We start from the raw sequence: 114,039 nt of genomic DNA on the forward strand, positions 1-114,039 counted from the left end.
GTTTTCGCTTATTGGCCGCTTATTGCCGAGCTGTGCGCAGGTTGCCCGGCATGCCGGTGCTGAAATTAGCGCGCCAGGGATTGATGTCAAGGCCGCCACGGCGGGTGTAACGCGCATAGACCGCCAGCTTGGTCGGCTTGCACTGGCGCAGCACGTCCATGAAGATGCGTTCGACACACTGCTCATGAAACTCGTTGTGCTCACGGAAACCGATCAGGTACTTGAGCAGGCCTTCCTGGTCGATCTGCGGACCCACGTAGTGGATCTGCACCGTGCCCCAGTCGGGCTGGCCGGTGACCAGGCAGTTCGACTTCAGCAGGTGCGACACCAGGGTTTCCTCGACCGGCGCTTCTTCCGTGTTGGCGCTGAGGAGCTGGGGCGACGGTACATACTGGTCGATCTCGACGTCGAGACGGTCCAGCAGGGAGCCCTCGAGCTCGCCCATCTTCAGGCTGCCGAAGGCGTCCGGCGTGGTGACCGTCACGTGCACCGGCGCGCCGAAGGCGGCGGACAGGTCCTGGCGCAGCAGTTCGACCAGCGCGTCGGTACCGGCGAGCTTGGTCTGGTTGAAGGAATTTAAATATAACTTGAACGACTTCGATTCGACGATGTTGGGCGAATCGGCGGGCGCCGTGATGGTGGCGATCGCCACCTGCGGCTTGCCGCGCATGTTCAGCCAGGACAGCTCGTAGGCGTTCCAGATGTCGACCCCGAAGAAGGGAAGCCGCGTGCCGGCGCCCAGGCCGATCTCTTCGCGCTTTTGCAGGCGCGGGATCGGGAACAGGAGTTCGGGAGCGTACTGGCTCTGGTAGGCGGAGGATTTGCCGAGTGGCGATTGATCAGGAGTATTCATAGAAAAACTGAACGCTTTTGACGTTCGTAGGGTGGGCGGGTTTTCCCGCCCACGCGGTCAACGGAATTTGCGTACTTGCGGTGGGGATAACACTGCGGTACGGAATTAGGCTCCGGCCTTCGCCGGAGCGACGTGCTTAGGCTGCGGGTGAACTCAGGCGGATGCTAAGCGCCAAGAAACAGCTTGTACACCGGATTCGCACTCTCATCCCAATAGCGGTAACCAAGCGTCGCCAGGAACTGCCTGAACTCATCCATCTCCGCCGCCGGCACCTGGATGCCGACCAGAATGCGTCCCACGTCGCCGCCCTGGTTCCGGTAGTGGAACAAGGAGATGTTCCAGTTCGGCGCCATGCTGTCCAGAAAGCGCATCAGCGCGCCCGGCCGTTCGGGAAACTCGAAACGATACAGCAATTCGTCCTGGGCCAGCGCGCTTTTTCCGCCCACCAGGTGGCGAATGTGCAGCTTGGCCATCTCGTCGTGCGTCAGGTCGAGGGTGCGGAAATCGTGTTCCTCGAAGGTGCGCGCCAGCAGGCCCGACTCGCTGCGGCTGCCCACCTGCACGCCGACGAAAATGTGCGCCTCGCGCGCATCGCTGATGCGGTAGTTGAACTCGGTGACGTTGCGCGGGCCGACCAGCGCGCAGAAGCGCCGGAAGCTGCCGCGCTGCTCGGGGATGGTCACCGCGAACACGGCTTCGCGCGATTCGCCCAGTTCCGCGCGTTCAGCCACGAAGCGCAGGCGGTCGAAGTTCATGTTGGCGCCGCAGGCCACCGCCACCAGGGTCTCGCCCTTGACCGGCTGCTTCGCCATCTGCGAGCGTTCCACGTAGGCCTTGGTGCCGGCCACGGCCAGCGCGCCGGCCGGCTCCAGGATGCTGCGGGTGTCCTGGAACACGTCCTGGATCGCGGCGCAGATCGCGTCAGTGTCGACGATGATGATCTCGTCCACCACCTGCTGCGCCACGCGGAAGGTCTCTTCGCCCACCAGGCGCACCGCGGTGCCGTCCGAGAACAGGCCGACGTCCGTCAGGGTGACGCGCTGGCCAGCCTTCAGGCTTTTCGCCATCGCGTCCGAATCGATGGTCTGCACGCCGATCACCTTGATGTCGGGCCGCACCGCCTTCACGTAGGCGCCCACGCCCGCAACCAGGCCGCCGCCGCCGATCGCCACGAAGATGGCGTGGATCGGTCCCGAGTGCTGGCGCAGGATCTCCATGCCGATGGTGCCCTGGCCGGCGATGACGTCGGGGTCGTCGAAGGGATGGACGAAGGTCAGGCGCTGCTCCTTCTCGAGCAGCAGTGCGTGGTGGTAGGCGTCGGTGTACGAGTCGCCGTGCAGCACCACCTCCACGCTGGCGCCGCCGCGCGCCTTGACGGCGTCGACCTTTACCTGCGGGGTGGTGGTGGGCATCACGATCAGCGCGCGGCAGCCGAGGCGCGCCGCCGACAGGGCCACGCCCTGGGCGTGGTTGCCGGCCGAAGCGCAGATCACGCCGCGTTTCAACTGTTCCGGCGTCAGGTTCGCCATCTTGTTGTAGGCGCCGCGCAGCTTGAAGCTGAACACGCTCTGCATGTCCTCGCGCTTGAAGTAGATGCGGTTGTTGATGCGCCGGGACAGCGTGGGTGCGTATTCGAGCGGCGTTTCTTCGGCCACGTCGTAGACGCGGGCGGTCAGGATTCTCTTGAGGTAGTCGGTAGTCATGGTCGGCAATCGGAATAGCAATACCGGCGTGGGATGAGCCGGCGGTCCGGACGACGCCTGCTAGCTGCTCGGAGGGTGACCGGGGCGCACAGTGGCGATGCGGCGCGCTGGATGGCAGGCGCGGCGTATCGTGTCGTTACGATAAGTGATCCTCATTATAATGGACACCTGTCGCCATTGCTCACCACCTGCCCACCCGATGATCGAAAACGCCGTCCTCTGGCTGCTGAACGTCCTTGCCGCACCGAGCATCGGGCTGACCTCCATTTTCATCATCAGCTTCATCTCGGCCACCCTGCTGCCGCTGGGGTCGGAACCAGCCGTGTTCGCGGTGGTCAAGGCGAATCCCGCGATGTTCTGGCCGGCGATCCTGGTGGGCACGCTGGGCAATACCCTGGGCGGCGCGGTCGACTATTTCATCGGCTACCGCGCCAAGATCGCCTTCGCCAAGGAACGCCAGAGCCGCTGGTTCGGCTGGCTGAAAAAATACGGCGCCAAGACCATGCTGCTGTCCTGGGTGCCGGGCGTGGGCGACCCCCTGTGCACGCTGGCCGGCTGGCTGCACCTGCCGTTCTGGCCGAGCGTGATGTACATGGCGATCGGGAAGTTCGCCCGCTACGTCACCATGACGGCAATCCTGCTGTACATCCCGGACGGGTTCTGGAAGACGGTGGGCGATTTCTTCGAGCGCCTGATCGGCTAGCGGCCGGTGCAGGCGTCTTATTTCCGCATGCCGGAGAGAAGCGATACCGTTGTTCTCACCCCATCCAGTCCGGACTGGCTTTCCAGGTTGCGTATCTCGGCAATGTAGTCGCCTCGCGCCAGCTCCAGCCGCGCCGCGCGCCGCTGTTTGACCAGGGAAGTCCCGTCCGAGATGCACAGGGTGTCGACCACCTTGTCCAGCATGACCGTCCCGCTGCGCTTTTCACGGACCAGCACGTGGATGGGAATTGGTCGTCCCGCGCCCGCCTGTTGTGCGCCATCGCGCTTGCAATCCACTTCGTGGCGGGAGCCAACGACCATATCGTCATCCTTGGCCTGCGCCGTGGGGAAGTGGAAGCGCAGTTCCAGAAAATAGGTTTTGCTCACGGGCGCCCTGAATTCCTTGACGAAGCTTGCCTGCGCCTGCTGCAGCGGGAGCGCCTCGTCGTGGAACAGGGGCGGGAATGCGCAGGCACTCGATGCGAACAGCACCAGTCCAATGACAGGCTTCTTGCACAGGGCATAGGTGATCGGGCCCATCTTGTTCCATCCTCTCGGCGATATGGTGTCGGATGCCCATCATGTCGCCGCTTTCCCGGCGGCGCAGCATCGCGCGCCAGGTCGCGCGCTGGACGACGCGGGGTATCGGGAATCGATACCCGGCAAGCCCGGGCGGGTAGAATCGCGGATCGGACAACAGGGAGGACAGCTTGGAAGCGGACATGCAGGCTTATCTCGGCGCCAGCCGCCACATCGACGTCGACGACCCGCAGGTAGCAGCCACGGCGCGCCGGCTGGCGCAGGGAGCCGGTTCGGAGGCGGAGGTGGTGCGCGCCTGCTTCGAGTTCGTGCGCGACGCGATCGAACACAGCGCCGACTTCCGGCGCAACCCGGTCACGGTCAGCGCGTCGGAAGTGCTGCGCCACGAGACGGGCTTTTGTTACGCCAAGAGCCACCTGCTGGCGGCCCTGCTCAGGGCCAACGGCATCCCGGCGGGCCTGTGCTACCACCGCATCGCCACCGGGAACAACGAAGCGCCATACTGCCTGCACGGGCTGAATGCGGTCTGGCTGAAGGAACATGGCTGGTACCGGCTCGACCCGCGCGGCGACAAGCCAGGCGTGCAAAGCCGCTTCGATCCGCCGCGCGAAGCGCTGCCCTTCACGCCGACGGGCGCCGGGGAGGGCGACCTGCCGGGCGTGCTGGCCGAGCCGCTGCCGGTCGTGGTCGAGGCCCTGCAAGCATGCAGCACGTATGAGGAGGTGCTGGCGGCGCTGCCCGACACCCCGATGGCGGGCGCGGTATCATGGCGCCCATGAACAAGCCTCCCAGCCTTCTCTGGCTCTTCCTCGTCCTCGCCCTGCTGGCCGTGTTCGGCTTCGTGGGCGCGCGCTACATGCTCAAGGCCCATTCGCAGTCGACGCTGGACCAGCTGGCCGTCGTCTGGCCGAACATCGCCACCATGCCGGAACAGGAACGCGCCTTCCTCGTCGAACTCGCCCATACCTGCAATCTCACCACCCGCGAGCATGTAGCAGCGGAGGTCGTCGACTGCCTGCGCTCGGTGCGCATGGATGCGAACGCAAGCGCGCGCCTCGATCGCCTGCTCGGGCAGACGGCGCCGGCAGCACCGCAGCGCTGAGCGGGCCGGGACCGGCCTACAAGGGCCCGACCAGATAACGCTGGATCGTCGCACCGACGATGCGCACCGTGGCGTCGCGCGACAATGTGCCCGTGCCGAGCTCCAGCACGTAGCGCACCGTGGCCAGGCCGAGCATCTGGGACGCCACCAGTCCGGCACGGGTTTCCGCTTCGGCCGCGTCATACCCCATCCCCCGCACTGCCGCCAGCAGCTGGTCGTGGAATATCGCATGGATCCGTGCGCGCGCCGCCGCATGGCTGGACGCGGCGCGCAGTAGCGCCACCAGTTCCCGACCGGCCCGGTCGTCCTCCCAGATGGCGAGGAAATGGGACACAAGGAGACGGCCCAGCCTGGCGCGTGCGAGTTCCTGCAGGGGCGGAAGGCGCAAGTTGAAATCAGCCGCCAGAGCGAACAGGCTTTCCTTGCTCTCGAAGTAGCGGATGGCCAGCGCGACGTTCGTTTCCGCAAGCGCCGCGATCTGGCGCAGGGTGGTGGATTCGTAGCCCTGTGTCGCGAAGAGCGAGCGTGCCGCTTCGAGAATGCGGTCGCGGGTTGCCTGGGAACGGCGAACGGGTTGGTCGGTCATGGGAGACGAAATGTAAACGATGGTTTACATTTTGCCCTGCGTCGCCAATAATGTAAACAACCGTTTACATGGAGGCTGACATGGACAGTGTTTCTGATTCGGTGGTAAAGACCGGCGTGCTGGTGGTGGGAGCCGGACCGGTAGGGATGGCCCTGCATCTCGCCCTGCGGCGCCAGGGCGTCGCCTGCATCCAGGTCGACAAGCACGCCGCAGGCCTGAATACCTCGCGCGCCGCCGTGATCCATGCGCGCACGCTGGAAGTACTGGAATCCCTGGGTGTCGTTCCCGAGCTCTTGTCGAGCGGCCTGCAAGTGACCGACTTCCGGGTGCGCGAGACTGATCGCGTGCTCCTGCATATCGGGTTTTCGGAACTGCCTTCTGTCTACCGCTATGCCCTCATGTGTCCACAGGACCAGACCGAGCGCATCCTGCGCCGGCATCTGGATGCGGCGGGTGGCCTGATCGATCGGCCGGAAACCCTGCTCACGCTTGCCGAAAGCGCGGACGGGGTGCTTGCCCGGGTGGGTTCGCCGGACCGGGGGAGCCGCACTGTACACGCGCAATGGGTGGTGGGCTGCGACGGGGTGCACAGCACGGTGCGCGAGCTGGCCGGCATCGCCTTCAAGGGCGAGGATTACACGGAGACCTTCGTTCTGGCCGACGTCAGGATGGACTGGCCTATCGCGCGCTGCGAGGTCAGCCTCTTCTTTTCCGCCAGGGGCCTGGTCGTGGTGGCGCCGCTGCCGGAAGAAGACGGGCGCTCCCCCGACCGCTACCGCATCGTCGCGACGGTGGCGCAGTCGGGCGACGCACCTGGCATCCCCGAGGTACAGGCGATCCTGGACGAGCGTGGGCCGCGCGGCGCCGCAGGCCGCATCCGCGAATTGCTATGGAGTTCGGCATTCCACCTGCAGCACCGGATTGCGGAACAGGTCTCCAGGGGGCGGGTGCTGCTGTGCGGCGACGCAGCCCACGCACATAGTCCGGCCGGCGGCCAGGGCATGAATACCGGGATCCAGGATGCGCTGTCGCTGGCGGCTCCCCTGGCGCAGGCCTTGCGCGAGGGCGACCTGCGCGCGCTGGAAGCGTGGGCCGCGCGGCGGCACGCGGTGGCGCGCGAGGTGGTGCGCATGACCGATGCCATGACGCGTGTCGCCACCGCCGCGTCGCCACTGGGCCGGTCGCTGCGCAACACGATGCTCGGCCTGCTCGGGCGCTTTCCGCTCGTGCAGGAAAAGATCGCCACCCGGCTGGCACAGCTGCACGTGAACTAGCCGATGAATCAGCCCAGGGCAGCATCCGGCAGCAGGACGAACAGGTCGGTAACGCCGATGTCGGCGCCGGCCTGGCTGAGCAGGGTGCTGGCCTGGCCGCGGTGATGGGTCTGGTGGTTGAAGAAGTGCAGCAGCAGGTCGCCGAAATGACGCTGGAATTCCTTCCCACTCAGGTTGCGATAAACCAGGACCTGTTCCAGGTCCGCATCGTGGATCTCGGCGGCCATGGCCGTGATCACGCCATCCAGGCGCAGCCGGTGTTCGCGCAATTCCGCCACGCTGGCGCCGAAGGAATGGGTGAGGCCGGTCGGCGTGGGCATGCCGTGCATCGGCGCCAGGGCAGGGAAGGCCGATGGATGCTGCGAGAAGCGCTTGAGCCAGATCGTGTCACCTGCGAGCAGGTGGTTCATGGTTCCCAGCAGCGAGCCGAAGAAGGCGCCGCGGTCGACGCTTACCTCGTCAGCAGGTAGCGTCGCAGCGGCGTCGTACAGCTGGCGGTTCATGGTCTCGTTGTACTGCGCCAGCAGGATGATGTCTTTACGCGTGGGCACTTCACTTCCTCTCGAAAATTGTCGGCAAAAGGAGTGTATGATGCTTTGTCATACTTCTGTTGGGCGTGAGGGAAACGATGAGCGACACTATCCGCGCTTCCGGCATCGATGCCGTCGGCGACATCCCGTGGGGATCGCACTTCTGCCAGTTCTACCGGGAAGAGCAGGATCTCGTCGAGACCCTGGTGCCCTTCTTCACGACGGGCCTCGCCGCCAACGAATCCTGCCTCTGGGTCACCTCCAAGGCGCTGGACGCCGACAAGGCAAAGAGCCTGCTGTCGCGCGCGGTCCCGGACCTGAACGGCTACCTGCGCAGTGGCCAGCTGGAGGTCGTGTCGATCAGCGACTGGTACCAGGCCAGCAACGGCTTCGAGCAGGACGAGGTGCTCGCCAGCTGGCTGGAACGCGAAGCGCGCTCGCACGAACAAGGCTTCGCCGGGCTGCGCCTGACCGGCGACACCAGCTGGGTGGAACGCTCGGGCTGGGACGACTTCATGGCCTACGAAAGCCGCGTCAACGGGGCCTTCAACCGGCGCAAGCTGGTCGCGCTGTGTACCTACTGCCTCGACAACTGCAGTCCGAGCGACGTGCTCGACGTCTGCCGCCACCACCAGTTTGCGCTGGCACGCCGCGACGGCGACTGGGAGCTGCTCGAGAGTTCGTCCCTGAAGGTCGCCAAGGACCGCCTGCTGCGCATGAATGGCGAGCTGGAAGAGCGCGTCGCGGCGCGTACTGCCGCCCTGAACCAGGCCCTGCACGCGCGCGACGAATTCCTCGCCATGCTCGGGCACGAGCTGCGCAACCCGCTGGCGCCGATCCGCAGCGCCGCTGAACTGATCCAGACCGCCGCCCCGGCCGGCTCGGCGATCGCCGACAGCGCCGCGGTCCTGACGCGCCAGGCGGGCCACCTGACGCGCCTGGTGAACGACCTGCTCGACGCGGCCCGCGTCACCCAGGGACAGATCCAGATCGAGCGGGCGCCGGTGTCGCTGGCCGGCATCATCGACACCGCGGTGGAACAGTCGCGCGCCCTGATCGACCAGCGCGGGCATTCGCTCTCGGTCGGCGTGCCGGGCCGCGCGGTCCATGTGCATGCGGACGCCACCCGGCTGGCGCAAGTGTTCGGCAACCTGCTCAACAATGCGGCGAAGTACACGCCGGATGGGGGCGAGGTGTCGATCGGCGCCCAGGTGCGCGACGGCATGGCGACGATCCGGGTGACGGACAACGGCACCGGCATCCCGGCGCCGATGCTCGATTCCATCTTCGACCTGTTCACCCAGCTGCCACGCTCGCTGGCGCGTTCGGACGGCGGCCTCGGCGTCGGCCTGACGCTGGCGCGCCGCATCGTCGACATGCACGAGGGGACGATCAGCGCCGAGAGCGCGGGATCCGACCAGGGCAGTACCTTCACGGTACGGATCCCGGTGTGCGAAGCGCCTGGCCAGGCCAGAAGCGCGGCGCCGGAACCGCGCCATACCGGACTGCCCGGCCGTCGCATCCTGGTGGTGGACGACAACGGCGACGCGCGCGAGATGATGGCCAGCCTGATCTCCCTGCACGGCCACGAGGTATCGACCGCCGAAGACGGCGCAAGCGCGGTGGAGCAGGCGCGCCTGCTCGCACCGGACCTGGTGATCATGGACATCGGCCTGCCCGACATGGACGGCTACGAGGCGGCCCGGCGCATTCGCTCCCTCGGGTTGTCGACGGCGCCGCGGCTGGTCGCATTGACGGGTTATGGCCAGCCGTCGGATCTCGCACTGGCGCAGGCGGCAGGTTTCGATGCACACCTGCTCAAGCCCGCCGCATTTGAAGACGTCATGGCCACCGTCGTGAGGCTGACCGCACAGTAGCCGGCCTCACGCAATATGCCGTTCTTTGCCTTGGTGCAAATGAATGATGCATCGTCGGGCTTCCATGCAAATGAAATTTGCATGCAGGCATGCTTATTGGCATTTTATTGCGCAGTAATGTCCCGCTTTTCTGGACAGCGTCAGCGTGGTGCAACGCAATAAGCTAGAATGAACGTCCTTCGGACTCGTCCGACCGACGCACTGCATCCAAGCCTCACAGCCCATGAACGCGCCCGCACACATCCATACCCTGCTTGCCGACAACGCCCCCGCGCGCCTGCGCGAGATCCCGTACAACTACACCTCGTTCTCCGATCGCGAAATCGTGATCCGCCTGCTGGGTGAGTCGTCGTGGCGCCTGCTCGACGAGCTGCGCGGCGCACGCCAGACCGGGCGCTCGGCGCGCATGCTGTACGAGGTGCTGGGCGACATCTGGGTGGTACGCCGCAATCCCTATCTGCAGGACGACCTGCTGGATAACCCGAAGCGCCGCCAGAAGCTGATCGACGCCTTGCACCACCGCCTGGCCGAAGTCGACAAGCGCCGCCTGACGGTCGATGCGAGCGAAGGCGACGCCGAACTGTCCGCCTCGCGCAGCGCCGCGGTCGAACAGCTGCTTGGGGCCGCACGCAAGGCGGTCGACGACTTCGCGCGCGAGTTCCGCGAGACCTACGACCTGCGCAAGCGCGCCAGGCAGGTGCTCGGCGCCTACACCGACAAGCGCAACATCCGATTCGATGGCATGCACCGCGTCTCGCACGTCACCGACGCCACCGACTGGCGCGTCGAATATCCCTTCCTGGTGCTGCTCCCGGACAGTGAAGAAGAGATGGCCGGCCTGGTGAAAGGCTGCATCGAGCTGGGCCTGACCATCATCCCGCGCGGCGGTGGCACCGGCTACACCGGCGGCGCGATTCCGCTCACGCCGATGTCGGCCGTGATCAATACCGAAAAGCTGGTCCAGCTGGGCGAGGTCGAGATGACGCACCTGCCGGGCGTGGACCGTGAATACGCCACCATCCACACCTATGCGGGCGTGGTCACCCAGCGCGTCTCGCAGGCCGCCGAAAAGGCCGGCTTCGTGTTCGCGGTGGACCCGACCTCGGCCCACGCCTCCTGCATCGGCGGCAACATCGCCATGAACGCAGGCGGCAAGAAGGCCGTCCTGTGGGGCACGGCGCTCGACAACCTGGCTTCCTGGCGCATGGTCGACCCGAACGGCGACTGGCTGGAAGTCACGCGCATGGACCACAACCTGTCCAAGATCCACGACGCGCCGGTGGCCACGTTCAAGCTCGAATGGCGCCATCCGTCCGCGCGCGGCGTGGCGCAGAACGAACCGTTCCGCGTCGAGACGCTCAGCATCGAAGGCCGGCGCTTCCGCAAGGAAGGCCTGGGCAAGGACGTCACCGACAAGTTCCTGGCCGGCCTGCCTGGCATCCAGAAGGAAGGCACCGACGGCCTGATTACGTCGGCGCGCTGGATCCTGCACAAGATGCCGAAGTTCACCCGCACCGTGGCGCTGGAATTCTTCGGCCAGGCGCGCGATGCGATTCCATCGATCGTCGAGATCAAGGATTACCTCGACAGCCTGCCGAAGAACGGCGACCCGGCCTTTGCCACCATCCGCCTGGCGGGCCTGGAGCACCTCGACGAGCGCTACCTGCGCGCGGTCGGCTATGCCACCAAATCGAAGCGCGGCGTGCTGCCCAAGATGGCGCTGTTCGGCGACATCGTCGGCGACGACGAGAACGCGGTGGCGATCGCCGCCTCGGAAGTGGTGCGCCTGGCGAACACCCGCGTCGGCGAAGGCTTCGTCGCCGTGAGCGCGGAAGCGCGGAAAAAATTCTGGCTGGATCGCGCCCGTACCGCGGCCATCGCACGCCATACCAACGCCTTCAAGATCAACGAAGACGTCGTGATTCCCCTGAACCGCATGGGCGAATACACTGACGGCATCGAGCGCATCAACGTCGAGCTGTCGATCAAGAACAAGCTGCAGCTGGCGGAAGCCCTGCATGGGTACCTCTCGAACGAGCACCTGCCGATCGAGAAGAGCGACGACGCCACCGGCGACACCATCGACCGCGCCGAGATCCTGGGTGACCGGCCGCAGCAGGCGGTGGCGCTGGTGGAACTGGTCGCGGCGCGCTGGGGCTTCATCCTGGCCAACCTGGACCAGCCGCTGGCGGCGGTGCGCGGCAAGCTCGATGAGCTGGGCCTGGGCCAACTGTCGGCCACGCTCGACCAGCGCATCGGCACCCAGCCCGACGCGCTGCTGTTCGACGTGGTGCAGGACCATACGATTCGCGTCTCCTGGAAGCAGGAACTGCGCGCGCCGCTGCGCCAGATCTTCAACGGCGCGGCCTACAAGTGCATCCTCGACGAGTGCACGGCGATCCACAAGCGCATCCTGCGCTCGCGCGTGTTCGTGGCCCTGCACATGCACGCGGGCGACGGCAACGTGCACACCAACCTGCCGGTGAACTCGGACGACTACGCGATGCTGCAGGACGCGCACAAGGCCGTCGAGCGCATCATGAAGCTGGCCCGCTCGCTGGACGGCGTGATCTCGGGCGAGCACGGCATCGGCATCACCAAGCTCGAATTCCTCACCGACGACGAGATCCACGAGTTCCGCGAGTACAAGCTGCGCGTCGATCCGGAAGGCCGCTTCAACAAGGGCAAGCTGCTGAACACGACCGCCGTGTCGGCCGATCTCACCAATGCCTACACGCCATCCTTCGGCCTGATGGGCCACGAGTCGCTGATCATGCAGCAGAGCGACATCGGCGAGATCGCCAACAGCATCAAGGACTGCCTGCGCTGCGGCAAGTGCAAGCCGGTGTGCACCACCCACGTGCCGCAGTCGAACCTGCTGTATTCGCCGCGCGACAAGATCCTCGCCACCTCGGCCCTGATCGAAGCCTTCCTGTACGAAGAGCAGACCCGCCGCGGCGTCTCGATCCGGCACTGGGAAGAATTCGAGGACGTGTCCGACCACTGCACCGTGTGCCACAAGTGCGTGACGCCGTGCCCGGTCAACATCGACTTCGGCGACGTCTCGATGAACATGCGTAACCTGCTGCGCAAGATGGACAAGCGCAGCTTCAAGCCGGCCAACCGCGCCGCCATGTTCTTCCTGAACGCGACCGATCCGACCACCATCAACATGACCCGCAAGGCCATGGTGGACCTGGGCTACAAGGCCCAGCGCCTGGGCAACCAGATGCTGCGCGGCCTGGCCAAGGTGCAGGTGGAAGCGCCACCCCCGACCACCGGCAAGGCGCCGGTGCGCGAGCAGGTGATCCACTTCATCAACAAGAAAATGCCGGGCAACCTGCCGAAGAAGACGGCGCGCGCGCTGCTCGACATCGAGGACGACAAGGTCATCCCGATCATCCGCAACCCGAAGGCCACCAACGCCGATACGGAGGCCGTGTTCTACTTCCCGGGCTGCGGCTCGGAGCGCCTGTTCTCGCAGGTGGGCCTGGCGACCCAGGCGATGCTGTGGGAAGTGGGCGTGCAGACCGTGCTGCCGCCGGGCTACCTGTGCTGCGGCTACCCCCAGCGTGGCGCCGGCCAGTACGACAAGGCCGACAAGATGGTGACGGACAACCGCGTGCTGTTCCACCGCATGGCCAACACGCTGAACTACCTGGATATCAAGACGGTCGTGGTGTCCTGCGGCACCTGCTACGACTCGCTGGCGAACTACGAGTTCGACAAGATTTTCCCGGGCTGCCGCCTCATCGACATTCACGAATACCTGATGGAGAAGGGCGTGAAGCTGGAAGGCGTCACCGGTACCCGCTACATGTACCACGACCCCTGCCACACGCCGATGAAGTTGCAGGATTCGATCAAGACCGTGAATGCGCTGGTCTCCACCAGCGACAACGTGAAGATCGAAAAGAACGAGCGCTGCTGCGGCGAGTCCGGCACCTTCGCCGTGAGCCGTCCGGACATCGCGACCCAGGTCCGCTACCGCAAGGAAGCCGAGATGGAGAAGGGCGCCGACAAGCTGCGCGCCGACGGCTTTACCGGCGACGTCAAGATCCTGACCAGCTGCCCGTCCTGCCTGCAGGGCCTGTCGCGCTACAACCATGACGCCGGCACCACCGCCGACTACATCGTCGTCGAGATGGCGCGCCACCTGCTGGGCGAGAACTGGATGCCGGACTACGTCGCCCGCGCCAACAACGGCGGCATCGAAAGGGTGCTGGTATGAAGGAAGTGCTATGAAAGAAGTAATGCGGCAGCCCGGTTGCGAACTGTGCGACCTGGCCGTCCCCGTCGTCTGGCAGGACGAAAAGCTGTCGGTGATCATCGTCGACGACGCCGCCTATCCGGGCTTTTGCCGCGTCATCTGGCGCGAGCACGTGCGCGAGATGAGCGACCTGGCGCATGACGACCGCCTGCTGCTGAACGAAGCGGTGTTCCTGGTCGAGGAAGCGGTGCGCGAGGTGATGCAGCCGCTGAAGGTCAACGTGGCCAGCCTGGGCAACGTGGTGCCGCACCTGCACTGGCATATCATTCCGCGCTACGCGGACGATGCGCACTTCCCGGCGCCGGTGTGGGCCCAGGCCGCCCGTCAGACCGACGAGGCGACGCTGGCCGCACGCCGCGCGCAGCTGGCGGACCTGGCGGCAGCGATCGCCAAACGTTTCAACGAATAAGAGGAGTCGTCATGCCCAACCCACTTGATATCGCCGTGCGCCAGAAATCGCGCGTCCTGGAAATCGCCTTCGACGATGGCAGCAATTTTGCGATCCCATTCGAACTGATGCGCGTGTATTCGCCCTCGGCCGAGGTGAAGGGCCACGGCCCGGGCCAGGAAGTGCTCCAGCTGGGCAAGCGCGAGGTCGGCATCACGGGCGTGGAGCCGGTCGGGAACTACGCCATCAAGCCCCTGTTCGACGATGGCCACGGCAGCGGCATCTTCACCTGGGACTATCTCTACAAGCTGGGCAGCGAAGAAGCCTCGCTGTGGCAGCAATACCTCGACCGCCTGCACGCCGCCGGCTTCGCGGGCGACAGCGGCCGCGCGCCGGGTACCGAGATGCCGGGCGCGGCGCCGAAGTCCGGCGGCTGCGGCCACCACCACTGATCTGCCGCGTGGGCGGAAATCCGCCCACCCTACGAATATGGCTCGGTTGTAGGGTGGGCGGGTTCCCCGCCCACGCGGTCAAGCTGCCTTAACAAATCCTCAGCGCACCTGCGCACCGCGTCGCGCAGTTCTGGCGGCCGCCTGATCTCGAACCCGAAGGGCAAGCTCGCCAGCTGGCGCGCAAACCACGCGATATCGTCCGACTGGTTGTGCATGAGGATGCCGTCGTCGGCCTGCTCGAACACACCCATCGTGTCGAAGAACTGCGCCTGGGCGCGCTCCAGCGTCGTCTTCAACAGCACCTCGACCGTCCAGGCGCGGGGCAGGGTGGCCACCGAGCGCACCAGGTAGCCCAGCGCATCGAAGTCCGCCGGCCGCGCGAACGCTTCCTCCAGCACGCCCATCGACCGGATGCGGTCGAGACGGAAGGAACGCACGTCATTGCGCAGGTGGCACCAGCCCACCGCATACCAGCAGCCGTCGTGGAAAGCCAGGCCGTAGGTATCGACCGCCCGTTCTGAAGGCGTGCCCGCCGCATCCACGTAATCCAGTCGCACGCGCCGGCCGGCGCGCGCCGCCACCGACAGCACAGCAAGCGCCGCGTGTCCCGTCGCGCCATTGGCGCGGCGCAGGCCGAGCTGCACGGTCTCGTCGATGGCGCGCACGCGCTGGCGCAGGTTCGACGGCATGGTGCGCTCCAGCTTGGACTGGGCGCCGGCAATGGCCGGCGCCGCCCGGTCCAGCCCGAGGCTGCGCGCGGCCAACAGGCCGACCGACAGGGCCAGCGCCTCGTCCTCGCTGAACATCATCGGCGGCAGCTTGAAGCCGGCCACCAGCGCATAGCCGCCGGCGCGCCCGCGTTCGGCCGTGACCGGAATGCCCATCTCTTCCAGCGTGGCGATGTAGCGCCGCACGGTGCGCGTGTCCACCTCCAGCCGCGCCGCGATTTCGGCGCCGCTGACCTGGCCATGGGCCTGGAGCAGCTCGAGCACGGCCAGCACCCGCGTCGTTGGTTTGGTCATCGCAGCCTCGTCGAAATAATCAGGGCCGATTATGTCCCGATTCGACTTTATCGTGCCATCTTCAATGATAAGAAAGGAAAAACATGTCCGACCTTGCCAACCTGGGACTGTTCTTCGTGGTGGTCTTCGGCGTGATCGTGCTGCCGGGCCTGGACATGGCCTTTGTCATGGCCAGCGCGCTGCGCGGCGGGAATGGGGCCGGCCTGGCTGCCGTTGGCGGGATCATGCTGGGCGGCGCCGTCCACGTCCTCATGGGCGTGCTCGGGGTGGCGGCAGTGCTGGCCGTCTGGCCGCCGCTGTTCAATGCCGTGCTGCTGGCCGGGGCCCTGTATATCGCCTGGATCGGCTGGAGCCTGCTGCGCACGCGCGAGGGCATCACCCTGCCGGCGGCGGGCACGGCGCCGCGCGGCCGCCCGGTGTTCCTGCAGGGGATGCTGACCTGCCTGCTGAACCCCAAGGCCTACGTCTTCATGCTGGCGATCTTCCCGCAGTTCCTGCGTCCCGAGCGCGGCAATCTATGGGCGCAGGCAGCGGCGCTGGGCCTGATCACGGTATTCACGCAGGCGGCCGTGTATGGCGCAGTGGCGGTGGGCGCGCTGGGGGCGCAGCGCTGGCTGGCGGGGAATCCGCGCGCCGGACTGGCGGGGGCGCGCGCGGTCGGGGCGGTGCTGGTGGGAGCGGCCCTGCTGACGGTGGTGCAGGGCTGGGCATGAGATGGCCGCCAGGCTGCCGTCGCGGAAACCCAAAAAATTCGCTTTTCTTGTCGACAAGTCTGTCGAGATGAGGCAATGTCGTTCGTCATGCGAGGGCCCGGATGTCCGGGTGATCCTTTGGGAGAATACGCATGGACTACATGATTCTGATTTACGCGGACGAGCAACTGTATGCCGACATGCCGCAGGCAGAGCTTGCCGCGCTCATGGCCGACTACGGCCGCTATGCCCAAGAAATGGAGGCGGCCGGCGTGATGCGCGGTGGTTCCGAGCTTGCCCCGGTCCATGCGGCCACCACGGTGCGCCTGCGCGACGGCAAAGTCGTCTGCTGCGACGGGCCGTTTGCCGAAACCAAGGAACAGTTGGGTGGCTACTTCCTGATCGAATGCGACAACCTCGACGAGGCCATCAGCTGGGCGGCCAAGTGTCCGTCAGCCGGGCATGGCGCGATCGAGCTGCGGCCGCTGGTCAACAACGGCTGAGACGCTGATGGTGGTGCGGGTCGTCGACGAGGTATGCCGGCGCGAGGGCGGCAAGGTACTGGCCGGGTTGATCCGCCGCTTCGGCGACATCGGCCTGGCCGAGGACTTGCTGCAGGATGCCTACGCCCGCGCGCTCGAGCGCTGGCCGCGGGATGGCCTGCCGGACAATCCGGCAGGCTGGCTCAGCACGGTAGCGCGCAACCGCGGGCTCGACATCCTGCGCCGCGCGGCGCGTACGCTCGATGACTCGGCCGAGGTGCTGGCCCGGCTCGAGGCCTTGCCCGCGCTCGAGGCAAGCGAGCCCCTGCCCGAGGCAGGACTGGAAGACGACCGGCTGCGCCTGATCTTCGTGTGCTGCCATCCCGCTCTGCATCCGCGCGCGCAAAGCGCGCTGGCGCTGCGCACGCTGTGCGGCCTGTCCACGCGCGAGATCGCCCGCGCGTTCTGCGAAAGCGAAGCAACGACCGCCCAGCGCCTGGTACGTGCCAAGCGCAAGATCATTGAAGCGAAGATTCCATTTGTTATCCCGACGGCAACGGACCTGCCGGGCCGGCTGGCCATCGTGCTGCAGGTGATTTACCTGGTCTTCAACGAGGGTTATGGGGCCACTGGGGGAAGCCGGCTAGTACGCACCGACCTGTGCAGGGAGGCGATCCGGCTGGGGCGCTTGATGCAACACTTGATGCCCGGGGATGCCGAAGTAGGTGGCCTGCTCGCGCTGATGTTGCTTACCCATGCACGCAGCGCGGCGCGCGTCTCGGACCTGGGGGAGCTGCTGACCCTTGAGGAGCAGGACCGCTCGCGGTGGGACCGGGGTGCCATCGCCGAGGGGCTCGCGGTCCTGGATGCGGCGCTGGCCTTGCGCCGTCCTGGGCCATACCAGCTCCAGGCCGCGATTGCGGCCTTGCATGCCAGGGCGGGGCGCGCGGCAGACACCGACTGGCCCCAGATAGCAGCCCTGTACCGCGCCTTGCAGCGTTATCTCCCAACCCCGGTTGTGCAAATGAATGCGGCGGTGGCGCTTGGTATGGCCGAGGGACCCCGGCAAGGGCTGGGCGCGCTGAAACACATGGCCGCGATGGAGACTTCGCACTATCTGCACGCGGCGCGGGCGGAATTTCACCGCCGCCTAGGGGAGTTGCCTGAGGCATGCGCCGCCTACGCCCGTGCCGCCCAACTGGCCGGCAACGAGGTCGAACGGGCCTGGCTGCAGGCCCGCCGCGCAGACATCCTCTCTTCCTTGCCTGCGGCGTAAGTGCGCGCCAGCCAACTTCGCCAAAAACAAAAGGCACGTCAACGACGTGCCTTTGTCATGTGCCCGCCTGTGCGGGCAGCTCAGCAGCTCAGGCCGATGCCTGGATGTTCGATGCCTGCTTGCCCTTCGGGCCGGCAGTGATTTCGAACGTCACGCGCTGGTTTTCCTGCAGCGACTTGAAGCCGTTCGCGTTGATGGCCGAGAAGTGTGCAAAGACGTCTTCGCCGCCGCCGTCCGGGGTGATGAAGCCGAAACCTTTTGCATCGTTGAACCACTTTACAGTGCCAGTCGCCATGGTAATTCCCTCTTGAAGTTTATCTATGTTATTGCTTTGTCGTCCGTCAGGAGGTAGTACAACCAGCGGCGGGCCCAACATTGCAAAAATGATTATAGAGACAATTTTTTAAAAAGGAAGCAAGATTTTCAATCGTGCGCTTGCCTTTTTTTAACATTGAGGCTACCGGTCTCCAACAGCAGCCACAACGCCCGGAAATCAGAAACTCAAGGGCATGCGCACCGTCAGCGACACGTCGGGAGTGTCGCGCGTCACGCCCGCGCCCACGGCGACGGACAGCGAACGCTTGTCGTTGAAACGATACGAGTAGCCGAGCAACAGGGTGCCGAGCTGGGTCCGGACCGAGCCCGGCACCGTACGGCCATTCTGTTTCATGCGCGCCACGGTGCTATGGTCGTAGCCGAGGCTGAGCGAGGCCTTGTCGTTCAGCGCCAGGCCCATGCCGAAGTTGAAGCCGATGATGCCGCCCGGCGCCAGCTCGCCCAGCGGCTCGCGGATGCCGTTGCGCACCAGGCGCTCGACGTTGCTGCGCTTGAAGTTGTGCAGGTAGCTCAAGTTGCCGAAGAAGACCGCCGGGTCGGACGGGAACAGCCAGGTCAGGCTGCCCTGCAGCGAGTGGAAGCCCGAGCCGGTCGGCAGCGACAGCGGCAGGCCGGTGCCGGTCACGTTCTCGCCGATGCAGCGGGTCTGGCAATCGGTGACGACCTCGAACGGGCCTTTGCCGGTAACCGATTTGTAGCGCAGGCCGCCGATGTAATAGGCCTTGTCCGGGCCGCCGTTGTTGAGCTGGTAGCGGCCGGCGATCTCGATGTCGCCCAGGTCCTTGCCGCTGGTGTCGAACACGCGCTCGACCGCGGTGCCGGTGAAGATCTCGCGGCTGACGGTGGCGTCCGAGCGGTACACGTAGGGCACCTTGACCTCGACTTCCATCCGGTTGCTCAGGCCGGTACGGCCGGTGATCGAGCCGGTGAAGGTGTTGCGCTTGACCTCGCGCACGTCCACCAGGCCGATCAGCAGCGCCGGGATCACCGTGTAGCCGACCAGGGCCACGCGATTGCTCGACGAATAACCGAACTGCAGGGCCGGCTCGAGGATGTACTTGCCGCGCGGCGTCAGCACGCCCGGGGCTTCGAACAGCGGCGCCACTTCGGGCGGGCGCTGGTCTTTCTGGTTGCGGGTTGCCGTGTTGTTCTGGGCCTGGGCCGGGGCACGCGCCGCCGGCTGGCTCGGGGCCGGGCCCGGGTTGAGCGGCGCCGGGGTCGAGGGCGGACGCTGGTTCTGGGCCGGTGCCTGGGCGACATTGTTGCCCTGGGCGCCGCCATTCTGGCCGCCGGTGCCGCGCTGCTCCGACAGCAGGCTGTCGTCGATGCGGGGCGGCTGCGCCAGGTTCTCGGCGAGCACTGGCTGGGCGCCGTCGCGGCGTTCCTCGATGCGTTCAATCTTGGTGCGCTGGGCCTGCAGCTCGCGCATCAGCTTGTCGACCAGTTCGCGCTGGGCGGCCAGTTCGGCCTTCAGGGTAGCCAGTTCGGCGGTCTTGTCCTGGGCGCTGGCCGGCGCTTCCTGGGCCGCGGCAACGGGCGCCAGCAGCATTGCCGCCAGGCCGGCCGCCCCTAGGCGCGCGACGTGATTGGACATGCGTTTCTCCATCGGCAGATTAATAATATTGCAATGCTACAGGCTTCCTGCCGAGCGCACGATTGCATCACGAATTGTTGAGTGAAAATTAAGGTCTTTGATCAGGGCCATGCTGTTGACAGTCGAGCTGATCGTGGTCTGGGCCAGGATGGCCTGGTTGTCGAGGCTGTTCTGGACCAGGGTGGCGCCGTTGCCCAGGGCGAGGTCGCCAGGTCCGAAATTGTTGCCCCCGACCTGGATCAGGCGAGCGGTGCCGAGGGCTTCGCTGGCTGCCGCGACCTGCGCGGCCGTCATGTTGCTCACGTCGGGAATCGCGACATTGGTGCGCGACAGCACTTCGCCATTGATCGAGACCACCCGCTCGATGCCGAGCGAGATGGCAAGGCCGCCCGGGGTCTCGAAACCGCCGCGCGCACCGTCGAGGGTGGCGGTATCGACCGGCGCCCATTCGTCGGCATCGATGACCGCGGTCTTGTCCTGCGCCAGGGCCGCACTGCAGGCTCCGGCCAGCAGCGTGGCCGCGAGGGCCCGGCATGCGTGTATGAGCCAGTGCATGGCTGATCCTTTCAAAAGTCGCTAGGGCCGAATTTCGGCAGGCTCTGGCTGTATTGTTCGTTGTTGATGCCGGTGCCGAGCGGCGCGCGCGGGGCGGAGCGCCAGTCGTCGGCGCCGTTGAAGGCCACGGTCTTGCCCGGGTACTTGTGCACCACGAACAGGAGTTTGTTGGCCCACAGCTCCATGAAGCGTTCGCGCGTCACCGAACGCGCGCCGCTGGACGGGTCGCCGAGCAGGATGCGGCCGTCTTCGGCGCCCTTGATCACGACGAAATGGTTGTAGCCGCGGTCGGTGATCAGGACGATCGCCGGCAGCTTGGCCTCGAGCAGCTTGTCGAGCGGCTGCTGGAAGCCGTCGCCGACGAAGCCGCGGGTCGCCAGGTAGCGCTTCATGTCGAGCATGGAAAAGCCTTGCTGGCGGATCTTGGCCTGATCCCCGGTCAGGAACATCTTTTCGAAGACTTCCTTTTCGGTCACCGGCGTACCGTAGTGGTAGGTCAGCAGGGTGGCCAGCGCGGCCGAGCCGCAGCTGAAGTCGAACTGCTGGCGGGTGGTCTTGCGGAACTTGAGGTCCTTGAGTGAGGTGACCGGCACCGTGGCGCGCTGGCCGACGGCCAGCTCGATGCTCGACGCCGGACACCCCGGTGCCAGCAGCATGCCGCACACGGCGGCAGAGATGGCGACAAACGTTTTCATAAAGCCTTCTTGCTATTGCAGACGCAGGTTGATGACGGTGGCGCTCTGGATCAGCACGTTCGAACCACTGTTCTGGATCACCATCGGAATGCCTTGCGCGTTGGCGAAGGAACCGCTGTCGATGACGTTGTTGCCGCTCACGGTGTTGACCGCGGTGTTGTTGCCCACCGTACCTCCCAGCACCGCTTCGGTGTGGACGGTGTCGTCCTTGCCGCTGGTGCGGCCCAGGCGTTCGGTGGAGGCGGCTTCGCCCCAGGCATCGGCGGCTTCGCGTTCCGGCGCCACCTTCACCTCGGTCAGGAAGCTGATCTTGACCGGCAGCTTCTCCGGCTCGGCGGCCTGGACCGCCAGCGGGAGCGCGACCAGCGTCGCCAGCACGAATCGGTACACAGGTTTCATAAAATCTCCCTTCGGGTGCGGAAAAACCGCCGCGCGACCGATGCCGCGCGGCGGTTACTGCCGGAATTACTGGCCGACGTTCATGTTCGACTGAACGTTGACGCTCTGCTGGATCAGCGACGAGAAGCCGTTGTTCTGGCTGATCACCGAGACGCCTGCAGCACCCTGGGCGATATTCGACATGGTGTTCGACATGTCGAAGGCGCCGGTGGTCACGCTCTGGGTGCCGCCGTTGCCGCCGGTGCCCGCGCCGCCTGCGCCGCCCATGGCTTCGCCGCCGGTGCTGGTGCCGCCTGCGCCGCCGGCGCCCGAGGTGTTGCTGCCGCCTGCGCCGCCTTCACCGCCGGCGCCGCCAGTCGCTTCGCCCGAGGTAGCCGAGCCGCTGGTCGAGGTGCCGCCGGTGGCCGAGCCGCCTGCTGCGCCTGCGCCGCTGGCATTCGATGCGCCGCCGCTGGCTGCGCCCGAACCGCCGTTGCCACCCATTGCGCCCGAGCCGCCGTTGCCGCCGGTTGCGCCCGAGCCGCCTGCGCCGCCTGCTGCGCCGGCACCGCCGGCACCGCCCGCACCGCCCGTGCCGCCTTCGCCGCCAGCTGCGCCGGCGCCGCCGGTCGAGCTGCCTGCTGCGCCAGCGCCGGCAGTCGAGCTGCCTTCTGCGCCTGCGCCGCCGGTTGCGGTGCCGGCCGCGCCTGCGCCGCCTGCGCCGCCTTCGCCGCCGGTACCTGCGCCACCTGCGCCGCCGGTGCCTGCGCCGCCTGCACCGCCGGTGCCGGTCAGGGCTGCGCCGTTGCCGGCGGTGCCGCCGGTGCCGGTGCCGCCTGCAGCGCCTGCGCCGCCGGTCGAGGTGCCTGCAGCGCCCGAACCGCCTGCGCCGCCGGCTGCGCCTGCGCCGCCTGCGCCGGAGCTCGCATCACCTGCAGTGTTCGAGACGGTGCCGGTGCTGGCAGCGCCCGAGGTAGCTTCGCCGCTGTTCGAGGTGGCTGCGCCGCCCATGCCGCCGCCGGTCTCGCCCGACATGCCGCTCGAGCCGGCGTTGGCCATGTTGCCGCCGGTGCCGGCGCCAGCAGTGCTGGCGGTGCCGGTTGCGCCCTGGCCCGAGCCGGTTGCCGCGCCGCTGGTGCCGCCCGTGCCGCCCATGCCGCCCGCGGCGCCGCTGCCGCCGCCGGCGCTCGAACCGCCGCCGCTGCCGCCGCTGCCTGCGGTCACGGTGCCGTTGCCGCCGCCGTTGCCGCCATTCAGGTTGCCGGCGTCGCCGCCGGTGCCGCCGGTGGACATGCCGCCGTTGGCGCCGGTGCCGCTGCCGGCTTCGCCGCCACGCGCGCCGTTGCCGCCGGTCGCGGTCGACATGCCGCCGTTGCCGCCCATTGCGTCGGCATTGCCGCCACGGCCGCCGGTTGCGGTCGAGGTGCCGCCGTTGCCGCCCATGCCGCCTGCAGCGCCGGCGCCGCCGGTGTTGCCGCCGCCGCCCGAGCCGCCGATGCCGCCAGCTGCGCCGCGGCCGCCGTCGCCGCCTGCGGCGCCGTTGCCGCCCATGCCGCCGGCAGCGCCCGAGCCGCCTGCGCCGGTGCGTGCATTGCCGGTATCGCCGCCGGCGCCGCCTGCGCCGCCGTTGGCTGCGCCCACATCCGAGGCGCCGCTGGTGGCTTCGCCGCTGCGGCCGGTTGCGCCTGCGCCGCCCATGGCGCCGTTGGCGCCGCGTGCCGCGCCGCTTGCGCCGCCGTCGCCGCCGCGGGCATTGCCGCCGGTGGCGTCGCCGCCGGCTGCGCCGTTACCGGCAGCGCCGTTGGCGTTGCCGTTGTTGACGGCGCTGTTGCCGATGTTATTGATGTTGTTGCCGGTGACCGTGCCGGTCAGGTTGCTGGTCGCGGTCGCGCTCGAATTGTTGAACGAGCTGTCGACGCTGGAAGTCGAGGTGCTGTTGTTGTTGGCAGCGGCTGCAGCCACTTCGCTGGCATTCGCGTTTCCGGTGCTGCGGTTCTGGCCCGAGGAATTGCGGTTGTCCGAGTTGTTGCTCTGGTCAGTGGTTTGAGTTTGGGTATTGCCGCCGCGGACTTCGCCAGCGGAGTTGCCGGCTTGTCCTTGCGTGTCTTGTGCCTGGGCCATGCCGAAAGCCAGTGCGATCGCGGTCGCCAGAAGTGTGCGCTTCATCTGTTACTCCCCTTTGTGTGTCACTGAAAAGTTGAAATGCCCGGCGTCCTATGCCACCGGTCCACTTACCCCTTTAGCAGTTTGCGTGCCAGCTCGCGAAGCTTTCGCAAGTCTTTGATTAATCTGCCTATTTTTATGCTGAGCAAGCTTGTAGGACTGGATTGATGGGGCAGTACAACATCTTCGAAAAACCTTGTCTCAATCTTGTGACACTTGTAACGTAACCGTCACCAGACTGTATCAAGCTGTAACAGGGCCAAGGGGATGGGGAGCTGAGGTGTTCAGAACGCTTGCTGTGAGGATGTAGGAAAAGCTGAAGCCGGTTGGCGGGGAAAAGTGGCTTGCGGCGCCAGGGCAGGCGTGCGGAAAGCAGGCAGGATTTGCCGAAGATGACAAAGCGGGACGCAAGGTCCCGCTCCGTGATGGCCGCAGGCGCAGGCCTGCGGCATCGGAAGCCGCACGGCTGGCGCCGTGCGGCCGTCGTGCTGTTACTGGCCGACGTTCATGTTCGACTGAACGTTGACGCTCTGCTGGACCAGCGAGGTGAAGCCGCCGTTCTGGCTGATCACCGACACGCCGGCAGCGGTCTGGGCGACGCCCGACATTGCGTTCGACATGTTGAAGGCGCCGGTGCTCACGTCCTGGCTGCCGCCGTTGCCGCCGGTACCCGAACCGCCGTTGCCGCCGGTGGCAGCGCCGCCGGTGTTGGCGCCGCCTGCGCCGCCTTCACCCGAGGTGTTGCTGCCGCCTGCACCGCCGGCAGCGCCGTTGCCGCCGGTTGCACCGCCCGAGGTAGCCGAGCCGCTGGTCGCGCTGCCGCCGGTGGCTTCGCCGCCTGCGCCGCCTTCACCAGCGGTGTTGGAAGCAGCGCCGCTGGCGCCGCCTGCGCCGCCGGTGCCGCCTGCCGCGCCGGAACCACCCGTGCCGCCTGCCGCGCCGGCACCGCCTTCGCCGCCTGCCGCGCCGGTGCCGCCGGCACCGCCTTCAGCGCCCGCACCGCCGGTACCGCCGGCTGCGCCTGCGCCGCCGGTGGAGGTGCCTTCGGCGCCTGCGCCGCCGGTCGAGGTGCCGGCTGCGCCTGCGCCGCCGGTCGAGCCGCCTTCGCCGCCGGCTGCGCCTGCTGCGCCGCTGCCGCCGGTGCCGGTCGCGCCGGTGCCGCCGGTGCCGGTGGCGCCTTCACCGCCGGTGCCCGACAGGCTGCCGCCTGCGCCGCCCTGGCCGCCGCTGGCAGCACCGCCGGCCGCGCCCGCGCCGCCGGTCGAGCTGCCTTCGCCGCCCGCAGCGCCGTTGCCGCCTGCCGCGCCGGCGCCGCCTTCGCCCGAGGTGGATGCGCCTGCCGTGTTGGTCGCGGCGCCGCCGGTGGCGGTGCCCGAGGTGGCGCCGCCGCTGTTGGTGTCCGCGTTGCCGCCGCCGCTGCCTTCGCCGCCGCTGCTGCCGCCGCCGGTCGCGGTGTTGGCGCCGCTGCCGGCGCTGCCGCTGCTCGCGTTGCTGTTGGCGCCCTGGCCCGAGCCGGTGGCGCTGCCGCTGGCGCCTCCAGCGCCGCCTTCGCCACCCGTACCGCCGGCGCCGCCGATGCCGTTCGAGGTGCCGCCGGCGCTGCCGGAGCCGCCGTTCACGTCGGCGTTGCCGCCGCCATTGCCGCCTGCCACACGGCCGCTCGAGCCGCCTGCGCCGCCCATGCCGTCGCCACCCGCGCCGCCGCTGCCGGCACCGCCCGCGCCGCCTGCGCCGCCTGCGCCGCCGGTAGCATCGCCGTTGCCGCCAATACCGCCGGTGGCCGTCGAATTGCCGCCACGGCCGCCGGTAGCGTCCGCGTTGCCGCCGCGGCCGCCGTCGCCGCCTGCGGCGCCGTTGCCGCCCAGGTTGCCGCCGCCGCCTTCGCCGCCGGTGCCGCCTGCCGCGCCACGGCCGCCGGTGCCGCCTGCCGCACCGCGGCCGCCGTCGCCGCCCATGGCGCCGTCGCCGCCGGCGCCGGTACGGGCATTGCCGGTGGTGCCGCCGGCACCGCCTTCACCGCCGCGTGCCGCGGCAGCCGAAGCGTTGCCGCTGGTCGAGGCGCCGCTGGTGGCGTTGCCGCCGTCGCCGCCCGCGGCGCCGTTGCCGCCGCGCGCTGCGCCGCTGTCGCCGCCGTTGTTGCCATTGGCGTTGCCGCCGTTGGCGCTACCGCCTTCCGCGCCGGTGCCTGCCGCGCCGCTTGCGGCTGCGCCGTTCTCGGCGTAGTTGCCGATGGTGTTGACGGTGTTGTTCGCTGCACGGCCTTCCAGGGTGCTGATCGAGCTGGCGGTCGAGGTGTTGTACGAACCGGTGACCGAGGAGGAGGCGTTGCCGTTGTTGTTGGCCGAGGCGGCGCCTGCAGCGCTTGCCCGGGCGTCGCCGCTGCTACGGTTCTGGCCCGAGGAATCGCGGTTATCCGAGTTGTTGCTCTGGTCAGTGGTTTGAGTCTGGTTATTGCCACGGCGGACGTCGCCGGCCGTGTTGCCATCTTGTGCGTGGGCCATGCCGAATGCCAGTGCGATCGCGGTCGCCAGAAGTGTGCGCTTCATCTGTTACTCCCCTTTATGTGTCACTGAAAGTTGAAATGCCCGGCGTCGTGTCAGGCCGGTCCATGTACGCTCTAGCAGGTTGCGTGCCAGCTTCTAATTCCACCCCCAAGTCCTTGATTAGCCTGAGCATTTTTATGCTCAGCAAGTTTGTAGGACTGAATTGATGGGGCGATTCAACTAGTGAACGAAAGCCTGTCTCAAGGCTGTGACACTTCGGAGTAAATTGTCACCAGACTGTATCAAGCTGTAACAGCATGCGGGGCGAACGCCCCCAAGCGCCGCTAGGGCGCTTGGATGTGTATGTAGGAAATGAGGAGGAAACCCGGACGGGTCAAGGCGCGATGGAATGCTTGGCCATCAGACGGTACAGCGTCATGCGCGAGACACCGAGGTCGCGCGCCGCCTGGCTGATGTTGTTGCCGCACTTGGCCAGGCTGTTCCAGATAGCGGTACGTTCGGCGCTGCCGCGCGAGTTGTCCAGGCCTTCGCGCAGGATGATGGCGTCTTCCTGCGGCGCCAGCTCCAGGTCTTCCGGCATGATCAGGCGGTTCTCGGCCAGCACCATGGCGCGCCGCATGCGGTTGATCAGTTCGCGGATATTGCCCGGCCAGTCATGCTGGGCCATGGCGCGCAGCGCCTGCTTGCTGATGCCCTTCAGTTGCGGGCTTTTCTCGTCCGCATACTTGTTGAAGATGATCTCGGTCAGCATCGGCAGGTCGTCCTTGCGCTCGCGCAGCGGCGGTACGCGGATCGGGAACACGCTCAGACGGTAGTACAGGTCTTCGCGGAAGCGCCCTTCGGCCACCGCCTTCGGCAGGTCGACATGGCTGGCGGCGATCACACGCGCATCGACCGCCACCGTCCGGGTGCCGCCGACACGGTAGATCGTGCGTTCCTGCAAAAAGCGCAGCAGGCTGGCCTGGAGGTCAAGCGGCAGGTCGCCGATCTCGTCCAGGAAGATGCTGCCGCCGGAGGCTGCCTCGATCAGGCCAGGCTTGTCCTTGGCGGCGCCGGTAAAGGCTCCACGTTCATAACCGAACAGTTCGGAATGGATCAGCGAGGGTGGAATCGCCGCGCAGTTGATGGCGATAAATGGCCCACCTGCACGAGGCGACTGGGCATGGATTTCCTGCGCCGCCAGTTCCTTGCCGCTGCCGCTTTCACCGGAGATCAGCACCGGCGCGTCGACCGCCGCGATCTTGTCGATATGGGCGCGCAGGCGTCGGATCGCGACAGACTGGCCATCGATGCGGCGCGTGGTGGCCGTCCTCAGGTGCGCTGGCGTCGATCTCGCCAGCATCGCCATGCCATGGGCGTGGCCGAGCGAGTGATGCAGCCGTACCGTGTCGACCGGACGCGTGTGGAAATCGTACAAGTGATTTGCAATGGCATGGCGCAACTGCGGCCGGTGCAGCAGATCGACATTGAAGACACCGATCCAGCGCACCTGGTGATGCTGCTGCAGGAAACGGTCGGTGTCGTCGTGCTCGAGGCTGCCGTCGCCGTCGAACAGCAGGCCAACCGGATAGTGCTGCTGTGCCAGCACCTTGCGCGCAGCCTGGATACTGTCCACGATGCACACGTCCCAGCCCTGCAAATCGCCGCAGGCCGAGCGCACGCCCGCGTTACCCTCACTCGTAATGCATAAGAGTCGTTTGACCGACACATTGACCTCGTTGTTATTCGTTATACCGGTAATGCAGGCCACGCTGTCGGCCGGACTCCCAAGCATTCTGTAAGAAAAACACTGGGAGGGATTTGCCGGATTCTCCGACACCGCTTTAGGTACATTTAACCAGAACCTAAGGCTTTTGGGCGCACAAATATTGTAGAGTTGGTAATCCGCATCGCATAAATTCCTACAGGAATCAATGCCTTACAGTATTTACCTCAATTGGGGTATGCGGAAACGCTCGCCAGCAAGGCCACCAGGCGTTCGATCGGGTAGGGCTTGGCCAGGACCTGGACCCCGGGCAGGGAAGGCTGTTTTTCGGTATATCCGGTAGCTAGCACCACCGGCAGCGCGGGATCGCGCTGGCGCACGATGGCGGCCAGGTCGATGCCGCTGACCGTGCCCGGCATGACGATGTCGGAAAACACCACGGCGGGCCGGGCGCCGGCGTCGAGCAGGGCGACCGCCTGTTCGCCGTCGTGGGCGACCAGCACCTCGAAGCCGGCTTCCTCGAGCGCATGCGCGACCGCTTCGCGCACCAGTGCGTCGTCCTCGACGAACAGCACGCTGCCGCGCCCGCGCGGCAGGGGCGCGTGGGTCGGCGCAGCGCCCGGTGTGGCCGCCGGCTGTGGGGCGCGCGGCAGGTAGATCTCGACCCGGGTGCCGTGGCCGGGCGTGCTGTCGAGCTGCAAGAGGCCCTGCGACTGCAGCGCGAAGGCATAGGCCTGCGGCAGCCCGAGGCCGGTGCCCTGGCCCTGGCTCTTGGTGGTGTAGAAGGGGTCGAGCGCGCGCGCCAGCACCTCGGGCGCCATGCCGCTGCCGGTGTCGCTTACCGATACCCGTACGTAGTCGCCCGGCGCCAGCTGGCCCGGCGGCTGCGCCAGGGTCAGGTTGCGCGCCTCGATGCGCAGCACGCCGCCGGAGGGCATGGCGTCGCGCGCATTCACCGCCAGGTTCAGCAGGGCAAGGTCGAACTGCAGGGGCTCGACCAGCACAGGCCAGGCCGGCTCGTCGCACTCGATCTGCAGTTCGATGTCCGCGCGCAGGGCGCCGCTCATCAGCTGGCGCGCGCTGCGCAGCTGCTGGCAGGCGTCGACCGTTTCGCGGCGCGCTTCCTGGATGCGGCCGAAGGAACCGAGCTGGCCGGTGAGGGCTGTGGCGCGCTGCACGGTCTTCTTGCAGGTCTGGATCAGGCCGCGCACCTTGTCGTCCCGGTTCTTCATGTCGGCCAGCTGCAGCGCCGTGCTCAGGGTCTGCAGCAGGTTGTTGAATTCGTGCGCGATGCCGCCGGTCAGACGGCCCAGCGCTTCCAGCTTCTGCGACTTGAGCAGGGCGCCCTGCGCGCGTTCGGTGGCGGCCACCGCCTCGGTCACGCGGCGCTCGAGTTCGTCCTGCGACTGGCGGATCTGGCGCGAGGCGTCGGCCATGCGCGCCGCGACGTTGTCGATCTCGGCCAGGCCCTGCGCTTCGTAGCCCAGTTCCTTGCCCTGGCCGAGCGCATCGGCGCTGCGGCCCAGGTATTCGATCGGGCCGATGGCCCGTCGTCCCAGCGAGCGCGCGGCCAGCACGCCGGCCGCCAGCAGGGCCGTCATCAGGCCGGCCAGCATGGCGGCCGCCTGCAGCGGCACGCGCCGGATCTCGCTCACGGGAATGCTGACCAGCACTTTCCATTCGGCCGAGGGCACGGTGCTGAAGAAGGCGCGCACGTCGATGCCATCCAGGGTGCGGCTTTCGTATACCCCTTCCTTTGTAGCGTTGATCAGCTTGCGGCTGTAGGCGCGCACCTGTTTGCCGACGAACTGTTCCGGCTGGCGCGAACGGGCCAGCACCACGCCAGCGCGGTCGACGACGGTTGCGGTCCAGTCGCTGCGAAAGTCCTGGCGGTCGAGCAGCGGTTGCAGGGTGGCCACGTTCACACCCATCAGGAGGTAGTAGCGGGTAGCGCCGTCGATCCGGACCGGTACCTGGATCGTATAGTCGTAGCGTTTTCCGATCGGCGCCATGAACAGGTCGGAAACATGGGTGCGGTCGGCGCCGTCGCGCTGCATCAGCGTACCAATGTTCGACGAGCGCCGTTGCGGCAGTGCCGCGCCGAAGGCCTGGCGGGTATTGACCAGCTGGCGTCCCTCCAGATCGCTCAGCACGATGACCGACTCGCGTCCCGGCGCCACGCGCCGGGCGTAATCGTAGAACTTGTCGAGGCGGCCGTCGCGTAGCGTCGGTGACTCGGCCAGGGTGCGCAGGATCGCTGCGCGCCCGCGCAGCTCGTTGTCGACCAGCATGGCGAAGCCGCGCGTGGCTTCGGCCACGCTCTGGGTCTGCGACTTCTGCTCCTCGCGATAGACGTAGCTTACCGCCAGCGCCGCCGCAATAAAGGAGGGCACCAGGATCGAGAGAACCAGGATCAGCAGGCGGGTACGGATGCGCATGAAAGCGGCTGCAGAGGAATCTGTGCAATTTGAGGATTATACAAGAGGCAATTATTATTTCTGAAAGCTTGCCAATCGTGTGCCGCCGCCACGGCGCGGCCGTTTCTGGTCACCTTGTATAATGTGGCAACCCCAACCTGCCTGCTCATATGACGAATACCACCCACTTCGGCTACAAGACCGTCGCCGAGGACCAGAAGGTCCAGGAAGTCGCCAAGGTCTTCCATTCGGTCGCCTCGAAATACGACGTCATGAACGACCTGATGTCGGCCGGCCTGCACCGCGCCTGGAAGATGTTCACCATCGCGCAGGCGGGCGTGCGCCCTGGTTTCAAGGTGCTCGACATCGCCGGCGGCACCGGTGACCTGGCCAAGGCCTTCGCCAAGCAGGCGGGGCGCACCGGCGAGGTCTGGCTCACCGACATCAACGAGTCGATGCTGCGCGTGGGCCGGGATAGACTATTGAATAAGGGCCTGGTGACCCCAACTTTGTTGTGTGACGCCGAGAAGCTGCCGTTCCCGGACAATTACTTCGACCGCGTCAGCGTGGCCTTCGGCCTGCGCAACATGACCCACAAGGACCAGGCACTGGCGGAAATGCGCCGCGTCCTGAAGCCCGGCGGCAAGCTGCTTGTGCTCGAGTTCTCGAAGGTCATCGCGCCGCTGCAGAAGCCCTACGACCTGTATTCGTTCTCGGTGCTGCCGTGGCTGGGCCAGAAGATCGCCGGCGACGCCGAAAGCTACCGTTATCTGGCGGAATCGATCCGCATGCATCCGGACCAGGAAACCCTGAAGTCCATGATGCTGGATGCGGGACTGGAGCGGGTCCAGTATCACAACCTGACGGCGGGTGTGGCCGCATTGCACACTGGCATTAAATTGTAAGGAAGCAGAGATGAAAAAATTCGTGGCAACGATGGTCCTGGCAATTACCGCGGTCTCGATGATCGCGGAAGCCACCGCCCGCCCGATGGGCAGCAAGCGTTCCTTCGGCCGCCAGTCGCAGGCCGTGCGCCAGATGCCGGCCCCGGCGCCTGCGCCGACTCCAGGCTTCCAGCAGCAGCGTGCACCGAGCGCCGTGCCCGCCACCGCCGGCGCCGCTGGTGCCGCCGCCGCGGCGCGCACCACCCAGCGCTCCGGCATGTGGAAGGGCATCCTGGGCGGCGCCCTGCTGGGCCTCGGCCTGGGCGCGCTGCTGTCGCACTTCGGCATCGGCGGCGCGCTGGCGAGCGCGATCTCGGCGATCCTCATGATCGGCCTGCTGGCACTGGCCGTACTGTTCGTGGTGCGCATGTTCCGCCGCAAGGACACCCCGGCCAACCCGGCCTTCGGTGGCGGCTACACCAACCCGGTGCCGGCCGGCGCCAGCCCGAACAGCTATGCGGGCAATGGCGCGGCCACGCCGGAGATCGGCTCTGGCCTGCGCCAGCCGGCTGGCTTCCAGAACAATGGCTTCGGCAGCAGCGGCGTGTCGCTGAACAAGCCGGGCGCCGCCGCACCGGTCATGCACAACCAGTGGGGTGTGCCGGGCGACTTCGACCAGGACGCCTTCCTGCGCCATGCGAAAGCCTCGTTCATCCGCATGCAGGCCGCCTGGGACCGTGGCGATACCAACGACCTGCGCGAGTTCACCACGCCGGAAGTGTTCGCCGAGCTGAAGATGCAGATCCAGGAGCGCAATGGCGCCACCGACTTCACCGACGTGGTGTCGATCGAGGGCCAGCTGCTGGGCATCGAGACCACCGCCACCGACTACCTGGCCAGCGTGCAGTTCAACGGCATGATCCGTACTGCCCAGAACGCACCGGCCGAGCCTTTCGTGGAAGTGTGGAACATGTCCAAGCCACTGAACGGTCAAGGCGGTTGGGTACTGGCCGGCATTCAACAGGTGGCGTAATTATTTTTCAGATAATTCCTGTGCTGCCGGGTTTGTACCCGGCAAACTGGTAAGATCGAACCGCCCGACTTAACCCCGGGCGGTTTTTTTTGATTAACACGCGTTTGATGTTCGCTGCCATGTTCCCGAGTTCCGCCATGCTGGCGACGCCCGCCGTTGCCACGATCAACCATCTGCTCGCCCAGGAGCCCTGGGCGCGGGAAGCGCTCGTCCGTCATGCCGGCAAGGAAGCCTGCATCGACATGGGCCAGCTCAAGCTGCGCCTGCGCGTGGCGCGCGACGGCATGCTCGAAGCCGGTACGGCCGATAGCCGCCCGAGCGTGACCATCCGCGTCAAGCTGAGCGACCTGCCGCTGATCGCCCAGAACCGCGACCGCGCCTTTTCCTACGTGAAGATCGAAGGCGACGCCGAGTTCGCCAATACCATCTCCTCGCTGTCGAAAGGCCTGCGCTGGGATGCCGAGTACGACCTGGAACGCATCGTCGGCCCGCTCGGCGCGCGCCACCTGGTGCAGGGCACGCGCGGCGCCGCCAATGGCGTGCTGGGCGCCGGCCGCCGCCTGGCCGAGAATGTGGCCGAATTCCTGCTGGAAGAGCGGCCGGTCCTGGTCCGCCCGAGTGCGGTCAACGAATTCGCAGCCGACGTGGTGCGGCTGCGCGACGACGTCGAGCGCACCGCCAAGCGCATCGCCCGACTGGAGCAGCGCCTCGCGCAGAGCGCTGCACCGAGCCTGATACTGAGTCCGGATAACTGATGATATTGAAATTCCTGCGCCTGCTGAAAATCCTGGCCGTCGCGACCAAGTACGGTCTCGACGAAATCGCGGTCACCAGCCTGCATGCCCCGCGGACCGCACGCTTTATGAATACCGTGTTCTTCTGGCGCCGCATCACCTCGCCGCGCGCGATCCGCCTGCGCATGGCGCTGGAAGAGCTGGGCCCGATCTTCATCAAGTTTGGCCAGGTGCTGTCGACCCGGCGCGACCTGATGCCGCAAGACATTGCCGACGAGCTGTCGCTGCTGCAGGACCGGGTGCCGCCTTTCGATTCCGACCTGGCGGTGGCCCAGATTACCGAGGCGCTCGGCGCCCATCCCGACCAGCTCTTCGCCAGCTTCGACCGGGTGCCGGTAGCCTCGGCCTCGATCGCCCAGGTGCACTTCGCGACCCTGAAGAACGGACTGGAAGTCGCCGTGAAAGTGCTGCGTCCCGGCATGCGCAAGACCATCGACGAAGACCTGGCGCTGATGGACATGGCCGCCGGCCTGATCGAGAAGGTCTGGGCTGAGAGCCGCCGCCTGAAGCCGCGCGAAGTGGTCGCCGAGTTCGACAAATACCTGCACGACGAACTCGACCTGATGCGCGAAGCGGCCAACGCCAGCCAGCTGCGCCGCAACTTCGCCGACTCGAATCTCTTGATGGTCCCCGAGATGTATTGGGACTATTGCTCGAGCAGCGTGATCGTCATGGAACGCATGCGCGGCATCCCGGTGTCGCAGATCGACCGCCTGGCGGCCGAGGGCGTGGACCTGAAAAAACTGTCGAGCGACGGCGTCGAGATCTTCTTTACCCAGGTCTTTCGCGACGGCTTCTTCCACGCCGACATGCACCCGGGGAACATCCTGGTCTCGGTCGAGAAGGAAACCTTCGGCCGCTACATCGCGCTCGACTTCGGCATCGTCGGCACCCTGAACGATTTCGACAAGGATTACCTGTCGCAAAACTTCCTGGCCTTCTTCCGCCGCGACTACAAGCGCGTGGCCGAGGCCCACATCGAATCGGGCTGGGCGCCGCGCGACACCCGCGTCGATGAACTGGAGTCGGCGGTGCGCGCCTGCTGCGAGCCGATCTTCGACCGTCCATTGAAGGACATTTCCTTCGGCCAGATCCTGCTGCGCCTGTTCCAGACTTCGCGCCGCTTCAACGTCGAAGTCCAGCCGCAGCTGGTGCTGCTGCAGAAGACCCTGCTCAACATCGAAGGCCTGGGCCGCCAGCTCGACCCCGACCTCGACCTGTGGAAAACCGCCAGGCCGCACCTCGAGCGCTGGATGTCCGAACAGATGGGGTGGCAGGGATTCGTCGAGCGCCTGCGCGCCGAAGCGCCGCGTTACGCCCACATCTTCCCGCAACTGCCGCGCCTGGTGCACCAGGCGCTGGAACGCCAGGCCCATTCCAGCATTACCACGACCCACCACGGCCAGTCGGTGTCGCAGACCGACCTGCTGGCGATGGTGGTGCTGGAACAGCGCCGCACCAACCGCCTGCTGGTCTTCCTGGCAGGCGTGGTGGTCCTGGCGGGCAGCATCGCTGCCGGCTACGGCCTGATGCATGGCGGCTGATCCGCCCAGCTTTGCCAGCCGCGATCCGCTCAGTCCGCAGTTCTGGGACGAGCGCTTCGCCACATCGTTCACGCCCTGGGACCGCGGCGGCGTGCCGCAGGCGCTGCGCGACTTCGTCGCCGCCAGCCCGCGGCCTCTGACGGCCTCGATCCCCGGTTGCGGCAGCGCCTACGAACTGGTCCACCTGTGCGAAGCGGGCTGGGATGCCACGGCGATCGACTTCGCCCCGCAAGCCGTCGCCCGCGCCAGGGTGCTGGCGGGGCAGTGGGGCGAGCGGGTGCGGGAAGCGGATTTCTTTGCCTGGCAGCCGGAACGGCCGCTCGACTTCATCTACGAATGCGCCTTCCTGTGCGCGCTGCCCCCAGGCATGCGGCCGCGGGTCGCGGCGCGCTGGGCTGAGCTGCTGGCGCCGGGCGGCAGGCTGGGCGGCTTCTTCTTTTTTGACCAGACGATAAAAGGTCCGCCTTTTGGGATCGAGCGGAGAGAGCTGGAGGTGTTGCTGGCCCCGTACTTCGATCTTGTCGAGGATGCGGAAGTTGGCGATTCGATCCCTATCTTCGCGGGCAAGGAACGCTGGATGCTCTGGCAGCGCCGTCCGTAGGGTGGGCGGATTTCCGCCCACGCGGTAATCTGGCGCACCTAACCGCGTGGGCAGGAGACCTGCCCACCCTACGAAGCTGGCAGCGCCGCTAAAAGAAAAGCCCGCATGGAGCGGGCTCGAGAAATGCAGTGTTCTTGTATGGATCGCGGCGGTGCAGCACCGCGCAAAATCTTCTGTTTCTTCTTAACCGTGGGCAGCAGAACTTGTCTGTTGCCATCATGTTCTTAAGAAAGATGCTATTTAATCACCCGGGCCTGCGCTTGCGCAAACGAAACAGCTTGTGCCGATGACGAAAAACAACACCTGCCAAGCGCACTTGCGGCGCCGGCCGCGGCCTGCTGCAGCCAGATTAGGCAACGCTGCGCGTAAAAGCTTTATAATTCAGGGTTTTGAAGATTTTTGCGGAGTATCAGATGCCGATCTACGCCTACCGCTGCGATGAATGCGGTTTTACCAAAGATGTACTGCAAAAAATTTCTGACCCGGTGCTGACCGTCTGCCCATCCTGCAGCAAGGAAGCCTTCAAAAAGCAGGTGACCGCTGCCGGCTTCCAGCTCAAGGGCACGGGTTGGTATGTGACCGACTTCCGTGGCGGCACCCCGCCGGCCACCGGCGCCGCCTCCGGCACGGCCGCGGCTCCAGCCGCGTCCAGCGAGAGCAGCACGCCCGCAGCGAGCACGCCGGCCCCGGCCGCTGCCAGCGGCGGCGACAAGAGCAGTACCTGAAGCAGGTGAATGACGCTGCGGCCGGCAAGGGCCGCAGCCCCAACAAGAACAAGAGAATTCGATGCGCAAATATTTCCTGACTGGCTTGCTGGTGCTGGTGCCCCTGGTGATCACGGTCTGGGTGCTGAGCGCGATCATCAGCACGCTGGACCAGTCACTGCTGTTCGTGCCGGAATCCTGGACGCCGCAGGCCATGTTCGGCCGCAATATCCCGGGCGTCGGCGCGGTACTGACCCTGGCCATCGTCTTTCTCACCGGACTGCTGACCAACAATCTGGTCGGCGGCTACATCGTGCGCCTGGGCGACCGCATCATGAAGCGCATCCCCGTGGTGAGCTCGCTGTACGGCAGCGTCAAGCAGGTGTCGGACACGCTGTTCTCGTCCTCGGGCAACGCGTTCCGTACGCCGGTGCTGATCCCGTACCCGCACGCGGATTCCTATACCATCGCTTTCCTGACCGGTGTGCCGGGCGGCGACGTGAAGAATCACCTGGTGGGCGACTACGTGAGCGTGTACGTGCCGACCACCCCGAACCCGACCTCGGGCTTCTTCCTGATGATGGAACGCAGCAAGGTCGTCGAACTGAACATGTCCGTGGACGCGGCACTCAAGCACATCGTTTCGATGGGCGTCGTCGCTCCGGAATAAAGAAAACGCAGCATCCAAGAATCAGCCCTCGGGCTTGACCGAACCAACCAACCTGGAACGAAAACTATGTCCTCCATGCGTACTCACTACTGCGGCCTCGTCACCGAGGAACTGCTGGGCCAAACCGTCAGCCTGTGCGGCTGGGTGCACCGTCGCCGCGACCACGGCGGCGTGATCTTCATCGACCTGCGCGACCGCGAAGGCCTGGTGCAGGTGGTCTGCCACCCGGATAACGCCGAGGTGTTCAAGGCCGCGGAACACGTGCGCAACGAGTACTGCCTGCGCATCACCGGCACCGTGGTGAACCGCCTGGAAGGCACCGCCAACGCCAACCTGAAGTCGGGCAAGATCGAGATCAACACCACCAAGCTGGAAGTGCTGAACGCATCGGTGCCGGTGCCTTTCCAGCTGGACGACGACAACCTGTCGGAAACCACCCGCCTGACCCACCGCGTGCTCGACCTGCGCCGCCAACAGATGCAGCACAACCTGCGCCTGCGCTACAAGGTGTCGATGGAAGTCCGCAAGTACCTGGACAACCTGGGCTTCATCGACATCGAGACCCCGATGCTGACCAAGTCGACCCCGGAAGGCGCCCGCGACTACCTGGTGCCATCGCGCGTCAACCCGGGCAACTTCTTCGCGCTGCCGCAGTCGCCGCAGCTGTTCAAGCAGCTGCTAATGGTCGCCAACTTCGACCGCTACTACCAGATCACCAAGTGCTTCCGCGACGAAGACCTGCGCGCCGACCGTCAGCCGGAATTCACCCAGATCGACTGCGAAACCTCGTTCCTGACCGAGCAGGAAATCCGTGACCTGTTCGAAGACATGATGCGCGTCGTCTTCAAGAACGCAGCCGGCATCGACCTGCCGAACCCGTTCCCGGTGATGGACTTCGCCACCGCCATGGGCTCCTACGGTTCGGACAAGCCGGACATGCGCGTCAAGCTGGAATTCACTGAACTGACCGAGCTGATGAAGTCGGTCGAGTTCAAGGTGTTCAACAGCGCCGCCAACATGGCCGGCGGCCGCGTGGTCGGCCTGCGCGTGCCGCAGGGTGGTTCGATGCCGCGTTCGGAAATCGACGCCTACACCCAGTTCGTCGCCATCTACGGCGCCAAGGGCCTGGCCTACATCAAGGTCAACGAGAAGGCCAAGGGCCGTGACGGCCTGCAGTCGCCGATCGTCAAGAACATCTCGGACGAGGTGCTGACCCAGATCCTGGAACTGACCAAGGCCGAAGACGGCGACCTGATCTTCTTCGGCGCCGACAAGGCCAAGGTCGTCAACGACGCCATCGGCGCGCTGCGCGTGAAGATCGGCCACTCGGAATTCGGCAAGAAGGCCGGCCTGTTCGAAGACCGCTGGGCGCCGCTGTGGGTCATCGACTTCCCGATGTTCGAATACGACGAAGACGGCGACCGCTGGAACGCCACCCACCACCCGTTCACCGCACCGAAGGACGGCCACGAAGACATGCTCGAGACCAACCCGGGCGCCTGCGTCGCCAAGGCCTACGACATGGTCCTGAACGGCTGGGAACTGGGCGGCGGCTCGATCCGTATCCACCGCGAAGACGTGCAGAGCAAGGTGTTCCGCGCCCTGAAGATCGACGCCGAAGAAGCCCAGCTGAAGTTCGGCTTCCTGCTCGACGCGCTGCAGTACGGCGCGCCGCCGCACGGTGGCCTGGCCTTCGGCCTGGATCGCCTGATCACCCTGATGACCGGCTCCGAGTCGATCCGCGACGTGATCGCCTTCCCGAAGACCCAGCGCGCGCAAGACCTGCTCACCAACGCGCCGTCGGAAGTCGACGAGAAGCAGCTCAAGGAACTGCACATCCGCCTGCGCAACGAGCCGAAGGTCGCGTAAACGGTCCTTGGGTTCGATAAACGCGGGCGCGGCCATATAATGGCTGCGCCCGCGTTTTTTATTTGGCCCTATGCCCCACAAGATTCCCGAATCGGTCCTGGTCGTCATCCACACCTCCGCCATGGAGGTCTTGCTGATCGAACGCGCCGATCGCCCGGGCTTCTGGCAATCCGTCACCGGCTCGCTCGACGCCCCCGACGAACCCCTGCTGCAAACCGCCGCCCGCGAACTGTTCGAGGAAACCGGCATCGTGGCCGACGGCGACAGGATCCGCCTGCACGACTGGGGGCTGTCCAACGTCTACGAGATCTACCCGGTCTGGCGCCACCGCTACGCGCCCGGCGTCACCCACAACACCGAGCACGTGTTCTCGGTCTGCGTGCCGCGCGACATCCCGGTCATCCTGAGCCCGCGCGAGCACACCCAATACGCCTGGCTGCCTCATCTCGAAGCGGCCGACCGCTGCTTCTCGTCCTCGAACGCCGAAGCCATCCTGCAGCTGCCGCGCCACGTGTCGCGCTAGCGGAAATCCGGCCATCGATATGCGCGAAACCTTAAAACGGGCGCCGCATAAGGATGTGCCAAACGATTAGTTTTCTTTCAAGTTGGCGCGTTCTACGCTATGGACTCATCAAGAAAGGCGAGTTCATGAGCGTCAACAACGAGAAAACAAGCCACCATCCCGCGCGTCCGGCACGCCGCCGCAGCCTGGGCCTGATCGCGGCCGGCCTGGCTGCCGGCCTGCCCGGCCTGGTCCAGGCCCAGCCCGTTAGCCAGGTGCGCATCGGCTACCAGAAATACGGCACCCTGACCCTGCTCAAGGGCCGCGGCACGCTGGAAAAACGCCTGGCGGCGCAGAACATCGGCGTCAAGTGGACCGAGTTTCCCGCCGGGCCGGTGCTGCTCGAAGGATTAAACGTGGGCAGCATCGATTTCGGCACGGTGGGCGAGGCGCCGCCGATCTTCGCCCAGGCCGCCGGCGCCAGCCTGGTCTACGTCGGCCACGAGCCGCCGTCGCCGTCCAGCGAAGCCATCGTGGTGCCCAAGGATTCTCCGCTGCGGTCCCTGGCGGACCTGCGCGGCAAGAAGGTGGCGCTGAACAAGGGATCGAACGTGCACTTCCTGCTGGTCAGGGCGCTGGAGAAGGCAGGCATTCCCTACAACGCCATCCAGCCGGTCTACCTGCCGCCGGCAGATGCGCGCGCCGCCTTCGAGCGCGGCAGCGTCGACGCCTGGGTGATCTGGGACCCCTTCCTGGCTGCGGCCGAGCAGCAGCTCGGTGCGCGCGTGCTGGTCGACGGCCGCGGCCTGGTGTCGAACCACCAGTTCTACCTGGCGTCGCGCAGCTTCGCCGAGGGCCAGCCGGGGCTCACGCGCATCCTGATCGAAGAGATCGCCAAGGTCGACGAATGGGGCCGCGCCAACCCGGCCGAGGTGGCGACCATCCTGTCGGCGCAGACGGGACTGGCGCGCAACGTGGTCGAGCTGGCGGCGCGCCGCTACGCCTATGGCGTGAAACCGATGTCGGACGAAGTGGTGCGCGAGCAGCAGCGCATCGCCGATGCCTTCCACGGCCTGAAACTGATTCCGAAACCGATCGCGGTGAAGGACGCCTTGCCGGCGTCCGCACGCTGAAGGGTGGCGTGATGGCGAACTCCGAACTGCTGCATGCGGCCCCGGCCCCGGCCTGGTCATCGTTGCGCCTGGCCTGGCCCGGCGGCCGTGCCGGACTGGCCGCGCTGGCACCCTGGGCGCTGCCGGCCGCGCTGATCGTGTTCTGGCAGGTGGCGGCGCAGGCCGGCTGGCTGTCGAGCCGCATCCTGCCTGAACCGCTCCAGGTGCTGGCCGCGTTCCGCTCGCTGGCCGAATCCGGCGAGCTGTGGGCCCACCTGCGCACCAGCCTATGGCGCGCGGCCGTGGGCTTCGGCATCGGCGCCGGGCTCGGGCTGGTGCTGGGCCTGCTCAACGGCAGCTCGCGGCGCGCCGAGACCCTGCTCGACACCACCTTGCAGATGATCCGCAACATCCCGGCGCTGGCCCTGATCCCGCTGGTGATCCTGTGGTTCGGCATCGACGAGACCGCCAAGCTGTTCCTGCTGGCGGTGGGTGTGTTCTTTCCGGTCTACCTGAACACCTTCCACGGCATCCGCTCGGCCGACCAGGGCCTGATCGAGATGGCGCGCAGCTACGGCCTGTCCGGCTGGCCGCTGTACCGTGACGTGATCCTGCCGGCGGCCTTGCCCTCGATCCTGGTGGGCGTGCGCTTCTCGCTCGGCCTGGTGTGGGTGCTCCTGATCGTCGCCGAAACGATCTCGGCCCAGTCGGGCATCGGTTACATGACGATGAATGCGCGCGAGTTCCTCCAGACCGACGTGGTGCTGGTCGGCATCCTGCTGTATGCCCTGCTGGGCAAGGCCGCCGACCTGTTGGCGCGCCTGCTGGAGCGCCGCTTCCTGCGCTGGAATCCCGCTTATCGCTGAAAGGTGCCGGACATGGACGTGACGATCGACGAAGCCGCACCGCCCGCAGCCGTGGCCGGTAGCCGGGGCGCAGCCGTGGCACTGCGTGCGCTGCGCAAGCGCTACGGCGAACGCCTGGTGCTGGACGACATCGAGCTGCGCATCGCGCCCGGTGAGTTCGTGGCCGTGATCGGGCGCAGCGGCTGCGGCAAGAGTACGCTGCTGCGCCTGCTGGCTGGACTGGAAGCGCCGGATGGCGGTGCGGTGGAAGTGGCGGCCGGCGAGGGCGCGACGCGCCTGATGTTCCAGGATGCGCGCCTGCTGCCCTGGAAAAGCGTGCTGGACAATGTCGCCCTCGGGCTGCCTGGGGGCAAGGACCGGGCACTGCAAACCCTGGAGACGGTGGGACTGGCGTCCCGTGCCCATGAGTGGCCGGCGGTGCTGTCCGGCGGCCAGCGCCAGCGCGTCGCCCTGGCCCGCGCCCTCGTGCATGCGCCGCGCCTGCTGCTGCTGGACGAGCCGCTGGGCGCCCTCGACGCCTTGACCCGCATCGAGATGCAGCGCCTGATCGAGACCCTGTGGCTGCGCCACGGCTTCAGCGCCGTGCTGGTGACGCACGATGTCCAGGAGGCGCTGGCCCTGGCCGATCGCGTGCTGGTCATCGACGGCGGCCGCATCGCCTGCGACATCCCGGTGCCGCTGGCGCGGCCACGCGAGCGCGGCAGTGCGGACTTCGCGGCCCTCGAACGCAGGCTGCTGGGGCAGGTCCTGGGCGGCTGAGCAGCGGGCGCGCACCTTTCCCGCTGGCACCGCACGATTGGACCGGCCGCGCCGGCCTGGGCGCCTGATGTTGTTAGAATGTTCCCATGAAAATTCGTGTGGCCACCTACAACATCCACAAGGGCGTCTCCTCGCTGCGCAGCCAGCCGCGCGTGATCGCGTTGAAGAAGGCGATCGCCGAATTCCATGCCGATGTCGTCTTCCTGCAGGAAGTGCAGGGCCGGCACGACCGTTTCCAGGCACGCTACGGCAAGGAAGAGCATGCGCACCGCCACTGGCCCGAGACCGCCCAGTACGATTACTTCAAGGGCGAGAAGCACCACAGCGCCTACGGCATGAACGCCGTGTACGACCACGGCCACCACGGCAATGCGCTGCTGAGCGCCTTCCCGATCGAGAATTCGCACAACCACGACGTCTCCGACCACGCCTATGAGCAGCGCGGCATCCTGCACTGCGTGCTGAACACGCAGGGCGGCCGCGTCCACTGCTACGTGGTGCACCTGGGCCTGTTCGAAGGCAGCCGCGGGCGCCAGACCGAGGCCCTGATCGAGCACGTCAACGCCTCTTCGCACGGCGAACCGGTGATCATTGCCGGCGACTTCAACGACTGGCGCAATACCCTCAGCGACCGCCTGCGCAACGCCCTCGGCGTAGTCGAGGTATTCGACGAGCTGGGACCGAAGTCGCCGCTGGGCGACATGGTGCGCAGCTGGGCCGGCCGGCAGCCGCGCCTGGCGCCGGCGCGCACCTTCCCGGCCATGCTGCCCTGGTTCCGCCTCGACCGCATCTATGTGCGCGGCTTTCAGGTGGATAACGCGCAAGTGATGCACGGCCCGCTGTGGGCCAAGCTGTCCGACCACGCACCGATCGTGGCGGAACTGCAGCTCGCGTAGGCCATGCGCCACGTCAGCTTTGTCGACAACAACGATGTCACCCTGCTGGAGAGCGGCACCGCGTTCTTCCCGGCCCTGATCGCCGCCATCGACGCGGCGCAGTACGACATCCTGTTCGAAACCTATATCTTCGCCGAGGACGAGGTCGGGCATGCCGTGCGCGACGCCCTGATCCGCGCCGACCGCCGGGGCGTCAAGGTGCGCGTGCTGGTCGACTGGATCGGTACAGAGCACCGGCCCGCGCTGCGCCTGGGCGAAGCCTTCGCAAGCGCGGGTGTGCAGTACCGCGTCTTCAACCCCTGGTGCAAGCGCGGCATCGCGCGCTCGCACCGCAAGATTGTCGTGGTCGACCGCGACGTCGCCTTCGTGGGCGGCATCAACATCAATGACGACTGGCGTTGCGACCATGCCGACAAACATCGCCTGCCCGCGCCGCGCTGGGATTTCACGGTCCAGGTACGCGGTCCGCTGGTGGCCCAGATCCACGACGAGGCCCAGGGCCAGTGGCTGCGCGCGGGACGCCTGAAGCTCCGGCAGCGCATCGAGCTGTTCAAGGAAATGCGCAAGGAGCCGGAGCAGTCCTGCGCCTACCCCGCGCGCGCCGCCTTCGTGGTGCGCGACAACCTGCGCAACCGTTCCACCATCCAGCGCGCCTACCTGCAGGCCCTGGGCCGCGCCAAGCACAGCGTGCTGCTCGCGACTCCGTATTTCGCGCCGGGCCGCAAGTTCCGCAAGGCGCTCGCGCATGCGGCGCGGCGTGGGGTGCAGGTCACCTTGCTCATCGGGGTAGGGGAGTTCGTGATCCAGGATATGGTGGCCCACTCCTTCTACCCCAAGCTGCTGGCCGACGGCATCCGGGTGGTCGAGTACCGCAAGACCCAGCTGCACGCCAAGGTCGCGGTGGTGGACGACGACTGGGCCACGGTCGGTTCCAGCAACTGCGACGGGCTGTCGCTGTTCCTGAACCAGGAAGCGAATGTCGTGGTGCTGGACGAGCGTTTCGCCGCCACCATGCGCGCGCACATCGAGCGCGGCATCGCGGACGGCGTGCCGATCCGGGCCGAGGATTATGCCCACACGGGCTGGTTCCGGCGTGCGAGCTATGGATTGGCCTACATGGTGTATAAACTGGTCATGCGGATCTTCGCGATCGGCTATGCGTAAATTAGGGTAGGCAACATGGAAGACAACAACGTACGAATCGACAAGTGGCTGTGGGCGGCGCGCTTCTTTAAAACGCGCTCGATGGCGACCGACGCGATCGACCGCGGCCGCGTGCGCATCGACGGCGAGCCGATCAAACCGGCGCGCAACGTCAAGGTGAACGACAAGATCTTCATCGACAACGGCTCGGACCGCTGGGAAGTGATCGTGGCCGCGATTTCCGGCACGCGCGGCCCGGCGCCGGTGGCGCGCACGCTGTATTTCGAAACCGACGAGAGCATCGCCAAGCGCGAAAACGACAAGACCGCGCGCCGGCTGTTCCCCGAACCGAGCATGGAACTCAAGGGGCGTCCGACCAAGCGCGACCGCCGGGCCATCAACCGCATCAACGACGAATAGTCCTCACGCCTGCGGCGCCGATGCGCCGCAGGCCAGCGCTTTGTCGAGGTAGGCCACCAGCGCCGCATCCCATCCATGCAAGCCAGTCGGCGGCGCAACCGAACGCAGCCGCGCCAAGGCTTCCTCCACCCTCGGGTCGCCGCCGCTGAATTCCCGGATCAATGCGCGTGCGCGCCGGGCGATTTCTTGTGCCGCCGGCGCATCCGGTGCGAGTCCCGTGTCCATGCATGTCCGCAGTTCCCGGCCAACGCGTTCCCATGCCCCGAGGCCTTGCCCCGCCTTGGGCGCATGCGAACGCTGCTCGATTGATCGCATCGCGGCCAGCGTTGCCAGGAGGCTGTCCGCATCAATATGTTTTTCGGGCAGTGCCGTCAGGCTGCGAAGGCGGTCGCGCAAGCCGCCCAACTGCAGCATGCGCTCTTCGGTGCGTGCGAGCTGGGTCTGGAGCATTCCCATCAATGATTCATCCTGGCCAAGGCTGGCCTTGATGTCGTCCAGCGACAGGCCGAGTTCGCGCAGCGCACGGATCCGGTACAGCTGCCTGACCGCGGCATCGTCGTACAGCCGGTGCCTGCCGCCGCTGCGCCGCACCGCGGCCAGCAGGCCGATCTGCTCGTAATGGTGCAGGGTCCTCACCGTCACCTTGGTCGCGGCCGCGAGTTCGCCAATGCGCCAGAGTTTTCCGGGAGTGTCGGGGATGTCCATGGTGGTGCCAGTGTACAAGCTCACGCAGCGTCAGGTTCAAGTGCCGGAAGAAAGAGCATCCCCACCCTTGCATCTCACGTAGCGTGAGTTTGTAGACTGTCCGGCATCGTTCAACCGGAGCAGGAGCACGACCAGCATGCGCATACTTCTTTCGACCATCGGCACCAGGGGCGACGTGCAGCCCATGCTGGCCCTCGCAATGGCCCTGCGGGAGCGCGGCCACGATCCCTGTTTCTGCGTCCCGCCCGACTTCTGCGAATGGATCGCAGCCATGGGTTTCCGGGCATACGCTGTCGGGCCGGCGCTACGGCAGCCGGGCCCGGCTGCATCGGCTGCCCCGGCGGCCACCGATATGCAGGGCATGGCGGAGCGAACCCTGGCCGCACAGTTCAGCGCCATCAGCGAGGCCGCCCGTGGCTGCGAGCTGATCGTCGGGGCCACTGCGCTGCAGATCGCCGCGCCATCGATCGCCGAAGCAATGGGCGTTCCCTACGTCTTCGCAGCCTTCTGCCCCGCGGCCTTGCCTTCTCCCTGTCATGCGCCGCCCGTCTATACGAGCCTGGGCGAGCGGCCGGATGCCGCGAGCACCGACTATCCAGAGCGCTGGGAGCGCGATGCGCAGCGCTGGAACCTGGCCTGGCGCGCGCCGCTCAACCAACACCGGGCAGCACTCGGGCTGGCCGCCGTCGATGATGTCCGCAGCCACGTGTTGACCAGCTTTCCCTGGCTGGCGGCCGATCCGGTGCTGGCGCCGTGGCCGGGCCCGGCTGATCCCGCAGTGATCCAGACCGGGGCATGGATGCTCGCCGACGACCGTGCCTTGCCCGACGAGGTGCAGCGCTTCCTGGATGCGGGGGAGGCCCCTGTCTACATCGGCTTCGGCAGCGCGATGTCCGGACAGGGCGCCGCGGCGCTGCTCGCCGCCGCGGCGCGTGCCCTGGGGCGCAGGTGCATCGTGTCGCGTGGCTGGGCCGGACTGGATCGGAGTGGTTCAGCGGAAGACTGCTTGCTCATCGATGAATGCAACCACCAGGCACTGTTCAGGCGTGTGGCGGCGGTCGTGCATCACGGCGGCGCGGGGACCACAAGCACCGCCGCGCTGGCCGGAGCACCCCAGCTCATCATTCCCCAGCAATACGACCAGTTCTATTGGGCCCGCCAGGTCGCCGAACTGCGCATCGGGACAGGCGCGCCACAAGAACCGCATCCGGAACAAGTGGCCGAGCTGCTGCGGCACATCCTGCAGCCGGCGATGGCGCAGCAGGCGCGCGAAGTCGCCAGTCATGTCGATCCGGATGGCGCCGCTGTTGCGGCTCAGCTCCTGAGCAATGGGATGCCCCCAAACGTGGGGGGATTACGCGTAGTGCATACATTTTAATGACAATTAGAAACAGTTTCCGTACGACAATATAATCGTAAATACATTTGACGGACCTGCATGAGGCGCGACACATGCCGATTGCGTACCAACAACCACGGCACATCGTGCCGACGAGGAGAAACCATGATCGAGCGCTTCCGTGCGCTGTCCCTGGCCTGTGTGCTGGGACTGTCGAGTCCAGCCTGGGCCGCGACCGCCACCATCGACACCACCGCCAGGAATGGCGTTGTCCAGCTCGGCAAGACCGTTTGGCTGAGCGGCAAGGTCGATGGCAAGGGCATGTCGATGAACTTCAGCGTCAACGGCGTTGCAGGCGGCAACGCGACCTATGGCACCGTCAACTCGCAGAACGGCGAATACCGCGCGCCCGCGGTCATGCCACCGAATCCGGTCATCACCATCCGGGGTCAGACCACGCAGTGGGCGCCGGTGCAGGCCAGCGCCAGCGTCGCCCTGACCCTGGTGTCGACTGCCGGCACGCCGACCCCCAATCCGACCCCGACGCCGACGCCGACCCCGGAGCCTGCGCCGGACGCCCAGACGCAGGCGGCCGCGCGCTTCCTGCAACAGGCCAGCTTCGGCCCGACCCCGGCCGCGATTGCCGCCTACAAGCAGATGGGGCAGGCCGCCTGGCTGGACCAGCAGTTCAGCACGGCGCCCAGCCCGATGCCGGTCACGGGCGACCTGAACGTCTTGCGCACCAACTGGTTCAAGAACATGGCCAGCGGCCAGGACCAGCTGCGCCAGCGCATCATCTTCGCGCTGTCGCAGATCTTCGTGGTCTCGGCAGACAAGAATCCGTATGCGAACGAAATGCAGCCCTGGCTCACCACGCTGCAGAATCATGCGTTCGGCAACTACTACAACCTGCTGCGCGAGATGTCGCTGAATCCCGCCATGGGCAAGTACCTGGACATGGGCAACAGCGTACTCCCGGCGCCGAACGAGAACTATGCGCGCGAAGTCATGCAGCTGTTCACCATCGGCCCGGTCATGCTCAACCAGGACGGCAGCATCCAGCGCGACCGCTTCGGCGAAGCGGTGGCCAGCTATGACCAGCAGACCATCGGCGAGCTGGCCCGCGCACTGAGCGGCTGGACCTATGCCGGCCCGGCCAACCGCCTCAACTTTGAAAACTTCAGCGGCCCGATGCAGCCGCTCGACAGCATGCACGACAAGGGCGCCAAGACGCTGCTCCAGGGCGTGACGCTGCCGGCAGGGCAGAGCGCGCAGCAGGACTTCGACGCGGCGATGCAGAACCTGTTCCAGCACCCGAACATCGCGCCCTTCGTGGCAACGCGCCTGATCCGTGCGCTGGTGACCAGCAATCCGAGCCCGGCCTACATCGCCCGGGTCGCGGACGTATTCGCCAACGGCCCGGCCGGACGCGGCGACATGAAGGCAACGATCACGGCAGTCCTGCTGGATCCCGACGCGCGCAACGACGGTGCACCGTCCGGCAAGCTGAAAGATCCGATCCTGCAGATCCTCAGCCTGGTGCGCGCCGCCAATGGCAACGTGCTGAACCCCGCCAACCTGTTCTGGGAGACTTCGCTGCTGGGCCAGCAGCTGCTGAATGCGCCGACCGTGTTCAGCTTCTTCTCGCCGCTGACGCCGCTGCCGGGGCATCCGGAGCAGTTCGGCCCCGAGTTCCAGGTCTATACCCCGGCGCTGGCCGTGGCGCGCGCCAACTTCGTGTACCGCCTGCTGAACGACGAGTTCGCCAGCATGATCAAGATCGATCTCGGTCCTTACATGAACGCCGCCGGCGACCCAGCCGCGCTGGTCAGCCTGGTGGATGCGACCCTGCTCCACGGCCGCATGAGCCCGGCAACCCGCCAGGCCATCCTCGCCAGCGTGTCCGCCACCACCGACAAGAAGCAGCGTGCGCTCACCGCCTTGTACCTGACGGCGATCACCGCCGACTTCGCCGTCCAGCATTGAAAGGAAACACCATGAGCAAACACTCGATGTCCCGCCGCTCCTTCCTCGGCAGGAGCGCACAGGTCGGCATGCTGGGCGCCTTGTCCTCGCTCGGCCTGCTGGGCGCGCCGCGCAGCGCCAAGGCGGCCGTGTCCGACTACAAGGCCCTGGTCTGCGTCTACCTGTTTGGCGGCAACGATGGCAATAACATGATCGTGCCGCTCGACCCGAGCCGCTATGGCAAGTACACGGCGATCCGCAGCAGCAGCGGACTGGCCCTGTCCCAGGGGGCGAACACCCTGCTGGGCACCCGCAGCAGCACCCTGAAGGCAGTCGACAACCCGGTCGAGCAGCCGTTCGCCTTCCACTACGGCATGCCCGAGATCGACGCCCTGTACCAGCAGGGCAAGGTGGCGGCACTGCTGAACGTGGGCAGCCTGCACCAGCCCCTGAGCAAGGCACAGTACCAGTCCGGCATCGGCGTGCCGGCCCAGCTGTTCTCGCACCCGGACCAGAACCTGCAGAACCAGGCCGGCACCCCGTCCGTGGGCGGTACCGGCTGGGGCGGGCGCCTGGTCGAGGCACTGGGCGCGCAAGGCAGCCTGAGCGCGGTCGCCGTCGGCGGCAATGGCCTGTTCGTGGAAGGCGCGACCATTCATGGCAACGTGCTGCCGGCCAATGGACAACTCAACCTGCTGGGCATGAACTTCTGGCCGCAGTCCGAATCGGACACCCGGCAGGCGGCGCTGATGCAGATCCTGAATGCGCCGGGCGCCAATCCGGTCGATGGCGCCGCCAACAAGGCCCTGCTGGACGGCATCGGACTGGCGCAGGAACTGAAAGCGGCGAATGCGGCCACTCCGCTGGCGACGGTGTTCCCGGGCTACGGCCTGGCGCAGCAGCTCAAGACCGTGGCCCAGCTGATCCGCATGCGCGCGCAGCAGGGACCGGGCCGCCAGGTGTTCTTCGTCTCACAGGGCGGTTTCGACACCCACGGCACCCAGGCCTACCAGCAGTTCGAGATGCTGCGCCAGGTGTCGCGCTCGCTCGGCGCCTTCCAGGAAGCCTTGAACGAAATCGGCGCCGCCGACATGGTCACCAGCTTCACCATGTCCGATTTCGGCCGCACCCTGCAGCCGGCCAGCGGCGGCACCGACCATGCCTGGGGCAACCACCAGCTGATCATCGGGAATGCGGTCCAGGGCGGCCTGTATGGCGCCTTCCCGGACTTCACACTGGGCGGTGCCCACGATGCGACTGGCCGCGGGGTCTGGATTCCCCAGTTCTCCAACCAGCAGTACGGCGCCACCCTGGGCCAATGGATGGGCGCCGACGTCGAGGTGCTCGAGAACCAGGTGTTCAAGAACGAGCTGGTCCGCTTCCCGCTCAAGAACCTCGGCTTCATGGGCTGACGCCCACCTTACAGGCCTGCCGCCCGGCAGGCCTGGTCCGGCCCATTCCCGGGCCAATCCTTCCCCTCCAACTGCAAGCAAATCTGCCCGCCTCCGCGCCACGCGGGCCGAAAATCGGTTACCTTTATGTCTGCGACAACGTTGTCCTGCCCGCCATCGGGCAGGAACGTCCTGTAGGTGGTTTCTCCGCCTACCGTTGTCGTGCATCAATAGAATCTCGCCTCTAAGTTCCCGTTTGACATTTCATCTCTGGTAGATAATAGTACGAGCGTTCGGATTTTTTCGATTCAGGGGCTGTCATTACTACTTCAGCAAAATTCATGCGCAAGGGCGAACTCACGCGGGCAGCGATCCTGGACGTGGCGCTCGAGCTGTCGAGCCGCGATGGCCTGGAAGGCCTGACCATTGGTTTGCTGGCCGACCGGATGAACATGTCCAAGTCCGGCGTGTTCGCCCACTTCGGTTCGCGCGAAGACCTGCAGCTCGAGGTAGTCAAGCTGTATCACCACCGCTTCGAGCAGGAAGTGTTCTTCCCGAGCGTACGCGAGCCGCGCGGCCTGCCGCGCCTGCAGTCGATGTTCGACCGCTGGCTGGCGCGCGTCTCGGTCGAGATCGCGTCCGGCTGCATCTACATCAGCGGCGCCGTCGAGTACGACGACCGTCCGGGCCCGATCCGCGAGGAGCTGGTCAAGATGGTGCAGGCCTGGCAGGGCGCATTGCAGCGCGCCGCGCGCCAGGCGATCGAGGTCGGCCACCTGCGTGCCGACACCGACGCCGACCAGCTGGTGTACGAGATGTATGGGCTGATCCTGGCCCTGCACCACGATGCGCGCTTCCTGCGCATGCCGGGTGCGGTCGAACGTGCCCGCCGCGGTTTCGAGCGGCTGATCGAAAATTATCGCAATCCATCCATGCCGGCCCAATAACGCGCCGCCAGTCAAACACACTTTTACCTTCGTTCAGGAGAAAACCATGGGTCAGTACGTCGCGCCAATCCGGGATATGCAGTTCGTTCTGCACGAATTCCTCAATGTCAGCGAAGAGTTCAAGAACCTGCCTGCCTACCAGGAAATCGACGCCGACATCATCAACCAGGTGCTGGAAGAAGGTGCGAAGTTCACGCAGGAAGTGCTGTTCCCGCTGAACCACTCGGGCGACCGCGAAGGCTGCCACTTCGACGCGACCACCAAGGCCGTGACCACCCCGAAGGGCTTCAAGGAAGCGTATAAACAGTATGTCGAAGGCGGCTGGGCCGCGCTGGCATGCGATCCGGAATATGGCGGCCAGGGCCTGCCGGTTTCGCTCAACAACTCGTTCTACGAGATGCTGAACTCCTCGAACCAGGCATGGACCATGTACCCGGGCCTGTCGCACGGCGCCTACGAGTGCCTGAAGGAGCACGGCACCGACGAGCAGAAGAAGCTGTTCCTGCCGAAGCTGGTCTCGGGCGAATGGACCGGCACCATGTGCCTGACCGAAGCGCATTGCGGCACCGACCTGGGCCTGCTGCGCACCAAGGCCGAACCGCAGGCCGACGGCACCTACAGCATCAGCGGCTCCAAGATCTTCATCTCGGCCGGCGAACACGACATGGCCGAGAACATCGTCCACCTGGTGCTGGCGCGCCTGCCGGACGCACCGGAAGGCTCGAAGGGCATCTCGCTGTTCCTGGTCCCGAAATTCAAGGTCAATGCCGACGGCTCGATTGGCGAGCGCAACGGCATCGCCTGCGGCGCCATCGAAGAAAAGATGGGCATCCACGGCAACGCCACCTGCCAGATGAACCTGGACGGCGCGATCGGCACCCTGATCGGCCAGCCGCACAAGGGCCTGCAGGCGATGTTCGTGTTCATGAACGCCGCCCGCCTGGGCGTTGGCATGCAGTCGCTGGGCCTGACCGAAGTCGCCTACCAGAACGCGCTGGTGTACGCAAAAGACCGCATCCAGATGCGTTCGCTGTCGGGCCCGAAGGCACCGGACAAGCCGGCCGACCCGATCATCGTGCACCCGGACGTGCGCCGCATGCTGCTGACCGCGAAAGCCTTCGCCGAAGGCGCGCGCGCCCTGACCTCGTACATCGCGCTGCAGATCGACCGTGAACTGAACCACCCGGACGAAGCGGTGCGCAAGGAAGCCGCCGGCGAAGTCGCGCTGCTGACCCCGATCGTCAAGGCCTTCATCACCGACAACGGCTGGATCGCGACCTCGGAAGCGATGCAGGTCTACGGCGGCCACGGCTACATCAGCGAGTGGGGCATGGAGCAGTACGTGCGCGACGCCCGCATCAACATGATCTACGAAGGCACCAACACCGTGCAGTCGCTGGACCTGCTGGGCCGTAAGATCCTGATGGACAACGGCACCAAGCTGCGTGCCTTCGGCGAGAAGATCAAGGCTTTCGTCGAAGAGAACGGCCTGGACGAATCGATGTCGGAATTCGTGACCCCGCTGGGCGAGCTCGGTGAAAAGGTCACCAAGCTGACCATGGAAATCGGCATGAAGGCCTTCCAGAACCAGGACGAAGTCGGCGCCGCCGCCGTGCCTTACCTGCGCGTCGTGGGCCACCTGGTGTTCAGCTACTTCTTCGCCCAGATGGCGAAGATCGCACTGGCCAAGCAGGACTCCGGCGACAAGTTCTACGAAGCGAAGCTGCACACCGCACGCTTCTACTTCGCCCGCCTGTACCCGGAAACCGCGATGCTGATCCGCCAGGCACGTTCGGGTTCGGCGAACCTGCTGGCCATGGACGCAGACCTGTTCTAACACTCCATCACATGGCCCCCGCAGACGAATGCGGGGCCATGACTTATTCCTAAGGAAACAAGAATGTCCAATTTCATCGTGAAGAAAGTCGCCGTGCTGGGCGCCGGCGTGATGGGCGCGCAGATCGCTGCGCACTGCGTGAACGCCAAGGTGCCGGTCGTGCTGTTCGACCTGCCGGCCAAGGAAGGCCCCAAGAACGCCATCGTCCTCAAGGCCATCGAAGGCCTGAAGAAACTGTCGCCGGCCCCGCTGGGCAACAAGGATGACGCAGCCCTGATCGAAGTGGCCAACTACGAGGACAGCCTCGACGTGCTGGCTGGCTGCGACCTGATCATCGAAGCCATCGCCGAACGCATGGACTGGAAGCATGACCTGTACAAGAAGGTCGCGCCGCACATCGCCAAGAACGCGATCTTCGCCTCCAACACCTCGGGCCTGTCGATCAACAAGCTGGCCGAAGGCTTCGACGACGAACTGAAGGCGCGCTTCTGCGGCGTGCACTTCTTCAACCCGCCGCGCTACATGCACCTGGTCGAACTGATTCCGACCACCAGCACCCGTCCTGAAATCCTCGACCAGCTCGAGACCTTCCTGACCTCGACCCTGGGCAAGGGCGTGGTGCGTGCAAAAGACACCCCGAACTTCATCGCCAACCGTGTCGGCATCTTCGGCATGCTGGCCACCATCCACGAAGCCGAGAAGTTCGGCCTGTCGGTGGACGTGGTCGACGACCTGACCGGCGCCAAGCTGGGCCGCGCGAAGTCGGGTACTTTCCGTACCGCCGACGTCGTGGGCCTGGACACCATGGGCCACGTCATCAAGACCATGCAGGACAACCTGGCCGACGACCCGTTCTTCAGCGTCTACAAGACCCCTGAAGTGCTGTCGAAGCTGATCGAGAAGGGCGCCCTGGGCCAGAAGGCCGGCGCCGGCTTCTACAAGAAGGTCGGCAAGGAGATCCAGCGCCTCGATTTCGCCACCGGCGAATACGTCACAGGCGGCGCGAAAGCGGCCGACATCGTCGCTCGCATCCTGAAAGAAAAAGACCCGGTCAAGAAGTTCAAGGCCATGCGTGAATCGACCAACCCGCAGGCGCAGTTCCTGTGGGCGATCTTCCGCGACGCCTTCCACTACATCGCCTTCCACCTCGACACGATCGCTGACAACGCGCGCGACGTCGACTTCGCGATGCGCTGGGGCTTCGGCTGGAGCGTCGGTCCGTTCGAGACCTGGCAAGCCGCCGGCTGGACCCAGATCGCCCAGTGGGTGAAGGAAGACATCGACGCAGGCAAGGCCCTGACCAACGCACCGCTGCCGGCTTGGGTGTTCGAAGGCCCGGTGGCAGAGAAGGGCGTGCACACCGCGGAAGGTTCGTACTCGGTCTCGAAGAACGCCTATGTGCCGGTGTCGGATCTGCCGGTGTACCAGCGCCAGCAGTTCCGCGCACCGGTGGTCGGCTCGACCACCGTCGATCCGAAGACTGCCGGCACCACCGTGTTCGAGGACGACTCGGTGCGCCTGTGGCACTCGGACGACGAAGTGCTGGTCATCTCGCTCAAGACCAAGATGCATGTCATCGGCGAGGGCGTGGTGAAGGGCCTGCAGCGCGGCATGGAAGAAGCGGAGAAGGGCTACAAGGGCCTGGTGATCTGGAACACCGACGCGGCCGAAGGCGGCGCCTTCTCGGCCGGCGCCGACCTGCAGTCGGCCATGCCGGCCTTCATGATGGGCGGCGCCAAGGCGATGGAACCCATGGTGCGCCAGCTGCAGGACGTGTTCATGCAGATGAAGTACTCGAACATCCCGGTGGTCGCTGCGGTTGCAGGCCTGGCGCTGGGCGGCGGCTGCGAGATGGCGCTGCACGCATCGAAGCGCGTGGCCTCGATCGAGTCCTACATCGGCCTGGTGGAAGTGGGCGTCGGCCTGGTGCCGGCCGGCGGCGGCCTGAAGGAAGCGGCAGTACGCGCCTTCACCGAAGCCAAGGGCAACGACATCCTGCAATTCCTGAAGACCGGCTTCACCAACGCGGCCACCGCGCAGGTGTCGAAATCGGCCCTGGAAGCGAAGGCCATGGGCTACCTGAAGGAAGACGACATCATCGTCTTCAACCCGTACGAACTGCTGCACGTGGCGAAGACCACCGCGCGCGCCATGTTCGACGCCGGCTACCGCGCCCCGGCGCGCCGCCCGGTCCAGGTCACCGGCCGCTACGGCTGGGCGACCATCCGCGGCCAGCTGGTCAACATGCGTGACGGCGGCTTCATCTCGGCCTACGACTACCACCTGGGCGACACCATCGCCGAGATCGTGACCGGCGGCGACATCGACCAGGGCAGCGTCGTGTCCGAGCAGTGGCTGCTCGACATGGAACGCAAGGCTTTCATCGCGCTGCTGGGCAATCCGAAGACCCAGGAGCGCATCATGGGCATGATGCAAAACGGTAAGCCGGTGCGCAACTAAAGCGACGACAGAACAGGACGACAAATCATGAGCAAACAACTTCAAGACGCATACATCGTCGCAGCGACCCGCACCCCGATCGGCAAGGCGCCGCGCGGCTTCTTCAACAAGACCCGTCCGGACGACCTGCTGGTGCACGCCATCCGCGGCGCCATGGCGGCCGTGCCGAACCTGGATCCGGCCCTGATCGTCGACGCCATCGTCGGCTGCTCGTTCCCGGAAGCGGAGCAGGGCTTCAACGTGGCGCGTAACTCGGTGGTGCTGGCTGGCCTGCCGAACACCGTCGGCGGCGTCACCGTCAACCGCTACTGCGCTTCGGGCATCACCGCCCTGGCCATGGCGGCCGACCGCATCCGCGTGGGCGAAGCCGACGTGATGATCGCCGGCGGCGTCGAATCGATGTCGATGGTCCCGATGATGGGCCACCATCCTTCGATCAACATGGAAACGTTCAAGGACGAAAACGTGGGCCTGGCCTACGGCATGGGCCTGACCGCCGAGAAGGTGGCTGAGCAGTGGAAGGTGTCGCGCGAAGACCAGGACGCCTTCGGCCTGGAATCGCACCGCCGCGCCATCGCCGCCCAGCAGGCTGGCTACTTCAAGGACGAGATCACCCCGGTCGAAATCGTCACCCGCACCCCGAACCTGGCCACCGGTGAAATCACGGTCAAGCGTCGTACCGTGGACCTGGACGAAGGCCCGCGCGCCGACGCCTCGATGGAATCGATGGCCAAGCTCAAGCCGGTGTTCGCCGCCAAGGGCAGCGTGACCGCCGCGACCTCGTCGCAGATGTCGGACGGCGCCGGTGCCCTGATCGTCGTCAGCGAGAAGATCCTGAAGGAGCACAACCTGACCCCGCTGGCCAAGTTCTCCTCCTTCGCCGTGCGCGGCGTGCCGCCGGAGATCATGGGCATCGGCCCGAAGGTCGCCATCCCTGCAGCCCTGGCCGCGGCCGGCATCAGCCAGGACCAGCTGGACTGGATCGAACTGAACGAAGCCTTCGCCGCACAGGCGCTGGCCGTGATCCGCGACCTCGGTCTGGATACGTCGAAGGTCAACCCGATGGGCGGCGCAATCGCCCTCGGTCACCCGCTGGGCGCGACCGGCGCGATCCGCGCCGCGACCGTCGTGCACGCACTGCGCCGCAACAACCTGAAGTACGGCATGGTGACGATGTGCGTCGGCGCCGGCATGGGCGCAGCAGGCATCATCGAGCGCGTTTAATCGTCGGATAGCAATCACCGCGTGGGCGGGAGGACCCGCCCACCCTACAATGCGGACATGCCGCGGATCGTAGGGTGGGCGGGTCCCCCGCCCACGCGTTCAATCAGACTCAGAAAAAACGGGAGACTCCAAGAATGGACATGTTGATCACCAAGGCCAACGGCCTCTTGACCATCGAATTCAACCGCCTCGAGCGCAAGAACGCCATCACCGCCGCGATGTATCAATCGATGGCCGATGCGCTGATCGACGCCGAGAGCGACACGCTAGTCCGCGCCATCCTCATCGCCGGCAAGCCGGAGATCTTCACCGCCGGTAACGACCTCGACGACTTCATGAAGAATTCGGCCCCGGTCCCCGGCGTGCCGGCCGAGAACCGCCCGGTGTTCCAGTTCATGCGCGCGCTGCACGGCTCGACCAAGCCGGTGATCGCCGCCGTGGCCGGCGCCGCCATCGGCATCGGCACCACCATGCTGATGCACTGCGACCTGGTCTACGCCGCCGACAATGCCAAGTTCTCGGTGCCTTTCACCCAGCTTGGACTGTGCCCGGAATTCGGCTCCTCGCTGCTGCTGCCGCAGCTGGCCGGCTATCCACGCGCGGCCGAGAAGCTGCTGCTGGGCGAAGCCTTCGGCGCCCAGGAAGCTTTCGAGATGGGCCTGCTGACCAAAGTCCTGCCGGCCGCCGAGCTGCGCGCCTTCGCCGAACAGCAGGCCGCCAAGCTGGTGGCGCTGCCGGCCGCCTCGATCCGCACCACCAAGGCGCTGATGAAGCGTCCGCGCGTCGAGGACATCCAGGGCGCGATCGCCGCCGAAAACGAACGCTTCGCCGCCATGCTGCTGGCGCCGGAAGCGAAGGAAGCCTTCACCGCCTTCTTTGAAAAGCGCAAGCCGGACTTCAGCAAGTTCGACTGATCGGGACGGGGTGGGATAGCCCACCACGGGTGGGGGAAGTGTGGCTTGCCATCTTCTCCCTGCCGCATGTGACTCCTATACTTCGCGCTCACATCATCGAAGGGATTCACATGCAACACATGCTCCGTACCGGTATTGCAGCCTTGCTCGCAGTATCCATGACCATCGCCCCGGCTTTCGCCGGCACCCCGGACGACCATTACCTGCTCACTGCAGGCATGGTGCAGAAGCTGAAAGCCGCCAACAAGTCGCTGGCCCAGGCCGACCTGCCGGAAGACACCCCGGCCCAGGAAAAAGAGGACGACAAATACCGCGTGAAGGGCGAGCTTCCGGTCGAACGCTTCATCCTGAGCATCGAGCGCCGTCCGCAAGCCAGGGCCCTGGTCCTCAAGCACGGTTTCACGCCGAAGGATTACGGCCTCGCCACCTACGCGATGCTGGACGCCGTCATGCACCTGACCTATGAAAAGATGGGTTCCAAGGACGACGTGGCCAAGCAATACGCCAAGCTGACCAAGGAACAGCAGGCCAACGTCGCCCTGCTGCGCAAGCTCGGTCCGGCCGCCTACTCATCCAACTGAGGCGGGGATATCGTGAAGAAAGCACCTACCTCCCTGTTCCTCGCGCTGGTCCTCGGCGCCGCAGGCCAGCAAGCCGCGCATGCGCAAAGCTGGGCCGATCGCCTGATCAACCTGGGCAGCGCGGCCAAGGCCGCCGGCAACCTGCGTGTGCCGGGACTCGGACAATCCGGCAAGTCGACCTCGAACAGTCCAGACGATCCAGTCTTCGGGCAGGCCAAAGTCGCCGCGCGCGCCCATCCACAGTACCCAGGCGCCGAATGGCCGGACCGCATGGTGGAAGGCTATATCGCACGCGACCGCTACGGTTGCCCCGCCTTCTTCGCGAACGGCAAGTCGATGTTCGTCTACAGCTTCGACAAGTTCGAAGAGAAGGTCGATGGCGCCTGGGTGACGCTTGACATGCAAAAGCTGGCGAAGGAAGTTCCGCAGCATTGCACGGGCGGCGGCTGAGGTTTCGCCGACATCAGGCCAGCGCCACCGCATCGGCGCCGGCCGGAATACGCAGCGGCGCGGCCGGGTCGAGCGCTGCCCGCCATATCGCTTCCACGACATCGGCGGCGTAGGTCACCGGCCCGTCACCGCTCCTTGCGGCAAACACGCCCTCCACAAAACCCGCATACGCATCCGGCACACCAGCCTGCATGCGCGGCGCGGCATTGCGCGCAAACGTCGTTTCGGGCGAGCGTCCCGGCAGCACCAGATGGGCGCGTACGCCGATGGCCTGCAACTCAAGCGCCAGCGATTCGGTCCAGGCGTTCATGGCCGCCTTGCTGGCGGTGTAGGCGGCCAGCAGCGGCAGCGGCAGCAGCGTCGTGCTCGACGAGACGTTGATGATGACACCAGCCCCGCGCTCGCGGAACTGCGGCAGCAGCGCCTGCGCCATCGCCATCGCGCCCAGGACGTTGGTGTCGAACAGTTCGCGTAGCGTCGCCAGCGGGGTGGTCTCGAACACGCCCAGCAGGCCGATGCCGGCGTTGTTGACCAGGACGTCGACCTGTCCCGCCAGCCCGACTGCATGGCGGATGCTGGCTTCGTCGGACACGTCGAGCGGGATGATGCGCAGCCGGGGCGAGGCCGGCAGCAGATCGGCGCGCGGCGTGCGCATGGTGGCGACGACGTTCCAGTCGCGTTCCAGGAAATGACGGGCGGTCTCGAGGCCGAATCCAGACGAGCAGCCGGTGATGAGGATGGTGGGCATGTGTGGCTCCTTGGTGGGGTGGTTGGTATCAGCAGGATAGGCCGCCGGCGCCGGACTGGATATAATCGATCGTATGCCTTTCATTCGCGAGAGTCCGAACATGGTCGATCCCTTTGCCGAACTCGTCCTGCTGCTCCAGCCGGAGGCGCCGTTTTCGAAATACGTCACCGGCGCCGGCCGCTGGCGCGTGCGGCGCGCGGAAGCCGGCCGGCCCTTTTTCTGCCTGGTCCTGGAGGGCGGCTGCCGCCTTGCCGTCGCCGACCGCGACCCGATCCTGCTGCAGCAGGACGACTTCGTGCTGATCCCGGCGGCGCGCGATTTCACAGTGTTTGGCCTGCAGGAGGGATCCGAGGATGCGGAGGCCTCGTCGTCGGTGCCGCGCGACGGCGAGATCCGCCATGGCGTCCAGGACGGACTGCCGGAAGTGCGGATGCTGGTCGGTTATTGCGCCTTCGGGTCACCCGACGCCACGCTGCTGGTATCGCTGCTGCCCGCACTGGTGCACGTGCGTGGCGACGCCCGCCTGGGCGCGATCGCGCAGCTGGTCGGCGACGAGTTCCGCGCCGCGCGGCCGGCGCGCGAGGTGCTGCTGGCCAAGTTGCTGGAAGTGCTGCTGATCGAGGCGCTGCGCACGGGCGCCCATCACGCCGACGCGCCCGGCCTGCTGCGCGGCCTCGCCGACGCGCGCCTGGGCGCGGCCCTGCGCCGCCTGCACGAGGATCCGGCGCGGGCCTGGACGGTCGGGGAACTGGCCAGGGAAGCGGCCTTGTCGCGCTCCACCTTTTTCGAACGCTTCAGCCGCGCGCTCGGCGTGGCGCCGATGGAATACCTGTTCAACTGGCGCATGGCGATGGCGCGCAGCCTGCTGCGCGAGAACAGGGGCGGCGTGGCCGAGGTGGCGCAGCAGGTCGGCTATGGCTCGGCCAGCGCCTTCAGTGTCGCCTTCGCCCGCCACGTCGGGGTCCCGCCGGCGCGCTACGCCCAGGGCGCATCAGCGGCGGTTTGATGCGCGGTTTCGCGGCAGCCGGCAGCCTAGCGGAAGCGGGTGTAAACTGAGCGGCCGCCATCGTTGCTTCCACCCATGTCGCTACCTTCTCCCGCCGCACCCGTCGCGCCGCCGGCCGCCGTGATGCAAATCCTGTTCTCCGTCGCTTTTGTTCACCTGCTGAACGACTGCGTACAGGCCGTCCTGCCCGCCATCTACCCGCTACTGAAGCACGAATTCGCGCTCAGCTTCACCCAGATCGGCCTGATTACGCTGACCTTCCAGTGCACCGCTTCGCTGCTGCAGCCCTGGATCGGCTTGTACACCGACAAGCGCCCGATTCCCTTCCTGCTGCCAGTCGGGATGTGCGCCACGCTGGGCGGTGTCGCCCTGCTGTCGGTGGCGGGCAGCTTCGCCATGCTGCTGCTTGCCGCAGGCCTGATCGGCCTCGGCTCCTCGACGTTTCACCCGGAAGCCTCACGCGTCGCGCGCCTGGCCTCGGGCGGGCGCTTCGGCTTTGCCCAGTCGCTGTTCCAGGTCGGCGGCAACCTGGGCTCGGCCTTCGGACCGCTGCTGGCGGCCGCCATCATCGTCGGCAGCGGCCAGGGCCGGATCGCTTGGCTGATGCTGCTGGTAGTGCTGGCGGTGATCGTGCTGTTCCAGGTCAGCCGCTGGTACGCGGGACACCTGGCGAGCGTGACGAAGAAGGTCGCCGTGCATGCAGGACCGGGCCTGCCGCGCGGGCGCGTCATCTGGGCCCTGACGGTGCTGGCGCTGCTGGTGTTCTCGAAATACATCTACATGTCCAGCCTGTCGAGCTACTACACCTTCTTCCTGATCGAGAAGTTCCACGTGTCGGTGGAGGCGGCGCAGGGCTATCTGTTCCTGTTCCTGGCGGCGGTGGCGGCCGGCACCTTCGCCGGCGGGCCGATCGGTGACCGCATCGGGCGCAAGCGCGTGATCTGGTTCTCGATCCTGGGTGCGGCGCCGTTCGCACTCATGCTGCCGTATGCGAACCTGTTCTGGACCGCCGTGCTGTCGGTGGTGATCGGGCTGGTGATGTCCTCGGCCTTTTCGGCCATCGTGGTGTTCGCGCAGGAGCTGGTGCCGAACAAGGTCGGCATGATCGCCGGCCTGTTCTTCGGCCTGATGTTCGGCATCAGCGGCATCGGTGCAGCGGCGATGGGGGCCATCGCGGACAGCACCGGCATCGAGACCGTGTACCGGATCGCGTCCTTCCTGCCGCTGTTCGGCATCCTCGCCGTGCTCCTGCCGCGCGTCGACGCAGGCCGCAGCTAGTTCTGAAAGGCAAACTGTGCGCCGGAGCAGTCGACTCCGCGTGCATAATGGCCCCATGGCGGCGCCGGACCGGCGCCGCCGCCTCCCGTCCGCCCTCCCATCCATCCTGTCATGAAGATCCGGGCTTACCTCCTGATCATGATCGGCGCCATCATCCTGCCGATCTCGCTGTTTGCCGCCATCGCGCTGCAGACCCTGCTGCGCTCCGAGCGCGAAGCCGCGCTGCAGGCGCTGGAAGAAACGGTCGGCGCCACGGTGCTGCTGGTGGACCGGGAACTGAGCAGCGCCGAAGCCGCGCTGCGCGTGCTGGCGCACTCGCCGCACCTGGCGCACGGGGACATGGAGGCCTTCTACGAGCATGCGGGCAGCGCCGACCGCGGCGAGACTGGACGCACCATCCTGTTCGCTCCAAACGGCCAGCAGATCATCAATACCGTGATGCCGCTCGGTGAACCGCTGCCGCCGCCGCCCGACTACGTCCGTGTGCGCACCCGGCAAGTCATCGACACCCAGCGCACGGTGGTGTCCGGCCTGATCACGGGCGCCGTGCAGCGGGTGCCCGTCACCACCATCAACGTCCCGGTGCCGCTGGGGGAGGGGCGCCGCTACGTGCTGGCCTCGGTGTTCGGCACCGAGTATTTCAGCAACCTGATCTCGCAGCGCACGATTCCGAAGAGCTGGTCGCTGGCCGTGATCGACCGCGATGGACGCTTCATCGCGCGCACGCGCGACCTGGCGCGCATCGGCCAGCAGGCCAATCCGGAACTGCTGCGCACCGCCTCGGGCAAGACCCGCGGCCTGCTGCGCGCGAAGACGATCGCCGGCGTCGATTCCTATTTCGCTTTCACGCACTCGCCGATGTCGGGCTGGCTGGTGGCGGTGTCGGCGCCGGCCGCCGAGATCGAGGGCGCTGCGCGGCGCGCAGTCACCCTGGCCGCGGTCGGCATGCTGGTGGCGATGCTGTGCGCCGCCGGTGCGGCGGTATTCTTCACGCGCCGGCTGGTGGCATCGATCCGCGGGGCCGCCAGCGCCGCCACCGCGCTCGGACACGGCGCGGTGCCGCATGCGCCGCCGGCCGCGATCGCCGAGGTGAGCGAACTGCATCGCTCGATCGACGAAGCGGCGCACAAGCTGGCCGAGGCCGAGGCCGAGCGCACCTCGCTGCTGGAGCGCGAGCAGGAGGCGCGCGTCGTCGCCGAACAGCAGGTGCAGATCCGCGACGAATTCCTGGCCATGCTGAGCCACGAGCTGCGCAACCCGCTCAGCGGCATCGTCGGCGCCGCCCAGCTGCTGCGCATGGATCCGGCCAACCCGGCCCTGAAACAGCACGCCCAGGACATCCTGCTACGCCAGGGCAAGCACCTGACCCGCATCGTCGACGACCTGCTCGACCTGGCGCGCCTGGCGCGCGGCAAGGTGCAGCTGGACCTGCGTCCGGTGGACCTGGCGGCCGTGGTCGAATCGACGGTCGACGCGCTGCGCATCGCCGGCAAGGTCGAGCACCAGCTCAGCTGCACCCTGGCCCCGGCCTGGGTGCTGGCCGACCGCACCTGCATCGAGCAGGTGGTCGGCAACCTGGTGACCAATGCGCTCAAGTACACGCCCAAGGGCGGCGCCATCGACATCAGCTTGCACACCGACGGCGACGACGCCTGCCTTGCGGTACGCGATTCGGGCGTCGGCATCGCGCCGGAACTGATGCCCCAGCTGTTCGACATCTTCGTGCAGGGCAAGGTGTCGCTCGACCGCTCGCAGGGCGGCCTGGGAATCGGTCTGTCGCTGGTGCGCAGCCTGGTGGCGCTGCATGGCGGGACGATCCGCGCCGACAGCGAAGGCACTGGCCGCGGCAGCACCTTCGTGCTGCGTTTGCCGTTGCTGGACCAGCATGCGCCGCAGGAGGGCACGGCCCAGTCCGCGCCGGGCACGAAGGCACGGCCGGCCGGGAGCGCCGTGCTGCTCATCGAGGACAACCACGACGCGCGCCAGATGCTGGCGGCGCAGCTGGCGGCCATGGGTTATCGCGTGCTGGAAGCGGACAACGGCAAGGACGGCCTCGAGTTGGCGCGGCGCGAACTCCCGGGCCTGGGCATCGTCGACATCGGGCTGCCGGGCATGGACGGCTACCAGGTGGCGGCGCAGGCCAGGCGCGATCCGCTGCTGGCGGGGATGCGCCTGATCGCGCTCACCGGCTACGGCCAGCAGACGGATCGCCAGCGCGCTCTGGATGCCGGCTTCGACGCGCATTTCGTCAAGCCGCTGAAGTTCGAAGACCTGGCCAACTGCCTCGCCGCCGGTTGAGGCGCCCTCAAGGGCATGGACGCGGCGCGCGCGACGCGCTAAGCTCGGCCCAATCCGCCGACCTCGCCCGCCAGGAACCGCCATGCCAGCCCAGCCCAGTGCTCCCAACGAACGCCAGCTCGCCCTGCCGCGACGCGCGCTCGCGCCCTGGGTCAAGAACCTGATCGGCGGCGGCTTCGAGGTCGTGCAGCCGCACCTGCCCGCCAGTCCCGACGCCCAGCTGGTGATCTACCTGCGCGGCGGCGCCACCCTGCTCGACGGGCAAGGCGCGGGCAGGCTGCCACCAGCCTTCCTGTCGGGACCGAGCCTGGCGCCGCGCCGCTTCGTGGTGGAGCCGGGCAGTGCCTTCATGTCGGCCGTGTTCCGCGCTTCCGGCATCCTGTATTGCTTCGGCATTCCGGCCGACTGCCTGGGCGCCGCATCGGTGCCGCTCGACGCCGTGATAGGCCAGGGGAACGCAGAGCGCCTGCAGGACGAATTGCAGCACGCGCGCGGCTTTCGCGAGCGCGTTCGCGTGCTCGAGGATTTCCTGCTGCGCCAGGCCGGGGACGGGCAGGGTGCGTCGCTGCCACAACTGTCCTTCGAGCGCCTGTTCCAGCCGGTCGGTACGCTTGCCGCCGACCTCGGCCTCGGCGTGCGCCAGTTCGAGCGGCGCTTCCTGGCGCACCACGGCGTCGCGCTGCGCGACTACCGTCGGCTGGCGCGCTTCGCGATGGCGCTGTCAAGGCTGATGCGCGAGGACAAGCGGCCGACGCTGGCGCAGGCCGCGCTCGACGCCGGCTACGTCGACCAGGCCCATTTCAGCCGCGACTTCCGCCAGTTCGTGGGCGATACGCCATCCGGCTTCCTGGCCCGGCGTGGCGACAGCGATTCCGGCTACCGCTTCTGGCAGTTCGGACGCGAAGAGCTCGATTCCTTCACGCGCTAGCGCGATGTCGTGTCGGTACAAGACACGACGCGCGCAAGACCGTATCGTCGCCCCTGTTAGAAGAAGGAGCCGACGATGGAACAACCCGTGCTGGAAGGCCAGCCGCTGGAAGGTCAGCACTATCTGCTGACGAATGTCGAACACCTGCTGTCCCACGCGCGCGGGAACAGCCTGTGGTACCTGTCCTTTGGCCTGGCCTGCTGCGCCGTGGAGATGATGCATGCCGCTTCCGCGCGCTACGACATGGACCGCTTCGGATGCATCCCGCGCGCCAGCCCGCGCCAGGCGGACCTGATGATCATCGCCGGTACGCTCACCAACAAGATGGCCACCGCGCTGCGCAAGGTCTACGACCAGATGCCCGAGCCGCGCTACGTCATCTCGATGGGGTCCTGCGCCAACGGCGGCGGCTATTACCATTACTCGTATTCGGTGGTGCGCGGCTGCGACCGCATCGTGCCGGTCGATGTCTACATCCCCGGCTGCCCGCCGACGGCCGAGGCGCTGGTCTACGGCATCCTGCAGCTGCAGCGCAAACTCGGCGAGCGGCGCCCGACGTCGATCGCGCGCTGAAGGCTCGAATGCGCTAGGATGAGGCATGCCCCTTCCGGGCGCAGGAGACCGGTATGCGGATTACTGCCTTTGTCGACAACTCCGCCACGGTGCATCAGGTTGCCGTGGATACCGACGGATCGCGCCAGTCGCTCGGCGTACCGCCCAAGGCGTCCGGGCCCGGATCGGGCGTCAACGGCGGCGAATTCTTGATGCTGGCGCTGGCCACCTGCTATTGCAACGACCTGTACCGCGAAGCGCGGCGGCTCGGCATCCCGCTCGACGCCGTGCAGGTCGAGGCCAGTGCGGACTTCCCGGGCGTCGGCCTGGCCGCCACCGATATCCGCTATCGCGCATCGGTGCGTTCGTCCGCCGCGCAAGACGACATCGCGCGGCTGCTGGCGGAAACGGATGCGGTGGCCGAGGTGCACAACACGCTGCGCGCCGGCTGCGCGGTCACGTTCGAACAGCGCTAGCCCGCCGGGGGACAGCCTCAGGCGCTGCGCCGTGCCAGGGCAGGAGCACCAACCGCAGACAGGTAGAGCAGCAGCGAGGCCACGCCGACGCCGAACATGGCCAGCGGCAGCATCAGCGGCCCGGACGCGCCGGCCAGCACGGCGGCGCCCACCAGCGGGCCGGCGGCGCGCGCCAGCAGTGCCGGCACCGACATCGCGCCGCTGATCGCGCCGTAGTGGCGTGCACCGAACATGGCGCGCGGCAGGGTGCCGCGCACGATCGTCAGCACCCCGTTGCTCATCCCGTACAGCGCGCAGAACAGTGCCACGGCCCAAGCCTGCGTGCCGAGCAGCGCCAGCACCAGGATGCCGAGCGGCAGGGTGGCGAACACGACGCGGCCGACGGCCTGTGGCGTGGCGCCCTTGGCCAAGACCCGCTCGCCGATGCGGCCGACGACCTGCATCGGACCGATCAGCGCCGCCAGCGTGACGGCGACCGTGGCCGGGTGGCCGAGCGTGCGCAGCAGCGGGATCAGGTGCAATGCCAGCGCGGTGAAGATGAACACGTTGGCGGCGAAGGCCACGGCCAGCTTCCAGAAGGCCGGATGGCGCACCGCTTCGCCCAGCGTGTGGCTGTCGCGCGGTGCGTCCGGCGCCGCGGGCGGATGGGGCGCATCGCGTCCCAGGCCCAGGTGCAGCGGCAGGCAGACGGCCAGTTGCAGCGCGGCGTAGGCGAGGTAGGTGTCGCGCCAGCCGAGGCGCGAGCCGAGCGCCATCGTCAGCGGCCAGAAGATGCTGCTGGCAAAGCCCGCAAACAGGGTGAGCGTCGAGATGGCGCGCGGGGCGCCCACGACGACCTTGCGGTTGATGGTGGCAAAGGCGGCATCGTACAGGGTGAGCGACATCGCGAGCCCGATCACGGTCCAGGCGCCGAAATAGGAGACGGTCCCCGTGCAGCGCGACAGCCATGCCAGGCCGATAGCGCTGGCTAGCGAACCGATCGCCATCACGTAGCGGCCGCCGTGGCGGTCGACCAGGGCGCCGATCGGCGTCGCCGCCACGCCCGACACCAGCAGGCTCCAGGAATAGGCCGCGAACGCGGTTTCGGCGCTGATGCCCAGGTCGCGACGGATATCCGGCGCCAGCACCGCGAACGCATAGTAGAGGGCTCCCCATGACGCGATCTGCGTGATGGCGAGGATGCCGATGGTCCTGCGTGCTGCTGACAAAACTGATCTCCCGGCGCGGTGGCGCAACCCATGACTCTACCGCAGCCGGGCTATTCATGCCGGGTGTCATCATCCTGTCAAATTATTTCGATAATATTCGAAGCATCCGCTATACTTCGATAACTATGGAAATGACGAAAGATACTCCCATGGATACCAAGGCCGCCATCGCGGCGCTGGCCGCGCTGGCCCAGGAGTCGCGCCTGGCCGTCTTCCGCCTGCTGGTGCAGGCTGGCCCCGCCGGCATGGCGGCTAGCCGCATCGCCGAGGCGCTCGGCATGCCCGCCTCCTCGCTGTCCTTCCACCTGAAGGAGCTGAGCCACGCCGGCCTGATCATCCCGCAGCAGCAGGGGCGCTTCATCATCTATGCGGCGCAGTTCGAGACCATGAACGGGCTGCTGTCCTTCCTGACCGAGAACTGCTGCGGCGGCGATCCCTGCCTCCCGTCCTGCTGCACGCACACCTGAGCCATGCACATTCTGTTCCTTTGCACAGGCAATTCCTGCCGTTCGCTCATCAGCGAAGCGGTCTTCAACCATCTCGCGCCGCCTGGCTGGCGTGCCCTGAGCGCCGGCAGCCAGCCGGCCGGTCGCCTGAACGCGCGTGCGCTGCAGCTGCTGGCGAAGAAAGGCATACCAACCCAGGGCTACTACAGCAAGTCCTGGGATGCGCTGCCCGTGACGCCCGACGTCGTCGTCACCGTTTGCGCCAGCGCCGCCGGGGAGACCTGCCCGGCCTACCTCGGCCCGGTCCTGCGCACCCACTGGGGCGTGGAAGACCCGAGCCACGTGGTCGGGACGCAGGAAGACATCGACGCCGCCTTCGACAAGGCCTACACCATCCTGCGCGGACGCATCGAGGCTTTCCTGGCCCTGCCGCTGGACGAAATGGCGGGCGACCGGGCGCGCTTCAAGGCGGAGCTGGACCGCATCGGCGCCCTGCTGCCGGCCTGAGGGAAGACTTTGCTGCCCGCCTTCCTGATCTTCCTGGCCACCCTCATCCTCGTCATCTGGCAGCCGCGCGGCCTCGGCATCGGCTGGAGCGCCGCCGCCGGCGCCGTCGCGGCCTTGCTGGCCGGCGTGGTCAAGGTGAGCGACATCCCTGTCGTCTGGCACATCGTGTGGAACGCCACCGGCGCGTTTGTCGCCGTCATCATCATCAGCCTGCTGCTGGACCGGGCCGGTTTCTTCGAGTGGGCTGCGCTGCACGTGGCGCGCTGGGGCCGAGGCAAGGGACGGCGCCTGTTCGTGCTGCTGGTGCTGCTGGGCGCCGCGGTGGCGGCCCTGTTCGCGAACGACGGCGCGGCCCTGATCCTGACGCCGATCGTGATCGCCATGCTGGCCGCGCTGCGCTTTTCTCCAAAGGCGACGCTGGCCTTCGTGATGGCGGCCGGTTTCATTGCCGATACCGCCAGCCTGCCGCTGGTCGTGTCGAACCTGGTGAACATCGTATCCAGCGATTACTTCAACATCGGGTTCGCGCGCTACGCCGCCGTGATGGTCCCCGTGAACCTGGTATCGGTCGCCGCCACGTTGGGTGCGCTGGTCTGGTTCTTTCGCAGGGACATCCCGGCTGACTACGACCTGGCCCAGCTCAAGCGCCCGGAACAGGCGATCCACGACCGCGCCACCTTCCTCACCGGCTGGTGGGTGCTGGCGCTGCTGCTGGTGGGCTTCTTCTGGCTGGACGAGGTCGGCGTGCCGATCAGCGCCGTGGCTGCGGCCGGCGCCTTGCTGCTGCTCGCCGTGGCCGCGCGCGGGCACCGGATATCGACGCGCGAAGTGGTGCGCGGCGCACCCTGGCAGGTGGTGGTGTTCTCGCTGGCGATGTACCTGGTGGTCTACGGGCTGCGCAACGCCGGTCTCACCGATTACCTGACGGCGCTGCTGGAGCGCTGCGCCGCCCACGGCGTGTTGGGCGCGGCGCTCGGCACCGGCTTCATCACGGCGATCCTGTCTTCGATCATGAACAACATGCCGACCGTGCTGGTGGGCGCGCTGGCGATCGATGCCAGCGCGACCACCGGCGTGGTGCGCGAAGCCATGGTGTATGCCAACGTGATCGGCGCCGACCTCGGGCCGAAGATCACGCCGATCGGCAGCCTGGCGACGCTACTGTGGCTGCACGTGCTGGCGGCGAAGGGCATTCGTATCTCATGGGGCTATTATTTCCGGGTCGGCCTGACGCTGACCCTGCCGATCCTCTTCGTCACCCTGGCCGCGCTGGCCCTGCGCCTGGGCTGACGCCGAACTGCCAAGGCTGAACATGGACAAGATCCCGAATCTCCCCAACATCGATCCGGCGCAGCTCGACCTGCCCAGCATGGACAAGCTGGCGCCGCTGGGCGAGCTGAGTCATCCGCCGCGCATCCTCCTGCTCTACGGCTCGCTGCGCGAGCGCTCGTTCAGCCGCTTCCTTACTTACGAGGCGGCGCGCATCCTGGAGCACTTCGGCGCCGAGGTGAAGATCTTCGACCCGATGGAGTTGCCGATGGTCGGCAGCGTGCCTGAAACCCACCCCAAGGTGGTCGAACTGCGCGAGCTGTCGCTGTGGTCGGAAGGCCAGGTCTGGTGCAGCCCCGAGCGCCATGGCGCGATCACCGGGGTGATGAAGAACCAGATCGACTGGATCCCGCTGGAACAGGGGGCGCTGCGTCCCAGCCAGGGCCGCACCCTGGCATTGATGCAGGTCTGCGGCGGCTCGCAATCCTTCAACGTGGTCAACACCATGCGCCTGCTGGGACGCTGGATGCGCATGTTCACGATCCCGAACCAGTCCTCGGTGCCGATGGCCTACAAGGAGTTCGACGAGGAAGGGCGAATGCGTCCCTCGGCCTACTACGACCGGGTGGTGGACGTGATGGAGGAGCTGTTCAAGATCACCCTGCTCATGCGCGGGCGCGTCGATTACCTGACCGACCGGTATAGTGAGCGTAGTGAACGGGCGCTGCGCAAGGTGAACGCCCAGATCGAACGCCTATAGGAGGATCGATGACGCCGACACGGGTACGACTGAGCAGGAAAAAGGGCTGGAAGCTGCCGCCGAACACGGTCTCGGTGGCGCGCCCCGGCCGCTGGGGCAATCCGTTCTCGGTCGTGCCGGATGCCGTGCCGGGTACGCCGGTGGGTAGCCGCTACGTCGCGATGCCGAGCATTCCGGAAGCGGTGGCCGCCTTCCGGCGCTGGGTCGAGGAAGATCCGGCGGGACGCCGGCTGGCACAGGAAGCGCAGGAAGTCCTGCGCGGGAAGAACCTGGCCTGCTGGTGCCCGCTCGATGGTCCCTGCCATGCCGAGGTTCTGCTCGACATCGCCAACCGCTGAACTTAGCGCCTAACAATTCCCCGCATGGCTGCGTTGCAGCGTCTCGCTGTACTAGCGTACTGTCTTCGTGGTCCGCCACTGCGGCGCTGCGCCTTGCCCTGGGGGTTCTGTTAGGCGCTATTAAAAAAATGTTATTTAACAGCGACCACGCTGCCAATGCCCGACACCGACTTGTTCACCACGCGCGGGTTGCCGTAGTAGCTGAGGTTGCCCATGCCGCGCACGTTGGCGTTGAGCTTGTCCTTGGCATAGATGTTGACGGAGCCGATGCCTTCGAAGCTGACGTCCACTTCCTGCGCAATCAAGGCCTTGGTGTCGACTTCGCCCACACCCTGGGCGCGCAGGGTCAGCTGGCGCACTTCGCCATCGATCGCCAGGCGGCCGGCGCCGCGGTAGTTGACGACGAGGCGGTCGCCGCGAATCTTGTTCAGGCGCATCACGCCGGCGCCTTCGCCCTTGAAGGTCTGCAGTTCCGGCAAGGTAACAACCACGCGGTCGCTGGTTTCGATGCTGTTGCGGGTGCTGTCCTTCATGTCCAGGCGCAGTTCGCCGTCCACCACCTCGCTGGTCACGCGGGCGATGAAGCGCGGGTCACCGTAGACTTTCAGCGAATACGATTTGCCGGCTTCCACCGTCAGGCTCACCGGGCCGTGCACGGCGATGCCCTTGAACGGCGACACGCTACGCGCTTGCTCATCAGCATGAGCGCTCATCGAAGCGATGGACAGGACAGCGGCGAGGATCAGGCGTTGCATGGTGGTCTCCGGTAAGTGGTATGAGGCCATTGTAGGGAGACGGGGCAGGCCGGGTTGCCGTTTGCGACGAACTGCAAAAAACCGGGATTGGACTGCCGCGATGGCGGAATGGTCGTTTGTATAAGACGCGAAAATTGCCTGTTCGGAAGTCGTCAATACGAGTGTGTGCGCTGTTGCACATTTGTCCTGCCAGATAGTGAAAAATAGGTGCGCACGATTGGTTCCGTGACAATATTGTCGAGGAGTTAAGGCTATAATTTTCTTCGTCCACTTGCGTAGCCAAAACCATGCACATCTCTACCGTCAACTTACCTGAAATGAAGCTCGCCGGGCTGCCGCTCGCAGGGCCGCTGTCGGTTCTGGAAGCGGACCTGCCGGACATCTGGAGCAGCCTGCTGGAGCGCGAAAGCGAACTGGGCGACATCAAGGGCCCGCGTTACGCCGTCCGGCTGCAGAACAAGGATGGCGTGCGCCTCGAATGCGTCGGCGTCGAAGTCTCCGACCTGAATAATCTGCCGCCAGGCATGATCGGGCTGCACATCCCCGAGCGCCGCTATGCGATGGTGACCCATCGCGGGCCGGTCACGCGCACCCAGGCCACCTACCTGACCGGCTACGCCACCATCGAGCAGCTGGGCATGGTGCCCGATGAAGAGGGCTGGCGCATCGAGCGCTACGACCGGCGCTACACGCCGGCGATGGACGATGGCAACCGCCCGGACAACGCCTACGACATCCTGATCCCGCTGCTGTAAGCGCTGCCCTGAATTGGTGCCGGTATGTTTTCCTACCGCCGGCCCCGGTAGGGCGGCTTGCGCCGCCGGTATCCCTTCCCAAGGACACATGCATTCTGCCCGCCGAATGTGACCGGCGTTTGACAAAGCATGCGCGCCCGCGTTGCCGGCCACATCGTCGTCAATATTCCAGCTGGTAATAAAAGCGCGGATAATGCCTGCTTTCCCGCAACCCGGAGCAGGCAGTGCAAGACCACGATTCCCACCCCGACGATCCGGCGCGCCGACGCCTGATGCAGGCCGCCGCCGGCCTGACGCTGGCCGTGCCCGGCCTGGCCGAGGCCGCGCCGGCGAAACGGGCCGCGCCCCGCGCCGCCAGCTCGCTCGACGCCAAGCTGCGCGAGCGCGTCAAGAACGTGGTCGTGATCTACCTCGAGAACCGCAGCTTCAACAACCTGTTCGCCGACTTCCCGGGCCTGGCTTCGCCCCTGTCCGGCCTGGCGCCGGAAGCCTGGCGGCAGAAGGACCGCGACGGCTCGGTCCTGCCGACGCTGCCGAAGATCTGGGGCGGCATGGTGCCGGGCCGCCAGAACCTCGGCGGCAAGGACTATCTCGTCAAGGAGGACGACATCCAGGGCCTGCCGAACGCGCCCTGGAAACTGGTCGACCTCGAGGGCAAGCCGCTGCCGGAAGGGATCATTACGCGCGACCTGACCCACCAGTTCTATCACAACCAGATGCAGATCAACGGCGGGCGCAACGACGGCTTCGTGGCCTGGGGCGATTCCGGCGCCCTGGTGATGGGGCAGTACGGCGAGACCAGCAAGAACCTCGGCCTGTGGCAGATCGCGCGCGAGTTCACGCTGTGCGACAACTTCTTCATGGCTGCCTTCGGCGGCTCCTACCTGAACCACCAGTTCCTGATCAGCGGCCGCACGCCGGAATACTTCCACGCCGCCTCGACCCCGGCGAAGTCGAAGATCGCCGTCACCGCCGACGGCCCGACCGGCTCGCGCCTGGCGCTGGCGCCCGACTCGCCCAAGTCCGCCCTGGAAGGCAAGCCGAAGTTCGTGCATCACGGCGCCATCACGCCGGACGGCTACGCGGTCAACACCATGGCGCCTCCCTACCAGCCGACCTGGGTCAAACCGGCGCCGGGCGGCGACCCGATGCTGGCCGATCCGCAGGACCCGTCGACCCTGCCGCCGCAGAGCTACAAGACGATCGGCGACCTGCTGAGCGAAGCCGGCGTGGGCTGGGCGTGGTATGGCGGCGGCTGGCAGGCCGCACTCGACGGCCGCGGCCAGGGGCAGCGTCCCAATTTCCAGTATCACCACCAGCCCTTCAACTACTTCAAGCAATTCGCCCCGGGCACGAAGGCGCGCGCCGAGCACCTGCGTGACGGCGGCCTGGGCGATAGCCCGATCTCGAACCGCTTCATTGCCGACGCGGTGGCCGGCAAGCTGCCGGCGGTCGCCTTCTACAAGCCGCAGGGCAACCTCAACCTGCACGCCGGCTACTCGGACATCGAGTCGGGCGACGCCCACGTGGCCAACGTGATCGAGCACCTGAAGAAATCGCCGCAGTGGAAAGACATGGTGGTGGTCATCACCTTCGACGAGAACGGCGGCTGGTGGGATCACGTGGCGCCGCCCGAGGGCGACCGCTGGGGACCGGGCTCGCGCGTGCCGGCCATCGTGGTATCGCCACACGCCAGGCGCGGCGCTGTCGACCACAACTTCTACGACACCACCTCGATCCTGCGCTTCATCACGCGCCTGCACGGCCTGCCGTTGCTGGAAGGCCTGGCCGCGCGTAACGCCGCCTTCGCCGCGCGCGGCGCGCGTCCGCCGGGCGACTTGAGCGCGACGCTGCGCTTCCGCTGAGCGCGTTTCTATTTCCTGCAAGCCAGTCTTCGGACTGGCTTTTTTCTTTGTTTCGGGACACTTGCTGGACAGGTATTGCGATACGGCTAACGTGCGCTGTTCTGCAATACGCAGCGCTACACTCGAAAGCGCTCGACATCGTGTGATGTCAGAGGGAGACGCCGCCATGGGCGGCAGCCCAACCCACCGAAAAAAACAGGAGAACATCATGCAGAAGAATCAAGTCGTCAAGAAATTGCTCGCTGTGACTGCCGTTGCCGCCATGTTCAGCGCCTTCGGCGTGCAAGCCCAGACCAGCGGCCAGACCGCCCAGTCGATGAGCAACCAGAGCGCCACCGGCAAGCAGAACATGACCGGCAAGACCGCCGCCGACGGCACCGTCAACAACACCAGCAGCCAGGGCATGGAAGACCGCAGCGGCCAGGTCGGCGCATCCGGCGCCGCCGGCGCCACCGGTTCGGGCGCGGCCAAGCTGAGCGCGGCCGACAAGAAGACCATCACCGACATGGCGCTGGCCAACATGGCCGAAGTCGAGACCGGCAAGCTGGCCCTGAGCAAGAGCCAGAACGCCGACGTGAAGACCTTCGCCCAGCAGATGATCGACGACCACGGCAAGGCCCTGACCGAAGTGCAGGCCCTGGCCCAGCAGAAGGGCGTTACCCTGCCGACCGAACTCGATCCCAAGCACAAGGCCATCTCGGCCAAGCTGGAAAAGCTGAGTGGCGAGGCCTTCGACCGCGAGTACATGAAGACCGTGGGCGTGACCGACCACAAGCAGACCCACAGCAAGCTGGAGAAAGGCTCGAAGAGCGCCAAGGATCCGGACGTCAAGGCCCTGGCCGCCAAGCTGATGCCGACCGTCGAGCAGCACCTGAAGGCAGCCCAGCAGATGTCGTCCGCCAAGTCGGGCACGACCTCGGGCAAGTAATCGTTTGAAGCGAGGCTGGCGCAAGCCGGCCCGGCAGAACTCGCCGGCGGCCATGGCCGCCGGCGAGCACGTCAAGGCATCAAGGAGCAATCATGCATAAACGACCGCGCATCCATTCCGCGCTTGCGCTGTCCATCGCCGGCCTGCTGTTCACGGCCGGCGCAGTACAGGCACAGACCGCCCAAACCGCCGCGCAGGGCACGGCGCCCGCGGCAGCCAAGGCACCCGCCAAGCTCGACCGCGCCGACCGCGCGGCGCTGACAGACATGGCCCAGGCCAACATGGCCGAAATCGCCACCGGCAAGCTGGCCCTGAGCAAGGCCGCCAATCCGGAAATCAAGGCCTATGCCCAGCGTATGGTCGACGAACATACCAAGGCCCTGGCCGAGGTGCAGGCGCTGGCCCAGGCCAAGGGCGTCGAGCTGCCGAAGGAGCTGACCGTCAAGCACAAGGCCAAGGGCACGATGCTCGAAGCACTCAGTGGCGACATCTTCGACCGCACCTACATGAAACAGTCGGGCCGGCGCGACCACCGCACCACCCACGAAAAGCTGCGCGACGGCATGGACAAGATCAAGGACCCGGACATCAAGGCCCTGGCCATGAAGATGCGCCCGGTCGTCGAGCAGCACCTGCTGGCGGCGGACGAACTGATCGCCCGCACGGCGCGCAACGCCACCGGCACGGCCGGCACGCCGGGCAACGACACCAGCACCGCGACCGGCAAGGAGCCGACGCCGATGAAGAAGTGAGGACGCGCCCGAACGGCGCCCGTCACGCAGCGCCCTGAAGGCGCCCCGACCGGTTCAGGCCGGCGGGGCGCCTTTCCATTTTCCCTCGATGCGCTCGATGGCGATCTCGATGCCGACGATCGCCCTGAGCATGCCGTCGATATAGGCGGGCGGCGCGTCCGCCACCGACCAGGGCTGCGGCTGCGGCGCTTCGTGGTGCCGCGTCTGCCCGTGCAGGAAGTCGAGCAGCCAGGCCGGATCCTCGATCGCGCGCAGGCGGCCGTGCACATGCACCACGTGGTAGTCCCAGGTCGGCACCACGCGTCCGCCCGTCTCCAGTTTTTCCTGCTGGTCGGGCGGTACATAGGCTGCGGGGCCGCGGAACACCGCCAGCACCTGCTGGCCGGCGCGGCGCCAGACCGGGTTGGCGCGCGCCACGTGGGCGCGCAGCAGGCCCGCGCCATCGGACCCTGCGGGGACGTATTCGAAGGGCAGGTGATCGGCGTCAGGCAGGGCGCCATCGTGTGTGACGAGCATGCCCAGCGCATGCGCGCGGATCAGGTCCTGCATGGCCTGCGGGTCGTGCTGGCGGTGGCGGGTCGGCAGGTACATCAGCGCGCCCCCACGACGATCACCGCGGTCTTGAGCGAATTCGCGATGTAGCAGCGCTCGTGGGCGGCGTGGTGCAGCGCGTCCAGGTCGGCCGCGCCTGGCTGGCGCTCTCCCGCGAACACGATGGCGGGCCTGAGCTCGATGCGCGTCATCGCCACGCGCCCGTCCTCGTCGGCGCCGAGGAAACCGACTGCGCGGTCGAGATAGCTGTCCACCGTGAAGCCCCCCTGCTGCGCCAGCGACAGGAAGAACAGCATGTGGCAGCTGGCGGCTGCGGCCACCAGCGCTTCTTCCGGATCGAGCGCCGCCGGATCGGACATCGGCAGCGGCACCGACAGCGGCGAGGACGAAGCCCGCAGCGTAAGCCCGCCATCGAACCCCCAGTCGTGGGCGCGGCTGTAGCGCCCGTCCACGAAAGCCTGGCCGGCGCGCTGCCAGGCCACCTGTGCTTCGAACTCCTTCATTTCCCCTCCGAGCTAGTAGAGTCACCATCCTAGCGGGCGACTTGGCTTGCTCAAAGTGCCAATCCGGGCGAAGATGAGCGTACCAATCATGCTGATCCACGAACTCATCGCCGCGGCGCCGCTGGAGCGCACGGCCGCCATCCCCCTGTTCCGCCAGCTCTACGCGCGGCTGAAGGAAGCCATCCTGCACGGCCGCCTGGCGCCGGGCGCGCGCCTGCCGCCAACGCGCGAGCTGGCGCAGCAGCTGCAGGTCTCGCGCCAGACCGTGCTCGCGGCCTACGAACAGCTCACCGCCGAGGGCTACCTGCGCGGCGGCGTGGGGCAGGGGACCTTCGTCGATGCGGCGCTGCCGGCGGCGCGGCAGGAACACACGGCGGCAGGCGCCGCGCCCGACCTGCTGCGCCCGCTCCCGGCGCGCGGCGCGGCGCTCGCCACCAGCATGGCGCGCGTGCGCCACCACCAGGGGGAGCTGCGCACCTTCCGGCCCAGCATGCCGGGCCTGGACCTGTTCCCCTTCGAGACCTGGCGCAAGCTGGAAGCCCACCACTGGCGCCGGCGCGCGCTGCCGCTCGGTTATGGCGCGGCGGCTGGTCACGCGCCGCTGCGCGAGCTGCTGTGCGCTTACCTGAACGCCTCGCGCGGGGTGCGCTGCACGCCCGAACAGGTGATCATCACCACCGGCTCGCAGCAGGCCCTGTACCTGCTGGCGCAGCTGCTGCTGGCGCCGGGCGACGGCGTGTGGCTCGAGTCTCCTGGCTACCAGGGCGCCGCCGCGCCCTTCGAGGTCGCGGGCGCGCGCATGTGCCTGGTGCCGGTCGATGAAGAAGGCATGGACGTCGCCCATGCCGCCGCGCGCTACCCGGACGCCGCGATGGTGTTCGCCACGCCTTCGCACCAGCTGCCGCTGGGCGTGACCATGAGTTTGGCGCGGCGCCTCGAGCTGCTGCGCTGGGCGCAGGCGAAGCGCGCCTGGATCGTCGAGGACGACTACGACAGCGAATACCGCTATACCGGCCCGCCGCTGGCTTCCCTGCAAAGCCTGGACCGGGCCGGCTGCGTGATCTATGTCGGCACCTTCTCGAAAGTGCTGTTCCCCGGCCTGCGCCTGGGCTATGTGGTGGCGCCGCCCGCGCTGGCCGGGGCACTGGCCCAGGCCAAGGCCGTGGTCGACCGCCACAGCCCGATCGTGCCGCAGGCGGTGCTGGCCGACTTCATCCGGCAAGGCCATTTTGCGCGCCACATCCGGCGCACCCGCGAGGCCTATGCCGAACGGCGCGCGGCGATGCTGGAAGCGCTCGACCAGCACCTGGGCGGCATGCTGGCCTGCGGGCCAAGCGATGCGGGCCTCGACCTTTGCCTGCATTTCACGGGGCACGGCGATGAAGCGCAGGCGGTCGCCCGCGCCGCCGCGGCGGGCGTGGAAGTGCGCCCGCTGTCCTACTTCGCCCATCCGCAGGCAGGGCCTGCATGCGCTGTCGCGCCCGGGATGCTGCTCGGCTTTTCCGCCTTCACGCCGCAGCAGATCCGCGCGGGCGTCGCACAACTGGCGCAGGCGCTGAAGGCCTGAGGCACGCACGACGCAGGCTGCGCTTTACCTGCTCATCCATTGCCGATACCATCTTCCAGACCATGATGGAAACGTTGCCAAAACAAAGGAGAAGAGGATGAGACAATTGTTTGCAGTGCTGCTTGCCTGCGCCCTGCAGTGGGCGGGGCAGGCCGCCGCCGATGAACCCCAGGCAGTCGACGTACAGCTCGCCGGCCAGCCGGCAGCCGCCGCCCGCGACAGCGCCCTCATGGCGCCGCTGCAGAACATCCACGGCCGCAGCCACCTGAGCCTGAACGGCCGCTGGAGCTACATCATCGACCCCTACGAGAACGGCTACTACGACTACCGGCGCCAGGCCTTCGACGCATCGAAGAGCGGCAAGGGCGGCTTCTACGACGACCGCAAGCCGAAGGACAAGGGCGACTGGGTCGAGTACGACTTCGACCGCGCCCCGACCATGAAGGTCCCGGGCGACTGGAACTCGCAGGCCGAGAAGCTGCAGCTGTACGAAGGCACGGTGTGGCTGCGCCAGGTCTTCGAGGCCGATCCCAAACCCGGCAAGCACTACGTGCTGTACTTCGGCGCGGTCAACTACGAAGCCCACGTCTACCTCAACGGCAAGAAGCTCGGCATGCACAAGGGCGGCTTCACGCCCTTCCAGTTCGACGTCACCGGCCGCCTGGCCAAGGGCCGCAACGTGGTCGTGGTCAAGGCCGACAACACGCGCCGCCAGGACGAGATCCCGACCGTGAACACCGACTGGTGGAACTACGGCGGCATCACGCGCGACGTGCTGCTGGCCGAACTGCCGTCCACCTACATCGCCGACTACAAGCTGCAGCTGGCCAAAGGCAATGCGCGCCGCCTGCAGGGCTTCGTGCAGGTGGCCGGGGCGAAGAAGGCGGGGCAGGTGCAGCTCGCGATTCCGGAAGCAGGGTTGAAGGCCAGCGTGCAGCTGGACGCCAACGGACGCGCCGCGATCGACCTGCCGGTCGGGAAGCTCGACTACTGGTCGCCGCAGCAACCGAAGCTGTATGCGGTCGAACTCTCCGCGGGCGGCGACCTGGTGACAGACCGCATCGGCTTTCGCACTATCGAGACGCGCGGCCAGGACATCCTCCTGAACGGCAAGTCCGTGTTCCTGCGCGGGATCTCGCTGCATGAAGAAAATCCCCTGATCCCGGGCCGCCTGCGCGGCCAGGGCGACATGCGCATGCTGCTGCAATGGGCCAAGGAACTGAACTGCAATTTCGTGCGCCTTGCCCACTATCCGCACAGCGAAGAGATGACCCGCCTGGCCGACGAAATGGGCCTGATGGTGTGGGCCGAAGTGCCGGTCTACTGGACCATCTCGTGGACCAATCCGGCGACGCTCGACAACGCCGCCACCCAGCTCGGCGACATGATCGTGCGTGACAAGAACCGCGCCAGCGTCATCGTGTGGTCGGTCGGGAACGAGACCCCGATCAGCGCGCCGCGCAACGCCTTCATGGGCAGCCTGGTGCGCACTGCGCGCTCGCTCGACGACACCCGCCTGGTGGCGGCCGCGCTCGAGATCCACCGCAAGGGCAGGGACATCACGATCGAGGATCCGCTGGCCGAACTGATCGACCTGGCCAGCTTCAACGAGTACGCCGGCTGGTACTGGGCCAGCAATGCCGAGATGCTCGACTTCCGCTTCGACATCCGGCTTGACAAGCCCGTGGTCGTCACCGAGTTCGGCGCTGACGCCCTCGGTGGCTACCACGCCGATGCCGACACGCGCTGGAGCGAGGAATACCAGGACCGCCTGTACCAGAACCAGTTCAAGATGCTGTCCGGGATTCCCGGCCTGCGCGGCATGACGCCCTGGGTGCTGGCCGACTTCCGCTCGCCGCGGCGCCAGCATCCCTACTTCCAGGACTTCTGGAACCGCAAGGGCCTGATCTCGGACGACGGCAAGAAAAAGCAGGCCTTCTGGACCCTGAAACAGCACTACGACGCGGTACAACGCCGCTACGAAAAGTAAGACCCATCCTGATGCTGGTCGTTTAAGAGCTAACGCCACGCGGTCAGATCACAGTACGGCAGCCCGCGCAGCTGTTCGTATCACAACGATCACCGCGTGGGCGGGGAACTCGCCCACCCTACAATGTTGGTCTCGGACGACGGCAAGAAGAAGCAGGCTTTCTGGACCCTGAAGCAGCACTACGACGCGGTCCAGCGGCGCTACGAACGGTAGGCGCGTTACCCGCAATGGGTAGCGCCGGCACTCCGGCGCTACCCCTGGCAGTCGTGATCCATGCATAACTTATTATTATAAGTTTTAGAACATTATCGACTTCAAGTAAACATTTGGAGTAAAAAAGTCAATGCTTTGGCTTTGATTTAGATAAAAAAAAATTATCTTTTTTCACTAACCTTGAGCTCGCCACTTGGCGTATAGTGCGGAAAAACAAGAGTGATACTCACTAAGTTTGTGAGTAATACTTACTTAAATATAAATACAAACACGATGGCGCTACGGAGGAGACTTCGATGTGACGCCCCCGTGATCCAAAACCGAACTACGCGCAATCATGAGTATTGTCGACGTCGATGTCCTGCTCCAGGAAGTGGAGACAGGCATGCCTTGCGGGCCGAACCTGGAGTACGACCCGCTCTTCCTCGAGCTCGAGCAGAACGCCCAGGGCAAGCCCGAAGTCCAGTACGGCGCCACCCTGGTCCCGGCCGTGCCGCCCGAATGGAAGGTGGTCAAGAAGCAGGCCTTCGAGCTGCTCGGCCGTTCGCGCGACCTGCGCGTCGCCGTGCTCCTGCTGCGCAGCCTGCTGGCCCTGCACGCGATTCCCGGCTTTGCCGACGGCGTCCAGCTGCTCGAGCGCCTGGTCGACGAGCGCTGGGACAGCGTCCACCCGCAGCTCGACCCGGACGACGACAACGACCCGACCCTGCGCCTCAACTCCATCGCCACGCTGCTGGACGCCGCGTCCATCATCCGCGACCTGAAGGACACCGCCTTCATCCAGCTGCCCAACCTCGGACCGCTGTCGGTGCGGGTGCTCGAGGTGTCGTCCGGCGAGACGCCGCCCCCTGCCGGCCAGTCCGCGATTGCCCAGGCCTCGATCGATGCCGCGCTGCGCGACGTGCGCCCTGAAGCCATGCTGGAAGCCGCGGGCGCCGTCGCCCGCGCCCACGACAGCGTGGAACGCTTGGAGGCCGCGCTGGTGCGCCAGGTCGGCGCCGCCAATGCGATCGACATGGGCATCCTGAAGCGCCAGCTGCGCCGCATGCGCGACGTGCTGGCTCCCCACCTGCCGCAGACGGAGGAGCTTGACCCCATGGCCGACACCCCCGCTTCCGAGGAGCCGGCCGGCGCCTCCGCCGCTGCGCCTTCCTCCGCACCCGGCCCCATCAGCGGCGAGATCAACAGCCGGGCCGACGTCGTGCGCATGCTCGACAAGATCCTGGCCTACTACCAGCGCAACGAACCCTCCAGTCCCGTGCCGATGCTGATCGAGCGCGCCAAGCGGCTGGCACCCAAGAATTTCTTCGAAATCATGGAAGAACTGGCGCCCGAGAGCGTCAACCAGCTGAAGATCCTGCGCGGTCCGGAAGCCGCCTGAGCGGCGATGCCGGCACTGCCTGGATCGTCCAGGTAACAAGCGTGTAGTCCAATCCTGAAGGAGTCAACCGTGGGCAAAGAGAGTAGCCAGAAGTTCATCGCGCGCAACCGTGCGCCGCGTGTGCAGATCGAATACGACGTCGAGGTCTATGGCGCCGAGAAGAAGGTCCAGCTGCCGTTCGTGATGGGCGTGCTGTCCGACCTGTCGGGCCAGCCGGCCGAGCCGCTGGCGCCGGTCGCCGACCGCAAGTTCCTCGACATCGACGTCGACAACTTCGACGAGCGCCTCAAGGCCATGAAGCCGCGCGTCGCGGTGCAGGTGCCGAACACCCTGACCGGCGAGGGCAACCTGGCGGTCGACCTGACCTTCGAGAGCATGGACGACTTCACCCCGGCCGCGATCGCCCGCAAGGTCGAGCCGCTGAGGAAGCTCCTGGAAGCACGCGGCCAGCTGGCCAACCTGATGACCTACATGGACGGCAAGACCGGCGCCGAGGAACTGATCGGCAAGCTGCTGGCCGAACCCGCCCTGATGCAGGCGCTGACCTCGGCGCCGAAGCCCGCCGACGAATCCGCCGACGCAGCCGCCCAATAAAGGAGAAGACGATGTCTGAAGCACTCGCAGAAGTACAGCAGGAGTCCGGCACGCTCGAGATGAGCGACTTCGGGGCCCTGCTGCAGAAAGAATTTAAGCCACAGTCGGACAAGGCCAAGGAATCGGTCGAAGTCGCAGTGCGCACCCTGGCCGAACAGGCGCTCAGCGGATCCAACCTGATCTCCGGCGACGTGCTGGCCACCATCCAGAGCCTGATCGCCGCGCTCGACAGGAAGCTCACCGAGCAGATCAACCTGATCATGCACGCCGACGAGTTCCAGAAGCTGGAAGGCGCGTGGCGCGGCCTGCACTACCTGGTGAACAACACCGAAACCGACGAGATGCTCAAGATCCGCGTGATGAACATCTCGAAGAACGACCTGGCCAAGTCGCTCAAGAAGTTCAAGGGCACGGCCTGGGACCAGAGCCCGCTGTTCAAGAAGATGTACGAGGAAGAGTACGGCCAGTTCGGCGGCGAGCCCTTCGGCTCGATCGTGGCCGACTACTACTTCGACAACAGCGCCCCGGACGTCGAGCTCCTGACCTCGATGGCCAAGATCTCGGCCGCCGCCCACGCGCCCCTGATCAGCGGCGCCGCCCCGTCGGTGATGCTGATGGAATCCTGGAACGAGCTGGCCAACCCGCGCGACCTGACCAAGATCTTCCAGACTCCCGAGCATGCCGCCTGGCGCTCGTTCCGCGAGTCCGAGGATTCGCGCTACGTCGGCCTGGCCATGCCGCGCTTCCTGGCGCGCCAGCCCTACGGCGCCAAGACCGACCCGGTGGAGGCCTTCGACTTCGAGGAAGACACCAGCGCGCCCGGCTCGAAGAACTACGCCTGGGCCAACGCGGCCTACGCGATGGCAGTCAACATCAACCGCTCGTTCAAGGAATACGGCTGGTGCTCGCGCATCCGCGGCGTCGAATCGGGCGGCGCGGTCGAAGGCCTGCCGGTGCACGCCTTCCCGACCGACGACGGCGGCGTGGCCATGCAGTGCCCGACCGAGATCGCGATCTCCGACCGGCGCGAAGCGGAACTGGCGGCCAACGGCTTCATGCCGCTGGTGCACAAGAAGAACACCGACTTCGCCGCCTTCATCGGCGCCCAGTCGATGCACAAGCCGGCCGAGTACGACGATCCGGACGCCACCGCCAACGCCAACCTGGCCGCGCGCCTGCCTTACCTGTTCGCCACCTGCCGCTTTGCCCACTACCTGAAGTGCATCGTGCGCGACAAGGTCGGCTCCTTCAAGGAGCGCGCCGACATGCAGCGCTGGCTGCAGTCCTGGATCATCAAGTACGTCGACGGCGACCCGACCAACTCGAGCGAAAGCACCAAGGCGCGCAAGCCGCTGGCCGCCGCCGAAGTGGTGGTCGAGGAAGTCGAGGGCAACCCGGGCTACTACAGCTCCAAGTTCTTCCTGCGCCCGCACTACCAGCTGGAAGGCCTGACGGTGTCCCTGCGCCTGGTGTCGAAGCTGCCATCGGCCAAAGGCTGATTTACCAATTCATGTAGCAACGCGCGGGCAAGCCAGCTTGCCCGTTCACTCACATCGCCGGTACGTCCGGCAAACTAGGGAGAGATGCAATGGCATTAGATATGTTCATCAACATGGGCGAAACCATCAAGGGCGAATCGGCCGACTCCGTGCGCGGCGCGAAGGGCGACATCGACGTCCTGGCCTGGAGCTGGGGCATGTCGCAGTCCGGCACCACTCACATGGGCGGTGGCGGCGGCGCCGGCAAGGCCAACTTCCAGGACGTGAGCTTCACCAAATACGTCGACGCGTCGAGCAACGCGATCATGACCGCCCTGGCGAAAGGCACCCACATTCCGAAGGTGCAGCTGCTGGTGCGCAAGTCCGGCGAAGGGCAGCAGGACTACATGCACATCATCATGGAAGAAGTCATGGTGACCTCGCTCTCGACCGGCGGCAGCGGCGGCGAAGACCGCCTGACCGAAAACGTCACCCTGAACTTCGCCAAGGTCACCTTCGGCTACAAGCCGCAGAAGTCGGAGGGTGGCCTGGAGGCGGTCAAGCCATTCGCCTGGGACATCGCCGGCAACGTGGCCGGCACGGCCCAGGACGTCGCCTAAGGCACGCAGGTCCGGCGGCCCGTACGGGCCGCCGTTGTCGTCTTTTTCCAGCTCAGGGATATGCCATGCAAGCGCAAGCGTTGATCAAGGAAGGCAAACCGGCCGAGGCGCTCGCCGCACTGCAGGCCCAGGTCCGCAGCGAACCGTCGAACGCGAAGCATCGCATCTTCCTGTTCCAGCTGCTATCCGTTATGGGGCAATGGAGCCGCGCCCTGACCCAGCTGAACGTGGTGGGCGAACTCGATGCCGAGGCCTTGCCGATGGTGCAGACCTACCGCGAGGCGATCCAGTGCGAAGCGCTGCGCACCGAGATCTTTGCCGGCCGCCGCGCGCCCCTGATCTTCGGCGAACCGCAGGACTGGCTCGGGCCCCTGGTCGAAGCGCTGCGGCTCGACGCCACCGACCCGGTGCGTGCCGGCGCACTACGCGAACAAGCCCTCGAACAGGCGCCGGCGTCCAGCGGCAGCGTCGATGGCGAACGCTTCGCATGGCTGATGGATGCCGACGAGCGCCTGGGCCCGGTGCTGGAAGCCGTGGTCAACGGCCGCTATTTCTGGATTCCCTTCAGCCGCATCGCCCGCATCGAAATCGACCCGCCGAGCGATCTGCGCGACACCGTCTGGACCGCCGCCACCTTCACCTGGACCAACGAGGCCCAGGCCGTCGGCCTGATCCCGACCCGCTACGAGGGCAGCACCGACCTTGAAAGCGACGCCCTCAAGCTGGCGCGCCGCACCGAATGGCAGGATGGGCGCGGCCTGGGCCAGCGCATGTTTGCCAGCGACCGCGCCGACTACGCCCTGATGGACGTGCGCAAGCTGGAGTTCGACCCAGTGGAATCCCATGGCTGAACTGGCGCCGCGCGAACGCCTGCAGCCTTCGCTGCTGGACCGGCTGACCGACGAGGAGCCGGAACAGCAGGTCGAAGCGCGCGAGCGCCGCATCATGTCGATGCGCAGCCTGCGCGAGGGCGTGCTGCGCGACCTGGCGTGGCTGCTCAACACCACCAACCTGTTCTCGGTGACCGCGCATCTGCAAACGCAGCGCCTGCCGCACCTGGCCAATTCCGTCGTCAATTACGGCATGCCCGACATCTCCGGCGCTTCGCTCGCCGGCATGAACACGACCGACCTGGAACGGGCGATCCGCCAGGCGATCTGGGACTTCGAGCCGCGCCTGATCCGCTCCTCGGTGCAGGTCAAGGCCGCCAAGTCCGACAGCATCACCAAGATCACCTTCGAGATCGAAGCCGACATGTGGGCCCAGCCGTATCCGGAACGGCTCTACATTAAGACCGAACTCGACCTGGACCAGGCCCATATCAGCCTGTCCGAATCGGCAGGCAGGCGGCCATGACCAACCCGCGCCTGCTGCGCTACTACAGCCAGGAACTGCAGCACCTGCGTGAGGTCGGGGGCGAGTTCGCCGCCCAGTACCCGAAGATCGCGGGCCGCCTGGGGCTGGAAGGCTTCGACTGCGCCGACCCCTACGTCGAGCGCCTGCTGGAAGGCTTTGCCTTCCTCACCGCGCGGGTGCAGATGAAGATCGACGCCGAGTTCCCGCGCTTTACCCAGCACCTGTCCGAGATCGTCTACCCGCACCTGCTGGCGCCGACGCCCTCGATGGCGATCGTGCAGCTGCAGCCCGACCTCGGCAACCCGGCCCTGAATGCCGGCTACGAAATCCCGCGCGGGAGCAGCCTGCGCAGCGTACTGGGCAAGGACGACGTCACCGCCTGCGAATACCGCAGCGCCCACGACGTGACGCTGTGGCCGGTGGAACTGGTGGAAGCGCGCTTCTTCACCCATGGCGGCAGCATCGCCGGCGTCGAAGCCAGCCTGCCGCCCGGCGTCAAGACCGGCCTGCGCCTGCGCCTGCGCACCACCAACTGCGCGCCTTTCCATACCCTGGGGCTGGACCGCCTGAACCTGCACCTGCGTGGCGCCGACGACCTGCCGGGACGCATCCTGGAGAAGCTGCTCGGCAGCGTCGAGGGCGTGCTGGTGCTGCCACGCCCGGCAGGGGACGCGCATCCCGGCTGGCACCGCCTGCTGCCGAAGACGGCGCTGCAGCCGCGCGGCTTCCATGAAGACGATGCGCTGCTGCCGAGTGGCCAGCGCAGCTTCCAGGGCTATCGCCTGCTGCAGGAGTATTTCGCGTTTGCCCAGCGCTTCATGTTCGTCGAGGTGAGCGGCTTGGGCGCCGCAGTGCGCGCCTGCGCCGAGCGCGAGCTGGAAGTCATCGTCCTGCTCAACCGCGGCGACGCGCGCCTCGAGCAGACCCTGGACGCCAGCCACTTCGCGCTGAACTGCACCCCGGTGGTGAACCTGTTCCAGCGCCGCGCCGACCGCATCAACCTGTCGGGCGAGCAGTACGAGTACCACGTGCTGGTCGACCGCACCCGCCCAATGGACTTCGAGGTGCACGGGGTCGAGAGCGTGACCGGCTACGGCAGCGGCGCCGATGCCGAGCAAAGCTTCCACCCGCTGTACAGCGCGCGCGACCTGCAGTCGTCGACGCCGGAGCAGGCGTTCTTCCAGCTGCGGCGTGAACCGCGCGTGGTGTCGCAGCGCCAGCGCGCGCGCGGCCCGCGCTCGTCCTACCTCGGCAGCGAGACCTTCATCGCCATCGTCGATGCGAGCGAGGCGCCGTACCGCCACAGCCTGCGCCAGCTTGGCCTGCTTGTCTGGTGCACTAACCGCGACCTGCCGCTGTCGATGCCGCTCGGTGTCGGCAAGACCGATTTCATCCTCGATGCCGGCGGCCCGCTGCAGTCGATCCGGGTGCTGGGCGGCCCCAGCCAGCCGCTGCCTTCGTTTGCCGAAGGGCCAATGGCCTGGCGCCTGATCAACCAGCTCTCGCTGAACTACCTGTCGCTGGTCGATAACGATCCGGACGAGGGTGCGCACGCGCTGCGCGAACTGCTGGCGCTGTATTGCCACCCGCTCGATGCGAGCAGCCAGCGCCAGGTCGAGGGTGTGCGCTCGATCGCGGCGAAAGCGGTCACGCGGCGCATGCCCACGCCAGGCCCGATCACCTTCGGACGCGGCCTGGAAATCACCGTCACCATGGACGATGCCGCGTTCGAGGGCGCCGGCGCCTTCGTGCTGGGAGGAGTGCTGAGCCACTTCTTCGCGCAATACGTGTCGATCAACGCATTCACCGAAACCGTGATCCGCACCGTCGGCCGCGGCGAGATCATGCGCTGGCCGGCGAGGGGAGGGGCATGCGCGATCGTCTAGCACTCGAGCGCGAGCTGGTCGAGAAGGCCGAGCGCATGGACTTCTTCCAGATCCTGCGTCTGCTCGAGAATGCCCACCCCGGCAAGCCGCGCATCGGCGCCTCGCTGCGCGCGCGCGACGATGCGGTGCGCTTCGGCCAGGAGCCCTCGCTGGCTTTCGAACCGACCGCGGTGCGCGGCTTTACGCCGGGGAGCAGCGAGGCGCGTGCACGGCTGGCGGTGAACTTCATCGGCCTGCTGGGGCCAAACGGCCCCATGCCCTTGCACCTGACCGAGTACGCGCGCGAGCGTGCCCGCAACCAGGGCGACGGCACGCTGGCCGCATTCCTCGACGTCTTCCACCACCGCATCGTCTCGCTGCACTACCGCGCGCGCTCCAGCGCCGAGCCGGCCATCAGCCTCGACCGCCAGGAAGCGGACCGCTTCGGCGACTACGTCGGCAGCCTGTTCGGCATCGGCAGTCCGGCGCTGCGCGGGCGCGACGAGATCGGCGACTTCGCCAAGCTGCATTTCGCCGGCCTGATGGCCAACCAGCGCCGCCCGGCGGCGGGCCTGGTGAGCATCCTGCGCGCCTACTTCAAGCTGCCGGTCACGATCGAGCAGTTTGTCGGCCACTGGATGAAGATCCCGCTGGACGGCCAGACCCGGATCGGCATGCAGGAGCGCGGCAACCGGCTCGGCACTTCCGCCGTCCTGGGACGCACGGTGTGGGATTGCCAGCACAAGTTCCGCCTCGTAATCGGCCCGCTCGACTACGAGGACTACGGGCGCATGCTGCCCGGTGGCGACAGCATGGACCGCCTGCTGGCCTGGGTGCGCAACTACGCCGGCCTGGTACTGGACTGGGATGTGCGCCTGATCCTCAAGCAGCAACAGGTGCCGCGCCTCGCGCTGGGTTCCCGGCGCCTGGGCTGGACCACTTTCCTCGCCAGCGGCCCCGCCGGGCGCGACGCGAATCAACTCTTGATCAACCCGACAGCCTTCGCAGGCTGAACCACGCGAAAGAACCGATCATGGCCGAAATCAGTCGTGTTGCCCTCTTTGGAAAGCTGAACTCCCTGTGCTACCGCGCGATCGAGAGCAGCACCGTGTTCTGCAAGCTGCGCGGCAATCCTTACGTGGAGATGGTCCACTGGGTGCACCAGATCCTGCAGCTGCAGGATTCCGACCTGCACCGCATCATCCGCCACTATGAGCTCGATGGCGCGGTGCTGGCGCGCGACCTGACCGCGGCGCTGGACCGCCTGCCGCGCGGCGCGACCTCGGTCACCGACCTCTCTAGCCAGCTGGAAGAGACGGTGGAGCGGGCCTGGGTGTTCGGCACCCTGCTGTTCGGCGAATCCCAGGTGCGCAGCGGGCACCTGGTGTTCGGCATGCTGAAGACGACCAACCTGCGCAACGCCCTGTACGCGATCAGCCGCCAGTTCGAGCGCATCAAGCCGGATGATTTGTCGGACCGCTTTGCCACCCTGCTGAAGGATTCGCCGGAAGCGAAGCTGGCGGCCAGCGACGGCTTCCAGGCTGCCGCCCCGGGCGAAGAATCGGGCGCCATCGCCCCCGCGCAGATGGGCAAGCAGGAAGCACTGAAGAAGTTCACGGTCGACCTGACCAAGCAGGCCAGGTCCGGCAAGATGGACCCGATCGTCGGCCGTGATGACGAGATCCGCCAGATGGTCGACATCCTGATGCGCCGGCGCCAGAACAACCCGATCATGATCGGCGAGGCCGGCGTCGGCAAGACCGCCGTGGTCGAGGGCTTCGCCCAGCGCATCGCGCGCGGCGACGTGCCGCCCTCGCTCAAGGACGTCAAGCTGCTGACCCTCGACGTCGGCCTGCTGCAGGCCGGCGCCAGCATGAAGGGCGAATTCGAGCAGCGCCTGCGTTCGGTGATCGACGAGGTGCAGGCCAGCCAGCAGCCGATCATCCTGTTCATCGACGAAACCCACACCCTGGTCGGCGCCGGCGGCGCGGCCGGCACCGGCGACGCCGCCAACCTCCTGAAACCCGCTCTGGCGCGCGGCACATTGCGCACCATCGGCGCCACCACCTTTGCCGAGTACAAGAAGCACATCGAGAAGGATCCGGCCCTGACCCGGCGCTTCCAGAGCATCCAGGTGGACGAGCCGAGCGAAGAGCGCGCGATCCTGATGATGCGCGGCGTGGCCTCGACCATGGAAAAGCACCACCAGGTGCAGATCCTGGACGAAGCGCTGGAAGCGGCCGTCAAGCTGTCGCACCGGTACATCCCGGCGCGCCAGCTGCCGGACAAGTCGGTCAGCCTGATCGACACCGCCTGCGCGCGCGTGGCTGTCAGCCTGCACGCGACCCCGGCCGAGGTCGACGACAGCCGCAAGCGCATCGAGGCGCTGAAGGTGGAGATGGAGATCATCCGGCGCGAAGGCGCGATCGGCATCGAGACCGGAGCGCGCATGCGCGATGTCGAGACCGCGCTGGTGTCCGAGCAGGACCGCCTGGCCGGCCTGGAGGGGCGCTGGAACGAAGAGCGCGCCCTGGTCGACGAGCTGCTGGGCTTGCGTGCGAAGCTGCGCGACGGTGCGCGACCAGTGGAGGGCACGGGCAGCAAGCTGGAAGCGTCGGCTGACACGGCCCCGGTGACGGCCGAGAACGAGCGCGCCGCCCTGAAGGAGCAATTGAAGAGCGTGCAGGCCACACTGAGCGCGCTGCAGGGCGAGAACCCCCTGATCCTGCCGACCGTCGACTACCAGGCGGTGGCGGCGGTGGTGGGCGACTGGACCGGTATCCCGGTGGGCCGCATGGCGCGCAACGAGATGGAAACCATCCTGAACATCGCCAACACCTTGAGCCAGCGCGTGATTGGCCAGGACCACGCGATGGAGATGATCGCCAAGCGCATCCAGACTTCGCGTGCGGGACTGGACAACCCGAGCAAACCGATCGGCGTGTTCATGCTGGCCGGTACCTCGGGCGTGGGCAAGACCGAGACCGCGCTGGCCCTGGCCGAAGCCCTGTACGGCGGCGAGCAGAACCTCATCACCATCAACATGAGCGAGTTCCAGGAAGCGCACACGGTGTCGACCCTGAAGGGCGCGCCGCCGGGCTACGTCGGCTATGGCGAGGGCGGGGTGCTGACCGAAGCGGTGCGCCGCAAGCCCTATTCGGTGGTGCTGCTGGACGAAGTGGAAAAGGCCCATCCGGACGTGCACGAGATGTTCTTCCAGGTCTTCGACAAGGGCTTCATGGAAGACGGCGAAGGGCGCTTCATCGACTTCAAGAACACCCTGATCATCCTGACCACCAATGCCGGTACCGACCTGATCGCCGGCCTGTGCAAGGACCCGGACCTGATGCCCGACCCGGAAGGCATGGCCAAGGCCCTGCGTGCGCCGCTGCTGAAGGTGTTCCCGCCGGCGCTGCTGGGGCGCCTGGTGACAATTCCCTACTACCCGCTGTCGGACGAGATGCTCGGTTCGATCGTCAGGCTGCAGCTCAATCGCATCAAGAAGCGGGTCGAGGCGCGCTACAAGATCCCGTTCGAGTACGGCGACGACGTGGTGAAGCTGGTGGTGTCGCGCTGTACCGAGAGCGAATCGGGTGGCCGCATGATCGACGCGATCCTGACCAACACGATGCTGCCGGATATCTCGCGCGAATTCCTGAACCGCATGATTGGGGGCCAGCCGGTCGGCGGCGTCAAGGTCGGCGTCGAGGGCAGCGAGTTCGCATACCGTTTTGATTGACACTCTTTTTTCAACGTACAACGAGGACGATAATCATGCCTTACACACAAGCAGACGTGGCCGCCGCCATTGCGCGTGCCAATGGACAGCAGCTGGCCACCATCAAGGTGGGCGGCCTGAACGGCTTTACAGCCAGCGACCTGGGGCCGTCGCGCACAGTGCAGACGCAGGGCAGCAGCCCGTACAAGAAAGGCACTGGCCATACGTTCTCGCACGTGGCCACCTTCGGCCAGGGCGCGCTCGATCCGAAAATCAAGGCAAGCGCCACGATGGCCAGTGCGATCAAGTCGCAGTGGCAGGACCGCCGTACCGCCATCGCCGCAGCCACCGAGATGATCAATTCGCCGCAAGCCCAGCCGGGTATCGCGTCATTCCTGGGCGGCGGCCCAAGCCCGGCCAACCCGGTCTGGCTGAAGCGTATTCCGCTGGACGATGTCTACTATGGCTATGAAGCCGGGTCGACGACGCCGCGCCTGGTCGAAACCGGCTCTATCAATTTCTGGATTGCCGGGCATTCGCTGTTCATCTACAGCTGCTATCCAGACGGCTTCATTGCCGGCGTCAAGGGCCTGCTCGATCCGACCTTCGACATGCGCGGGCTGTTCGACTAAGACAGAGACATGCCAAACCAGGTTTCCATGGGCGCGATGATGACCTGCACCTTCGGGGTGGCGCCGTCTTCGGTGGTGGTGCTCCCGAAGAACAAGGTGCTGTGCGAGGGCCCGCCCGCCGCCAACATCATGGACCACATCCCGATGGTGAACATCCTGCCCTTCGGGATGTGCAACTCGCCGTCCAACCCGACCGTCGCCGCGGCCACCGCGGCGGCGCTGGGCGTGCTCACGCCAATGCCTTGCGTGCCTGTGACGCCGGCGCCCTGGGTGCCCGGTGCCCCGACGGTCATGATCGCCAACATGCCGGCCCTCGACAACGTCTCCAAGTGCATGTGCAACTGGGGCGGCATGATCGGCTTCACCAATGCCGGCACCGTCAAGACCATGATTCCCTGAACGAGTATCTGAAGAATGCCGATTGTCCCTACCCAGGCCCAGCGTGAAGTCTCCGTCAAGTCGGCGCTCGCCGACGACGTGCTCCTGTTCCGGAGCATGACCTGCAGCGAAGCGCTGGGACGGATCTATACCTACCGCCTCGATCTGCTGTCGACGAAGGGCGACATCAAGATCGCCGACGTGCTCGGGACCAGCATGACGGTGGTGCTCGACCTGCCGGATGGCGGTTCGCGCTACTTCAACGGCATCGTCACGCGTTTTGCCTACCGCGGCTGGCGCGACGGCAAGGCCAGCTACGAGGCGGTGCTGCACCCGGCGCTGTGGCTGCTCACGCGTTCCTCCAACTGCCGCATCTTCCAGGACAAGAGTGCGATCGACATCGTCAAGGCGGTATGTGGCGACACCGCCTACGGCGGGCTGATCTCGCTCGACGCCGGCAGCTTGTCCGCCACCCCGGCCGCGCGCACCTACTGCGTGCAGTACCGCGAGAGCGACTTCAACTTCGTCTGCCGCCTGCTGGAAGAAGAGGGCATCTACTTCTACTTCACCCACCAGGACGGCGCCCATACCATGGTGCTGGCGGACAGCTACGGCGCGCACACACCCAGCGAGGGCTATGCCACGGTCCGGTTCCGCGACGAGGAAACGCACCGCGACCCGCTCGAGGAAGCGGTGACCCGTTTCGCGCCCGGCGGCGAGATCCAGTCGAGCGTGTATGCGCTCAATGACTTCGATTTCGAAAAGGCATCGAGCAGCACCGGGGGCGGCTTGCTGGTCAAGGCGACCATCGCCGCCGCCTTTGGCCAGGCCAGCTACGAGCAGTACGACTATCCCGGTCAGTACACGACCAGCGGCGCAGGCAGCGGCTTCGCCCGCGCACGCATGGAGGCGCTGCACGGCCAGTGCGAGCAGGTCGAGGCCTTCGGCAATGCACGCGGCTTGACGACCGGGGCGCTGTTCACCCTGTCGGAGCACCCGCGCGACGACCAGAACCGCGAGTTCCTGATCACGGCCGCCGAGACCGAGATTGCCGGCATCGGCTACGGCACCGACGGCGCCAACACCAGCACCCAGTTCCGCTGCGCCTTCCAGGCGGTGGGCAAGGAGCACAGCTACCGCGCGCCGCCCACCGCGCGCAAGCCCTTCGTGCAGGGGCCGCAGACGGCCATGGTGGTCGGTAAAGCCGGCGAGGAGATCTGGACCGACAAGTATGGCCGGGTCAAGGTGCAGTTCCACTGGGAGCGCGACGGCAAGGCCAACGAGACCAGCTCGTGCTGGGTGCGCGTGCAGCAGGGCTGGGCCGGCAAGTCCTGGGGCACGATGTTCATTCCGCGCATCGGCATGGAAGTCGTGGTCAGCTTCCTGGAGGGCGATCCGGACCAGCCCCTGATTACCGGATGCGTCTACAACGGCGACAGCATGCCGCCCTACGAGCTGCCGGCCGAGCAGACCAAGTCCACCATCAAATCGAATTCCTCGAAGGGAGGAGGGGGATTCAACGAGATCCGCTTCGAGGACAAGAAGGACAGCGAAGAGATCTTCGTCCAGGCGGAAAAGGACTTCAACCGCGTGGTCAAGAACAACGACACCCTGAAGGTGGGCTTCGAGAAGGCGGACAAGGGCGACCAGACCATCCAGATCAAGAACGACCGCAGCCTGGATGTGGGCCACGACCTGACCGAACACGTGGCCAATGACCACAAGCTCACCATCGACAACAACCAGACCGTAAACATTACCGGCGACCAGAAGGTCACGGTGTCGAAGACCATCGTGGTCGAGGCGACCACCTCGATCGAGCTGAAGGTGGGCTCGAGCAGCATCAAGATCGAACCGGCCAAGATCACCATGACGGCGACCCAGATCGCGATCGAGTCCACCGCCAACATGGACATCAAGGCCGGCGCCATGCTGAACGTGAAGTCGACGGCGCCGATGTCGGTCAAGTCGGACGCCATCGTGACGATCGAAGGCGCGCTGGTGAAGATCAACTGAGGCCAAGCATGCGCATCCTTTTCTTCCTCGCCGGTCTGCTGATCCATGCGCCTGTCCAGGCCCAGGCGCCGGCGCGTGCCGTATTGACCCTGGCCGAGCAACCGCTGCGCCTGATCCGCGGCGCCACCGTCTACAAGGCGCCGGCCGGGATCGCCGTGCAGAAGGACGACATCCTGGAAACCGGCGCGGCCGGCGCCCAGGTCGAGGCCGGTGCGGACGCCATCCTGGCGCTCGGTCCGCAGACCCGCGTGCTGCTGCAGGACCTGCCCACCAGCGGCAAGGCCCTCGATGTGGCCTTGCTGGAGGGATGGGCCAAGCTGATGGCGAAGAACGGCAAGCTCGTCACCCCGGGCCTGCAACTCGGGTTCGAGAATGGCTCGGCCATCGTCAAGAGCGGCGGGGAGGGAAGGGACGCCGTGTTTGCCGAGGATGGCGCCCAGCAGGCCGCCAGGGTGGACAAGGGACGCGCCGGCGCGCCGCTCAAACTGTCGGCCGAACAGTACGCCGAAGTCGACCCGGCCAAGCCCCAGCCGGTGGCGGGCAGGCCGCCGCGCCCCTTCATCAGCGCGATGCCGCCGTCCTTCCGCGACCGCCTGGCGCGCGTGCCGAACCTGGCGAACGCCGGCAAGGTAGCCCCCGTGAAGGAGCGCGAGGCTGATTTTGCCGACGTCGAACCCTGGCTGACGGCCCGGCTGCCCGGGGTCAAACCCTTTGTCGCGCGCCTGCGCCCACGCCTGGCCGATCCCGCCTTCCGCAAGGAGCTCGAGCGGGCCGTCGGCCAGCAGCCGGCCTGGCGCGCCGTACTTTACCCGCCGGCCCGACCGGCTTCCGCCGGCAGCCTGTTCTGAGGCCGCGGTGACCAGGATTTCAGGAGACATGTCATGAAGCTTTCGATCGCCGCCAAGTTCAACCTGGTGTTCGTGTCCATTTTCGCCGTCGGCTTCCTCGCCGCCGGCGTGGTGGCGGACCGCCTGCTCAAGCAGAGCGCCAGGGAAGAGACGCTGCAGAATGCGCGCCTGCTGCTGGAAGCGGCCAAGAGCGTGCGCGGCTACACCGCCACCCAGATCGCGCCGCTGCTGCGCAACCAGATGAAGTTCGAGTTCCACCCGCAGTCGGTGCCCTCCTATTCGGCGGTGGAGAGCCTGAACGCCATCCTCAAGTCCTACCCGGACTTCTCGTACAAGGAGGCGACGCTGAACCCGACCAACCCGCGCGACAAGGCCTCGGACTGGGAAGTCGACGTGGTCAACAAGCTGCGCAGCACGGCCGACATGAAGGAATTCGTGGGCGAGCGCGACACCGCCACCGGCCGCAGCCTGTACATCGCACGGCCGCTGCAGATCAAGGATCCGGTCTGCCTGGGCTGCCACACCACCGCGGCGGCGGCCCCCAAGACCATGGTCGACATTTACGGCCCGAACAACGGCTTCGGCTGGAAGCTGAACGAGATCGTCGGCGCCCAGGTGATCTCGGTGCCGATGACCGTGCCCCTGGCGCGCGCCGACCAGATCTTCAAGACCTTCATGGCGTCGCTGTTCGGCGTGTTCCTGGTGGTGTTCGTGGCCCTGAACGTGATGGTGCACCTGTTCGTCACGCGCCGCATCAAGCACCTCGCCGCGGTGGCCGATGAAGTCAGCATGGGCAAGTTCGAGGCCCAGGAATTCGAAGTCAAGGGTAATGACGAGATCAGCGGCCTGGGACGGTCGTTCAACCGCATGCGCACCAGCCTGGCGAGCGCATTGAAGATGCTGGAAGAGTAAAAGCTTGATGATCGAACGAATCGGGAAATACCGCATCGACGGGGTGCTCGGGAGCGGCGCCATGGGCGTGGTCTACAAGGCCTACGACGCCAACATCGCGCGCACGGTCGCGCTCAAGACGATCCGCCGCGAGCTGCTCGACGGCCTGCAGGAAAGCGAACTGGTGGCGCGCTTCAAGAACGAAGCCCAGGCCTCAGGCCGCCTGGTGCATCCGAACATCGTCGCCGTGTACGATTTCGGCGAAGTCGACGATGCGACCTACATCGCGATGGAGTACGTGGACGGCACACCGCTCAGCGCCTTTCTGGCGAAAGAGACGGCGATGGACCCGACCGCCAGCGTGAACTGCATTTCGCAGCTGCTGCGCGCGCTCGACTACGCGCACGCGCGCGGCGTGGTCCACCGTGACATCAAGCCGGCCAATGTGCTGGTTACCGCCGACGCCCAGGTCAAGATCACCGACTTCGGCATCGCCAAGATCGAATCCTCGACCCTGACCCAGGTTGGGGCCGTGATCGGCACGCCCAGCTACATGTCGCCGGAACAGTTCAAGGGCGAGCTGGTGGATGGCCGCTCCGACCTGTTCGCGGTCGGGATCGTGCTATACCAGATGCTGACCGGCAGCCGCCCCTTTACCGGTGCGGCCTCCGCCGTCATGCACCAGATCCTGCACGAAGACCCGGTCCCGCCGAGCGTGCGCAAACCCGGCCTGCACCCGGCCTTCGATGCGGTGCTGCTCAAGGCCATGGCCAAGCGCATGGACGATCGCTATCCGACCGCGCAGGCCTTCCTGCAGGCCTTGACTGACGCTCAGCTCCAGCACAACGGTGGCCTGCCGCCCACCGAGGAAGACAACGAGCGCACCGTGCTGGCCTTCCAGCCGCCGCCACGCCCGGCCGAGCCGGTACGCGCGGCCAGCCCGTCGCAGCATGGTGCGGCGCCGGCCCAGGCGTCGACGCACGGCTCGAACCTGACGGCCAGCGCCCCGGAATGGCTCTTGGCTCTGGCGCCGGACCTGCAGGTGGCGCTGTCGACCCAGATCGGGCCGGTGGCCAAGCTGGTGCTGAAGAACACGGCGCGCGAAGCGCTCGACCTGGACGATTTGTGCGCGCGCCTGCTGCCGCACATCGGCTCGGACGCGGGGCGGGCGCAGTTCCAGGAAGCGGTCAGGGAGATCAAGAAGAAGCACGGCCTGTCGACCCTGTCGACGATGGGCGCGCGCAGCGGCAGCCAGCTCAGTGCGACCCAGCTGACCCAGATGACCGGCATGCCGACCCTGCTGCAGCTCAGTCCCGAGCTGATGGAAGCGGCCCAGCAGAAGCTGGCGGTCTACGTCGGACCGATCGCCAGGATCCTGGCCAAGCGCGCCTCCAAGATGACCGGCAATGCGGACGAGTTCTACCGCCTGCTGGCCGATAACCTCCCCGATCCGCAGGACCGTGCGCGCTTCCTGCGCGAGGTCGCGGGGGCATGAATACAGAGGTCCCATGTCTCTTACGCTGAGTGTCCACACTTACCGCGATGCCGCACCCAGCCAGCCGCTGTTCCGGCGCTTCGACCGTCTCGGCGGCGCGCTCGGGCGTTCGGCCGGCAATGAGCTGGTGCTGGACGATCCGGGCAAGTACATCTCGCGCGTGCATGCGCGCATCGAGTTCCGCGACGGCGCCTATTGCCTGGTCGACGTCGGCAGCAATCCGAGCCTGGTGAACGAGCGCCCGGTCGGGCCGGGTCGCCACGTGGCGCTGGCCGACGGCGACCGCATCACCATCGGCGACTACCAGCTGGTGGCAAGCGTGGTCACCGAGGCCGTGCCGACCCTGCCGCCGTCGCCGCTGCAGGACATCACCGCGGCGGCGCCAAGCGCCCCCGCGCTGCCGGCCAATCCGGACGATTCGCTGGCCGGCGCCGGCATCCTCGACGTCGGCGGCGATCCCTTGAATCCCAGCTTCGATCCGCTCGGCCTGAACCTGTTCGGCAGCGCGCCCACGCCGGCGCCGATCGAGCCGGCCTGGCGCGGCGCCGAGAGCGACCACGTGCCGCCCGAGCTGGCGCCGTTCCCGGCGGCCGCACTGCCGTCGGCGCCCGTGGCACCACCGCCACCGCCTGCAGCAGCTACCGGGCCGATGGCGATCCCGGACGACTACGACCCGCTGGCGGACTTCCTGCCGCCGCGCGTGCAGGCGACTCCTGCGCCGACACCTGCGCCGACCATGCCGCCGCCTCCACCGACACCGGCGCCGGTCGAGGCGACCGCCATTGCGCCGCCCGCACCGCCACGGAGCAGCAACGCAGCCGACGACCCCGTGATCGCCGCCCTGATGCGCGGCCTGGGCCTGGAAGAGCTGAACACGCGCCGCAGTGCCGAGGAGATCGCCGAGCTGGCAGGCAGCATGCTGCGCGAAGCGACCGCCGGCACCATGGGCGTGCTGATGGGACGCGCGATGACCAAGCGCGAAAGCCGCCTGGACATGACGATGATCTCCTCCCAGGCGAACAATCCCCTGAAATTCTTCCCCGACGCCGACAGTGCGCTGACGCAGATGGTGAACGGCAGCATGCCGGGCTATATGCCGGCGCCGCGCGCCTTTGCCAACGCGTTCGACGACCTGAAGGCGCACGAGCTGGCGATCATGGCCGGCATGCGCGCTGCGCTGGCGGGTGTCCTGAAGCGCTTCGACCCGGCCGCCATCGAGGCGCGCCTGGATGTGCCGAGCGTGATGGACAAGATGCTGTCGTCGAACCGCAAGGCCAAGATGTGGGACCGGATGGTCGAGCTGTACACCGAGATGGCACGCGAAGCCGACAGCGATTTCCACCGCCTGTTCGGCGAAGCCTTCGCCGTGGCCTACGAAGAACAGGTCCAGCTGCTGCGCCAGGCGCGGCGCTGACAATGGATACCAAACCACTATGGAAGCTTATGTCCTGGAATAGCAAAGTCATCTGGTCGGAAGGCATGCTGCTGCAGCCGCAGCACCTGCAGCAGCACGACCGCTACCTGCACAACACCATCGAGAACCGCGTCGTCGGCCTGCGTCCTTATGCCTGGGGCTTTACCCGGCTGGCGATCGACGAGCAGCTGCTGGCCCAGGGCAAGCTGGCCCTGCTGGCGTGTTCCGGCGTGCTCCCCGACGGCACCACCTTCAACCTGCCGCAGGACGATGCGCTGCCGGCGCCGCTCGACTTCCCCGAGGATGCGCGCGATGCGCTGGTCGTGCTGGCGCTGCCGCTGCGCCGCCAGGGCATCGTCGAGACCGATGGCGACACCGGGCCGGACAACTTCGCGCGCCATCGCCCGGTGGACTACGAAGCGATGGACAGCAACGGCCTGGATAACAGCGCGCTGATGCAGGTCGGCAGCTTGCGCCTGCGTGTGACCCTGGAGAAGGACGCGGCCAATGCCTACGCCACGCTGGGCATCGGACGCGTTGTCGAGCGCCGTCCGGACAACCGGGTGGTGCTGGATCCGGCCTACTGCCCGCCATGCATGGACTTTCGCGCCGCGCCGCGCTTATCTAGCTTCGCCGATGAACTGGTGGGCCTCCTGAACCAGCGCGCCCAGGCCCTGGCCGGGCGCCTGAGCCAGCCCGGCGTGGCCGGCGCCGCCGAGATCGTGGACTTCCTGATGCTGCAGCTGCTCAACCGCAGCACGCCGCTGTTCGCCCACCTGGCCGGCGCCACCGGCATCCATCCGGAACGCCTGTATGGCGAACTGGCTCAGCTGGCCGGCGAACTGGCGACCTTCAGCCGCCCCGACAAGCGCGCCACGCCGTATCCGGTGTATCGCCACGAGCGCCTGAGCGAGAGCTTCGCGCCGCTGATCGAAGACGTGCGCGCCGCGCTGTCTATGGTGGTCGACACGCGCGCCCTGGCCCTCACGCTGGAAGAGCGCCAGTTCGGCATCCGGGTGGCGGTGCTGCCCGATCCGGAGCTGCTGCGCTCCGCAACCTTTGTCCTGGCGGTGAACGCGCACATGCCGCCCGAAGCGGTGCGCAGCGGTTTCCCGGCCATGGTCAAGATCGGCTCGATCGAGAAGATCCGCGACCTGGTCAACCTGCAGCTGCCGGGCGTGGCCCTGCGCGCATTGCCGGTGGCGCCGCGCCAGCTGCCATTCCACGCGGGCTACACCTATTTTGAACTCGACAAGACGGGCGAGAACTGGAAGATGCTGAACAATTCCGTCGGCTTCGCGATGCACATCCCGAACGAGTACCCAGGCCTGCAGATGGAATTCTGGGCGATCCGCAAATAAGGCCATGAAGGACCGACCGTGAGCGCCGAACAACCGATCAATCCGATGCAGGACCCCGACCGCACCATGCTGATGCCGGCGCCGGGCGGGCGCCGCACGCCGTCCGCCAGCCCCGCGCCGACAGCGGCGCCGCCGCGCGCTGGGGCTCTTGGTCCAGCCACGCTGCACGGCGAGGGCCTCAATCCCCTGGTGCGCGCCGCCAATCCGCTGCTCGACCTGGTGACGCCGCTGCGCAGCATGGCCTCGCACCCGGACGTCGAGAGCCTGCGCATGCAGCTGGTGCAGGCCATCAAGGCCTTCGAGGCCCAGGCCAGGGCGGTCCAGGTCCAGCACGACCAGATCGCCGCCGCGCGCTACGCGCTGTGCACGCTGCTGGACGAGACCATCTCGTCCACGCCCTGGGGCGGCGGCGGGGTCTGGGCCAGCCGCAGCCTGCTGGTGGCCTTCCACAACGAAGCCTTCGGCGGCGAGAAGTTCTTCCTGATCCTGCAGAAGCTGTCGCAAGACCCCAAGAACAACCTGCCGGCTCTGGAACTGATGTACCTGTGCCTCGCGCTCGGCCTGGAAGGGCGCTACCGCGTGATCGACAACGGCCGCTCGCAGCTCGAACAGCTGCGCGAGCGCCTGCAGCAGCTGATCGCCCAGCAGCGTGCCCCCGTGGAGCCGGAACTGTCGGTGCACTGGAAGGGCGCCAGCGGCAAGGGCGAGCCGCTGTGGCGCATGGTGCCGGTGTGGATTCTTGCGGCCGTCGCCGCCGGCCTGCTGGTGCTGCTGCACATGCTCTTCGGCTACCGCCTCAGCAACGCCTCCGACCCGGTTTTCGCCAGCCTGTTGTCGCTCAAGACGGCGCAGGCGCCCATTCCTCAAGCTTCGCCGCCGCCGAAGCCGGGACCAGCGCGCATCGCCGGCTTCCTGGCGCGGGAAGTGGAGCAGAAGCTGGTGACGGTGGTCGAAACCGCCGACCGCTCGGTCGTGACCCTGCGCGGCGACGGCGTGTTCAGCCCCGGCAGCGGCGAGGTCTCCGGCGCCTACCTGACGCTGCTGGCGCGCATCGGCGAAGCCTTGAAGGCGGTGCCGGGCAAGGTGGTCGTCGTGGGCCATACCGACAACACACGGCCGGGCATCTCCGCGCACTTCCCATCGAACTATGAGCTGTCCAAGGCCCGTGCGCAATCGGTACGCGACCTGCTGGCTGAGCGCGCCGGTCCGGAGGATCGCTACAGCGTCGAGGGGAGGGGCGACACCGAACCGCTGGCGAGCAACGACAGTCCCGCCAACCGCGCCAGAAACCGCCGCGTCGAGATCACCCTCCTGACGCCGGCGACGGCGCCATGAAAAACTGACGGTAACCGCAATGAAAAAGTTCTTCAAGTGGCTGGTCAAACCCCCGGTCCTGGCCTTCCTGGGCGTGCTGCTGCTGTCGCTCGTCATCTGGTTCGAAGCGCCGCTGCTGTCCTTCGACGGCAGCGCGCCCTTCGCTTCGGAGAGCCTGCGCTGGACCTTCATCGCCGCACTGTTCCTGGCCTGGGCCGGCTGGTTTGGCTGGCGCAAGCTGCAGACCCACCTGGCCAACCGCCGGCTCATGAAGAGCATGGCGGGCGAAGACGCCCCTGCCGCGGCGCCCGTGCCGGAAGAGGGCGCGCTCGAGGTGGCCCAGCTGAACAAACGCATGCAGGAAGCGATCGCCATCCTGCGCAAGAGCAAGGGCAAGGACGGCAGCAGGGGCGGCCTGTACCAGCTGCCCTGGTACATGTTCATCGGCGCACCCGGCTCCGGCAAGACCACGGCGCTGACCCATTCGGGCCTGAAGTTCCCGCTGGCGGACACCCTCGGCAAGGGCGGCGTCAAGGGCGTCGGCGGCACCCGCAACTGCGACTGGTGGTTTACCGACGAAGCCGTGCTGCTGGATACCGCCGGCCGCTACACGACCCAGGACAGCCATTCCGAGGCGGACAAGGCCGCGTGGACCGGCTTCCTGCAACTGCTGCGCAAGCACCGCCGGCGCCGTCCCATCAATGGCGTGATCGTCACGCTGTCGGTATCCGACCTGCTGCAGGGCGACGATATCTGGCGCGCATCGACCGCCGCCGCGGTCCGCGAACGCATCAAGGAACTGCACGAACAGCTGGGCGTACGCTTCCCGGTGTATGTGCTGGTGACGAAGTGCGACCTGCTGGCCGGCTTCGTCGAGTACTTCGACAGCCTGGGGCGCGAGGAGCGTGCCCAGGTCTGGGGCACGACCTTCGCGCTGGCCAAGGAAGAGGGCACGGACGCGGCCCTGGCCGCTTTCGCCGAGGAGTTCCGCCTGCTGGAACAGCGCCTGCAGGAGCGCGTCCTGGCGCGCATGCAGCAGGAACGCGATCCGTACAAGCGTGCTCTGGTCTACAGCTTCCCGCAGCAGTTCGCGGGCCTGGGCGAGGTGCTGGGCCGCTTCCTGAACGACGTGTTCGCATCCAGCCGGTACGAAGCCCAGGCCCTGCTGCGCGGCGTCTATTTCAGCAGCGGCACCCAGGAGGGCAGCCCGCTCGACCGCGTGATGAGCGCGATGGCCGCCTCCTTCGGCCTGGACCGCCAGGCGGTGCCCGCCAACGGCGCCACTGGACGCAGCTACTTCATCACCCGGCTGCTGCAGGAGGTGATCTTCCCGGAGGCCGAGCTGGCCGGCGTGAACCACAAGCTGGAACAGCGCCGCCGCCTGCTGCAATGGGGCGCGGTGGCCGGGATCTCGGTGCTGTTCGTGCTTGCCACGGGCGGCATGGTCACCAGCTACCTGCGCAACCAGGCCTACGTGGCCGACATGGCGGAACGTTCCGCCGCGATCGCGAGACAGGTGGCGGCACTCCCTCCGCAGGCATCGCCGATCGAGCTGCTGCCGGTGCTCGATGCGGCGCGCACCCTGCCGGGCGGCTACGAAGACCGCGACAAGAGCGTGCCGCTCTTGAGTCGCTTCGGCCTGTACCAGGGCGACAAGCTCGGCGAAGCCGCCCGCATCGCCTACCGCAAGCTGCTGCAGGACACGCTGCTGCCGCGCCTGCAGCAGCGCATGGAAGCCCAGCTGCGCCGCAGCGACGCCAACAACGCCGAGTACCTGTACGAGGTGCTGCGCGTGTACCTGATGCTGGGCGACCCCAGGCACTTCGACGCCGAATCGATCGCCGCCTGGGCCGCGCTCGACGACGAGCGCAACTTGAAGGGGGCCAGCGAGGAACAGCGGGTGTCCCTGGCCGAGCACGAGCTGGCGCTGATGGAAAACTTCAGGCACGGGCAGGCGATGCCCGAGCTCGACCAGTCGCTGATCGCCGACACCCGCCTGGCGCTGGCGCGCATGCCGCTGCAGCAGCGCGTCTACAACCGCATCAAGCGCCAGCTGATGCGCGAGAAGCTGCCCGAGTTCAGCCCCGCCAGCGCAGGCGGACGCGAAGCCGCCACGGTCTTCGTGCGCAAGAGCGGCGAACCGATCACGCGTGGCGTGCACGGCATGTTCTCGGTGGCCGGCTACGCGAAATTCCTCGAGGCCAGCGACGAAGCGGTGGCCGACGTCGAGAAGGAGCGCTGGGTGCTGGCGCAGCAGGAAGCGTCCCAGGCCGGCAACGAAGACCAGGTGCGCGCCGCGGTCATGCAGCTCTACTACGACGAGTACATCGCCCAGTGGGACGCGCTTCTCAATGACGTCACCGTGCGCTCCTTCGACAACCTGGAACAGGGCGCCCGCATCACGAACCTGCTCGCCGGCGCCGATTCGCCGCTGCGTAAATTCCTGGTTGCGGCCGGCAAGGAGACGACGCTTGGCACGACCCAGGCGCCCAAGCTCCCATCGGCCGCGGCCAAGGTCATGGGTAAGCTGAGCGCCTACAGGAAGAAGCTGGAAAGTGCGATGGGCAGCGCCCCTGACGCGAGCGCCGCCGGGGGCAAGGAAGTCAATCCGGTCGACGCCCACTTCGAGGACCTGCACCGCATGACCACCGGCACGCCGCCGCCGCTGGACCAGAAGCTGGCGATGCTGAAGGACGTCGCCATCTACATGGATAGCGCCGCCAGCGCCAAGCGCACCGGCACGCCGCCACCGCCGGGCGACGCGCTGGCCAAGGTCAAGCTGGAGGCCGACGGCGCTCCTGCGCCGCTGAGTGGCATGCTGAAGTCGATCGACAGCGGCGGCGCCGGCCTGACCTCGGGCAGCGAGCGCGAACGCCTGAATACCTTGTGGACCGCGGGTCCCGCCCAGTTCTGCCGCCAGGCCGTGGCCGGGCGCTACCCGGTGGTCCGCGCTTCAAACCAGGACGTTACCGCCGACGACTTCGGCCGCATGTTCGCCCCGGGCGGCCTGATCGACGACTTCTTCCAGAAGAATTTGGCGCAGTACGTCGACATGGGCGGCGCCCGCTGGAGCTGGCGCGCTACCGCCAACGACGGCTCGCTCGGCATCCCGCAGGGAACGCTCGACGAGTTCCAGCGCGCCGCCCGCATCCGCGACGCCTTCTTCGCCAACGGCGGGCGCCAGGCCTCGATGCGCTTCGACCTGAAGCCGGTGTCGCTCGACCCGAACATCGCCAAGCTGGTGCTCGATATCGATGGGCAGGTGTTGACCGCTGCGCCGAATGCGCTGGCGCCGGCTTCGTTCCAGCTGCCGAGCGGGAAGGGCAGTGGCCAGGTGAAGCTGGACGTGAGCCCGGCCAGTGCGCGCTCCAGCCTGCAGACCGAGGGACCATGGGCCTGGTTCCGCATGCTCGACAAGGCGAGCGTAGAGCCGACGCCGCAGGGCGAGCGCTACAAGGTAAGCTTCGACGTCGACGGCCGCAAGGCCGGGCTGGAGCTGACTGCGAACAGCGTCGTCAACCCGTTCCGCCGCGCCGTGCTGGAACAGTTCCGTTGCGTGGACAAGCTGTGACGGGCTACTTCGGCAAAGTCAGCACGCATGGGGATTTTGTCAGCCGGCGCTTGCCGCAGGATCTGGTGCAGGCTTGGGATGCGTGGCTGCAGGAGTGTATGTACGAGAGTCAGGCAAAGCTGGGTTCTACGTGGTTGGAGCGGTATCTCAACGGCCCCTTATGGCGTTTTGCAATCTCACCTGGCGTGCTCGGATATGAAGGAATCGGCGGCGTGATGATGCCAAGTGTTGATCGCGTGGGCCGCTATTTTCCTTTAATGGTTGGCGCAGTTGGCTGTCCTGGCCTGATGAGCTGGTTTTATGATCACGTGGCTTGGTACGACACAATTGATGAGTTAGCGCGGGAATCGCTCGGACCTACATTCACGGTTGCACGGTTTGATGACGCTCCCATTCCTATGCTTGCTCACCCTGCAATGGCTTCAAAAGGTGCGGCACGGCGCATCCCTTCAGACGAAGAGATGGCCGCTGCACTCGCATCTTTTGCACTAGACAGTCACAGTTTGTGGTGGACCGATGGTGGTCCATTTGTACAGGCCTCTATGCTGGTATGTCGTGGAATGCCAAATACTCACGCTTTTGTCACAATGATCGACGAAAGTTGCTCACCGCTCGACTCAGATTCTTGATAAAGTAGCCGATCAGAAAATTTTAGGAATCTCGAGTTAACATGCTTTTTCCTTCACACGTAATAAGACGTGTATGTAAAGCCGTGTATTGGGCTGACCGTCAAATCAGAGCCGAGCTGAGGGACGGCTACATAGCAAATGAGAATGACTACACGTCGAATTTTACAGGAATGATACGCCGGCAAATTAACGGGTATGGATTTTCTGCGCTGCACGCTCAATCATTCGTATTAAAGCCTGCTGTTGAAAGAAGGTTTGGAGCGGACGGCTGCATAATTTTTGCGAATAATCGCGAATTTAAAGTTGGGATTTTCGAGGCTAAATGGCCAAGGTTGAGTACTAACGCTAATAGTTGGGACTCGATACAGGTATCAAGTAAGATTTCTCATTTTGATTCACAGTTAACTAGGCAGTCGTCTTTAGGTTTGTTTGCAGTTTGGGAAATGTTCTACTTGGAGCACCCTTTCGGTTCGCAACCAACGGTTTTCCCAGATCACACATCATGCTGTATTTGGCATGCTGATGCATATTCTTTGTCGAAATTGCGGGCGAGGGCAAAGCCATGGACGGATACTGAATTGCTTTCACTCTCACCGGTTCTCAAAATTGATGAGATTGTGAAGGAAATATGCGAGTGTCGAGCAGGTAAAGTTATACAAAAGGACGACTACCTAAGCGTATTTCAGGACATGCTCGAGGCGCCTCGGGAGATCTTGCTTATAAAATATGATGACAGGTTAGACTTGCAACAACATCAAGGTTAGCGATTTGGCATAACAGGCGTGATCGTTCGCTAGCTTAATTTCCCAAATAGACGTTCCGTTCTGCTCCTGACTCACGCGACGTATCAACGTCTGTCAGTTAAAAATCTAAATGTTGTTGCGCTGTACAGTGGCCATTGCGGCCTAATGACAGTCGTGGGAAATGCAGGGACGTTCGGACTGTTGGGAAAGTGCTGCGTTTCGAGCGCCAATCCGCCACCTTTTTGCAAGGGACGTCCTTCACCGTCACGCATGCTGCCGTTCCAGCCGTTCGCGGAAAAGACGACGAGTCCAGGCTCCGATGTCAACACTTCCAGGACGCGGCCAGAGGCGGGATCGGTCAGGGTCGCTGCATACTTTCCATTCAGGACAAACGTGTGATCCAGTCCGTTGTTCGTCTTGATGACCTCTTCACTGGAGTTGGCGATTGAGCCCAGGTTGCGGCCGGTGCGCAGGTCCATGGCGCCGGCAACAGGAGCGATCTGTCCGGTCGGCACACGCTTGGTGTCCGTCGGCAGCCACTTGTCCGCATTCACCTGCAGGACGTGCCCATAAACGTCCCGCGCGTCGGAGAGATTGAAGAACGCGTGATGGGTGAGGTTGATGACCGTCGGCTTGTCCGTCGTCGCGGTGTAGTCGATGCGCAGGTCCGAGTCCACGATGCGGAACTCGGCTTTCACCTGCAGATTCCCGGGAAAGCCATTCTCCCCATCGGGGCTGGTCAGGGACAGGTCCACGCCACATTCAGCGGCGGACGAGGTCCACAGACGGCTGCCGAATCCCCCTGGTCCTCCATGAACCGTCAGGCCATCCGGCCGCGTAACAAGGTCGTAACGCTTTCCGTCGAGCGTGAATCCACCATTGTTGATCCTTCCCGCAAACCGCCCAATGATCTTCGAGAAGGTCGCATTGCTCTCATAGTCGGACAGCTTTTCGAGGTTGCGAACGACATTCCGGACCTTGCCTTCGCGATCAGGCACCTTGATGGCGTGGATGATTCCGCCATAGTCCAGGATCGTGGCTTCGATACGCTCATTGCGGACGGTGTAGGCGGTAACGGCTTCGCCGGAAGACAGCGTGCCGAAGGGACGGGATTGAACGCTGCAGCTCGACACTGCTGTCGGAGGAGTCGCGCAAGCCGCCAATGTGGTGGCAAGGAGAAGCGCACACGCTGTTTTCGTTTTAATACCCATCCGCCAATGCTAACACCGCCGTGATGTTATCCCGGCTCCCGTGCGTCTTGGCCAGTGCCACCAGCTCCTCGCAGCAGGCATCCAGCGACTGCGCCGACGCCCGCTCCAGGACCGCCGCGATCGCGCCATGCGGCGTATTCCCATACAGCCCGTCACTGCACAGCAGGTAGAGATCCCCGCGTTTCACCTCGCAGACCTTGACGTCGGGCGCCACAGCCGCCGTCGGCCCGATCGCCTGCAGCAGCAGGTTGCGCGGTGGCAGGTCGTCGCACACGCCGGCTTCCAGGGCCTGTTGGTACAAGGTCTGGTCGCGGGTCAGGATGGCGAGCTCGCCGGCGCGGTAGCGGTAGATGCGGCTGTCGCCCACGTGGAAAATGGCGAGCGGGCCGTCCGGCATCCACTGCCAGAAGCCGCTCAGGGTGGTGCCCATGCCGGCGCCTTCGCCGTGGCCGTTGCGGAGGTTGGCGCCATAGACTTCGTCGTTGGCATGATCGACCGCCTGGTGCACGGCCAGCACGGCGCACATGTGCTCGTCCTGCCAGGTGGCGTCCGGGTCGAGCATCGTGCCGTGGGCGGGGAGGGCGCAGCGGAAGGGATCGGCGCTGCGCAGCGAAACGCGCAGCGAGTCGAGGGCCAGGTGGGCCGCAACCTCTCCGCCGTCGTGGCCGCCCATGCCGTCGGCCACCGCGACGATGCGCAGCTCGGGATCGATCAGGAAGTTGTCCTCGTTCGACTGGCGCACCAGGCCGACGTCGGTGAGTCCGTAGGCCGAGCCGAAGGCGAGGCGGTGGTAGATGCTCGGGGTGAGCTGGGTCCAGGTACTCATCGGCTGGTCTTGTCGTTGTATGCCAAAGTGAATGACGTCATCCTGACTCAAGGTAGTCGCATGACGCCGCTGACGGTGAAGCGGATTTCGCCGGGGCGCTCGCCCGGTGCGGTCTCGATGCGCAGGTCGGACAGGCCCTGTTGGTGGCTGCCGGCGACCAGGGCGGCGACGGCGTCCACCAATTGCGACTGCTGCGCTGCCCCCAGCTTTGCTGCATCGACGGGCGGCCCGAAGTAGTGGTCGAGCATGGCGCCAAAGTCGCGCCGGGTGGTCACGCAGTACACTGGCCGTGCATCCGGGAACATGGCGGCGACGCTGCCGCCGGTCCTGGCCTGCTCGGGATCGACGCAGGCAACGTAGACGCCGTTGTCGTTGCGCGCCACCGGCAGCCATTGCTGGCGCTCTGCGAGCGCGCGGTCCATCAGGCCGATCAGCTCCGTGGGCACGCGCCGCTCCGGATGGTGGCTCAGGTAGGGCACGGCAAAGTGGTCGGCCAGCGCCCGTCCGACTACCGGGAGCTTGAGGCGGAAGTCGTCGATCAGGACGTCTTCGATGTCCTGGCCGCTGGCGCGCGCATGCTGCAGCGCCTGTTCGACCTGGCCGCGCGGCAGCACCGTGTCGCGGATGGCGCCGGCGAAGCCGCCGCGCTCGCGCACTTCTTCCTGGCTGCGCTGGGCAAAGGCCACCGCCAGCGTTTCGCACAGCGAGCTTGCGCCTTCGACCACGGTGGCGGAGAAGGCGCCGCCGAGCAGGTTGTTAATCAGCTGGAAAACGCCGATGACCTGGCCCTCATGGAGGATCGGGATCACCAGCATCTCGCGCGTGCGGTAGCCGGTGCGGCGGTCGACGCCGCGCTGGAAGCGCAGGTCGGGCGCGTAACGGTGCAGTTCGTCCTCGTCATAGACGTCGTGCAGGTTCAGGGTGCGGCGCGACAGGGCGGCGTAGCCGGCCACGCTCAGCGCGTTGATCGGCAGGCGCAGCTGGCGGAAGGAAGACAGGCCGGTCTTGACCTTCGAGACCAGACTGGCCTTGTCCTCGCCGACCACGTAGATGCTCAGGCGGTCGGCGCCGAACAGGCTGCAGATGCCGCCCGAGACGTCGAGCATGATCTCGTCGATGTGGGCGGTAGCGTGGATCTGGGTCGTCAGCTGCTGCAGCTGGCGGAAGAACGCGCTGCGCCTGCCGGGATCCGTTTCCCAGGCCTGGGCGCTCATGAGGCCACGCGCGGCGCCAGCACCGTGGCGTCGGGGTCGCCGTCCAGCGCGGCAGCAGAGGCCAGGTTCCACACCGGTGCCGGCGGCGGCGGCGCCGCCTGCGCGAGGCTGTCGCCGTTCAGTGCACGCTGCAGGTCGTCGCGGAAGGCAAAGGCAGTAGGGTAGCGGTCTTCCGGCCGCTTGGCCAGGGCACGCATGACGATGCGGTCGAAAGCGGGGCTCAGGAGCGGATTGAGCACGCTGGGCGGCACCGGCTGGTCGTACAGGATCTTCTGCTGGACGGCGAACACGCCGCTGCCGCGGAACGGACGCTCGCTGGTGAGGAACTGGTACAGGATGATCCCGGCCGCGAACAGGTCGGACTGCGGGCCGACATGCTGGCCGGTGATCTGCTCGGGCGACATGAAGCTGGGCGTGCCGACCATACCGGCATCGGTCTGGTCGACGTTGACGGCGGCCATGCGCGCCACGCCGAAATCGGTCAGCTTCACGCGCAGGTCGTGGCTCAGCATCACGTTCGCCGGCTTGACGTCGCGGTGGATCACGCCGTGCTGGTGGGCGTAGCCGAGGGCCGCCAGGAGCTCGCACATCATGCGCACCGCATCCTCGAGCGTGAAATCGAGGTGGAAGTCCTGGGTCATGTCGAAGTAGGCGGCCAGCTCTTCGCCGCGCACCAGTTCCATCACCATGTAGGCGACGCCGTTCTCTTCGCCGAAGTCGTAGAGCGTGACGATGTGCGGGTGGTTCAGGCGCGCGACTGCTTGCGCCTCCTGGATGAAGCGCGCCGAGTAGGAGGCACGCAGTTCGCTGTCGGCCAGCGCCGCAGTGGAGATCACCTTGATCGCCACTTGCCGGTCCAGGCGCGGGTCGCGTCCTTCATACACCAGTCCCATGGCGCCGCGCCCGAGTACCCGCACTACCTGGTATCTGCCAAACTGGGTCGGTTCGTTCATGGACTGAAGGACGAGAAGCTTGCAATGGAGATAACGCGAGTGTAAATCAATCATCCCCGCTTGACGCCGCGGCAGGCCAAAAAATCGTGCGAAATGACACATTTTTGCCAAGGCGCGGCGCGGTTTATACTGGCGCCATGAACCAGACCCGCTGCAGCTGGGCCAACATGGCCAACCCCCGCTACATCGCCTACCACGACCACGAGTGGGGCGTGCCCTGCCACGACGAGACCACGCTGTTCGAGATGCTCAACCTCGAAGGCGCCCAGGCCGGCCTGTCGTGGGAAACCATCCTGAACAAGCGCGACAACTACCGCGTGGCCTTCGACGGCTGGGATGCGGAAAAAATCGCCCGCTACGACGATGCGAAGGTGGCTGAACTGCTGGCCAATCCCGGCATCGTGCGCAACCGCCTGAAGGTGGCGGCCGCGATCACCAACGCGAAAGCTTACCTGGCGATGCGCGAGCAGGGCCTCACGCTGGATGCCTACCTGTGGGGCTGGGTCGACGGCAAGCCGATCGTCAACAACTGGCCGGACGGAGTGCGCCCCGCCAAGACCGAGCTATCCGACCGCATCTCGAAAGACCTGGCGAAGCGCGGCTTCAAGTTCGTCGGCTCGACCATCATTTACGCCTACTTGCAGGGGATCGGCGTGGTGAACGATCACGACAAGGCCTGCTTCTGCTACGCAGGGCACTGACATGGACGTACGCGCACACTGGCGCGGCCGCGATCGCTACACGGTCTTCGACACCTCCTACGGCGACGGCACCCGCGCGCGCGCGTTGCAGGAGGCCTGGCGTACGGATCCGCAGCAGCCGGCGCGACTGCACATCGTGGCGCTGGCGAACGATCTGCTGCCGGGTTTTCACCGCGTTCCGCAGATTGACCCGCGCCTGACCTTGACTCTGCTCGCAGGGCCGCTGGAGACGGCACTGGCGCAGCTGAGCGCCCAGCCCGATTACGTTCGCCTCGATGGCGTGCAGGGCGCCGGCTTTGCCCGTTCGCTGGCGCGCATCGCGGCCGCCGGCGCGCAGCTGGAAGCCGAGGATCTGGATGCCGAACAGCGCGCTGCCCTGCAGGCCCAGGGTTTCGTCTTCAATGGCGAGACCAATCAAGCGGTCTTCGCCAGCCGCAAACCGCGCTTGCCGGTGCCGCCCGTGCCCGAGCGCCGCGCCATCGTGGTCGGTGCGGGCCTGGCCGGCGCCGCCGCCTGCGCCAGCCTGTGCGCGCGTGGCTGGCAGGTGACGCTGGTCGAGCGTCATCCCGAGCCGGCGATGGAAGCCTCGGGCAACCTGGCCGGCATCTTCATGCCGCTGCTCTCGCGCGACGACAACATCCCGACCCGCCTGACCCGGGCGGCCTACCTGTACGCGCTGCGCGCCTGGCGCCAGCTGGGCGGCATCGGCGCGGCGATCGAGGGCCAGGCCTGCGGCGTGCTGCAGCTGGCGCGCGACGCCAGGCATGCCGAGGTCTCGCGCAGCATCGCGCAGGAGGCGCACTACCCGCCGGAGTTCGCGCGCTGGCTGGAACGCCCTGAGGCCGAAGCCCTGCTCGGGCTGCCCGCCCCTAGCGGCGGCTGGCTGTTTCCGCAGGGCGGCTGGGCGCGGCCCGGCAGTGTGTGCCAGGTGATGCTGGACGCCTGCGGCGGGCGCCTGGTGCGCCGCTTCGGCGTCGGTAGCATCACCCTCGAACGCGAACGCGAGGAGTGGCTGGTGCGCGGCGAGGATGGCCAGGTGGTGGCAAGGGCGCCGACCGTGGTGCTGGCCAACGGCGCCGGCGCACGCAGCCTGGCGCAGTCGCGCGAGCTGCCCCTGAGTGCGCTGCGCGGGCAGGTGACCCATCTGGCGAGCGACAGCGTGCCGGCGCTGCCGCTGGTGCTGTGCCGCGAAGCCTACCTGACGCCCGCCGCGGGTGGCATCACCTGCGCCGGCGCCACTTACGATCTGGACGGCGATCCGCAGCTGCGCGCTTCCAGCCACCTGGAAAACATCGAGCGCCTGCGCGGCCTGGTGTCCGACCCTGCTGCCGCCGAGGGGGCGCCGCTGGCGGGACGCGTAGGTTTCCGCTGCGTGGCGCCGGACCGCCTGCCGCTGGTCGGCCACCTGCCGGATTTTGCCGCCGCCGGCGCCACCGAGCGCCTGCGCGATGTGCCGCGCCATCCGGGCCTGCATGCGCTGCTGGGTTATGCATCGCGTGGCTTGATCTGGGCGCCGCTGGCGGCCGAACTGCTGGCGGCCCAGCTGGAAGGCGAGCCTTTGCCTCTGGAGATGGCGCTGGTCGATGCGCTCGACCCGGCGCGCTTCGTGCTGCGGGCGCGCCGCAGTCCGCGAGGGCCGCAATCCGCCGAATAAGCCGGAGTGGTGTTGTTACGGCGCAATAAGTGACTTTCCGCCAGAAAGTGTCAAATTGCCGGCGGTATAATTGACGCACGGTAACTTTTAGCGGCCAACGCCTGGCCAACCCGATGGAAGACCCACATTCGCCCCTGTCCATGTTCCTTGCGTCGACTGCGCACGACATGAAGAATTCGATCAGCGTCCTGTCCGGCACGCTCGAGCGCCTGCTCGACGACGCCTCGCCGGAAACGGAGAAGGCGTATCCGCAGATGGCGCAGATGCTGTACCAGACGCGCCGCCTGAACGACAACCTGATGCAGCTGCTGGCGCTGTACAAGCGCGTTGGCACCTCCGAGTATCCCTTCGACGTCCAGCCGCTCGAAGTCGGCCAGCTGGCCGAGCAGGTGGTGGCCGTCGAACGCGTGCTGCTGGAGTCGCGCTCGATCGCGCTCGACCTGGACATCGATCCCGAGCTGGTGTGGCACTTCGACGAAGACCTGATCGTCGGCGTCGTCTCGCATGCAGTCAACAATGCCGTGCACTACACGCGCGACCGTATCCTGCTGGCCGCCCGCGAGCGCGACGGCTGGCTCGAGATCCGCGTCGAGGACAATGGCGCCGGCTTCCCGGCCGCCCTGCTGGAAGCGGGCAACGCCATGGCGAGCGGCGTGAACTTCCTGACCAACAGCGCGGGCCTGGGCCTGCATTTCGCGCGTGAGGTCGCGCGCATGCACCGTCACCGCGAGCGCAGCGGCGCCATGCGCCTTGAAAATGGCGGCCGCCTGGGCGGCGGCTGCTTCATCCTGACGCTGCCATGAGCGCCGTCCTGAGCGCCATGGCGCCCCAGCCCAGCGAGCAGGTCGACTGGGCGTCCAAGAGCTACCTGGTGGTCGACGACTTCGTCGGCATCCGCCAGCTGCTGCGCGAAGCCCTGCGCAGCCTGGGTGCGCGCAACATCGACCAGGCCTCCAGCGGCGGCGAGGCCATGGGCCTGCTGAACAAGATGCGCTACGACGTGGTGCTGTGCGACTTCAACCTGGGCGAGGGCAAGAACGGCCAGCAGGTGCTGGAAGAAGCGCGCATGCGCAACCTGCTGCTGCCCTCGAGCGTGTTCCTGATGGTGTCGGCCGAGAAGAGCGTCGAATCGGTGATGGGCGCCGCCGAGCACCAGCCGGACGCGTACCTGGTCAAACCGATCACCGAAGGCGTGCTGCTCACGCGCCTGAACCGGGTGTGGCGCAAGAAGCAGGTGTTCAGCCTGATCGACCAGGCCTATGCCGAGAAGGACTATCTGCGCGCGGCGCGCCTGTGCGACGAGCAGATCGCGGTGAACAAGGTGCACGAGATCGACCTGCTGCGCATGAAGGCGCGCCTGATGGAGAAAAGCGGCGAACCGGCGCGCGCACGCGAGACCTACGAGCGCGTGCTGGCCCAGCGCGAATACCAGTGGGCGCGCGCGGGCCTGGCGAAGATCCGCCTGGCCGACGGCGAATTCGAGCAGGCGCGCCAGATGTTCCAGACCGTGATCGCCGAAAACCGCTACTACATCGACGCCTACGACCAGCTGGCCCTCAGCTACCAGAACATGGGCAAGCATGAAGAGGCGCTCGGCATCCTGGAGCGCGCGGCCAAGCTGTCGCCGAACTCGGTGCCACGCCAGCGCAACCTGGGCCAGGCCTGCCTGAAGCTGGGGAACGTCGGCATGGCCGAAAAGGCCTTCCGCAAGTGCATCGCGATTGGCGAGTACTCGATCCGCAAGACGCCGGACGCCTATCTTGGCCTGGCGCGCGT

102 protein-coding genes (1 of these 102 only partly in view) are annotated in these 114,039 nt (G+C 66.5%); 77 read left to right on the forward strand and 25 right to left on the reverse strand.

The annotated features are described in order from the left end of the window. Positions 1-19 precede the first annotated feature (19 nt). Positions 20-853 (reverse strand): NADPH-dependent 7-cyano-7-deazaguanine reductase QueF, encoded by an 834-nt coding sequence (gene queF / locus LK539_RS19445; protein WP_227802711.1) that lies wholly within the window; start codon positions 851-853, stop codon positions 20-22. 164 nt (positions 854-1,017) lie between these two features. Further along, on the reverse strand, positions 1,018-2,556 hold the full coding sequence (ilvA, locus tag LK539_RS19450) for a threonine ammonia-lyase, biosynthetic (RefSeq protein WP_227802712.1): 1,539 nt from the start codon (positions 2,554-2,556) through the stop codon (positions 1,018-1,020). A gap of 199 nt (positions 2,557-2,755) precedes the next feature. Between ilvA and LK539_RS19455 the strand changes: the two genes are divergently transcribed. Continuing rightward, on the forward strand, positions 2,756-3,259 hold the full coding sequence (locus LK539_RS19455) for a YqaA family protein (RefSeq protein WP_227802713.1): 504 nt from the start codon (positions 2,756-2,758) through the stop codon (positions 3,257-3,259). Between the two features lie 17 nt (positions 3,260-3,276). Here the strand turns inward: LK539_RS19455 and LK539_RS19460 are convergent, their stop codons facing one another. Continuing rightward, positions 3,277-3,798: a DUF5625 family protein gene (locus LK539_RS19460; protein WP_227802714.1), complete on the reverse strand. Its 522-nt coding sequence runs from the start codon at positions 3,796-3,798 to the stop codon at positions 3,277-3,279. Between the two features lie 182 nt (positions 3,799-3,980). Between LK539_RS19460 and LK539_RS19465 the strand changes: the two genes are divergently transcribed. Together LK539_RS19465 and LK539_RS19470 are read left to right on the forward strand one after the other, a co-directional pair. Continuing rightward, on the forward strand, positions 3,981-4,577 hold the full coding sequence (locus tag LK539_RS19465; RefSeq protein ID WP_227802715.1) for a transglutaminase family protein: 597 nt from the start codon (positions 3,981-3,983) through the stop codon (positions 4,575-4,577). Then, the gene (locus tag LK539_RS19470) at positions 4,574-4,900 is read left to right on the forward strand and encodes a hypothetical protein (protein ID WP_227802716.1); all 327 of its coding nucleotides are present in this window, start codon (positions 4,574-4,576) and stop codon (positions 4,898-4,900) included. The genes LK539_RS19465 and LK539_RS19470 overlap by 4 nt, the downstream gene beginning before the upstream one ends. 16 nt (positions 4,901-4,916) lie before the next feature. Here the strand turns inward: LK539_RS19470 and LK539_RS19475 are convergent, their stop codons facing one another. Beyond that, entirely contained in the window at positions 4,917-5,486 is a 570-nt protein-coding gene (locus LK539_RS19475) for a TetR family transcriptional regulator (protein ID WP_227802717.1), read from the reverse strand. An 80-nt stretch (positions 5,487-5,566) separates the two neighbouring features. On the opposite strand from LK539_RS19475, the gene LK539_RS19480 reads away from it, so the two are divergent. After that, complete coding sequence (locus LK539_RS19480) at positions 5,567-6,760, forward strand: NAD(P)/FAD-dependent oxidoreductase (RefSeq protein WP_227802718.1); 1,194 nt, start codon at positions 5,567-5,569, stop codon at positions 6,758-6,760. Between the two features lie 8 nt (positions 6,761-6,768). Here LK539_RS19480 and LK539_RS19485 read toward each other — a convergent pair whose 3' ends face one another. After that, the gene (locus tag LK539_RS19485; protein ID WP_227802719.1) at positions 6,769-7,311 is read right to left on the reverse strand and encodes a DinB family protein; all 543 of its coding nucleotides are present in this window, start codon (positions 7,309-7,311) and stop codon (positions 6,769-6,771) included. A gap of 77 nt (positions 7,312-7,388) precedes the next feature. On the opposite strand from LK539_RS19485, the gene LK539_RS19490 reads away from it, so the two are divergent. The 4 genes from LK539_RS19490 to LK539_RS19505 all read left to right on the forward strand — a co-directional run bounded on the left by LK539_RS19490 (position 7,389) and on the right by LK539_RS19505 (position 14,277). Continuing rightward, positions 7,389-9,167, forward strand: a complete 1,779-nt coding sequence (locus LK539_RS19490; RefSeq protein WP_227802720.1) for an MEDS domain-containing protein — start codon at positions 7,389-7,391, stop codon at positions 9,165-9,167. A 223-nt stretch (positions 9,168-9,390) separates the two neighbouring features. Continuing rightward, positions 9,391-13,398: a DUF3683 domain-containing protein gene (locus LK539_RS19495; protein WP_227802721.1), complete on the forward strand. Its 4,008-nt coding sequence runs from the start codon at positions 9,391-9,393 to the stop codon at positions 13,396-13,398. A gap of 10 nt (positions 13,399-13,408) precedes the next feature. After that, positions 13,409-13,846, forward strand: a complete 438-nt coding sequence (locus LK539_RS19500; RefSeq protein ID WP_227802722.1) for an HIT family protein — start codon at positions 13,409-13,411, stop codon at positions 13,844-13,846. A gap of 11 nt (positions 13,847-13,857) precedes the next feature. After that, positions 13,858-14,277 carry a gamma-butyrobetaine hydroxylase-like domain-containing protein gene (locus LK539_RS19505; protein ID WP_227802723.1) on the forward strand — a complete coding sequence of 140 codons (420 nt, stop codon included), beginning with the start codon at positions 13,858-13,860 and terminating at the stop codon, positions 14,275-14,277. Between the two features lie 29 nt (positions 14,278-14,306). Here the strand turns inward: LK539_RS19505 and LK539_RS19510 are convergent, their stop codons facing one another. After that, positions 14,307-15,299, reverse strand: coding sequence for a YafY family protein (locus LK539_RS19510; protein WP_227802724.1), 993 nt, complete (start codon positions 15,297-15,299; stop codon positions 14,307-14,309). Between the two features lie 83 nt (positions 15,300-15,382). Between LK539_RS19510 and LK539_RS19515 the strand changes: the two genes are divergently transcribed. The 3 genes from LK539_RS19515 to LK539_RS19525 all read left to right on the forward strand — a co-directional run bounded on the left by LK539_RS19515 (position 15,383) and on the right by LK539_RS19525 (position 17,749). Continuing rightward, positions 15,383-16,012 (forward strand): LysE family translocator, encoded by a 630-nt coding sequence (locus LK539_RS19515; RefSeq protein ID WP_227802725.1) that lies wholly within the window; start codon positions 15,383-15,385, stop codon positions 16,010-16,012. A 131-nt stretch (positions 16,013-16,143) separates the two neighbouring features. Further along, positions 16,144-16,494: a YciI family protein gene (locus tag LK539_RS19520; protein ID WP_227802726.1), complete on the forward strand. Its 351-nt coding sequence runs from the start codon at positions 16,144-16,146 to the stop codon at positions 16,492-16,494. Between the two features lie 7 nt (positions 16,495-16,501). Next, on the forward strand, positions 16,502-17,749 hold the full coding sequence (locus tag LK539_RS19525; RefSeq protein ID WP_227802727.1) for an RNA polymerase sigma factor: 1,248 nt from the start codon (positions 16,502-16,504) through the stop codon (positions 17,747-17,749). An 88-nt stretch (positions 17,750-17,837) separates the two neighbouring features. Here the strand turns inward: LK539_RS19525 and LK539_RS19530 are convergent, their stop codons facing one another. The 9 genes from LK539_RS19530 to LK539_RS19570 form a co-directional block, all read right to left on the reverse strand. Beyond that, positions 17,838-18,044: a cold-shock protein gene (locus tag LK539_RS19530; protein WP_227802728.1), complete on the reverse strand. Its 207-nt coding sequence runs from the start codon at positions 18,042-18,044 to the stop codon at positions 17,838-17,840. Between the two features lie 198 nt (positions 18,045-18,242). Continuing rightward, positions 18,243-19,679, reverse strand: coding sequence for a hypothetical protein (locus LK539_RS19535; RefSeq protein WP_227802729.1), 1,437 nt, complete (start codon positions 19,677-19,679; stop codon positions 18,243-18,245). Between the two features lie 36 nt (positions 19,680-19,715). Further along, a complete protein-coding gene (locus tag LK539_RS19540; RefSeq protein WP_227802730.1) occupies positions 19,716-20,234 on the reverse strand; it encodes a hypothetical protein in 519 nt (172 codons plus the stop codon). Between the two features lie 11 nt (positions 20,235-20,245). Further along, entirely contained in the window at positions 20,246-20,929 is a 684-nt protein-coding gene (locus LK539_RS19545; RefSeq protein ID WP_227802731.1) for a C39 family peptidase, read from the reverse strand. A 12-nt stretch (positions 20,930-20,941) separates the two neighbouring features. Continuing rightward, entirely contained in the window at positions 20,942-21,328 is a 387-nt protein-coding gene (locus tag LK539_RS19550; RefSeq protein ID WP_227802732.1) for a hypothetical protein, read from the reverse strand. Positions 21,329-21,394: 66 nt separating this feature from the next. Continuing rightward, positions 21,395-23,473: a hypothetical protein gene (locus LK539_RS24450; protein ID WP_267877692.1), complete on the reverse strand. Its 2,079-nt coding sequence runs from the start codon at positions 23,471-23,473 to the stop codon at positions 21,395-21,397. Between the two features lie 488 nt (positions 23,474-23,961). Beyond that, positions 23,962-26,016: a hypothetical protein gene (locus tag LK539_RS19560; protein ID WP_227802733.1), complete on the reverse strand. Its 2,055-nt coding sequence runs from the start codon at positions 26,014-26,016 to the stop codon at positions 23,962-23,964. Positions 26,017-26,347: 331 nt separating this feature from the next. Beyond that, positions 26,348-27,724 (reverse strand): sigma 54-interacting transcriptional regulator, encoded by a 1,377-nt coding sequence (locus tag LK539_RS19565; protein WP_373889582.1) that lies wholly within the window; start codon positions 27,722-27,724, stop codon positions 26,348-26,350. Positions 27,725-27,906: 182 nt separating this feature from the next. After that, positions 27,907-30,117, reverse strand: a complete 2,211-nt coding sequence (locus tag LK539_RS19570; RefSeq protein WP_227802735.1) for an ATP-binding protein — start codon at positions 30,115-30,117, stop codon at positions 27,907-27,909. Positions 30,118-30,266: 149 nt separating this feature from the next. Between LK539_RS19570 and ubiE the strand changes: the two genes are divergently transcribed. From ubiE to LK539_RS19645, 15 genes are all read left to right on the forward strand, one after another. Next, positions 30,267-31,001, forward strand: a complete 735-nt coding sequence (gene ubiE / locus LK539_RS19575) for a bifunctional demethylmenaquinone methyltransferase/2-methoxy-6-polyprenyl-1,4-benzoquinol methylase UbiE (RefSeq protein ID WP_227802736.1) — start codon at positions 30,267-30,269, stop codon at positions 30,999-31,001. 10 nt (positions 31,002-31,011) lie between these two features. Continuing rightward, positions 31,012-32,013, forward strand: a complete 1,002-nt coding sequence (locus LK539_RS19580) for a Tim44 domain-containing protein (protein ID WP_227802737.1) — start codon at positions 31,012-31,014, stop codon at positions 32,011-32,013. Between the two features lie 119 nt (positions 32,014-32,132). Further along, on the forward strand, positions 32,133-32,768 hold the full coding sequence (locus LK539_RS19585) for an SCP2 domain-containing protein (RefSeq protein WP_227802738.1): 636 nt from the start codon (positions 32,133-32,135) through the stop codon (positions 32,766-32,768). After that, positions 32,768-34,351 (forward strand): ubiquinone biosynthesis regulatory protein kinase UbiB, encoded by a 1,584-nt coding sequence (gene ubiB / locus LK539_RS19590; RefSeq protein ID WP_227802739.1) that lies wholly within the window; start codon positions 32,768-32,770, stop codon positions 34,349-34,351. The genes LK539_RS19585 and ubiB overlap by 1 nt, the downstream gene beginning before the upstream one ends. Further along, positions 34,341-34,952: a methyltransferase gene (locus LK539_RS19595; protein ID WP_227802740.1), complete on the forward strand. Its 612-nt coding sequence runs from the start codon at positions 34,341-34,343 to the stop codon at positions 34,950-34,952. The genes ubiB and LK539_RS19595 overlap by 11 nt, the downstream gene beginning before the upstream one ends. Positions 34,953-35,365: 413 nt before the next feature. Then, positions 35,366-35,677 (forward strand): FmdB family zinc ribbon protein, encoded by a 312-nt coding sequence (locus LK539_RS19600; protein WP_227802741.1) that lies wholly within the window; start codon positions 35,366-35,368, stop codon positions 35,675-35,677. A 61-nt stretch (positions 35,678-35,738) separates the two neighbouring features. Continuing rightward, complete coding sequence (locus LK539_RS19605) at positions 35,739-36,326, forward strand: DUF502 domain-containing protein (protein WP_227802742.1); 588 nt, start codon at positions 35,739-35,741, stop codon at positions 36,324-36,326. 75 nt (positions 36,327-36,401) lie between these two features. After that, positions 36,402-38,195 carry an aspartate--tRNA ligase gene (aspS, locus tag LK539_RS19610; RefSeq protein WP_227802938.1) on the forward strand — a complete coding sequence of 598 codons (1,794 nt, stop codon included), beginning with the start codon at positions 36,402-36,404 and terminating at the stop codon, positions 38,193-38,195. A 70-nt stretch (positions 38,196-38,265) separates the two neighbouring features. Next, positions 38,266-38,718 (forward strand): dihydroneopterin triphosphate diphosphatase, encoded by a 453-nt coding sequence (gene nudB / locus LK539_RS19615; RefSeq protein ID WP_227802743.1) that lies wholly within the window; start codon positions 38,266-38,268, stop codon positions 38,716-38,718. A gap of 125 nt (positions 38,719-38,843) precedes the next feature. Then, positions 38,844-39,830, forward strand: coding sequence for a sulfonate ABC transporter substrate-binding protein (locus tag LK539_RS19620; protein ID WP_227802744.1), 987 nt, complete (start codon positions 38,844-38,846; stop codon positions 39,828-39,830). A gap of 11 nt (positions 39,831-39,841) precedes the next feature. Beyond that, positions 39,842-40,675: an aliphatic sulfonate ABC transporter permease SsuC gene (ssuC, locus tag LK539_RS19625; RefSeq protein WP_227802745.1), complete on the forward strand. Its 834-nt coding sequence runs from the start codon at positions 39,842-39,844 to the stop codon at positions 40,673-40,675. Between the two features lie 12 nt (positions 40,676-40,687). Then, a complete protein-coding gene (locus LK539_RS19630; RefSeq protein ID WP_227802746.1) occupies positions 40,688-41,434 on the forward strand; it encodes an ATP-binding cassette domain-containing protein in 747 nt (248 codons plus the stop codon). A gap of 86 nt (positions 41,435-41,520) precedes the next feature. Further along, positions 41,521-42,330 (forward strand): endonuclease/exonuclease/phosphatase family protein, encoded by an 810-nt coding sequence (locus LK539_RS19635; RefSeq protein ID WP_227802747.1) that lies wholly within the window; start codon positions 41,521-41,523, stop codon positions 42,328-42,330. A 3-nt stretch (positions 42,331-42,333) separates the two neighbouring features. Beyond that, the gene (gene clsB, locus LK539_RS19640) at positions 42,334-43,494 is read left to right on the forward strand and encodes a cardiolipin synthase ClsB (RefSeq protein WP_227802748.1); all 1,161 of its coding nucleotides are present in this window, start codon (positions 42,334-42,336) and stop codon (positions 43,492-43,494) included. Between the two features lie 15 nt (positions 43,495-43,509). Beyond that, positions 43,510-43,893 (forward strand): RNA-binding S4 domain-containing protein, encoded by a 384-nt coding sequence (locus LK539_RS19645; RefSeq protein WP_227802749.1) that lies wholly within the window; start codon positions 43,510-43,512, stop codon positions 43,891-43,893. A gap of 3 nt (positions 43,894-43,896) precedes the next feature. Here LK539_RS19645 and LK539_RS19650 read toward each other — a convergent pair whose 3' ends face one another. Continuing rightward, a complete protein-coding gene (locus LK539_RS19650; RefSeq protein WP_227802750.1) occupies positions 43,897-44,598 on the reverse strand; it encodes a MerR family transcriptional regulator in 702 nt (233 codons plus the stop codon). Between the two features lie 136 nt (positions 44,599-44,734). Here LK539_RS19650 and LK539_RS19655 point away from each other — a divergent pair, with 136 nt between their 5' ends. The 10 genes from LK539_RS19655 to LK539_RS19700 all read left to right on the forward strand — a co-directional run bounded on the left by LK539_RS19655 (position 44,735) and on the right by LK539_RS19700 (position 57,706). Beyond that, positions 44,735-45,976 (forward strand): glycosyltransferase, encoded by a 1,242-nt coding sequence (locus LK539_RS19655; protein WP_227802751.1) that lies wholly within the window; start codon positions 44,735-44,737, stop codon positions 45,974-45,976. Positions 45,977-46,102: 126 nt separating this feature from the next. Continuing rightward, positions 46,103-47,923, forward strand: a complete 1,821-nt coding sequence (locus LK539_RS19660; protein ID WP_227802752.1) for a DUF1800 family protein — start codon at positions 46,103-46,105, stop codon at positions 47,921-47,923. A gap of 11 nt (positions 47,924-47,934) precedes the next feature. Then, positions 47,935-49,314 carry a DUF1501 domain-containing protein gene (locus tag LK539_RS19665; RefSeq protein ID WP_227802753.1) on the forward strand — a complete coding sequence of 460 codons (1,380 nt, stop codon included), beginning with the start codon at positions 47,935-47,937 and terminating at the stop codon, positions 49,312-49,314. A 320-nt stretch (positions 49,315-49,634) separates the two neighbouring features. Beyond that, positions 49,635-50,240, forward strand: a complete 606-nt coding sequence (locus tag LK539_RS19670) for a TetR/AcrR family transcriptional regulator (protein ID WP_227802754.1) — start codon at positions 49,635-49,637, stop codon at positions 50,238-50,240. Positions 50,241-50,286: 46 nt separating this feature from the next. Further along, complete coding sequence (locus LK539_RS19675) at positions 50,287-52,077, forward strand: acyl-CoA dehydrogenase C-terminal domain-containing protein (RefSeq protein ID WP_227802755.1); 1,791 nt, start codon at positions 50,287-50,289, stop codon at positions 52,075-52,077. A gap of 63 nt (positions 52,078-52,140) precedes the next feature. Next, positions 52,141-54,537, forward strand: coding sequence for a 3-hydroxyacyl-CoA dehydrogenase/enoyl-CoA hydratase family protein (locus tag LK539_RS19680; RefSeq protein ID WP_227802756.1), 2,397 nt, complete (start codon positions 52,141-52,143; stop codon positions 54,535-54,537). A 27-nt stretch (positions 54,538-54,564) separates the two neighbouring features. Next, positions 54,565-55,761 carry an acetyl-CoA C-acyltransferase gene (locus LK539_RS19685; protein WP_227802757.1) on the forward strand — a complete coding sequence of 399 codons (1,197 nt, stop codon included), beginning with the start codon at positions 54,565-54,567 and terminating at the stop codon, positions 55,759-55,761. A gap of 134 nt (positions 55,762-55,895) precedes the next feature. Next, positions 55,896-56,675, forward strand: a complete 780-nt coding sequence (locus LK539_RS19690; protein ID WP_227802758.1) for an enoyl-CoA hydratase — start codon at positions 55,896-55,898, stop codon at positions 56,673-56,675. A 158-nt stretch (positions 56,676-56,833) separates the two neighbouring features. Continuing rightward, the gene (locus LK539_RS19695; protein ID WP_227802759.1) at positions 56,834-57,256 is read left to right on the forward strand and encodes a hypothetical protein; all 423 of its coding nucleotides are present in this window, start codon (positions 56,834-56,836) and stop codon (positions 57,254-57,256) included. Positions 57,257-57,268: 12 nt separating this feature from the next. After that, a complete protein-coding gene (locus LK539_RS19700; RefSeq protein ID WP_227802760.1) occupies positions 57,269-57,706 on the forward strand; it encodes a hypothetical protein in 438 nt (145 codons plus the stop codon). A 13-nt stretch (positions 57,707-57,719) separates the two neighbouring features. Here the strand turns inward: LK539_RS19700 and LK539_RS19705 are convergent, their stop codons facing one another. Next, entirely contained in the window at positions 57,720-58,454 is a 735-nt protein-coding gene (locus LK539_RS19705) for an SDR family oxidoreductase (protein WP_227802761.1), read from the reverse strand. 100 nt (positions 58,455-58,554) lie between these two features. Here LK539_RS19705 and LK539_RS19710 point away from each other — a divergent pair, with 100 nt between their 5' ends. From LK539_RS19710 to LK539_RS19735, 6 genes are all read left to right on the forward strand, one after another. Next, a complete protein-coding gene (locus LK539_RS19710; RefSeq protein WP_227802939.1) occupies positions 58,555-59,460 on the forward strand; it encodes an AraC family transcriptional regulator in 906 nt (301 codons plus the stop codon). 75 nt (positions 59,461-59,535) lie between these two features. Next, positions 59,536-60,738 (forward strand): MFS transporter, encoded by a 1,203-nt coding sequence (locus LK539_RS19715; protein WP_227802762.1) that lies wholly within the window; start codon positions 59,536-59,538, stop codon positions 60,736-60,738. A gap of 111 nt (positions 60,739-60,849) precedes the next feature. Further along, positions 60,850-63,036: an ATP-binding protein gene (locus LK539_RS19720; protein WP_227802763.1), complete on the forward strand. Its 2,187-nt coding sequence runs from the start codon at positions 60,850-60,852 to the stop codon at positions 63,034-63,036. Positions 63,037-63,118: 82 nt separating this feature from the next. Further along, a complete protein-coding gene (locus tag LK539_RS19725; RefSeq protein WP_227802764.1) occupies positions 63,119-63,964 on the forward strand; it encodes a helix-turn-helix domain-containing protein in 846 nt (281 codons plus the stop codon). A gap of 75 nt (positions 63,965-64,039) precedes the next feature. Continuing rightward, the gene (locus tag LK539_RS19730) at positions 64,040-64,537 is read left to right on the forward strand and encodes an NADH-quinone oxidoreductase subunit B family protein (RefSeq protein ID WP_227802765.1); all 498 of its coding nucleotides are present in this window, start codon (positions 64,040-64,042) and stop codon (positions 64,535-64,537) included. Between the two features lie 53 nt (positions 64,538-64,590). Continuing rightward, a complete protein-coding gene (locus LK539_RS19735) occupies positions 64,591-64,992 on the forward strand; it encodes an OsmC family protein (protein WP_227802766.1) in 402 nt (133 codons plus the stop codon). 17 nt (positions 64,993-65,009) lie between these two features. Here LK539_RS19735 and LK539_RS19740 read toward each other — a convergent pair whose 3' ends face one another. Next, the gene (locus LK539_RS19740; RefSeq protein WP_227802767.1) at positions 65,010-66,200 is read right to left on the reverse strand and encodes an MFS transporter; all 1,191 of its coding nucleotides are present in this window, start codon (positions 66,198-66,200) and stop codon (positions 65,010-65,012) included. 149 nt (positions 66,201-66,349) lie between these two features. Here LK539_RS19740 and LK539_RS19745 point away from each other — a divergent pair, with 149 nt between their 5' ends. The 5 genes from LK539_RS19745 to LK539_RS19765 are packed head-to-tail and all read left to right on the forward strand — an operon-like array spanning position 66,350 to position 69,520. Next, positions 66,350-66,667: a helix-turn-helix transcriptional regulator gene (locus tag LK539_RS19745; protein ID WP_227802768.1), complete on the forward strand. Its 318-nt coding sequence runs from the start codon at positions 66,350-66,352 to the stop codon at positions 66,665-66,667. A gap of 3 nt (positions 66,668-66,670) precedes the next feature. Beyond that, the gene (locus LK539_RS19750) at positions 66,671-67,153 is read left to right on the forward strand and encodes an arsenate reductase ArsC (RefSeq protein ID WP_227802769.1); all 483 of its coding nucleotides are present in this window, start codon (positions 66,671-66,673) and stop codon (positions 67,151-67,153) included. 9 nt (positions 67,154-67,162) lie between these two features. Continuing rightward, a complete protein-coding gene (locus tag LK539_RS19755) occupies positions 67,163-68,443 on the forward strand; it encodes an arsenic transporter (protein WP_227802770.1) in 1,281 nt (426 codons plus the stop codon). 22 nt (positions 68,444-68,465) lie between these two features. Next, a complete protein-coding gene (gene arsH / locus LK539_RS19760) occupies positions 68,466-69,182 on the forward strand; it encodes an arsenical resistance protein ArsH (protein ID WP_227802771.1) in 717 nt (238 codons plus the stop codon). Positions 69,183-69,190: 8 nt separating this feature from the next. After that, the gene (locus LK539_RS19765) at positions 69,191-69,520 is read left to right on the forward strand and encodes a DUF4326 domain-containing protein (RefSeq protein ID WP_227802772.1); all 330 of its coding nucleotides are present in this window, start codon (positions 69,191-69,193) and stop codon (positions 69,518-69,520) included. 131 nt (positions 69,521-69,651) lie between these two features. On the opposite strand, the gene LK539_RS19770 is transcribed toward LK539_RS19765, so the two are convergent. After that, positions 69,652-70,275 (reverse strand): GIN domain-containing protein, encoded by a 624-nt coding sequence (locus LK539_RS19770; protein WP_227802773.1) that lies wholly within the window; start codon positions 70,273-70,275, stop codon positions 69,652-69,654. A gap of 287 nt (positions 70,276-70,562) precedes the next feature. Here LK539_RS19770 and LK539_RS19775 point away from each other — a divergent pair, with 287 nt between their 5' ends. The 4 genes from LK539_RS19775 to LK539_RS19790 all read left to right on the forward strand — a co-directional run bounded on the left by LK539_RS19775 (position 70,563) and on the right by LK539_RS19790 (position 74,575). After that, positions 70,563-71,030: a GyrI-like domain-containing protein gene (locus LK539_RS19775; RefSeq protein ID WP_227802774.1), complete on the forward strand. Its 468-nt coding sequence runs from the start codon at positions 70,563-70,565 to the stop codon at positions 71,028-71,030. A gap of 272 nt (positions 71,031-71,302) precedes the next feature. Then, the gene (locus tag LK539_RS19780; protein ID WP_227802940.1) at positions 71,303-72,895 is read left to right on the forward strand and encodes an acid phosphatase; all 1,593 of its coding nucleotides are present in this window, start codon (positions 71,303-71,305) and stop codon (positions 72,893-72,895) included. A gap of 208 nt (positions 72,896-73,103) precedes the next feature. After that, on the forward strand, positions 73,104-73,823 hold the full coding sequence (locus LK539_RS19785) for a DUF4142 domain-containing protein (protein WP_227802775.1): 720 nt from the start codon (positions 73,104-73,106) through the stop codon (positions 73,821-73,823). Positions 73,824-73,915: 92 nt separating this feature from the next. Beyond that, positions 73,916-74,575 carry a DUF4142 domain-containing protein gene (locus tag LK539_RS19790; protein ID WP_227802776.1) on the forward strand — a complete coding sequence of 220 codons (660 nt, stop codon included), beginning with the start codon at positions 73,916-73,918 and terminating at the stop codon, positions 74,573-74,575. A gap of 54 nt (positions 74,576-74,629) precedes the next feature. Here the strand turns inward: LK539_RS19790 and LK539_RS19795 are convergent, their stop codons facing one another. Further along, a complete protein-coding gene (locus LK539_RS19795) occupies positions 74,630-75,166 on the reverse strand; it encodes an FMN-binding negative transcriptional regulator (protein ID WP_227802777.1) in 537 nt (178 codons plus the stop codon). Next, positions 75,166-75,630 (reverse strand): OsmC family protein, encoded by a 465-nt coding sequence (locus LK539_RS19800; protein WP_227802778.1) that lies wholly within the window; start codon positions 75,628-75,630, stop codon positions 75,166-75,168. The genes LK539_RS19795 and LK539_RS19800 overlap by 1 nt, the downstream gene beginning before the upstream one ends. A gap of 73 nt (positions 75,631-75,703) precedes the next feature. On the opposite strand from LK539_RS19800, the gene LK539_RS19805 reads away from it, so the two are divergent. The 22 genes from LK539_RS19805 (at position 75,704) to tagF (ending at position 104,961) form a co-directional block, all read left to right on the forward strand. Next, on the forward strand, positions 75,704-77,197 hold the full coding sequence (locus tag LK539_RS19805) for a PLP-dependent aminotransferase family protein (protein WP_227802779.1): 1,494 nt from the start codon (positions 75,704-75,706) through the stop codon (positions 77,195-77,197). Positions 77,198-77,294: 97 nt separating this feature from the next. Next, on the forward strand, positions 77,295-79,187 hold the full coding sequence (locus LK539_RS19810; RefSeq protein ID WP_227802780.1) for a glycoside hydrolase family 2 protein: 1,893 nt from the start codon (positions 77,295-77,297) through the stop codon (positions 79,185-79,187). Positions 79,188-79,737: 550 nt separating this feature from the next. Continuing rightward, positions 79,738-80,781, forward strand: coding sequence for a type VI secretion system protein TssA (gene tssA, locus LK539_RS19815; RefSeq protein WP_227802781.1), 1,044 nt, complete (start codon positions 79,738-79,740; stop codon positions 80,779-80,781). Positions 80,782-80,850: 69 nt separating this feature from the next. After that, positions 80,851-81,375 (forward strand): type VI secretion system contractile sheath small subunit, encoded by a 525-nt coding sequence (gene tssB, locus LK539_RS19820; protein ID WP_227802782.1) that lies wholly within the window; start codon positions 80,851-80,853, stop codon positions 81,373-81,375. Positions 81,376-81,386: 11 nt separating this feature from the next. Continuing rightward, a complete protein-coding gene (gene tssC, locus LK539_RS19825; RefSeq protein WP_227802783.1) occupies positions 81,387-82,874 on the forward strand; it encodes a type VI secretion system contractile sheath large subunit in 1,488 nt (495 codons plus the stop codon). Positions 82,875-82,963: 89 nt separating this feature from the next. Continuing rightward, positions 82,964-83,473 (forward strand): type VI secretion system tube protein Hcp, encoded by a 510-nt coding sequence (locus tag LK539_RS19830; RefSeq protein WP_227802784.1) that lies wholly within the window; start codon positions 82,964-82,966, stop codon positions 83,471-83,473. A 65-nt stretch (positions 83,474-83,538) separates the two neighbouring features. Further along, entirely contained in the window at positions 83,539-84,324 is a 786-nt protein-coding gene (locus tag LK539_RS19835) for a type VI secretion system accessory protein TagJ (protein WP_227802785.1), read from the forward strand. Next, positions 84,317-84,829, forward strand: coding sequence for a type VI secretion system baseplate subunit TssE (gene tssE, locus LK539_RS19840; RefSeq protein ID WP_227802786.1), 513 nt, complete (start codon positions 84,317-84,319; stop codon positions 84,827-84,829). The genes LK539_RS19835 and tssE overlap by 8 nt, the downstream gene beginning before the upstream one ends. Then, on the forward strand, positions 84,826-86,715 hold the full coding sequence (gene tssF / locus LK539_RS19845; RefSeq protein ID WP_227802787.1) for a type VI secretion system baseplate subunit TssF: 1,890 nt from the start codon (positions 84,826-84,828) through the stop codon (positions 86,713-86,715). Before tssE ends, tssF begins: the two co-directional genes overlap by 4 nt. Next, positions 86,700-87,707, forward strand: a complete 1,008-nt coding sequence (gene tssG / locus LK539_RS19850) for a type VI secretion system baseplate subunit TssG (RefSeq protein WP_227802788.1) — start codon at positions 86,700-86,702, stop codon at positions 87,705-87,707. Before tssF ends, tssG begins: the two co-directional genes overlap by 16 nt. 20 nt (positions 87,708-87,727) lie before the next feature. Continuing rightward, on the forward strand, positions 87,728-90,433 hold the full coding sequence (tssH, locus tag LK539_RS19855; protein WP_227802789.1) for a type VI secretion system ATPase TssH: 2,706 nt from the start codon (positions 87,728-87,730) through the stop codon (positions 90,431-90,433). Between the two features lie 35 nt (positions 90,434-90,468). Continuing rightward, the gene (locus LK539_RS19860; protein ID WP_227802790.1) at positions 90,469-91,044 is read left to right on the forward strand and encodes a hypothetical protein; all 576 of its coding nucleotides are present in this window, start codon (positions 90,469-90,471) and stop codon (positions 91,042-91,044) included. Between the two features lie 9 nt (positions 91,045-91,053). Continuing rightward, positions 91,054-91,443, forward strand: coding sequence for a DUF4280 domain-containing protein (locus LK539_RS19865; RefSeq protein ID WP_227802791.1), 390 nt, complete (start codon positions 91,054-91,056; stop codon positions 91,441-91,443). Between the two features lie 15 nt (positions 91,444-91,458). Further along, positions 91,459-93,438, forward strand: coding sequence for a type VI secretion system Vgr family protein (locus LK539_RS19870; RefSeq protein ID WP_227802792.1), 1,980 nt, complete (start codon positions 91,459-91,461; stop codon positions 93,436-93,438). Positions 93,439-93,446: 8 nt separating this feature from the next. Continuing rightward, complete coding sequence (locus LK539_RS19875; RefSeq protein ID WP_227802793.1) at positions 93,447-94,286, forward strand: hypothetical protein; 840 nt, start codon at positions 93,447-93,449, stop codon at positions 94,284-94,286. Between the two features lie 33 nt (positions 94,287-94,319). Continuing rightward, complete coding sequence (locus tag LK539_RS19880; RefSeq protein WP_227802794.1) at positions 94,320-95,198, forward strand: DUF3365 domain-containing protein; 879 nt, start codon at positions 94,320-94,322, stop codon at positions 95,196-95,198. A 7-nt stretch (positions 95,199-95,205) separates the two neighbouring features. Continuing rightward, complete coding sequence (locus LK539_RS19885) at positions 95,206-96,672, forward strand: serine/threonine-protein kinase (protein ID WP_227802795.1); 1,467 nt, start codon at positions 95,206-95,208, stop codon at positions 96,670-96,672. A 13-nt stretch (positions 96,673-96,685) separates the two neighbouring features. Continuing rightward, on the forward strand, positions 96,686-98,086 hold the full coding sequence (tagH, locus tag LK539_RS19890) for a type VI secretion system-associated FHA domain protein TagH (protein WP_227802796.1): 1,401 nt from the start codon (positions 96,686-96,688) through the stop codon (positions 98,084-98,086). Positions 98,087-98,115: 29 nt separating this feature from the next. Further along, complete coding sequence (gene tssK / locus LK539_RS19895) at positions 98,116-99,447, forward strand: type VI secretion system baseplate subunit TssK (RefSeq protein WP_227802797.1); 1,332 nt, start codon at positions 98,116-98,118, stop codon at positions 99,445-99,447. 18 nt (positions 99,448-99,465) lie between these two features. Further along, positions 99,466-100,782, forward strand: coding sequence for a DotU family type VI secretion system protein (locus LK539_RS19900; RefSeq protein ID WP_227802798.1), 1,317 nt, complete (start codon positions 99,466-99,468; stop codon positions 100,780-100,782). Positions 100,783-100,801: 19 nt separating this feature from the next. Then, complete coding sequence (gene tssM, locus LK539_RS19905) at positions 100,802-104,332, forward strand: type VI secretion system membrane subunit TssM (RefSeq protein ID WP_227802799.1); 3,531 nt, start codon at positions 100,802-100,804, stop codon at positions 104,330-104,332. Next, positions 104,329-104,961, forward strand: coding sequence for a type VI secretion system-associated protein TagF (gene tagF / locus LK539_RS19910; protein WP_227802800.1), 633 nt, complete (start codon positions 104,329-104,331; stop codon positions 104,959-104,961). The genes tssM and tagF overlap by 4 nt, the downstream gene beginning before the upstream one ends. Before the next feature lie 847 nt (positions 104,962-105,808). Here tagF and LK539_RS19915 read toward each other — a convergent pair. The 4 genes from LK539_RS19915 to LK539_RS19930 are packed head-to-tail and all read right to left on the reverse strand — an operon-like array spanning position 105,809 to position 109,908. Next, positions 105,809-106,915, reverse strand: coding sequence for an aldose epimerase family protein (locus LK539_RS19915; RefSeq protein ID WP_227802801.1), 1,107 nt, complete (start codon positions 106,913-106,915; stop codon positions 105,809-105,811). Further along, a complete protein-coding gene (locus tag LK539_RS19920) occupies positions 106,905-107,741 on the reverse strand; it encodes a PP2C family serine/threonine-protein phosphatase (RefSeq protein ID WP_227802802.1) in 837 nt (278 codons plus the stop codon). Before LK539_RS19920 ends, LK539_RS19915 begins: the two co-directional genes overlap by 11 nt. 47 nt (positions 107,742-107,788) lie before the next feature. Further along, positions 107,789-108,955 carry a GAF domain-containing protein gene (locus tag LK539_RS19925; protein ID WP_227802803.1) on the reverse strand — a complete coding sequence of 389 codons (1,167 nt, stop codon included), beginning with the start codon at positions 108,953-108,955 and terminating at the stop codon, positions 107,789-107,791. Further along, on the reverse strand, positions 108,952-109,908 hold the full coding sequence (locus LK539_RS19930; protein WP_227802804.1) for a serine/threonine-protein kinase: 957 nt from the start codon (positions 109,906-109,908) through the stop codon (positions 108,952-108,954). Before LK539_RS19930 ends, LK539_RS19925 begins: the two co-directional genes overlap by 4 nt. 137 nt (positions 109,909-110,045) lie before the next feature. Here LK539_RS19930 and LK539_RS19935 point away from each other — a divergent pair, with 137 nt between their 5' ends. The 4 genes from LK539_RS19935 to LK539_RS19950 all read left to right on the forward strand — a co-directional run. Beyond that, a complete protein-coding gene (locus LK539_RS19935) occupies positions 110,046-110,609 on the forward strand; it encodes a DNA-3-methyladenine glycosylase I (protein WP_227802805.1) in 564 nt (187 codons plus the stop codon). Between the two features lies 1 nt (position 110,610). Beyond that, a complete protein-coding gene (gene mnmC, locus LK539_RS19940; protein ID WP_227802806.1) occupies positions 110,611-112,263 on the forward strand; it encodes an FAD-dependent 5-carboxymethylaminomethyl-2-thiouridine(34) oxidoreductase MnmC in 1,653 nt (550 codons plus the stop codon). Positions 112,264-112,376: 113 nt separating this feature from the next. Next, positions 112,377-113,066, forward strand: coding sequence for a sensor histidine kinase KdpD (locus LK539_RS19945; RefSeq protein ID WP_227802807.1), 690 nt, complete (start codon positions 112,377-112,379; stop codon positions 113,064-113,066). Continuing rightward, positions 113,063-114,039, forward strand: partial view of a response regulator gene (locus LK539_RS19950; protein WP_227802808.1) — the 5' portion only. The gene runs 727 nt beyond the window's last position; 977 of the gene's 1,704 nt are visible here — the first part of the coding sequence; it begins with the start codon at positions 113,063-113,065; its stop codon lies beyond the right edge, outside the window. The genes LK539_RS19945 and LK539_RS19950 overlap by 4 nt, the downstream gene beginning before the upstream one ends.

Source organism: Massilia sp. IC2-476 (assembly GCF_020707295.1).
Taxonomy (GTDB): domain Bacteria; phylum Pseudomonadota; class Gammaproteobacteria; order Burkholderiales; family Burkholderiaceae_D; genus Telluria.

Coding starts and splice junctions, on each gene's coding strand:
- LK539_RS19725 (WP_227802764.1), top strand. CDS start 63,119: ATGCCAGCCCAGCCCAGTGCTCCCAACGAACGCCAGCTCGCCCTGCCG.
- LK539_RS19605 (WP_227802742.1), top strand. CDS start 35,739: ATGCGCAAATATTTCCTGACTGGCTTGCTGGTGCTGGTGCCCCTGGTG.
- LK539_RS19550 (WP_227802732.1), bottom strand. CDS start 21,328: ATGAAACCTGTGTACCGATTCGTGCTGGCGACGCTGGTCGCGCTCCCG.
- clsB (WP_227802748.1), top strand. CDS start 42,334: ATGCGCCACGTCAGCTTTGTCGACAACAACGATGTCACCCTGCTGGAG.
- LK539_RS19545 (WP_227802731.1), bottom strand. CDS start 20,929: ATGAAAACGTTTGTCGCCATCTCTGCCGCCGTGTGCGGCATGCTGCTG.
- mnmC (WP_227802806.1), top strand. CDS start 110,611: ATGGACGTACGCGCACACTGGCGCGGCCGCGATCGCTACACGGTCTTC.
- ssuC (WP_227802745.1), top strand. CDS start 39,842: ATGGCGAACTCCGAACTGCTGCATGCGGCCCCGGCCCCGGCCTGGTCA.
- LK539_RS19935 (WP_227802805.1), top strand. CDS start 110,046: ATGAACCAGACCCGCTGCAGCTGGGCCAACATGGCCAACCCCCGCTAC.
- LK539_RS19705 (WP_227802761.1), bottom strand. CDS start 58,454: ATGCCCACCATCCTCATCACCGGCTGCTCGTCTGGATTCGGCCTCGAG.
- LK539_RS19540 (WP_227802730.1), bottom strand. CDS start 20,234: ATGCACTGGCTCATACACGCATGCCGGGCCCTCGCGGCCACGCTGCTG.
- LK539_RS19690 (WP_227802758.1), top strand. CDS start 55,896: ATGGACATGTTGATCACCAAGGCCAACGGCCTCTTGACCATCGAATTC.
- LK539_RS19665 (WP_227802753.1), top strand. CDS start 47,935: ATGAGCAAACACTCGATGTCCCGCCGCTCCTTCCTCGGCAGGAGCGCA.
- LK539_RS19455 (WP_227802713.1), top strand. CDS start 2,756: ATGATCGAAAACGCCGTCCTCTGGCTGCTGAACGTCCTTGCCGCACCG.
- LK539_RS19620 (WP_227802744.1), top strand. CDS start 38,844: ATGAGCGTCAACAACGAGAAAACAAGCCACCATCCCGCGCGTCCGGCA.
- LK539_RS19880 (WP_227802794.1), top strand. CDS start 94,320: ATGAAGCTTTCGATCGCCGCCAAGTTCAACCTGGTGTTCGTGTCCATT.
- LK539_RS19710 (WP_227802939.1), top strand. CDS start 58,555: ATGGTCGATCCCTTTGCCGAACTCGTCCTGCTGCTCCAGCCGGAGGCG.
- LK539_RS19490 (WP_227802720.1), top strand. CDS start 7,389: ATGAGCGACACTATCCGCGCTTCCGGCATCGATGCCGTCGGCGACATC.
- LK539_RS19730 (WP_227802765.1), top strand. CDS start 64,040: ATGGAACAACCCGTGCTGGAAGGCCAGCCGCTGGAAGGTCAGCACTAT.
- LK539_RS19770 (WP_227802773.1), bottom strand. CDS start 70,275: ATGCAACGCCTGATCCTCGCCGCTGTCCTGTCCATCGCTTCGATGAGC.
- LK539_RS19595 (WP_227802740.1), top strand. CDS start 34,341: ATGGCGGCTGATCCGCCCAGCTTTGCCAGCCGCGATCCGCTCAGTCCG.
- LK539_RS19500 (WP_227802722.1), top strand. CDS start 13,409: ATGAAAGAAGTAATGCGGCAGCCCGGTTGCGAACTGTGCGACCTGGCC.
- tssE (WP_227802786.1), top strand. CDS start 84,317: ATGGCTGAACTGGCGCCGCGCGAACGCCTGCAGCCTTCGCTGCTGGAC.
- LK539_RS19765 (WP_227802772.1), top strand. CDS start 69,191: ATGACGCCGACACGGGTACGACTGAGCAGGAAAAAGGGCTGGAAGCTG.
- LK539_RS19835 (WP_227802785.1), top strand. CDS start 83,539: ATGCAAGCGCAAGCGTTGATCAAGGAAGGCAAACCGGCCGAGGCGCTC.
- LK539_RS19505 (WP_227802723.1), top strand. CDS start 13,858: ATGCCCAACCCACTTGATATCGCCGTGCGCCAGAAATCGCGCGTCCTG.
- LK539_RS19515 (WP_227802725.1), top strand. CDS start 15,383: ATGTCCGACCTTGCCAACCTGGGACTGTTCTTCGTGGTGGTCTTCGGC.
- LK539_RS19720 (WP_227802763.1), top strand. CDS start 60,850: ATGAAGATCCGGGCTTACCTCCTGATCATGATCGGCGCCATCATCCTG.
- LK539_RS19480 (WP_227802718.1), top strand. CDS start 5,567: ATGGACAGTGTTTCTGATTCGGTGGTAAAGACCGGCGTGCTGGTGGTG.
- LK539_RS19525 (WP_227802727.1), top strand. CDS start 16,502: ATGGTGGTGCGGGTCGTCGACGAGGTATGCCGGCGCGAGGGCGGCAAG.
- LK539_RS19775 (WP_227802774.1), top strand. CDS start 70,563: ATGCACATCTCTACCGTCAACTTACCTGAAATGAAGCTCGCCGGGCTG.
- LK539_RS19875 (WP_227802793.1), top strand. CDS start 93,447: ATGCGCATCCTTTTCTTCCTCGCCGGTCTGCTGATCCATGCGCCTGTC.
- LK539_RS19865 (WP_227802791.1), top strand. CDS start 91,054: ATGCCAAACCAGGTTTCCATGGGCGCGATGATGACCTGCACCTTCGGG.
- LK539_RS19675 (WP_227802755.1), top strand. CDS start 50,287: ATGGGTCAGTACGTCGCGCCAATCCGGGATATGCAGTTCGTTCTGCAC.
- LK539_RS19780 (WP_227802940.1), top strand. CDS start 71,303: ATGCAGGCCGCCGCCGGCCTGACGCTGGCCGTGCCCGGCCTGGCCGAG.
- LK539_RS19670 (WP_227802754.1), top strand. CDS start 49,635: ATGCGCAAGGGCGAACTCACGCGGGCAGCGATCCTGGACGTGGCGCTC.
- LK539_RS19510 (WP_227802724.1), bottom strand. CDS start 15,299: ATGACCAAACCAACGACGCGGGTGCTGGCCGTGCTCGAGCTGCTCCAG.
- aspS (WP_227802938.1), top strand. CDS start 36,402: ATGCGTACTCACTACTGCGGCCTCGTCACCGAGGAACTGCTGGGCCAA.
- LK539_RS19800 (WP_227802778.1), bottom strand. CDS start 75,630: ATGAAGGAGTTCGAAGCACAGGTGGCCTGGCAGCGCGCCGGCCAGGCT.
- LK539_RS19680 (WP_227802756.1), top strand. CDS start 52,141: ATGTCCAATTTCATCGTGAAGAAAGTCGCCGTGCTGGGCGCCGGCGTG.
- LK539_RS19945 (WP_227802807.1), top strand. CDS start 112,377: ATGGAAGACCCACATTCGCCCCTGTCCATGTTCCTTGCGTCGACTGCG.
- arsH (WP_227802771.1), top strand. CDS start 68,466: ATGGACAAGATCCCGAATCTCCCCAACATCGATCCGGCGCAGCTCGAC.
- LK539_RS19885 (WP_227802795.1), top strand. CDS start 95,206: ATGATCGAACGAATCGGGAAATACCGCATCGACGGGGTGCTCGGGAGC.
- LK539_RS19520 (WP_227802726.1), top strand. CDS start 16,144: ATGGACTACATGATTCTGATTTACGCGGACGAGCAACTGTATGCCGAC.
- LK539_RS19460 (WP_227802714.1), bottom strand. CDS start 3,798: ATGGGCCCGATCACCTATGCCCTGTGCAAGAAGCCTGTCATTGGACTG.
- LK539_RS24450 (WP_267877692.1), bottom strand. CDS start 23,473: ATGAAGCGCACACTTCTGGCGACCGCGATCGCACTGGCTTTCGGCATG.
- LK539_RS19600 (WP_227802741.1), top strand. CDS start 35,366: ATGCCGATCTACGCCTACCGCTGCGATGAATGCGGTTTTACCAAAGAT.
- LK539_RS19930 (WP_227802804.1), bottom strand. CDS start 109,908: ATGAACGAACCGACCCAGTTTGGCAGATACCAGGTAGTGCGGGTACTC.
- LK539_RS19750 (WP_227802769.1), top strand. CDS start 66,671: ATGCACATTCTGTTCCTTTGCACAGGCAATTCCTGCCGTTCGCTCATC.
- tssM (WP_227802799.1), top strand. CDS start 100,802: ATGAAAAAGTTCTTCAAGTGGCTGGTCAAACCCCCGGTCCTGGCCTTC.
- LK539_RS19650 (WP_227802750.1), bottom strand. CDS start 44,598: ATGGACATCCCCGACACTCCCGGAAAACTCTGGCGCATTGGCGAACTC.
- LK539_RS19660 (WP_227802752.1), top strand. CDS start 46,103: ATGATCGAGCGCTTCCGTGCGCTGTCCCTGGCCTGTGTGCTGGGACTG.
- LK539_RS19685 (WP_227802757.1), top strand. CDS start 54,565: ATGAGCAAACAACTTCAAGACGCATACATCGTCGCAGCGACCCGCACC.
- LK539_RS19635 (WP_227802747.1), top strand. CDS start 41,521: ATGAAAATTCGTGTGGCCACCTACAACATCCACAAGGGCGTCTCCTCG.
- tssF (WP_227802787.1), top strand. CDS start 84,826: ATGACCAACCCGCGCCTGCTGCGCTACTACAGCCAGGAACTGCAGCAC.
- ilvA (WP_227802712.1), bottom strand. CDS start 2,556: ATGACTACCGACTACCTCAAGAGAATCCTGACCGCCCGCGTCTACGAC.
- LK539_RS19465 (WP_227802715.1), top strand. CDS start 3,981: ATGCAGGCTTATCTCGGCGCCAGCCGCCACATCGACGTCGACGACCCG.
- LK539_RS19860 (WP_227802790.1), top strand. CDS start 90,469: ATGCCTTACACACAAGCAGACGTGGCCGCCGCCATTGCGCGTGCCAAT.
- LK539_RS19805 (WP_227802779.1), top strand. CDS start 75,704: ATGAGCGTACCAATCATGCTGATCCACGAACTCATCGCCGCGGCGCCG.
- LK539_RS19495 (WP_227802721.1), top strand. CDS start 9,391: ATGAACGCGCCCGCACACATCCATACCCTGCTTGCCGACAACGCCCCC.
- nudB (WP_227802743.1), top strand. CDS start 38,266: ATGCCCCACAAGATTCCCGAATCGGTCCTGGTCGTCATCCACACCTCC.
- LK539_RS19535 (WP_227802729.1), bottom strand. CDS start 19,679: ATGTCCAATCACGTCGCGCGCCTAGGGGCGGCCGGCCTGGCGGCAATG.
- LK539_RS19870 (WP_227802792.1), top strand. CDS start 91,459: ATGCCGATTGTCCCTACCCAGGCCCAGCGTGAAGTCTCCGTCAAGTCG.
- tssH (WP_227802789.1), top strand. CDS start 87,728: ATGGCCGAAATCAGTCGTGTTGCCCTCTTTGGAAAGCTGAACTCCCTG.
- LK539_RS19645 (WP_227802749.1), top strand. CDS start 43,510: ATGGAAGACAACAACGTACGAATCGACAAGTGGCTGTGGGCGGCGCGC.
- LK539_RS19655 (WP_227802751.1), top strand. CDS start 44,735: ATGCGCATACTTCTTTCGACCATCGGCACCAGGGGCGACGTGCAGCCC.
- LK539_RS19785 (WP_227802775.1), top strand. CDS start 73,104: ATGCAGAAGAATCAAGTCGTCAAGAAATTGCTCGCTGTGACTGCCGTT.
- LK539_RS19795 (WP_227802777.1), bottom strand. CDS start 75,166: ATGTACCTGCCGACCCGCCACCGCCAGCACGACCCGCAGGCCATGCAG.
- LK539_RS19715 (WP_227802762.1), top strand. CDS start 59,536: ATGTCGCTACCTTCTCCCGCCGCACCCGTCGCGCCGCCGGCCGCCGTG.
- LK539_RS19915 (WP_227802801.1), bottom strand. CDS start 106,915: ATGGGTATTAAAACGAAAACAGCGTGTGCGCTTCTCCTTGCCACCACA.
- tagH (WP_227802796.1), top strand. CDS start 96,686: ATGTCTCTTACGCTGAGTGTCCACACTTACCGCGATGCCGCACCCAGC.
- tssA (WP_227802781.1), top strand. CDS start 79,738: ATGAGTATTGTCGACGTCGATGTCCTGCTCCAGGAAGTGGAGACAGGC.
- tssC (WP_227802783.1), top strand. CDS start 81,387: ATGTCTGAAGCACTCGCAGAAGTACAGCAGGAGTCCGGCACGCTCGAG.
- LK539_RS19830 (WP_227802784.1), top strand. CDS start 82,964: ATGGCATTAGATATGTTCATCAACATGGGCGAAACCATCAAGGGCGAA.
- LK539_RS19530 (WP_227802728.1), bottom strand. CDS start 18,044: ATGGCGACTGGCACTGTAAAGTGGTTCAACGATGCAAAAGGTTTCGGC.
- LK539_RS19475 (WP_227802717.1), bottom strand. CDS start 5,486: ATGACCGACCAACCCGTTCGCCGTTCCCAGGCAACCCGCGACCGCATT.
- queF (WP_227802711.1), bottom strand. CDS start 853: ATGAATACTCCTGATCAATCGCCACTCGGCAAATCCTCCGCCTACCAG.
- tssG (WP_227802788.1), top strand. CDS start 86,700: ATGCGCGATCGTCTAGCACTCGAGCGCGAGCTGGTCGAGAAGGCCGAG.
- LK539_RS19630 (WP_227802746.1), top strand. CDS start 40,688: ATGGACGTGACGATCGACGAAGCCGCACCGCCCGCAGCCGTGGCCGGT.
- LK539_RS19735 (WP_227802766.1), top strand. CDS start 64,591: ATGCGGATTACTGCCTTTGTCGACAACTCCGCCACGGTGCATCAGGTT.
- LK539_RS19470 (WP_227802716.1), top strand. CDS start 4,574: ATGAACAAGCCTCCCAGCCTTCTCTGGCTCTTCCTCGTCCTCGCCCTG.
- LK539_RS19745 (WP_227802768.1), top strand. CDS start 66,350: ATGGATACCAAGGCCGCCATCGCGGCGCTGGCCGCGCTGGCCCAGGAG.
- ubiE (WP_227802736.1), top strand. CDS start 30,267: ATGACGAATACCACCCACTTCGGCTACAAGACCGTCGCCGAGGACCAG.
- LK539_RS19925 (WP_227802803.1), bottom strand. CDS start 108,955: ATGAGCGCCCAGGCCTGGGAAACGGATCCCGGCAGGCGCAGCGCGTTC.
- LK539_RS19570 (WP_227802735.1), bottom strand. CDS start 30,117: ATGCGCATCCGTACCCGCCTGCTGATCCTGGTTCTCTCGATCCTGGTG.
- LK539_RS19920 (WP_227802802.1), bottom strand. CDS start 107,741: ATGAGTACCTGGACCCAGCTCACCCCGAGCATCTACCACCGCCTCGCC.
- LK539_RS19585 (WP_227802738.1), top strand. CDS start 32,133: ATGTTCCCGAGTTCCGCCATGCTGGCGACGCCCGCCGTTGCCACGATC.
- LK539_RS19790 (WP_227802776.1), top strand. CDS start 73,916: ATGCATAAACGACCGCGCATCCATTCCGCGCTTGCGCTGTCCATCGCC.
- ubiB (WP_227802739.1), top strand. CDS start 32,768: ATGATATTGAAATTCCTGCGCCTGCTGAAAATCCTGGCCGTCGCGACC.
- LK539_RS19810 (WP_227802780.1), top strand. CDS start 77,295: ATGAGACAATTGTTTGCAGTGCTGCTTGCCTGCGCCCTGCAGTGGGCG.
- tssK (WP_227802797.1), top strand. CDS start 98,116: ATGTCCTGGAATAGCAAAGTCATCTGGTCGGAAGGCATGCTGCTGCAG.
- LK539_RS19560 (WP_227802733.1), bottom strand. CDS start 26,016: ATGAAGCGCACACTTCTGGCGACCGCGATCGCACTGGCATTCGGCATG.
- LK539_RS19580 (WP_227802737.1), top strand. CDS start 31,012: ATGAAAAAATTCGTGGCAACGATGGTCCTGGCAATTACCGCGGTCTCG.
- LK539_RS19695 (WP_227802759.1), top strand. CDS start 56,834: ATGACCATCGCCCCGGCTTTCGCCGGCACCCCGGACGACCATTACCTG.